The following is a 115343-nucleotide window of genomic DNA, read 5'->3' as shown; positions in this document are numbered from 1 at the left end:
GGCGACCCGGCGCGGGACGTCGAACGACTGCGGGAGATCGCCTGGCTGCAGAACGAGTACCGTGGGGTGCTCGACGAGGTGCCGCCGCGGACGGAGCCGAGTCCGGAACTCGCCGAGATCCGCTGGATGATCGAGGAGCTCCGGATCAGCTTCTTCGCCCAGACACTCAAGACCGCCTATCCGGTGTCGGTCAAGCGCATCGTCAAGGCTCTCGACAAGGCTCCGTTGTAGGGCGATTCAGGGCGCCGTAGAGCCGCGTACCGTGATGGGCCGGCCGCCCGTGCCGGCGTCGCGGTGCGGTCCCGTCACACGACGTCACGCGAGAATCCCGGCGACGAGGGTGGTGACCACTCCCGATCCGAAGAACCAGATGGCGGGCGTGACCGAACGGAACTTGCGGCGCGCGATGCGGCTCGTCGCCCACAGCTGTTCGGCGAGCGCGCGCTGCAGCTGCTCGTCGTGGGTGAACAGCGAGCGGGACACGCGCGCGAACTCGTCGGGGTTGTCGAAGCGCGCCGCGACGTTGTCGAAGTTCAGTAGCGACGTCACACCGGTCATGCGCGTGCGGGGAACGAACACACGTAACGCCAGGAAGGTGCTGACGAGTACGAGGCAGAGCGCGAGCACGAGCAACACGGCTCGTGCCGGATTGCTGCCCCACAGACCGGGCGACGTTCCCCGGCGCGTCAGGATGCTGCCGAGGACTCCGGACGCCGCCAGTACCAGTCCGGCCTTCGTGTCGGCCAGCCTGACGAGTTCGTGGGTGTGCGTGAGTGCTTTCCAGATGTTGTCGGTGTCTGTCATGGTGTCCGATTCTTCGGCGTGGAGCGTCGAGCGCGGAGCCCCATCGGAGTGAGACGGTCGTAACGCGCGCCGTCCGTCTTGCTCCCTTCGGGCGGAATGGGCCTGCAGGTGTTCACCGGAGCCGCCCGCAACCGGTACGGACTCTGTCGTGCACCACGATGTGAATATCGCGTCGCGGGGATTCCGCGGCCTGTTGGGGGAGCAGCTGTGGAGTGTTCTGATCGCGATGGGGGTCGAGCGCCGGCACAACCGCGGCGACGTCCTGCTGCGGCAGGGCGACCGGGGTGACTACCTGCTGGTGCTGACAGGGGGCCGGGTGAAGATCCTGGCTGCCGAGTCGGGCGGTGCGGAACTGCTGCTGTCGTTGCGCAGCGCAGGGGACCTGGTCGGGGAGATGTCGCCCCGCAGCGATTCGCGCCGCACCGCGACGGTGGAGACGCTCGACAACTGTACGACCAGCTTTCTGGCGCGCCGGGACTTCGAGGCGTTCCTCGCTCGCAATGGCGTGCATGCCGCGTTCAGCGACTACCTCGTGGCCAAGCTGTCGGAGACGGTGCCGTACCAGTTGCAGCAGGCCCACTTCGTGCCGCGGCAGCGCGTCGCTCGCCTGATACTCGAGGTGTTGCTGCTGGCCGATCCCGGCGACCGGAACCGGGCTCGGATTCCCTTCTCGCAGGACGCCCTGGCGAAGGCACTGGGCTTGGCGCGCAGCACGGTCGCCGACCAGATCGCCGCACTTCGCACGCTCGGTGCGTTGCGGTCGGGTCCCCGCATCGTGGTCGGTGACGAACGAGTCCTCACCGAGGAAGCCCACGCCCTTTCCCTGTGACTCACCTCACCCGGGAGTGTCCGGCTGCGGACAGTCCCGGGCGCGTATCCCGCCCATCGTGTGGAGCCGGTCCCGCTGTGGGAAGGAACCCGGAGAAGGAGAGTCATGGACCCGACATTCCAGAGTGCTGAGCTGCCCCCGTACCGCGCCATCATGGTCGTCGACATGAAGAACTTCAGCGGTGAGAAGGGGCGTGACCACGCGCGAATCACCGAGAGCATCCCGATGATTCTGGGCAATGCGTTTCATCGGTGTGGATGTGCGCAACTGTGGTCGGAGTCCCGGTTCCACGGGACCACCGGCGACGGGTACTTCGTCGGATTCGACACGCGGTGGACGCCGTTCCTGTTGAACCCGGTGCTCTCCGCGCTGCAGGACGAGCTGGAGTATCAGAACCGAGTGCACGGCGGTGACGGCCCGATTCGCATGCGGGTGAGCCTGACCGCCGGCCCGATGACCGACTCCGGGCTGAACTCGTTGAGTGATGGCAGTGGCGACACCAGGATCGAAGCGCACCGGATGCTCGACGGCAAAGCCGTGCGCGCCGCGCTCGCCGACTCGAGCAGTGCGACGTGTGTCGCCGCCATCGTGTCGGAGCAGGTCTATCGGGACGTCGTGCTCTCCGGATACAGCGGTGACGATCCGGGGCTGTACGTCGACGTCGGCGTGGAGGTCAAGACCTACGAGGGGAAGGCGTATCTCCGGGTGCCGAAACCGTCCGGTGACGTTCTCCGGTCGGGTCTGACCGGACCCGGCGACGCAGCCGAGGCGCCCGGTGAGGCCGCCCCGCCTGCCACCCCGCCTGCCGAGGCACAGGGCGAGCGCAGTCGAGCGGCACCGCGTTATGTCGGCGTGGAAACGGCCCAGGGGTCGGTCGGCACCGTGGTGACCGGTGAGGGCAACACGGTGAACTCGGGCGGAGGGAACCAGTTCAACGGCGTCGAGATCACCGGCACCGGTCCCACGGTCCTCGGCACGAACCGTGGACCGGCCCCGTCGGAGGAGTGAGGCCCTGTGGCTGATCCTTCGGACGGAGAGGACGGGCCCGTCGTCGGCCGCGAGTACACCGGTGTCAGTCATCTCGCCGGGTCGTTGGGGTCGGCGGTCGCCGGTACGAACAACACGGTGAACAACCACTTCTATCACCCGCCCGAGTCGGATCCGGTCACCACGGTCGCCTGGCAGGTGGATTCGCGCGGCTATCGGGAGTACTTGCAGGATCGTTTCGTTCCGCCCGTCGGGTTCGACGCCGCGGGCCGGAAACTCGAGAAGCACGGCACCCTGTTCCTCTGCGGAGAGTCGGGAAGTGGGCGGAAGAGTGCGGCGCTGATGCTGTTGTGGACGTGGTCCCCCGACAGTGATGCCTCGTGCCGCAGGTTGTCCCTGGACAAGGACGAGGGCGACGACCCACTCCATCCGGATTCGATCCAGCGCAACGACCGATTGCTCCTCGATCTGACCGAGGAGCGTGACCCGGGACGCCTGCACACGGTGGAGGAACGGCTGGCGACGTTCGCCGGGGCCGTCGAGGACATGCAGGCGGCGTTGGTCGTGCTCCTGCCTCCGAGGCGGCAACAGGATCCTCGTCTGCTCGAGCTCGCCGTCACGGGGTCGACGGTGGTCATCGAACGGCCGCGTGGGGAAGCGGTGTTCGCCCAGTATGTGCGCCAGGAGTTCGACGTCGACCTCGTCGACTGCCAGGCGATGCACGAGGTGGCCACCCGCGTCGCGGCAGCGCCTATGCGGGACATTGCCGAGCTGGCCCGCCGCACCGTCGAGGCGAGGACCGCCCGCCCGAATGCGGACTTCGCCGACTGGCTGGCCGAGGCCAGAAAGAGCGCTGAGGACTATCGCGAGGAGGTCGCTGAAGCGATCGGGGCAGCCGGCCCGGAACAACGGGCGCTGTTGCTGACCGCCGCGGTCCTCGAAGGCGGGCACACCGATGCGATCCATCGGGCGCAGCGTCGGCTCCTGGAGGTACTCCGCTTCTCGAGGGAGGAGATCCACCTGCTCGAACAGCAGGGGATCGAGGCCGCGCTCGGCGACATCGACGTCGTTGTCGATGCCTCGCATACGGTCCGTTTCGGCAAGGTGCGCTATCAGCAGGCCGTCACCGATCACTTCTGGATGAACTATCCGGAGATGCGAGGGTCGTTGGCGACCTGGGTGGCGACCTGCGTCGAGCTGGACGAACTGTCCGATGAGGACCGCGTGAGAGTAGTCGACCGGTACGTCCGGCAGGCGTGTCGGCACGGCCGGGTTCCGGAACTGTGCGGTGTGATCCGCCGGTGGGCCGGTCCTGGCAACCGCCCGGAACGCAAGAACCCGCCGCTGCGGTGGGCTGACACCGCTCTCGACCTCGCCTTGCGCTGGGACGAGGACGCCGGGCAGGTGGCGCAACAGGTGCGCAGGCAGATCTACGAGTGGGTGCGAGACGAACAACCGAGTGCCGACCTGGCCCGGGTACTGGTGGACGTGTGCGCCGGAGTCATGGCCGACACCCATCCCGATCAGGCGTTGGTGCGGCTCCGCAGGTTGGCCTGGCACCGCGTCGATGCCGTCGCGGCGCAGGCGCGGAGCGCGGTGGTCGAGCTCACCGGTGACTACCGGGTCTATCGCCGGTTCCTGTGGCGGATGGCCGAGTGGATGGACCAGGAACGGTCGTCGGATGTGGCGCTGTTCCTCGCCGCCTCGACCGGCGAACGCGTGCTGCGTGCGGTGTGGTCTCACGCACCGATCGTGGACGCCCAGGCACGGGAACAGTTGCGGACATGCTGGGCAGCGGTACTGCCGCACGACTCGTCGTGGTGGCGGGATCGCCTGCGTGAATGGCTCGACGAGGCGGTGGACTCGCCGCACGACGACGCCGCCCTGAGCCTGCTGCTCGACGCCACGGGATCCGATGTGGACATTCTGGCCCGACTCTATGTCGTCGCACGCGACTGGGCCGCCGACGGAGACCCGGCGAACCGCGTGCGGCGCCACGACGTGCTCGAACGAGTGAACGCCGGTATCGCCCGGTCGCAGGGACTGATGGAACTTGATGGGACGAACGGATGAGACAGGAATGCGGAAGAGACAGGAACGGAGCATCGACGTGATCATCGTTGCGCTGGTGGGACCTCCTGTGGTGTCGACCGGGCTCGGCTTGTGGCTCGGGTGGCCGATGTGGGTGTGGCTCGTACTGACTCTGGGCACGTGGATCCTCATCGGGGTGTGGCAGTTCTGGCCCTTCCTGCGGATGCGGCGGACCGTGCGGTCGGCTCCCGAGGTGCCGGCCCCCGCACCGGCACCCTCGTCGCCGCCGGAAACCGCGGCTCCGGCACCGGCGCCGGGGGAACGTGCGGTACCGGAGATGCAGTTGGGGACCGCTCGCGAGGACTACCGGTTCGTGTTCTCCTGCGCGGTGCGCTGGCTACCGTCCCGGGGCGCAGTGAGCCACGGCAACGGCAATGGCTACGGCAGTGGCAGTGGCAGTGGCAGTGGTAGTGGCAGTGGCCACCCGAATCCGGCCGCGCTCGCCGTGAACGCGATCGCCGACCGCGCCGCCTGGCTCAGCACCGCTTTCGCACCACGTGACGCCGACCGCGCCCGGTACCGGTTGGAGGTCGACCTCGGCACTCCCCGCAGCGATGAGACCGGACAGTTCACCGTATGGGCGGAATCGATGTCGCTCACGCTGTCGGAACGCGACCAGGAACGACTCGACAAGCTGGACGAGGTGCGCAAGGAAGAGGAGCTGTTCGATCGCGAGTGCGGGTTCGAACGGAAGGTGCGGACGTACCTCGGCGAGGACGTACTCACCAGCGTGAGCAACGCCGTCGTCTGGTGGCTGGCCCGCCACGAAACGACCGAGAAGAAGCGCGTCGAGGATGCCGTCGGTCGCATCGGCACGCTTCGCCAGCTCGTGAGTTCGGCCACGGGCGGCGACGAGGCCGGTGAGGCGGCATCGGCCCGGGGGCAGCTGACGCTGGACGATGCGCAGGTCTCGCTTCCGTTCGACACGGCGACGGTGCCGAGCATGCCGATGCCGCGGCCCGAACCGGATGCCGTCGATCATGCGGTCGGCGTCGTCGAACATCTGCCGGATTCGGCGCACCGGCCGGTGTTCACGATGAGCTTCGCGCGCCTGCTCCGGCAGCACGGGCTCGAGGATGCGGCGGTGCGCATCTCCGATCGGTTCGACCGCCCGCCATCGGATGAGTCGTGGTCCGAAGCGGACAACCCGGAGTCCGAAGCGGACAACCCGGAGTCCGAAGCGGACATCCCGGAGTCCGAAGCGGACACCCCGGCCGAGCCGGACGACGACGGGGCGGTCCGGTCCACCGCGGGATGACGACCGCGGGATGACGATGGCGAGATGACCAGGGCACCGGTGGCCGGCGGCAGGTCACCGGTGCCCGTATCAGGGCAGCGTCGCCACGACGCCGGCGTGTGCGGGGACGTGCTCATGTGGCGTCGGCGTAGGAGTCGACGACGGTGGCCGGCATGGGGAACTCCACCGGGCAGGCAGGGCCGAACACCAGGCGCGTCGTCTCGGCGACCGACTCGGCGAGGCACGTGAGCACCGCGTCGGCGAGCTCGGCGGGTGCGTGCACCAGCACCTCGTCGTGCACGAAGAACACGAGGTGGGCCGGTTCGGGCAGCCGTCTGCGGAGCGTGGCGAGCAGGACCGCCGTCCAGTCGGCCGCACTGGCCTGCACGGCGAAGTTGCGGGTGAACCGGCCCCAGTCGCGGGAGGCCCGCCGCGCCGCGTCCTCGGCGCCGTCGCCGCCGGTGAGATCGCGCCATGCCTCGGACGGCGGCGGCGACGTCCGGCCCAGCCGGGACCGGACCGGCTCGCCACGCTCGCCGGTCGCCGCGGCGTGTTCGACGTACGACACCGCGGCGGGGAAGCGCCGTTGCAACAGCGCGAGGGTGGCCGCGGCCTCGCCTGCGGTCCCGCCGTACATCGCCGAGAGCATGGCGATCTTCGCGTTCGGCCGGTGTTCGGTCGCCGCGCCGGGATGCAGCTCGCCGGCCAGACTCGTGTACAGGTCCGGTGATCGACAGACCTCTGCCAGCCGCCGGTCGCCCGACAGCGCCGCCAGGATCCGCGGCTCCAGCTGTGCGGCATCGGCCACGACCAGCTTCCACCCCGCGTCGGCCCGCACACATCCGCGCAGCACCCGCGGGATCTGCAAGGCCGCGCCGCCGCGGGTCGCCCAGCGGCCCGAGACGACCCCGCCGACGACGTACACCGGGCGGAAGCGATCGCCCCGCACCCACTGGTCCAGCCACGCCCACCCGTGCGCGGCATGCAGGCGGGCCAACTCCTTGTACTCGAGCAGCGGGGCGACCGCGGGGTGGTCCAGCCGCCGCAGCACGTGGGCCCGCGCCGACGGCACGGCGATCCCGGCCCTGCCGAACGCACGCACGATGCTCTCCGGATGGTCGGGATTCACCGGCCTGCCGAACGCCTCGTCGATCCGCTGCGCCAGCGCGGCGAGCGCGGCGGGCCGGGAACCGGCGGGGACCCGGGGCCCGAGCAGCTCGGTCAGCAACGCCTCGTGGTGATCGCTGCGCCAAGGCAGCCCGTCGGCCGACATCTCGACCGCGGCGAGCGCGCTCGCCGACTCGGCCGCCGCCAGCATCCGGAGCCGGCCGGAGGTGTCGAGCCTGCCCAGCCGGGCCTGCTGGTCGGCCAGCACCACCTCGGCGGCCTCGGCCGGATCGACGTCGGCCGGCAGACCCGAACTCTGCGGGTCGAACAGCGCAGGCTGTTCGTCGGGAGCGGCCACGTGCTCCGTCTCCGCCGGAGGTGCGAGCCCGCGTACCCGCGCGTACGCGGCCGCGAGCGAACGTGACCGCGTGTGCTCGCCGTCGAATGCCAGCAGCAGACCTTCGACGAGGGACAGGTCGTGGCAGCGCCGCAGCCGGACCCCGCAGGCGACGAGCGCCGGGTAGTCGCGTTCCACCGACGGCAGCACCCACCGCGGCTGCCGCGATTCCAGCCGTGTCGCCAGGGCGGCCAGGTCCTCGGCCGACAGCGTCGCGGGCACGATGGCCGGGGCGTCCGTGCTCGCCCCGTCGGCCCCGGTGCCCGGGTCCGCCGCGCTGCCCGGGCCGTCCGCGGTGATCCCGCCGTCGGCGGCGCGGTCGCCGTCCGGGAGGCGCAGCGAGAAGCGGCCTGCCGAATCCCGGGCGACGATCACATGCACGGGCCGATTCTGCTCCCCGCCACCGACAGTCCGCTCCCACGGTCGGCGCCGACGGCGGCCGGTTCCCGCCGTGGCGGTGAGACGTCCGTTACTCCCCCGGAGCGTTCACCGTGGCGAGGGTTGATCCGATTGCCCTACTACCCGGTAGGTTATGCCGTACGAGCCCGAGGAGGTGCCCGGATGAAGACGCCGCCGGCGGTAACGGAGCTGGCCACGCGCGTGGCCGAGAAGGTGCGCAGTGTCGGAGTCATGTGGAAGGCGGGACTGCTGCCGTTTCCCCGGCTGGACGAGGGCGTGCGCTCGCTGATCCTGACGAGCACGTACGGCCCGATCGCCGGTGCGGTCCGCATCGCCGCCCGCCGCAATCCGAGCAGCATCGGCCTTGTCGACGAACACGGTCCGCTGACCTTCGACGAGCTCGAGCGGAAGTCGAACGCCCTCGCCCGCGCGTGGGCGGACCGCGGCGTGGGGCCGGGGGAGAGCATCGCCGCGCTCTGCCGCGACCACCGGGGTCTCGTGCTGACCATGCTGGCGGCCAACAAGCTCGGCGCCGCGCTGCTGCTGATGAACACCGGTTTCGCGCGCCCGCAACTGACCGACGTCGCCGAGCGGGAGAAGGTGCGGGTGCTCGTCTACGACGAGGAGTTCACCGACCTGCTCGGCGGCATCGAGGACGTGGACCGCTACCTCGGCTGGGCCGACGACCCGGCCGGAGCCGGCGTGACCACACTCGACGACCTGATCGACGGCACCGACGACACGGCTCCCGCGGCACCGCCGAAGCCGGGCGGGCTGGTACTGCTCACCAGCGGTACGACAGGCACGCCGAAGGGGGCACCGCGGCCGAAGATCTCCGGGCTCGATTCGGCGCAGTTCCTCGACCGCATTCCGCTGCGCGTCGGCGAGGCGACCTACATGGGCGCCCCGTTGTTCCACGGCACCGGTATCTCGCAGTTCATCCTGTCGCTCGCGCTGGGCAACACGGTCGTGGTGCGCCGCAAGTTCGACCCGGAGGAGGCGCTGCGCGGGATCGAGCAGTACCGCTGCACCGCGCTGGTGCTGGTGCCGACCATGTTGCAGCGGATCACCGATCTGGGCCCGGAGGTCATCGGCAAGTACGACACCTCCAGCCTGCGGATCGTCTTCCTCGCCGGCTCGGCACTGCCGCCGGACATCGGCAACCGTGCCACGGAGCTCTTCGGCCCCGTGATCCACAACCTGTACGGCTCGACCGAGGTCGCCGTCGCCGCCGTGGCCACGCCCGAGGACTGGGCGAAGGCGCCGGGCACCGTCGGCAGGCCACCCGTCGGCTGCCGGGTGGCGCTCTACGACGACCGGGGCGCGCGCATCACCGAACCGCACGTCACCGGACGTGTCTTCGTCGGCAGCGGACTGGCGTTCGAGGGCTACACCGACGGCCGGAACAAGGAAACCATCGACGGGCTGCTCGCCAGTGGCGACGTCGGCCACGTCGACGAGGACGGTCTGCTGTTCATCGACGGCCGCGACGACGAGATGATCGTGTCCGGAGGTGAGAACGTGTACCCGATCGAGGTCGAGAACTTGCTCGTCGAACACCCCGACATCCTCGAGGCCGGCGTCGTGGGCGTGCCCGACGAGGAGTTCGGCCAGCGGCTCAAGGCCGTTGTGGCCCGGGCCGACGGGTCCGCGCTGGAGGCCGACGCAGTGCGCACGTTCGTCAAGGAGAACCTTGCCCGCTACAAGGTGCCGCGGGACGTGGAGTTCGTGGACGCACTGCCGCGGAATGCGACCGGGAAACTGTTGCGCGACAAGCTGACCTGAGCGCGCACGCGTCGTCGCCGGGGTTCGCCCCGTGTCGGCGGACCGACGAAAGTTCCCGGCGGAACCCGGCGGTGGCGGACGAATCGGATGCGGCAGGCGGTATCCGGCAGCCGTACGGGCCGGACACCGAGCGTGACGATCACACTCGGCCGCGGCGCCGCACCGGTGGCGGTCGCTACAGCCACCCGATGCCGAAGACTCCGGGACCGAAGTCGACCGCGACGGCGTGCGCGCGGCCGTGCTCATCGAGTGCGACGTCCTGGGAATCGGCGGTTCCGCCGTGGCTGCGGTAGGCGTATCGCCAGCACTGTCCGGGCGGGTGTGCCGGGTCGAAATCGACTTCGAGCAGATACTCGGGAATGGACTCCCGGAATTCCCGGAAATGCGCCTTCCTGGTGGTGGAGAACGGGTCGTGCCGATAGGACAGCGAGTATTCGACGAGCTGGGTTTCCCCGGTGTCGATCGCGTGGCTGAACACCAGTTCCGCGAGGGTCAGATTCGTATCCGGGTCCACGTCGACGCGCCCCACCGAGCAGTTGCGCAGGGCCGTGAGCTCCGGGGCGGCGAGGTCGTGGTCCGCGCCGTCCTGGCGGTAGGCGAGCAGCCAGCGGTCCTGGCCGTCGGCGCGGGCGCGGAAGACGGCCTTCGCCGTCACGATGCTGTGGGTCGTCCCGGTGCTGTGGGTGGCGGGGTCCGGACCTGCGTCGGCACGGTCGGCATCGCCCCGGCCGGCATCGCCCCGGCCGGTGTCGGCGCGGTTGTCGTCGGTGGCGACCACGCAATGGTCGTGCAGGCCGACGAGTGTCACGGCCGGTGCATCATCGAGGCTGAGCGGCCGCTGGGACCGGTCGTCGAGCCTGCGCCGCGAGGCGCTGCCCCGCGGGCGCGGAGAGGGAAGAAGACCGAGCAGAGTTCCTGCCGGCACGTCGAGAATCTCTTCGAGTGCGCGCACCGCGGAAATCGAGCTCTGGCGTTCCGGTCGTCGTTTTCCGGATTGCCAGTAGCTCAATGCCGTGACGCTGACGGTGATACCGAGATCCTGAAGGCGGGCTTGAATCCGGTCCAGTCCGAGTCCGCTCGTGGCGATAGCGGAGCGCAGTGCCGCGGAGAAAGCGGTGCCACTCACGTGCCGGATCGCCTCCCGGTGTCGCTCTGGTAACGATATGGACAACGTTAGCAGGATGGTGTAACGCGTCAGGTGTTGGCTGCACACCGTAACATTTAGACCATTCGGAGTATCGCTCGTTACGGTGACCGGTCCACAACTGGTAACTGTGAATCATTGTCACCGGGCGTCCCGTATCGCTTGCATGAGTCGCGAACCTGCCGGGATAACGGAAGGAATCCGAATGGGTAACTCTCGCAAGCTGAGGCGGAGTCTGAACGCAGGTGTCGTGGCGGCCGGTGTGACCGGACTGGTCGCGGCCGGTCTGTCCTCCGCCGCTGCGGCGCCGGAGGGGACGATCCTCTCGGCGAACACGCCCGACGCGGTCGACGGCAGCTACATCGTCGTCCTCGGCGACGGGATGCGGGCGGCGTCGGTGCCGGCGATGGCCACGCAGCTGGCCGGCGAGTACGGCGCGACCGTGTCGACGACCTACGACACGGTGCTCGACGGCTTCACCGTCAAGGCCGGCGAGGCGGAGGCGAAGCGGCTGGCGGCCGACCCGTCGGTCGACCGCGTCGTGCAGAACCAGCGGGTGCAGGCGACCGAGACGCAGTCCCCGACCCCGTCGTGGGGTCTGGACCGCATCGACCAGTCGGCGCTGCCGCTGGACGACTCGTACACCTACGGCACCCGGGCCGACAACGTCACCGCATACGTCATCGACACCGGTGTCGACACCACCCATGAGGACTTCGGCGACCGCGTGCAGCCCGGCAAGGACGTCATCGACAACGACGGTGACGCGGACGACGAGCAGGGCCACGGCACGCATGTCGCGGGCACGGTGGCGGGCACCGACTACGGCGTCGCCAAGGGCGCCGACATCGTGCCGGTGCGAGTGCTCGACGAGAACGGCTCGGGCACCACCGACGGCGTCATCTCCGGTGTCGAATGGGTCGCCGAGAACGCCTCGGGCCCGGCCGTGGCCAACATGAGCCTCGGCGGTACCGCCGACGAGGCTCTCGACACCGCGGTGCAGGGTGCGATCGACGCCGGTGTGACGTTCTCCGTCGCCGCGGGCAACGAGGGCGCCGACGCGAGCGGCAGCTCGCCGGCGCGCGTCCGGGACGCCATCACGGTGGCGGCGTCGGGCAACCAGGACGAGCAGGCCGACTTCTCCAACTACGGCGAGGTCGTCGACATCTACGCTCCGGGCGTGGACATCACCTCGGCCCGGATGGGCGGCGGTGAGACGGCCCTGTCCGGCACGTCGATGGCGGCTCCGCACGTCGCCGGTGCCGCGGCGCTGTACCTGGCCGACAACCCGGAGGCCACTCCGGCGGAGGTGTCCGAGGCGCTGACGACGTCGGCGACCCCGGACGTGATCACCGACCCGACCGGTGCCACGCCGAACCTGTTGCTCAACACGGGCCAGCAGTGACCGGCAGCTGATCGGTGCCCGCTCCCCGCGGGCGGTATTGCCCGGTGGCCCGGCGCCCGACGGCGCCGGGCCACCGGTCGTCGCGGTCCGGACCGCGGGAGTGTCCGGCCGCGGGAGTGTGGCGTCACCGACACTCGGCTCGGCGCCGCGGACATGGCAGAGTTCGGCGCATGACCACCCGGAAGAGGATCCTGATCACCGGTGCCAGCTCGGGACTCGGTGAGGGCATGGCCCGGCGGTTCGCCGCCGAGGGGCGGGACCTGGCCCTGTGTGCCCGCCGTACCGACCGGCTCGACGCGCTGGCCTCCGAGCTGACCGAACAGCACCCCGGCATCCGTGTGCGCACGGCCGGACTCGACGTGAACGCCCACGACGACGTGTTCACCGTCTTCCGGTCGCTGGCCGACGAACTCGGTGGACTGGACCGGATCGTCGTCAACGCCGGTCTGGGCAAGGGACAGCCGATCGGGACCGGGTACTTCGCAGCCAACCGGCAGACGATCGAGACCAACCTGGTCGCCGCGCTCGCGCAGTGCGAGGCTGCGATGGAACTGTTCCGGGAACAGCACGCGGGACACCTCGTCGTCGTGTCGTCGTTCAGCGCGATCCGCGGCATGCCGCGGAACATGACGGCCTACGGTGCGTCGAAGGCCGGCGCGGCGGCCTTGGCCGACGGTATCCGCGCCGACGTGCACGGAACGCCGATCCGCGTCAGCACCGTGCTTCCTGGTTTCATCGAATCCGAGATGACGTCGCGCTCCGGCGGCCGCACCCCGTTGGTCGCCGGTGCGGACCGCGGGGCGGACTCGCTGGTCAAGGCCATCGAATCCGAACGCGGGACGGCCTACGTGCCGTCGTGGCCATGGACACCGCTGTCGGTACTGCTCAAGGCGCTGCCGGTCGGCCTGTTCCGAAAGTTCGTCTGATGGGTGCGATCCACCTGGTGCGGCACGGGCAGGCGTCGTTCGGCGCAGCCGACTACGACAAGCTGTCCGACCTCGGCAGGGAGCAGGCGCGGCTGGTGGGGGCCGAGCTGGCGCGCAGGCAGGTGCGGGTCGACCATGCCTGGTGCGGTTCGCTGTCGCGGCAGCGGGCCACCGCGGAGCTGGCGCTGGCCGAGTGCGCGCCCGGCGTCACGGCGAAAGAGGATCCGCGCTGGAACGAGTACGCCGACGCCGACGTCGTCGGCACCCATGGTGGTGGCAGGCCGCAGGACGCCGCCGACCCGCGTGGTTTTCAGCGCACACTGGAGGCGGCTCTCGCCGCGTGGACGGCCGCCGGTGAGCACAGCGGCGCGGCCGAGACGTGGCCCGTGTTCCGCGGCCGGGTGGAGGCGGCCGCCGCCGACGTGGCCGGTGCGCTCGGCAAGGGCGAGCAAGCGGTCGTGTTCACCTCCGGCGGGGTGATCGCCACGTTGTGCGGACTGCTGCTCGGCGCTCCGGAGACGCACCTGGTGACGCTCAGCCGCGTCGCGGTCAACGCCGGGATCAGCAAACTCGCCACCGGCCGGTCGGGCCTGACGCTGGTGTCGTTCAACGAGCACGGCCACTTCGACGGCCCCGTGGCCGATCACGCGACCTACCGGTAACGCGTGCGGTTCGGCGCGAGCCGTCACGTCCGATTCGGACAGTCGTAGGCGGTAGACGGCACCGCGCGCAGCGACCGAATGCCGAGCGCGGCACCCGGTGCGGTGCCGCAGCGACCGTCGAACTCGCGCCGCCGGGCACGGGACGACCGCGCCTGCCGAACCTGCCAAGCCTGCCGAACCTGCCGCGGCGGCCGTCCCGTCGCCGTGATGCCTGCCGAGCCGGGGTGGGCTCGGCGGGCATCGAGTGCAGCCACTACGCCGTTCCGCGGCGTCCTCCTGCGTCTTCTCGCGTCCTCTCGTTGCGCCGTTCCGTGGTGTCCTGCGGGCTCTCGGTTCCCGGTCTCCGATCGCGTCGGCTGCGCGTCTTGACATCTCCTGGCGATGCGGATCAGAGTTACGCATGGTGGAAGTTTCAATCCGTCATGCGAGAGTTGAGGAAGCAATGACGCTCGAGGAGTTCAACCGGCTCGCCACTGCCGAGGTGGTGGAGACACTCCGGCCCTGCCTCGACGTCGACCGCTGGATCCACGCGGTGGCCGACGGGCGTCCCTACGCCGACGTCGAGTCCTGCGTCGCCGCGGCGCGGCAGGTCGCGCATCCGCTGCAGCCTGCGGAGATCGAGGCCGCCCTGACCCATCATCCGAGGATCGGGGAGCGGTCGTCGGGCGGTTCGGCCGAGGCACGCCACTCCCGCCGGGAGCAGGCCGGTCTGGGTGAGGCCGACGCCGACGTCGAGCAGCGCCTGGCCGAGGGCAACGCCGCCTACGAGGAGCGGTTCGGGCGGGTGTTCCTCATTCGCGCCGCAGGCCGGAGCCACCGCGAGATCCTCGCCGAGCTCGAGCGCCGGCTGGAGCAGGATCCCGGCGACGAGCTCGCCGACACCGGTGAGCAGCTCGAGCAGATCGCCGCCCTGCGACTGGAAGGACTTCTCCGATGAGCTTCATCACCGCCCATGTGCTCGACTCCACCAGTGGCACGCCCGCCGCAGGCGTCGACGTCGAGCTGTACGCCGCCGACGGCGCACACATCGCCGCCGCCCGGACCGACCAGGACGGTCGCGTCTCCGAGCTCGGCCCACAGACCCTGGAGTCCGGCGACTACCGGATCACGTTCCGGACGGGTTCCTATTTCGCCGCACGGGGGCAGGCGCACTTCCACCCGTCGGTGACCGTGGACTTCACGGTGCAGCCGGGGGAGGAGCACTACCACGTCCCGTTGCTGCTGAGCCCATTCGCCTATTCCACGTATCGCGGCAGCTGACCCAGGAGTCGGCAGGACGGCGCGGTCCGGCAGCGAGGGGTACCCGTCCCCGCGGTGTCCGCCGGCGGCTGGCGCGGGACATTCTTCGAGAACAGGAGCACGCGATGAGCGCTGTGAAGCTCACGAGTAACCAGTACGGCAAGGCCGAGAACCACGTGGTCCGGGTGTACCGGGACACCCCGCGCCACGAGCTGCGGGACCTGAACGTCTCCTCGCAACTGCGCGGCGACTTCCGGACCGCGCACACCGAGGGCGACAACGGGCACGTGGTCCCCACCGACACCCAGAAGAACACGGTCTTCGCCAAGGCCAAGGAGGAGGGCATCGCCTCCCCCGAGCAGTTCCTGCTGACCCTGGCCGGCCACTTCACCTCCTCCTTCGACTGGGTCACCGGCGGCCGCTGGTCCGCCGAGGAGTACGGCTGGTCCCGCATCGACGGTCACGACCACTCCTTCTTCCGCTCCGAGCCGGAGGTCCGCACGGCCGTACTGGTGCGCGAGGGCAGCGACGACCAGGTGGTCGCGGGCTTCTACGGGCTCACCGTGCTCAAGACGACCGAGTCGGGCTTCGTGGGCTATCCGAAGGACGAGTACACGACGCTGCCCGAGACCGAGGACCGGGTGCTGGCCACCGACATCGCCACCCGCTGGCGCTACAACACCACCGACGTGGATTTCGACGCCGTCTACCGGCAGGTGCGCGGCATCATCCTCTCGACGTTCACCGACCACTACTCCAAGGCACTGCAGCACACGCTGTACCAGATGGGGCAGAACGTCGTCGACGCCGTCGACGAGATCGAGGAGATCCGCTTCTCCTGCCCGAACAAGCACCACTTCGTCTCGGATCTCTCGCCGTTCGGGCTGGAGAACCCCAACGAGGTGTTCTACGCAGCCGACCGGCCCTACGGCCTGATCGAGGCGACCATCGCGCGGGAGAAGGCGACCGAGCGCCCGGACGTCTGGGCCGCCGTCACCGGTTTCTGCTGAGCCGGAGCCGCCTCGTCGCCCGGGCGCGTTGCCTTCTCTGCGCGCGGCCGGGCGACGGCCGGACCGCCGGCGGGGCGATGTGCGGTGCGGCGATGTGCGGTGCGGTGCGGCGGAGCCGGGCGGTCAGACCTGGGCCAGGGCCTCGGAGATCTGTTCGGCGCAGCGCTGCAGCAGCGGCACGGCGCGATCGGCGAAGTCCTCGTCCACGCGGCTGGTCGGGCCCGAGACGGAGATCGCCAACGGCGTGGGGGCGTCCGGTATCGCCGTGGCGAAGCAGCGCACGCCGAGCTCCTGCTCCTGCTCGTCGACGGAGTAGCCGCGCTCGCGGATGCGGGCGAGTTCCTCCTCCAGGGCCTCGAGCGAGCCGATGCTGTACTCGGTGTGCGACGGCAACCCGGCGGTGTCGATGATCTGCCGGACCTGTTCGATGGGCAGCTGCGCGAGGATTGCCTTGCCGGCACCCGTGTCGTGGGTGTGGGCGCGGCGCCCGACCTCGGTGAACATGCGCATCTGGTGCGGCGAGGGGACCTGGTCGACGTAGACGACCATGTCGCCGTCGAGGGTGGCGACGTTGGCGCTCTCGCCGAGCTCCTCGACCAGCGTGCGCAGGTGTGGCCGGACGAGGGCGCCCAGTTGGCGTCCGGCGAGTTCGCCCAGCCGGGCCAGCTGCGGCCCCAGGGCGTAGCCCCGATCGGGCAGCTGGCGCACCACACCGATGCCGACGAGTGTCTTCAGGAGGCGGTGGATCGTGGGTACCGGCAGGTCCACGGCGGCGGCCAGCTCGCTGAGTGTGGTGCGGCCACCGGAGGCGGCGATCACCGAGAGCAGGTCGAAGACGCGCTCGACGGATTGGACTCCACCGCGCGTCGGCCGGTCGGCAGGAGTGCTGCTGACCATGGCTCGGCGTCCTCCTCGAATTTCGGGTGGGGCGCGGCGGGCTGCACCGGCACACTGATCGACTCTGGTATGTCCGACTCTATCCGGTGCCCCGCCGCGGTACCCCACGGGTGCTGGGCTGGGCTGCACGCCACATCTGAGTTATCGTAATGCGGAGAATAGAGTTCGTATCGCGGAATTGGATTCATCGCGGAGACACAGGTTCACTGCGGGAAACAGATGTTCTCCGCGGAAACAACGGCTCATCGCGGAAACAGTGGTTCCGAGTGGACGGGTCCCGGACGGGCCTCCCGTGGAACGACGATCCTTCTCGACCGGAAAGGCTCAACCCCTCATGACACAGCCGAGTCCCGGACACTCCATCACGCTGCGGGTGGCCACACCCGCCGGACCGGCGTCGGCCACCGATCTGGTGGCCGCGGTTGCGGATGCCGGCGCGGCGCTGACCGCCTTCGACGTCGTCGAGGCCGCACAGAACGAGCTGCTCGTCGACGTCACCTGCGACACACTCGGCGCCGAGCATGCCGCCGACGTCGCTTCCGCTCTCTCCGCGCTCGAGGGCGTGACGGTCAAGAAGTCCTCGGACCGCACGTTCCTGGTCCACCTCGGCGGCAAACTGGAATCGACGCCGAAGGCGCCGATCCGCACCCGGGACGACCTCTCCCGCGCCTACACTCCGGGCGTCGCGCGGGTCTGCCGGGCCATCGCGGCCAACCCTGACGACGCCCGCCGGCTGACCATCAAGCGCAACACCGTCGCCGTGGTGACCGACGGCTCCGCCGTGCTGGGCCTCGGTGACATCGGCCCCGAGGCGTCCATGCCGGTCATGGAGGGCAAGGCCGTGCTGTTCAAGGAGTTCGCCGGCGTCGATGCCTGGCCGGTGCCGCTCGACGCCCGCGACACCGAGCAGATCATCGAGATCTGCAAGGCTCTCGCCCCGGCCTACGGCGGCATCAACCTGGAGGACATCGCCGCGCCGCGCTGCTTCGAGATCGAGGCCCGGCTGCGCGAGGAACTCGACATTCCCGTCTTCCACGACGATCAGCACGGCACCGCCATCGTGACACTGGCCGCGCTGACCAACGCGCTGAAGGTCGTGGCCAAGCGGCTCGAGGACGTGCGCATCGTGGTCTCCGGGGCCGGTGCGGCCGGGCACGCCATCGCGGCACTGCTGCAGGCGGCCGGTGCGCACAACATCGTCGTCTGCGGCCGAGGCGGGGTGCTCGACCCGCAGGCCGACCACGCCGATCCCCACCGTGCCTGGCTGGCCACGCACACCAACCCGGAGGGCGTCACCGGCACGTTGAAGGAGGCCGTGGTCGGCGCCGACGTGTTCATCGGTGTCTCCGCGCCCGACCTGCTGGACGGCACCGACATCGCGGCGATGGCCTCGGACGCGGTTGTCTTCGCGATGTCCAACCCGGACCCCGAGGTCGACCCGGCGGTGGCGGGCCGCACCGCCGCCGTCGTGGCCACGGGCCGCAGCGACTACCCGAACCAGATCAACAACGTGCTGGCCTTCCCCGGATTCTTCCGCGGCCTGCTGGACGCCGGTGCCGGCGACATCACCGACGACATGCTGGTCGCCGCGGCCGAGGCGATCGCGGGGTGCATCTGCGCCGAGGCGCTGAACCCGCACCACATCATCCCGACGGTCTTCGAGCACGGGGTGGCCGAGCACGTCGCCGCCGCCGTGGCCGGGGCGGCGCGCCGGGATGCGGTCGCGGTGCGGTCGTCCGCGACCCTCGACGAGGACCACGCCCCGGTCGTCGCCGAAGGGGCGGCGGTATGAGCGCGCCGAGTTCTCGGCGGGTCCTCGACGAGGAGCTCGCCGCCGAGCTGGACACGCGACTGGCCGGCGTCGACGCCGAACTGGCTGCGCGCCACGACGGCGTCGCCGCACCCCAGCCGGTCCACACCGTCTACGTTCCCGCCGACTCCTGGCATCCGGGCCTGCCCGGTGAATGGGGCGAACGGGCGCTCACGGCTGTCGAGCGGCACGGCGGGATGCAGGCACTGGCCGAGCGTGTGCTGCGCGCTGCGGAGCAGGAGCCCGGCCTGGTGCGGACCGTCGGATCGGCCCCGGACTCGTCGTCCGGTACCGCCCGCGAACAGGCGGCCGCGGGACTCGCCGAGGCGGTGACCGCGAAGCTGCACACCGAACCGATCGAAGACCTGCGCCTGGACTTCGAAGACGGGTTCGGCGATCGGAGCGACGAGGACGAGGACCACTGGGCCGCGGAGGCCGGCCGCAGGGTCGGCAGGACCCCGGGAACACCGGCCCCTCGCCGGATCGGACTTCGCATCAAGTGCTTCGAGGCTCCGGTGCGCCGCCGCGCACTGCGCACCCTCGACCTCTTCGTGGCCCATGTGCTCGAGAACGCCGGCACGTGGCCCCGCGGTCTGGTGATCACGCTGCCGAAGGTCAGCACCCCCGAGCAGGTCACCGCCATGGTGGAGGTCTGTCGCAGGCTCGAACGGGCTCACGGCCTCGGCGACGGTGTCATCGGGTTCGAGGTCCAGGTCGAGACGCCGCGGCTGATCCTCGGGCCCGACGGGACCGTGCCGTTGGCGGCGGCCGTGCGCGCAGGTGAAGGCCGGGTCACGGGGCTGCACTACGGCACGTTCGACTACAGCGCCGCGCTCGGGGTGCCCGCGGAGCAGCAGGCCCCGGATCACCCCGTGGCCGACGTCGCCAAGCATCAGATGCTGCTGGCCGCTTCCGGCACCGGCGTGGAGATCTCCGACGGCTCCACCAACGTGCTGCCCGTCGGCGACGACGACGCCGTGCTCGCCGCGTGGGACCTGCACGCGGCGCTGGTGCGCCGCCAGCTGCAGCACGGCATCCGGCAGGGTTGGGACATGCACCCGCACCACCTGCCCACGCGGCACCTGGCGACGTTCCACTTCTTCCGCCGCGGTTTCGGCCCCGCCGCGGCCCGGCTCCGTGCCTACGCCCGCCGCGAGCACGGCGCGGTGCTCGACGAACCTGCCACCGCCATGGCGCTGGCAGGCCACATCCGCCGCGGACTCGACTGCGGGGCACTCGCCGTCGCCGACCTGGAGCGTTCCGTGGGCATCGACCGCGACGAGCTGGAACACATCACCCGCACCGGGCGAACGACCACGCCCGGCCGAGCACGTTCGGTTCCCTGACCGTGGCCTATCGAGGAAGTCGCCCTATCGAGGAAGGAGCCCCTGTGGCAGACCAGCGAGACGAATCGGAACGGCCGGCGGCCCCCACCGGCTACTACGCCCCGCACGGCGGCCACCCGCCGCAGACGGACCTGCTCACCGACCGGGCACGCGTCACCGAGGCCTACACGGTGATCCCGCGCGGGGTGCTGCGCGACATCGTCACCACGGTGTTGCCCGAATGGCGCGACACCCGTGCCTGGGTCCTGCACCGGCCGGTGGCCGGCGGAGCGGTGACGTTCTCGCAGACCATCCTCGAGATCGCCCCGGGTGGCGGCTCCGATGCTCCCGAGCCGCAGCCGGAGGTCGAGGGCATGCTCTTCGTGATGGAGGGCGAACTCGACCTGACCCTCGACGGCGCCGCGCACCGGCTGGGGCCCGGCGGGTATGCCTTCGTGCCGCCTGCGGCGGCCTGGACGTTGCAGGCGGTCGGTGACGAGCCAGCCCGGCTGCACTGGCTGCGTAAACGGCACCAGCCGCTGGCCGGGAGGCCACCGCAGGCCGTCGTCGGCCGGGAGCAGGACATCGAGCCGAGTTCGATGCCGGGCACCGACGGGCGCTGGCGTACGACGCGGCTGCTCGACCCGAAGGATGTCGCCTACGACATGCACGTCAACATCGTCACCTTCGAGCCCGGCGCGGTGATCCCTTTCTCCGAGACCCACGAGATGGAGCACGGGCTCTACGTGCTGCAGGGCAAGGCCGTCTACCGGCTCAACGAGGACTGGGTGGAGGTCCAGGAGGGCGATTTCCTCTCGCTGCGCGCCTTCTGCCCGCAGGCCTGCTACGCGGGCGGTCCCGGCCCCTTCCGTTATCTGCTCTACAAGGACGTCAACCGGCAGGTGATGTTGTAACCGCGACGCCAGACTGACGCGCCGCGTCGTAGCCGCCGGCTCTGTGCCGGATTCGTCGCCGGTTCGTCGCGGCGGTCTGTTGCGCCCGGGTCGATGTTTCGTACATCGGCCCGGGCGTTGTCGTGTCGGCACTGCCGTGTGGGCACTGCCGTTGATGGACTGTCGTGCCGGAACTGCCGTGTCGGCACCGTCGTTGATGGACTGTCGTAGATGGACCGCCGTTCGCCGGAGCAAGACGGGTTCGGGAGCGTCGTGTTCGCGGGTGTGGCGTGCGTGTCCGCAACACCTGCCCCGGAAGTCGGGAGATCTTCCTAAATGGGGCGTGCCAGGGGCGCGCAGGAGGGAGTCAGGCGCTGACGTCGGGATAGACGTCGGTGTCGAAGAACAGGATCGGGGGATTGCCGTTGGTACTGCCTGCCAGTCTGGGACGTCCGCGGGGCGTGAACCCGTGCTTGACGACGTCGTCGGTGACTTCGGCCTCGAGTGCCTGGTCGTGTCCGCCTTTGCGGTAGAGCTCCAGCAGTCGGCGGGCTTCCTCGCGGCTCTCGGCGGTGATTTCGGTGCGCGTCAGGGGCATGTCGTTCAAGTCCTGCCTGTTGGGTGACTTGGTGGCGTTGCCAGTCCGGTGTCGGCGAGCAGTGCATCGAGTCCGCGCTCGAACAGGTCCGCATCGCTCCAACGTTGTTCGTCCAGGTGTCCCGACGCGGTCAGGGTCGGATACCGGTCGGGGTCTGCAGTGATGAGATCTCGGGCCTCGCCGCGCGTCGCGGGATCGCCGGTTTGATGCCAGGTGGCCTCGGTCAGTGCGGATCCAATGACGAAGTTGGCCAACAGTCGAGTCCTCACGGTCAGCTCACTCTCGCTCATGCCGCTGCGGGCAAGTGAGGCCTGCAAGAACTCGGTGCGGGCCAGCACGTTGGGCCCCAACATGGGGCGGCCGATCAGCGCCGGTGCCCAGGAATGGGCCAGCATCACCTCGCGCCACCGACTGACGAGGGTGCGAACGTCAGCCCGCCACTCATTCGTCTTCTCGGGGAGCTGCACCTCCGCGAAAACCCGGTCCAGGGCGAGGTCGAGCACATCGTCCTTGGTCTTCACATGCCAATACAGCGCCGTCGGCGTGACCTTCAGCTCTTGGGCAAGCCGACGCATCGTCAGTCCGCCAGTCCCGGACGTATCCAGCAGCACCACGGCCGTCTCCACGATCTGCTCCCGAGTCAAGGGCGCTGCGCGTCGAGCGCGATCAGGCTCCTTTCTCAACCAGACCGTCCCGGAGGACGCTGCTGTCGCGACGTGCGGCGTTACGTCGCGCTCTGCCCCTTCGTCAGCGGGCCCGCCAAATCCAGTGGCATTCATACCGCTCATCCTATTACGGTGTTCTGGAAATGTAACAGTGTTAAATAAGATCATCGTCGGGGAGTGCTGTGCCTGTGTCGACTGCCTCACGTCGTCAGTGGTGGGTCCTGGCGACAGCCGGGCTCGCCCAGCTCATGGTCGTGCTGGATTCCACGGTGGTGACGATCGCGCTGCCCTCTCTCCAGGCCAGCCTGGGCATGAGCGACGACTCCCGGACCTGGGTGGTTTCCGCCTATGCGCTGGCGTTCGGTGGTCTGCTGCTCCTCGGCGGCAGGCTCAGCGACACCTTCGGTGCGCACCGTGCGTTCGTCTGGGGTCTGGTCGGGTTCGCCGCCGCCTCCAGTCTGGCTGGCCTGGCCCCGAACGCGGCGCTGCTGTTCGTCGGCCGCGGCGCGCAAGGAGTCTGCGCCGCACTGCTTGCCCCGGCCGCGCTAGCGATCATCTCCGCGACCTTCACAACTCCACGCGAACGAGGAGTGGCCTTCGGTGTCTACGGCGCACTTACCGGCGCTGGAGCCGTTCTCGGTCTGTTACTCGGCGGCTCACTCACCTACTACCTCGACTGGCGTTGGTGCCTGCTCATCAACATCCCGATCGCTGTAGTCGCCTTCGTCGGTGCTCGTCTCGTCATCGCACAACAGCCCGCCTCGCGGGTTCCGCTGGATCTGACCGGGACGGCAACCAGCGTTGCTGGTTTGACTGCACTTGTCTTCGCGCTGACCGAAGTCCCACGCAGAGGATGGGGCGACATCCTCGTCGTCGCACTCCTCGGCTTCGGGGCCGGGATGCTGGCCGTGTTCGTCCTCCTCCAGCGCATCAACACACACCCCCTGTTACCGCTTCGGATCCTTATCGACCGCACACGGGGCGGGGCGTTTCTCGCCATCGGTCTTCCGCAGCTCGCGCTCTTCGGGTTCTTCCTGGTGCTGACCTACTGGTTCCAACAACTGCTCGGATACACGCCGATCCAGGCCGGGTTCGCCTTCCTGCCACTCGCAGTAGCGATCGCGATCGGGTCCACAGTCATCGCAAGCCTCCTCGCGACCCGACTCTCCCCGCGGCAGATCATCGTCCCTGGGCTCGCCGTGATGGCGGCAGGCATGGTCGTCCTGATCGGCCTCGACCCCGACAGTCCTGGGCTCTACCTTTCCCGATTCCTCCCAGCCGAGATCCTCATCGGGTTCGGCCTGGGCTGTGCGATCGCACCCTCGGTGGCCGCGGCGACCGACGATCTTGGACACGACACCGGCGCGGCCTCGGCCGCGGTCAACGCCGTGACCCAGGTCGGCGGCTCTATCGGCACCGCACTCCTCAACACCGTTGCGGCCGCGGCGACCTCGTCCGCCTCGTCCGCGCTGGCCACCACCGCCACGGCCCAAGAGCTGCGTGCTGCCACTATCGAAGGATTCGATGCCGCGCTGGCTACAGCCGCAGCTCTCCTGGTCCTCGCCGCGATGACAGTGTTCCTGATCATGCCCGGCAGCAGACCCACGCGATCCCGGAACCCAACCGTCGAGTCGACGCCAGGCTGACGCGCCGCGTCGTAGCCGCCGGCTCTGTGCCGGATTCGTCGCCGGTTCGTCGCGGCGGTCTGTTGCGCCCGGGTCGATGTTTCGTACATCGGCCCGGGCGTTGTCGTGTGGGCACTGCCGTTGTGGGCACTGCCGTGTCGGCACCGTCGTTGATGGACCGTCGTTCGCCGGAGCAAGACGGGTTCGGGAGTGTCGTGTTCGCGGGTGTGGCGTGCGTGTCCGCAACACGGGCCCCGGAATCCGCAACACGGGCTCCGGAATCCGCAACACGATCCCCGGAAGGCGCAACACGGGCTCCGGAAGGCGCAACACGAACTCGGGGGCCGAGGTGCGTTGCGCACCTCGGCCCCGAGTGTTCGCCGTCCCTTCCGGGTCGGCGTTGTGGGTGGCCGGTTCAGTCCTGGCGCTCGGCCGTGCCGTGGCCCCGGGGCTCGCGCCGAGCGTGGGCTGCTTCCCGTACGGCACCTGCCTCCTGCGTGGTGCCCGCTTCGCCGGAGAGTCGGGCGTCGCCGACGTCACCGGCGGGGTGCGGCGCCGGCGGCTCGTCTCCGTCGGAGGCGAGCACCCCGGGGACCTGGCTGGTGTCGGTGATGTCCCCGCACTCGATCTTCGCGCGGACCTCCTCGAGCTTGTCGTCCGGTACGAGCGGGACCTCCTCGCCGTCGCAGTCGACGAACCGCCCGTCGACGAACACGTCGCCCTCGCGCAGGTCGCGCAGGTCCGAGGGGGACAGCACCCGTACGGGTTTGGCGGCGAACACCGACGGGTTGCGGGAATTGCCGGCGGTGAGCTCGTTGAACAGCAGGTTCAGCAGCACCGCCATGATGGCGGCCGACGAGATGCCGGAGTGGAAGATCGTCTGGAACCACTCGGGGAAGTGGTGGTAGAAGTCCTCCTTCACCACCGGGATCATCGCGAACGCCAGCGACGTCGACACGATGATGAGGTTCATGTTGCCGTCGTAGGACACGCTGCGCAGATTCCGGATGCCGGATCCGGTCACCGTGCCGAACAGGACGACGCCGGCCCCGCCGAGGACGGGCATGGGGATCGCCGAGATTACCTGCCCGAAGATGGGCAGCAGCCCCAGGGCGATCATGATCACGCCGCTGCTGGCGACCACGAAGCGGCTCTTGACCCCGGTCAGTGCCACCAGGCCGACGTTCTGGGCGAAGGCGGACTGGGTGAAGGAGCCGAACAGTGGCGCGGCGGCCGAGGAGAGCATGTCGGCGCGCAGGCCGTTGGCGATCCGGCGACGGTCGACCGGAGTGCCGATGATCTCGCCCACGGCGATGATGTCGGCGGCGGTCTCGGTCTTGATCACCAGGATGACGATGGTCATCGAGATGATCGAGGCGATGTCGAAGGTCGGTACGCCGAAGGCCAGGAACTCCGGGGCGGCGATCGGCGAACCGGTGCCCACGCCGCTGAAGTCCGTCAGCCCCAGGAACGCGCCGACGACGGTCCCGCCGACGAGTCCCAGCAAAATGGACAGTCGTGACAGTGTCGCCGAGCCGACTTTGCTCAGCAGCAGGATGATCGCGAGCGTGAGGAAGGCCAGGCCGATGTTGGCGAGGGAACCGTAGTCCTCGGACTCGGAGTCGCCGCCCATCGCCCAGTTCGCGGCCACCGGTACCAGCGTCAAACCGATGGCGGTGATGACCACACCGGTGACCACCGGTGGGAAGAAGCGGATGATGCGGGCGAAGAACGGCGCCACGACGAAGCCGAGGATGCTGGCGGCGACGATCGAGCCCGCCACGGTGGCCAGGTCGTTGCCGGGGCCGGCGAGGATCGCCACCATCGTCGCGACCGAGGCGAAGGACACGCCCTGCACCAGCGGCAGTTTGGAGCCGAGGAAGGGAAGTCCCACGCTCTGCAGCACCGTGGCCAGACCGCCGATGAACAGGCTCGCGGTGACGAGTACGGCCGTACGTTCGGGACTCAGCCCCGCGGCCCCGCCGATGATCAACGGGACGGCGATCAGTCCGCCGTACATCGTCAGCACATGCTGCAGCCCGAACGTGGCGAGTTGGCCGAGGGGCAGCCATTCGTCCTCCGGCTGCTCCGAGGAGGCCGGGATCATCCGTCGGCTCCGCGCGCCCCGGGAGGTCTTCTTGCTCATCATTGAGCACCTTTCTGAGGTGTTGTACCGGCCGTCGCCGGTGCCGCACGGCGGCGGTGGGGTTCGCCGCAGTGCGGGCGCCGGAGGCTGTGGGCGGCGGCCCGGCACAGTCGAAGCGTCAACTCCGCGATGCGATACTGACATTCCGTATAGTGATTGAGTCGCCCGGCGCGGTCAACAGGCGATGTCGCGGCGCGGTGCCTGCGGAGCGAACAGCACGTCGTCCGGCGGTGGGGGCATCCGTGGCGAAATCCGTGCCGGATCCGGCTTTTTCCTGGACACGGCAATTCTGGCAACAGGTGCAGCGTGTGCGCGCACTCGGCCGGAGGGTGTCCCATGTCCACTCGTCGCCTGCCTGTCGTCGGCAGCTCGACAGGGCGGGCGGTTGACCGCGCTTCACTCGCCGCCCTATTCTTTTTCATCTAGTGGAGATAAGTTTCCACATTACGGAGTTCACGGATCGGACAACCCCCACAGGAGGTCTTCATGGCATCGCGGTTCGACGCCACCTCACCCGAGAACTACATCCTCAACTGCTCGACACTGCTGACCGAGCACGCAGTCGTCGATCGCGCCGACGCCGCGGCCCGCGCCGGCTTCTCCCGCGTGGAGTTCTGGTGGCCGTTCGACGGCGAGCCCCGTCCCGCCGACGCCGACGTCGACGCCTTCGTCGACTCGCTCTCGGCCGCCGGGGTCTCCCTGGCAGGCCTGAACTTCTGGGCCGGGAACATGGCAGGCGGCGACCGCGGGATGGTGTCGGTGGCAGGCCACCGGTCCGAGTTCGCCGACAACGCCGCCCTGGCCGCCGAGATCGGCCGCCGCACCGGCTGCACGGCGTTCAACGCCCTCTACGGGCTGCGCCAGGACGACCAGGAGCCGCAGGCCCAGGACGAGCTGGCCGTCGAGAACCTGCTCACCGCCGCGCAGACGGTGGCCCCCCTCGGCGGCACCGTTCTCGTCGAGCCGGTGTCCGGAGCGGACGCCTACCCGCTGAAGACCGCCGCGGATGCGCTCGCCGTCATCGAGAAGGTCCATCGAGCCGGGGCGACCAACGTCGCGCTGCTGGCGGACTTCTTCCACCTGGCGATCAACGGCGACGACGTCGCCGCGGTCATCGAGCAGCACGCGCACCGGTTCGGCCACGTGCAGATCGCCGACGCCCCGGGCCGCGGCGCCCCGGGAACCGGTGAGCTGCCGCTGCAGGAATGGATCGACCTCGCCTACGCCCGTGGCTACGACGGCGCCGTGGCCCTGGAATACAAGCAGGAGGAGGCGACCGCCTTCGACTGGCTCCGCAGGCCCGCGGGCACGTCCCGGGGCTGAGCACCGACCCGTGCGCGCCAGCCTCCACGCAGCGCACGGAGCGCACACCCAGCACGCACCCGCCCGCGCCGCGGCCGGCGCGGGAGATCCGTCGAGAGGACTGAACTCAATGAGCAAGAACATCGCCGTCATCGGACTGGGCATCATGGGCCTGCCGATGGCCGAGAACCTGGTGGGCGCGGGCTACTCCGTCACCGGCTACAACCGCTCCCCGGAGAAGGCGACGGCGCTCGCCGCCGCGGGCGGCACCGCCGCCGACTCGATCGCCAAGGCAGTCGCCCACGCCGACGTCATCATCACCATGGTCCCGGACTCCCCGGACGTGGAGGCCGTGCTGACCGGCGAGGACGGCATCCTCGCCCACGCCAGGGCAGGGGCCACCTGGATCGACGCCTCCACCATCCGTCCCGACACCGCCATCACGCTGGCGCAACAGGCTCGCGAGGCCGGCCTCAAACCCCTCGACGCGCCGGTCTCCGGTGGTGAGCAGGGCGCGATCGACGGCGCACTGTCCATCATGGTCGGCGGCGAGCAGGCCGACTTCGACGCCATGGCCGACGTCTTCGACGCCGTCGGCAAGACGATCGTCCGCGTCGGCCCCTCCGGCTCCGGGCAGACCGTCAAGGCCGCCAACCAGCTCATCGTCGCGGTGAACATCCAGGCGCTCTCCGAGGCGGTGGCGTTCGTCGAGGCCTACGGGGTGGACACGAAGGCGGCGCTGCAGGTCCTCGGCGGCGGACTGGCCGGCTCCAAGGTGCTCGACCAGAAGGGGCAGAAGATGCTCGATCGCTCCTTCGAACCGGGTTTCCGCCTGGAGCTGCACCACAAGGACATGGGCATCGTCACCTCCGCCGCCCGCGAGGCCGGCGTCGCGACACCGCTGGCCGCGTCCGTGGCGCAGCTGGTGGCCGCCACGGTCCGGCAGGGAGGCGGTCACCTCGACCACTCCGGGCTGTTCACGCTCGTCGAGCAGCTCTCCGGCGGCTCCGGCTCCGCCGGGACCCCGCGGAACGCCGCCTGACCGGAGGGCGGATCCGTGGTCGCATCCCACTCATCCAGCCACGATCCACATCCCAGCAGACGTCCCACAGAGAAGGAGGCGCGCGATGACACGCATGCGCGCAGTTGATGCGATAGCGCTCATCCTCGAGAAGGAGGGCGCTGTGGAGACCTTCGGGCTGCCCGGTGCGGCGATCAACCCGCTGTACTCGGCGATGAAGGCCCGCGGAGGGATCCGCCACACGCTGGCGCGCCATGTGGAGGGCGCCTCCCACATGGCCGACGGCTACACCCGTGCGGCCCCGGGCAACATCGGGGTCTGCATCGGCACCTCGGGCCCGGCGGGCACCGACATGATCACCGGCCTCTACGCCGCCCAGGCCGACTCCCAGCCCATCCTGTGCATCACCGGCCAGGCGCCGGTGGCGGTGCTGGACAAGGAGGACTTCCAGGCGGTGGGCATCTCCGCCATCGCCGAGCCGGTGACGAAGATGGCCAAGACGGTGCTCGAGTCCGCCCAGGTTCCGGGGACCTTTCAGAAGGCCTTCCAGCTGATGCGGTCCTCGCGGCCGGGGCCGGTGCTCATCGACCTGCCGCTGGACGTGCAGCAGGCCGAGATCGAGTTCGACATCGACACCTACGAGCCGCTGCCGGTGACGCCGCCGCGGGCCACCGAGGCCCAGGCGGAGAAGATCCTGGACATGCTCGCGGAGGCCGAGCGCCCGCTGATCGTCGCCGGCGGGGGCGTGCTCAACGCCGACGCGGCCGACGAGCTGGTCGAACTCGCCGAACTGCTGGACATCCCGGTCTCGCCCACCCTGATGGGCTGGGGCGCCATCCCGGACGACCATCCGCTGATGGCCGGCATGGTCGGCATCCAGACCCACACCCGCTACGGCAACGCCACGTTCCTCGACTCCGACGTGGTGCTGGGCCTGGGCAACCGGTGGGCCAACCGGCACACCGGCGATCTGGAGACCTACCGGTCTGGCCGGCGCTTCATCCACGTCGACATCGAGCCCACCCAGATCGGCCGGGTCTTCGCGCCCGACTACTCGGTGGTCTCGGACGCGGGCGCCGCGCTGGAGGCGCTGCTGACGGCCGCGCGCCGGCGGGCCGACAGCGGGCAGGGCCTCGGATTCGCCGGCTGGGCTCGCCAATGCGCCGCACGCAAGGGCACCCTGCATCGCAAGACGCACTTCGACGACGTCCCGATCAAGCCGCAGCGCGTCTACCAGGAGATGAACGCGGCCTTCGGCCGGGAGGTCACCTACGTGACCACGATCGGGCTCAGCCAGATCGCCGGTGCGCAGATGCTGCACGCTTACCGGCCGAGGTCCTGGATCAACGCCGGTCAGGCGGGCCCGCTGGGATGGACCGGGCCTGCGGCGCTCGGCGTGGCCCGCGCCCTGCCGGACACGACCGTGGTCGCACTCTCCGGCGATTACGACTTCCAGTTCATGGTCGAGGAGCTCGCCGTCGGCGCCCAGCACCGGATCCCGTACGTCCACGTCGTGGTCAACAACTCGTACCTGGGGCTGATCCGCCAGGCCCAGCGCGGCTTCGACATGGACTTCGAGGTCTCCCTCGCCTTCGACAACATCAACGCGACCGGTGACAGTGCCGGTTACGGGGTCGACCATGTCGCCGTTGCCGAAGGCCTCGGCTGCCAGGCCGTCCGCGTCGAGGCCCCGGAGAAGATCCGCGGGGCTCTCGAGGACGCGGCGCGCCGGGCCGAGGCGAACCGGGTGCCGGTCGTCGTCGAGGTGATCCTCGAGCGGGTCACCAACGTCTCGATGGGCACCTCGCTGAGCGCGATCAACGAGTTCGAGCCGATGGCCGAGCGCCCTGAGGACGCCCCCACGGCGCTGACCGCGCTCGCCGTGCCGGAGTGACGGCGATGGCGGGCACGGCCTCGACCGGAGGCCCACCGGGCACCGTGGTGATCGCTCCGGACACGTTCAAGGGTTCCCTCTCCGCCCGGGACGTGGCCGGGGCCGTGGCGTCCGGGATGCGTCGCGTTGCTCCGTCCGCCCGGTTGGTGCAGGTCCCGATGGCCGACGGGGGAGAGGGCACGCTCGAGGCCGTGACCGCGGACGGGGAAGTGGACTGGAACATCGAGGTCCACCGGGTCACCGGCCCGGACGGGAGACCGGTCCCGGCACGGTGGGGTACCCGTGCCGGGACCCGGGGCACGCTCGCGGTCGTGGAGCTGGCCGAGGCCTCCGGACTCGGCGACATGGCCGCGGGCGCGGACCCCATGCTGGCCACCAGCCGTGGCACCGGCGAACTCGTGCGGGCGGCTCTGGACCACGGAGCGGGGACCATCGTGCTGGCGCTGGGCGGGAGCGCCTGCAGTGACGGAGGTGCGGGGCTGCTGTCCGCGCTCGGAGCCCGGCTGCTCGACGCCTCCGGGCGGCCCGTCCCGGAGGGTGCGGCAGGGCTGAACGACCTCGCCGAGGCGGATCTGCGGGAGCTGGATCCCCGGCTGGGGCAGACGCGGATCGTCATCGCCGCCGATGTGGACTCACCGCTGGTCGGTCCCGGCGGGGCCGTGGAGGTCTTCGGTCCCCAGAAGGGACTCGACGCGCGGCAGGTGCGGCAGACCTCGGAAGCGTTGCGCCGGGCCGTACCGGTCCTGGCCGCGGGCGCGCAACGGTGCGGGGGAGCGGCCTGGTCCGAGCGGGTCGTCCGTGCCGCGGATCAACCGGGCGCGGGCGCGGCAGGCGGCGTCGGCTTCGCCGCACTGGGCCTGCTCGAGGCGGTCCGCAGACCGGGTGTGGAGGTCGTCATGGAGCTCGTGGGCCTCGGGGAGAAGATCGCGGCCGCGGACCTGGTGGTCACCGGGGAAGGCAGCCTGGACACCCAGTCGCTGGCCGGCAAGGTCCCGGTCGGGGTCGCCGGGTGCGCCGCTCGTCACGGCGTCCCGGTGGTAGCGGTGTGCGGGCGCAACGGTCTGGACCTGCGGCAGCAGGCGGCCGCGGGGATCGACCGGGTCCGGGCGCTGAGCGACCTGGCCGCCGACGAGACGGAGTCGATGACCAGGGCCCGTGAGCTGCTGGACGACGTGGGCTGTCGCATCGTCGCGGACCGCATCGTCGCGGACCGCGCCGCCGCGGCGGCGTCGGCGCCGAGCTGCGGCTGCACCGGGCGAACCTAGCGACGACGGGGTCCCGACCGGGTTCGGTCGGGACCCCGTCGTCCGTATGTGCCCGTTCGGGCGTCCGTCCGGGCGTCCGTTCAGAGTCCCAGCGTGCGCCGCAGCTCGGCGACGTGTCCCTGTGCGTCGACCTCGTAGGCGACGTGCGTGAGGGTGCCGTCGGGATCGAGGACGAACGTGGAACGCAGGGTGCCTTCCACGGTGCGGTCGCCGAGCGTCTTCGTGCCGTAGGTGCCGTAGGCGCGGGCCACGGACTGGTCGGGGTCGGAGAGCAACGGGAACGTGAGCGCCTGGTCGTCGATGAACGTCCGCAGCGCCTCGGGCTCGTCGGGCGAGATGCCGACGACGGCGTAACCGGCGGCCTCCAGGGACGCCAGATTGTCGCGGAAGTCGCAGGCCTCGGTGGTGCAGCCCGGGGTGGCGGCCTTGGGGTAGAAGTACACGATCAGGTGCCGGCCTGCGTAGTCGGCCGAGCTGACCTGCCGGTGCCGGGCGTCGCTCAGGGTGAAGGCGGGGGCCGGTCGGCCGGCTTGCAGTCGAGTCATGGGGCACTCCTCGTCCGGCGAAAGATGACACCTCACCCTATCGCATAGCAGAAGAAGTTATCCACGATGCGAACTTCCGATGATGGACGCCAACAGACTTCCGATGCTGGACGTCGACAGCTCGGGGCCAGGGGGCACGCCTCGGCCCCGGCATGGGACGCGTGCGGACGGCCGCTCTACTCGGATTGATGGCGGGCGCGGGGGATGACGTCTGCGACGAGGGTGTAGAGCACCTGCGAGAGCACGGTGTGCACCTGGCTGCGGTTGAGTGTCCCGCGGTCGAGCCATTCGCGGCTGGCGGCTTTGACCATGCCCCCGTAGGTACGGACCAGTGCGATCAGCTGCTCCCAGCGTTCGTCCCCGCGGTCGAATCCCATCGCCTCGAGTACCAGGCCGGCCGCGTCGCGGTCGGCCTCGTCGAGGATGCGCTCGACCTCCTCGTCGCGGCCGATGCCTTCCGGGGTGATCGCGGCGAGCCACATCTTCTGCTGTTTGCCGACCATGTCGAGGAACCAGTCGACGGCCGCGTCGGTGCGCTCGGCGAGGGAGCCGTCGGGCAAGGTGGCCGCGGCCGACGGCGACAGGGTCAGTGCCCGCCGGACGACGGCGAGGTACAGCTCGCGTTTCGTGCCGAAATAGTGGTTGATCAGCCCGCGGGCGACACCGGCGCGTGCCGCGATGTCGGCGGTGGACACGGCGGCATACGGTCGTTCGCCGAACAGCTCGGCGGCGCAGGTGAAGATCTGCTCCCTGCGTTCGTCGGGCTCGAGCCTGCGCCACTTCGGCGCGGATCCGGCGGTCATGCGGAGCAGTTTCGCATGCGTGCCGACATCACGCCGGTGACAGGGGGAGCCGCAGCGCACCCGGCGCCGCCTCGGGGACGACCGGGTTCTCCGGGGACACCGCCCGGACGCGGCGGTAGTCGGAGCCGAGTGCGGGCCGCGGATCGGGCTCGCCCTTGTTGGGCCACAGTGCCATCGCCCGCTCGGCCTGTGCGGTGATGGTCAACGACGGGTTCACACCGAGGTTCGCCGAGATCGCCGAACCGTCCACGACGTGCAGTCCCTCGTACCCGTAGAGACGCTGGTAGGGATCGACGACACCGGTCTCCGCGGAGTCGCCGATGGTGCAGCCGCCGATGAAGTGCCCGGTCAGTGGGACGTCGGCCAGGTCGTTCCAACCGCCACCGGCCAGTCCGTCGATCTTGTCGGCCACGCGCCGGGTGACGTCGTGGCCCGCGGGGATCCAGGTCGGATTGGGCTCGCCGACGCCCGGTTTCGTTCTGAGCCTGCCGCGCCTGGTGTAGGTGGTGACCGAGTTGTCGAGGGTCTGCATCACCAGCAGCGCGATCGTCTGCTCCGACCAGCGTTTCGGATTGTGCAGTTTCGGCAGGTCCCGCCGCCGGCGCCACATCTCCTTCAGCCCGAGCAGCCAGCGAGGCCTGCCGGGCTTCGGGTCGACGAGTACCGCACCGAGCAGGGCGAGGAGGTTGCTGCCCTTGCCGTAGCGCACGGGTTCGACGTGCGTCGCCTCGTCGGGGTGGATCGACGAGGTGATGGCGACGCCGCGGTGGTACTCGGTGCCCTCCCGGAGGGAGCGGGCGGCGAGGATCGCCTCCGAGTTGGTGCGCGCCAGTACTCCGAGCCGCTCCGACAGCCGCGGCAGAACGCCGTGGTCGCGCATGCGGTGCAGCAGGCGCTGCGTGCCGAGGGCGGCCGCCGAGAAGACGACCTGTTCGGCGCAGAGTGTCCGCTTCTGCCACGGCTTCCCGGTGGCGGCGGTCTCGACGGCGTAGCCGCCGCCGGACAGGGGCCGCACCGCGGTGACGGTGGTGAGCGGGTGGATCCGGGCGCCCGCCCGTTCGGCCAGGTACAGATAGTTCTTGACGGTCGTGTTCTTGGCGTTGTGGCGGCAGCCGGTCATGCACTCGCCGCAGTGGGTGCACGTGCGGCGGCGCGGACCGGTGCCGCCGAAGTACGGATCGGGAACGGTCACGCCGCGTTCCGCGCTCTCGTCACCGAAGAACACGCCGACCGGCGCGGGGCCGTAGGTGTCGCCGATGCCCATGTCGTCGGCGACCGAGCGCACGACCTCGTCGGCGGACGTCGTGCACGGATAGGTGGCGACCCCGAGCATGCGGCGCGCCTGGTCGTAGTACGGCTCGAGCTCTGCTTTCCAGTCGGTGATGTGGGCCCACTGCGGATCGGCGTAGAAGGTGTCGGGTGGTTGGTAGAGCGTGTTGGCGTAGACCAGCGACCCGCCGCCGACACCCGCGCCGGAGAGGACCAGCGCCTCCGTGAGCGGTGTGATGCGCAGAATGCCTGTGCAGCCCAGCGCGGGCGCGAACACGTAGTCGCGGAGTCGCCACGACGTCCGGGGCAGTTCGTGGTCGGCGAATCGGCGGCCCTGTTCGAGAACGCCGACCGAATAGCCCTTCTCCGTCAGTCTGAGAGCACTCACGCTGCCGCCGAAGCCGGAGCCGATGACCAGGACGTCGTAGTCGAACTGCGTCATGAGCACCACGCTCGCCGCTTGTTGGCGAAGTGTCAAGAGGAGTCCCGCGGCCGGGTGCCTGCTGCGGTCGAGGTGCCGACTCGTCGGTCGGGGCCGTGAGTGCATCCGGGTGAATGTAAGGGTAGCCTTACTCGCGAGGGAACGGCGCGAGGTGAGGAGTGCACGGATGGCCGACAAGCGAGGTCGCAGCAGGCCGGTGATGCGGGCCGCGGTGCGGCGCACCGAACGCCTGACCCCACACCTGATCCGCGTCGTCTGCGGGGGCGACGGCCTCGCGGCGTTCGCGCCGAACACGTGCACCGACAGCTACGTCAAAGTCCTGTTCGCCCCGGACGGCGTGACCTACCCGGACCCGCTCGACCTGGCGGATCTTCCCGCGGAGCAGCGGCCCCGGATGCGGACCTACACCGTCCGTGGCTTCGACCCCGACGCGCGCGAACTCGTTCTCGACTTCGTTCACCACGGCGATCGCGGGCTGGCGGGCCCGTGGGCCGCGCAGTTGGAGGCGGGTGACGAGGTGCAGCTGGTCGGCCCCGGCGGCAGCTACGCGCCGTCCGGCGATGCGGACTGGCACCTGCTCGTCGGCGACGAGAGTGCACTGCCCGCCATCGCGAACGCGCTGGAGGCGATGCCGGACGGCGCCGACGTCCGGGTGTTCGTATTGGTCGAGGACGAGCGTGAACACCTGCCGCTCGTCACGAAGGCCGACGCGCAGGTGCAGTGGCTGCACCGCTCCCGCGCCGACGACCTCGTCGCCGCGGTGCGCGCACTCGAGTTCCCCGCGGGCGAGGTGCAGGCGTTCGTCCACGGCGAGGCGGGTTTCGTACGCGAACTGCGCCGGTACCTGCTGCGCGAACGCGGCGTCGAGCGCGATCGGGTGTCGATCTCCGGATACTGGCGCCGCGGCGCGGACGACGAGACGTGGCGCGAGGAGAAGGCCGCCGAACGTGCGGCCGAGGAGACCGTGAACAGCTGACTCGCCGGAACTGTCGGTGGTCGTACGTAGGGTTCGGCAGGCGGGTCCGTCCGGTGGTGCCGACGGGCCGTGGGACGACGCAAGGAGACAGACGACGCGAGGAGACACATGACGGTCCTGGACGGCCGGCCCCACACCGCACTGATGGTCGTCGACGTGCAGAACGCGGTGGTCGACGAGGCGTATCGGCGGGACGCCGTGGTGGCCACCATCGGAGCGCTGGTCGATCGTGCGCGGCGCGCCGGCGTGCCGGTCGTATGGGTGCGGCATGCGGACGAGGAACTCGTCGAAGGCAGCCCCGGCTGGCAGATCGTGCCGGAACTGCAGCCTGCGGGCGGGGAAGCGGTCGTGGGCAAGAACTACGGTGACGCCTTCGAGGACACGGATCTGGAATCGGTCCTCGCGGCACGCGGCGCAGGCACGTTGGTGGTGACGGGTGCGGAGACGGACGCGTGCATCCGGTCGACGTTGCACGGGGCGTTCACCCGGGGCTACGACGTCACGCTCGTCGGCGATGCCCACACCGCAGGCGACCGGTCCGTGTGGGGCGTCCCTCCGCCCGAGGCGGTCATCGCCCACACGAACCTGTACTGGAGCTTCCACGCTGCGCCGGGCAGGACGGCGACCACGGTCCCGGCAGCTCAGGTGACCTTCGGCTGAGGTGAGTGGCGGTCGAGGGTGCTCCGGCGCCGGTTCCGCCGCCGGAGCACCCTCGACGGTCACGACGCCAGCTTGCGGATGACGTCCCGGCCGTAGGCGCGGAGCGTCTCCTCGCGCCGGTCGTGCATGAGATAGAGGGCGAACTGGTCGACACCCAGTTCGGCCAGCTCTTCCAGCCGCCGCACATGCGCCTCGGCGGGGCCGGTCAGGCAGAATCGGTCGACGATCTCGTCGGGGACGAACTCCGTCGACGGGTTGCCCGCACGGCCGTGGTGGGAGTAGTCGTATCCTTCCCGCGCCGCGATGTACTCGGTCAGCTCGCGCGGCACCGGCCCGGAATCGCCGTAACGGGCGACGAGGTCGGCCACGTGGTTGCCGACCATGCCGCCGAACCACCGCAGCTGTTCGCGCTGATGCGCCACGTTGTCGCCGACGTACGCCGGTGCTGCGACACAGATCGTGATGCCGCCCGGATCACGGCCCGCGGCGCTCGCCGCCTCACGCACCGCGCCGATCGTCCACCGTGCGATCGCCGGGTCCGCACACTGCAGGATGAAACCGTCGGCGTGCTCGCCGACCGTCCTGAGTGCCTTCGGGCCGTAGCCGCCCATCCACATCTCGAGCCGGCCGCCCGACACCCACGGCATGCGCACGGCGGTGTCGTGCAGCCGCGCCTCCCGGCCCTCGGCCAGATCCTTCACGGTGGTCATGCAGTCCCGCAGCGTGGCCAGTGTGGACGGTGGTTTGCCGATCACACGGTGCGCCGAATCGCCGCGGCCGATGCCGCACACCGTGCGGTTGCCGTACATCTCGTTGAGCGTCGCGAACAGTGAGGCCAGCACCGACCAGTCGCGCGTGCCGGGGCTGGTCACCATCGGCCCGACCGTCATCGACGACGTCGCGGCCAGGATCTGCGAGTAGATGACGAACGGTTCCTGCCACAGCACGACCGAGTCGAACGTCCACCCGTAGCGGAAGCCCTCGTCCTCGGCCAGGCTCGCCAGCCGCACGACGTCCCGCGCGGGCGGGTCGGTCTGGAGCACCACTCCGAAATCCACACCCGGCTCCTCTCAATTCAGGTACTGGCACAGGTCGCGTTCGAGGAACCGGCCGTGTCCCGCTCGGCCGTGGTAGGTCCCGCGGTCGACCACGACGCTGCCGCGGGAGAGCACGGTCTCGCACCGGCCCGTGACGGTCATGCCCTCGTAGGCCGAGTAGTCGACGTTCATGTGATGCGTCTCGGCCGAGATCGTCTGCTCGGCGGCCGGGTCGTAGATGACGATGTCGGCATCGGCGCCCGGCGCGATCACGCCCTTGCGGGGATACAACCCGAACATCCGGGCGGGTGTCGTCGAGCACGCCTCCACCCAGCGGGCGAGTGAGATCTCGCCGGCGAGCACGCCCTGATGCAGCAGGTCGATCCGATGCTCGACACCGGGCATACCGTTCGGGATCTTGGTGAAGTCGCCGCGTCCGAGCTCCTTCTGGTCCTTGAAGCAGAACGGGCAGTGGTCGGTGGAGACGACCGACAGATCGTTGGTGCGCAGACCTCGCCACAGGTCGGGCTGGTGGTGCTTCTCGCGCAGTGGGGGAGAGGCGACGTACTTGGCGCCCTCGAAGTCGGGCTTCGCGAGGTCGTCGATGGACAGGTAGAGATACTGCGGGCACGTCTCGGCGAAGACGTTCTGCCCCTCGTCGCGGGCCTCCGCCACGGCCGAGAGCGCCTGTGCAGCCGACAGGTGCACGATGTACAGCGGCGATCCGGTGACCCGGGCCAGGGTGATCGCGCGCGAGGTCGCCTCACCTTCCAGTTCCGGAGGTCGGGTAGCACCGTGCTGGTACGGCCCGCTCCTGCCCTCGGCGATCGCGCGGGCGACGAGTTCGTCGATCGCGATGCCGTTCTCGGCGTGCATGGCGATCGTGCCGCCGATGTCGGCAGCCTTGTTCATGGCGCGCAGGATCTCGCCGTCGGTGGAGTAGAAGACCCCGGGGTAGGCCATGAACATCTTGAAGCTGCTCACCCCGGCGGCCACACACGATTCCATCTCTTTGAGCGTCGCGTCGTTGACGTCGGAGACGATCATGTGGAAGCCGTAGTCGATGGCGCAGTCGCCCTCGGCCTTCTCGTGCCACGTGTCCAGTGTGGACAACAGGGAACTGCCCTTGGGCTGGACGGCGAAGTCGATGATCGTCGTCGTGCCGCCCCATGCGGCGGCCCGCGTTCCCGTCTCGAACGTGTCGGCCGAGAACGTGCCGCCGAACGGCATCTCCATGTGCGTGTGGGCGTCGATCCCGCCCGGCATGACGTACTTGCCCGCGGCGTCGAACTCGGTGTCGAACACCGCGTTCTGCCCGGCCAGCAGGCCGGGTGCGGTCACGGCGGCGATCGTCTCGCCGTCGACCAGGACGTCGGCGGTCACCGCACCGGTCGTGCTGAGCACGGTGCCGTTCTTGATCAGGGTTCTCATCGGATCGGCCTCCTCAGGGGGTCACCAGTGAGTCGTACGAGTCGGGCCTGCGGTCGCGGTAGAAGGCCCACAGGTTGCGCACCTCGGCGAGCTCGGTCAGGTCGAGGTCGTGTACCACGACCTCGTCGTCGGTGTCCGAGGCCGCGTCGCCGATCAGCTGGCCGCGTGGATCGGCGAAATAGGATTGGCCGTAGAAGTCGTTGTCTCCCAACGGCTCCACGCCCACCCGGTTGATCGCGCCGACGTAGTACTCGTTGGCCACGGCCGCGGCGGGCTGTTCGAGGCGCCAGAGGTGCTGCGACAGGCCGCGGCTCGTGGCCGAGGGGTTGAACACGATCTTCGCGCCCGCCAGGCCGAGCGCGCGCCACCCCTCGGGGAAGTGCCGGTCGTAACAGATGTAGACGCCGATCCGGCCCACCGCGGTGTCGAACACCGGATAGCCCGTGTTGCCGGGCCGGAAGTAGAACTTCTCCCAGAAGCCCTTCAACTGCGGAATGTGGTTCTTGCGGTACTTGCCCAGGTAGGTGCCGTCGGCGTCGATCACCGCGGCCGTGTTGTACAACAGGCCCGGCTGTTCCTGCTCGTACATCGGTGCGACGACCACGATGCCGTGCCGCTGCGCGACCTCCTGCATGAGCCGGGTCGTCGGACCGTCGGGGACGGTCTCGGTGTAGGAGTAGTACTCGGTGTCCTGTACCTGGCAGAAGTAGGGCCCGTAGAACAGTTCCTCCAGGCACACGACCTGTGCGCCCTGCGAGGCCGCCGAGGCGATGGCGTCGACGGAGGCCTGGATCATCGAATCCTTGTCACCGGTCCACCGCTGTTGGACCAGGGCGGCCCTCACCACTTCGTTCACCTGTCTCCTCCTCCGGAATCGGGTTGTGCGACGTGGGGTTGTTCGACGCTCCGCCGGGCAGCGAGAGCGCGAGGAACACCAGGAACGCGACCACGAGGCCGACGACCCAGCTGTAGTCGTACAGGGGTTGGAGCCACGGGATGAGCCCGTCGGCCGGGAACGGCCCCTCACCCGGCGCGGAGTACGCACCGCCGACGGCGAACACCGCGCCGACGACCGTCGCCACCAGGGCGCGCCAGTTCCAGCCACCCGTGAACCAGTAGCGCCCGCGGCCGTCGGCGAACAGGTCGGTCAGCGACAGCGTTCGGCGCGCCTGCACCCAGTAGCCCGCGGCGAGCACGCCCGCGATCGTCGCGAGCACGCCGCCGTAGAAGCCCAGCCAGGCGTAGATGTAGATGTTCGGGTCGGAGATGAGCCGCCACGGCTGGATCACGATGCCGATGACACCGGTGATCAGACCGCCCGTGCGGAAACTGATCCTGCGCGGGAACGCGTTGGAGAAGTCGTAGGAGGGGCTGACCGTGTTCGCCGCCAGGTTGGTGGTGACGGTGGCGAGCACGATGCCGGCCAGTGCGGCGATCACGACGACCGGAGAGTCGAAGCGGCTGGCCAGCTCGACCGGATCCCAGATGGCCTCGCCGTAGACCACCATGCCGCCCGAGGTGATCATGATCGACATGATCGCGATGAACGACATCGTGGTCGGCAGGCCGAGGATCTGGCCCCACGCCTGTTTGCGCTGGCCCTGGCCGAACCGGGTGAAGTCCGGCATGTTCAGCGACAGCGTGGCCCAGAACGCGATCATTCCGGTCAGCGACGGCGCGAACACGCCCCAGAACTCCGCGCCCCAGCCCAGTTGTGACTCCTGCGAGAAGATCGGGCCGAAGCCGCCCGCCTTGATGAGGATCCAGATCAGCAGGATCACGAAACCGACCGTGACCAGTGGTGCGGCCCAGCTCTCGAGCCGTTTGACGGCCTCCATGCCACGCCAGATGATGGCCATCTGCAGCGCCCAGAACGCCGCGAAACACAGCCACAGGGTCCACGGCTGGTCGTAGAACTCGGCCGCACCCGTCCAGGCGTCACCGAACAGTTCGCCGAGGATGACGAAGACGGCCTGCCCTCCGACCCAGGTCTGGATGCCGAACCAGCCGCAGGCCACGAGCCCGCGCAGCAGCGCGGCGAGGTTGGCGCCGCGAATGCCGAAGAAAGCCCTGGCGAAAACGGGGAACGGAATCCCGTACTTCGTTCCCGCGTGGCTGTTGAGCAGCATCGGCAACAGGACGATCACGTTGGCGATCGCGATCGTCATGAAGGCCTGCACCCAGTTCATGCCGATGGCGATCAGGCCGGACGCGAGTAGATAGGACGGAAGGTTGAAGGCCATTCCGTTCCACAGCGCGAAGTAGTTGTAGGTGGTCCAGGTTCGTCGCTCGACGGGTACCGGGGCTAGTTCGTCGTTGAAGAACCGGCTTCCGTGAAGTGACGACGCATCGCGTAGTTCCACCCGGCCGTCCGGGTGCCGGAATTGTGCGGTCGTCGACGCCATTGGCGCATCGTGCGCGCCGCGGCGCGGCGGCCGGGATTGGCAGAGTGTTCAAAGATGCGGGGTCGCGGCGACAGAATGTCGATTGCGCGCGGCGGGGAAACATCGCCGGTGCCACGCGTGAAACCTCGGCGAAACCCGATGTCCCGGGTCCGAGTGTGACCGAGGCGGTCGAGGCGGAGGGGTGGCTGTGGGATACGTGACGGCCGGGTCGTGCGGAGTCCGGACTCTGCGGGGTCCGGCTGTGCGAGTCAGGCTGTGCGATTCAGGCTGTGCGATTCAGGCTGTGCGGAGTCCGGACTGCACGGGGTCCGGGCTGCACGGCCCGGCCGGTGATCTCATGCGGGCTGCGTGCCTCAGAACCCGAACACACCGCCGGATTCGGCGTCGGCGAGGCAGCTGTTGTTGTAGGTCGTGGTGAAGTGCACCGGTTCGCCTCGCCAGTGCCCGTGTGCGGAGGCGCGCACGGGCGCATAGATCATCGGGCAGAGGTCGCCGTGGCTGTCGGAGCCCAGTGCGGCCGGCTGTCCGCCCACCTCGTCGAGGCTCTCGCACGCCTGGGCGCCGGTCGGGTGCGAGCCTCCCGCCGGGTCGCAGTGCAGCTGGGTGAAGGCGATGGTGCCGTCGCTGTGCTGCAGCGACAGGGCCAGGGACGATTCCGGCGGCGCGGCGGTCGCCTGCCCGCCCAGCGAGAGCACGGCGAGCGTGCACGCGGCGACGGTCACGGTCCGGGACAAACGGGCGCTGAACGTACGCATGCCCTGACTATCGGCAGGTCCGGGGGCTCGACTGTGCTACTCCGTCGAGTGGTCGTTATCGCCCGATAGGGCTATGCGTGTCTGCCGGCGCAGCTACTGGCCGAGATCATCGACCGCGTGCCGACCGGTCACCGGTGCGCCGGGACCACCACTGCTGGCGTGCCTGATGTGCCCTGGGGGGGGGTGATTCGGGGAGGTTGGTGACGCGGTTGGCTGGTGGGGCTCTGTGGATTGCGGTGTGGGGTCGGTGGAAGTTGTACCAGTCGAGCCAGTCGTCGAAGGCTTGCTGGCGTTCGTTTTCGGATTGATAGGGCTGTTGGTAGGCCCATTCGTCGAGCAGGGTGCGGTGGTAGCGCTCCACTTTCCGTTTGTTTGTGGGCGCCAGGGGCGGGTGAACCGTCGGGCGATGCCCAGGTCGGCGCAGGCTTGTTGCCAAGTGTTTTTGCGGTAGGACCAGGCATTGTCGGTGAGCACTCGCTCGATGGTCACGCCGTGGCCGGTGAACCAGGCCTGCGCCCGGCGTAGGAAGTCGGCGCAGGTCGCGGCTTTCTCGTCGGCCAGGGTCTCGGTGTAGGCCAGTCGGGAGTGGTCATCGAGTGCGGTGTGCAGGAACAGATACCCACCACCGCAGGCGCGGGCTTGGTTGCCGCGACCGGCGGCGCGTCCCAGGACGCGATGGCCGCCGCCCCGGGGAATCCGACCTAGCTTTTTCACGTCGACGTGGACGAGCTCGCCGGGGCGGCGGCGTTCGTAGCGGCGCACCGGTTCGCCGGTGGCCCGGTCGCACGCGGCCAGACTCGGGCGGTGGTGGCGGCCCAAGACCTGGTGCACGGTCGAGGCAGCGACCGGTACCCGACCGGCGATGCGCAGCGGCCCGATCTTGTGCTCGTCACGAAGCCGCAGGACCTCGTGCTCGACTACCTGACCGGTGCGTTGCGGGCTGTGGTGCGGACGGCTGGAGCGATCGTCCAAAGCCTGCTCGCCGTCGTGGCGGTAGCGGCCGGCCCAGCGGGCCGCGGTCGTGTGGGCGACCTGGAACCGCTCGGCCGCGCGGCGCACGGGCCAGCCGTCCTCGACAACGCACTGGGCCAGCCGCAGCCGTCCGGTCGGGGTCAGCGGAGCGCTACGGTGGACCACCAGAGGGCCTCCTCGGATCGGCGTGTTGTTCGTGGTGATCCACACCGAACCCGGAGGCCCTCACCCACATCAAGATCATCAACCCCGTGCCGAGCCGTCACCAACGAGCCCGAACAGCACACCTAGAACGGTGGGCTGTCGTTGTCCTGGTGTTCCGGGGCGGTGGTTTCTCGTTCCGGTTCGGCACGGGCGGTGTGGCGGTGTGCGGGGGCGCGGCGTGCCGACGCCTCGCGTCCCGGCGCCTGGCGTTTCGGGGCGGTGCGTCCCGGGTTCTGTCGTCCCGGGTCCTGTCGTTTCGGGGTGTGGCGTGTGGGGGTGAGGACGGGTTCGCGGTGGGCGGTGTAGGTCGCCCCGTGCGGAGTTGTCACACGGGTGACGCCGTGGACCGGGTCGTAGCGGGCATTCCAGCCGGGCCGGTCTTTGAGTCGGTGATGTCGTCGGCAGCGGGGTCCGCCGTTGGCGACCGACGTCGAACCACCACTGTCACTGTCACTGATATTGGCGGCCCAGGGGTGTTCGTGGTCGTGGTCGCAGTGCCGGGCGGGGCGGTGGCACCAGGGCATGACGCATTCGCGGTCCCGCACCCGCACCAACTCCCGGATCACCGCACTCGGCCGTCGCCTCCTGCGCCCCAGGTCCACCGGCTCACCGGTTCCGGGGTCGCACAACACCGCCCGCCAGATACTCCGCTCATTGGTCATGATTTCGCGCGCGATCGGGCCGGTATGGGCCCGTAGCCGTCCAACTCACAGCCGTCGTCGACCATCGACAGGGCCGCGTCAACGGGCACGTGGAGATACACCATGGCTGCCGCTTCCGGCGGGGAGACACCGGGGTCACGCCCCAGCAGCAGGTCGGCGGCCACGTCGGCCCGTAGCTGGTCCAGGGTGCGGCGGTCACCACCGTGCCGCAGTGATCGGGCCATCGCATCGACCCGCGAATAACAGGCGCCCGCCCGTTCGGCCGGCAGGCTCACTTCCAGTGACGACATCGCGTGTTCGCCGGGCGTGAGTTCGACCTTGCGTTCCGCCCGTGCCCGCCGGGCCCGTTCGACCTGCCCATCGGGATCGGTCTTCTCCACGAGCCGACGCACCCGCTGCGCGAGGTTGCCCGGCTGCCACGCCGTCTCCGGCGCATCCACCAGCCTCTCCGCCAGGAGACCGTCGACTTGGCGGGCGATGTCGTCATCGAGCGGACCGACCACCGCCAGCACCCGCCGCGCCCCGTACGACTCGACCTCACCGTTCTGCATCGCCGCGTGCAGCCGCGGCATCCGCCGCACCACCGACCGCCCATCCTCGATCCGCCGCTCCACCTCCCGCGTCGACACCCGCAACACCGGCGTCAACTCCTCGGCCACACCACGGTCGTCGCCCGCATCCGCCGCGATCGCCGCCAACAGTTCGAGTTCTTCGGCATCGAGCCGCGCCCGCCGAGCCCGAACAACACCGACCCGCTCGATCTCCTCCATCACGTCATCCACAACACCAACCGTATCGAACACACGGTCGAGACAGATATTACACAATAGAGTGACACAGTCCCGGCAGGGCACGTGTAGAGTGTGTCCTGTAATCGAGTGGTTCGAGCGCACGAAGAGGGCGAGGTGACGACGATTTCGACCCGGTCGTAGGCGGCGTGTGTGGCGTAGCGGGGCGGCCGGGTCGCGGAACCGTGTGAGTCGGTCGAATGCGCCCCGTGTCAGACCTGTGTAGCCGCAGGTGTGGAAGAAATCCGCCGAGAGCGAGGTGGGTCCTTCGGCGACCGTGGAATGACTCGACAAGTGCGGGAACGCCGGTCCCGAGGTTCGCGGAGTTGCCGGGCACTCGACGACCATTGCCGCCAAAACCCGCAGATTGGGTGCGGGGGCCGCCGAGACAACAACCACCTCCACCGCGCGGAAAGAAACCGTCACGCCGTCATCGCATTCGAGGTGCACGAACGAACCATTCCACCTCGGCGGACGTTTCCGCGGCGACAAGCGGGAACAGTGTATGGTCGCCCGGTTCATATCCAACCGAATCGATCTGCACATCGGCCCGGCGACGCGCTCCGGAAATGTGTGGGAGAAATCGCGGCGACCTCGCCGCATCCAGTCACCAGGGCCCGTTGCTAGTCGGCTCCCAGTACGTCGTGAATCAGCAGCGCCACATGCAGCGAGACGAGCGACGACGGGTCTTCGAGCGAGACGTCCAACGCCTGTTCGATGCGCGCCAGCTGCTGGTAGTAGGCCGTTCGCGAGGTGTGTGCCGCCGCGGCCGCCGCCGACTTGTTGCCGCCGTGGTCGCAGAATCGGCGGAGGGCTTCGACGAGCCTGCTCCCGGTGGCGGCGTCCTTCGCCAGCAACGGGCCGAGCTCCCGCCGGGCGAAGGCATCGAGCCGGTCGTCGTCCGAGAGCAGATGCAGCAATCCGTACAGGCGCACGTCGTCAAGCCGGTGGTAGCCGGCAGGCGGGTGCTGGTCGCGGTGCAGTGCGGCGGACGCGACGTGGCCTGCCTCGGCGAGGCTCCGGCCGGCCTCTGCGGGCGCGTCCACGGCGGTGCCGACGGCCAGCACGAGCGGTACCGAATGTTTGGCCTGCCGCACCTCCTGGGCGAGCCTGCGCAGCACCGCGTCCGTGTCGGCCCGGGGTGAGAGCGCCAACAGCACCTGCACGCCGATGCCGTCGAGATCGGCCACGAGCGCGGCCACGCGGGCACGCCGGGCCGCGAGCGCGGTCGCTTCGGCGAGGTCGCGCAGCAGCGGCCCGGTGGACGCCGCCGCGGCCGGTCCCGGCAGGTCCGGCAGCCGGGGCCGGATCGCTGCGCCGATCAGCCGGTGCCCGGTCAGCGGAACGTGCAGCGCCTCGGCCCGCGCGACCAGCTCGGCGAGCGGCGTGACCGTCGACGGCGTGGCGAGCAGCTGCGTGAGCACGTCGCGGTGGGCCTGGCGCTCCAGACTGTCGCCGCTCGCGGCCAGCAGGTGATGCACGGCCAGGGCCGACGCCGCGCGCTCGGCCACCACGACGTGCCGGTGCGGCGGCTGATCCCCGCACAGCAGCACCAGCCGCCCCCAATCGCGGCCGCGCGCACCGACGATCGCCACCAGCCTGCCCGAGGCGCGGTCGTAACCCGTGCGCTCGCCGGTCCGCACCTGCCGTGACCGAGTCCGCCAGTCGGCGAGCAGCTCGGCCGGGTCGGTACCGGCCGCGTCGTAGGCCACCACCTCGTGGGCGAGCGTCTCCAGGACGACGGCATGCCCGGTCAGGTGGGCCACCTCGCGCAGCACCACGTGCGGCTCGGCGCCCGCGACGGTCAGCTCGGTGAACGTCTCGTGCACGTGAGCGGCCGCGCGCAGTTCGTCGACCTGGGCGTCGACGATGAGTCCGTTCACCGCCTCGGTCACCGCGACGTACCGGGTCTCGCGTGACAGTGTCACCAGTGGCAGCCGGTGCTTGTCCGCCGCGGTGACCAGCGCCTGCGGGAGCCGGTCGTGCCAGTGCCGCACGAGTTCCACCACCACGCCCGACACACCGGCCGCAGCCAGGTCGTCGACGTACCGGGCCAGTGCGGCGTCGTCGTCCGGCAGGGCGACTCCGGTGGTGAGTACCAGTTCGCCGCCTTTCAGCAGCGGCGCGATCTCGGCGATCTCCGCGACGTGGACCCACCGGACCGGCGTGTCGAGGCCGTCGGAGCCCGCCACGACATGCGGCCCACCCTGGCGCATCACGGGCAGTGCGAGTACGTCGCCGACCGTCGGATACATGTCACCTCCACGAGGGACGTGCCGAACGGCAGACTGTACGGTCCGCCGGGGGAGTACGTACAGATTGTGGGTGGCATCGGCCCGTGCGGCGCGCCGAAACTCGGGGTCATGACGGAACCGGACGTGCCGCACCGCCACCCGCTCGAGAGCCCGCTGCTGGAACGACACCGCGCCGTGCTGCCGAGCTGGATGGCGCTCTACTACGACGAGCCGATCGAGATCGTGCGCGCGAGCGGCAGGCGGGTCACCGACGGCGACGGCCGGACCTACCTCGACTTCTTCGCCGGCATCCTCACCAACGCGATCGGCTACGACGTGGCCGAGATCTCCGACGCCGTGCGCTCGCAGCTCGACACGGGTGTGCTGCACACCTCGACGCTGTATCTGATCCGCAAGCAGGTCGAACTGGCCGAGCGGATCGCCGAGCTGTCCGGCATCCCGGACGCGAAGGTGTTCTTCACCAACTCCGGCACCGAGGCCAACGAGACCGCGCTGATGCTGGCCACGCAGTACCGGCGCAGCAACCAGATCCTGACGCTGCGCAACTCCTACCACGGCAGGGCGTTCGGCACGGTCGGCATCACCGGCAACCGCGGCTGGTCGGCGAGCTCGCTGTCGCCGGTGAAGGTCGGCTACGTGCACGGCGGGTACCGCTACCGAGGCCCGTTCGCCGGGCTCGACGACGCCGGTTACATCGATGCCTGCACCGAGGACCTGCGCGACGTGCTGCGCACCAGCACGTCCGGTGACGTGGCCGCGTTCATCGCCGAGCCGATCCAGGGCGTCGGTGGTTTCTCCACGCCGCCCGACGGGATGCTCGGCGCCTTCAAGGAGGTGCTCGACGAACACGGCATCCTGCTGATCTCCGACGAGGTCCAGACCGGCTGGGGCCGCACGGGCGAGCACTTCTGGGGCATCGACGCGCACGGCGTGACGCCGGACGTCATGACGTTCGCCAAGGGGCTGGGCAACGGCCTGGCCATCGGCGGCGTCGTCGCCCGCGGCGACATCATGGACTGCCTCGGCGCGAACTCGATCTCGACGTTCGGCGGCAACCCCGTGGCCACCGCGGGGGCGCAGGCGACGCTCGACTACGTGCTCGACCACGATCTGCAGGGCAACGCCGCCAAACAGGGCGCGACGCTGATGGCGGGCCTGCGGGACATCCAGAGCCGCCACGACCTCGTCGGTGACGTGCGGGGCAAGGGCCTGATGATCGGGATCGAACTGGTGCGGCCCGGCGGCGACGAGCCGGATCCGGCCGCGGCGGGCCGCGTCCTCGAGGAGACCAAGGCGCGCGGTCTGCTCATCGGCAAGGGCGGACTGTACGGCAACGTGCTGCGTCTCGCTCCGCCGATGACGCTCACCTCGGAGGAGGTCACCGAGGCGCTCGGCATCCTCGGCGAGTCGATCGCCGCCGTCTGAGCCCACCGGACGCACAACCGGCCCGCATGCCGGCCCGCACCGCCCGGCCCGCACCCGCCCATCCGACCGCATCGAACGCCGAGGAGTACGTCGTGAGCGAACACATCACCCATCGGATAGCGGGCAAGTCGTGGTTCGGAACCGCCGAGCGCACCGGGGAGGTGTTCGACCCGGCCACCGGCACGGTGCAGGCCCACGTGGACTTCGCGGGGACCGCGGAGGTCGACGAGGCCGTGCGCGCCGCGGCCGCCGCCTTCCCGGCATGGCGCGACACCTCGCTCGCAGGCCGCACCCGGGTGCTGTTCCGGTTCCGTGAACTGCTGGCGCAGCGGCAGGACGACCTCGCCCGGCTGATCACCGCCGAACACGGCAAGGTCGTCTCGGACGCCGCGGGCGAGGTCGCACGGGCACTGGAGAACGTCGAGTACGCCTGCAGTGCACCCCAGCTGCTGAAGGGCGAGTTCAGCGAGAACGCCTCCACGGGCGTCGACGTGCACTCGACGGCCCGGCCGCTCGGGGTGGTGGGCGTGATCTCGCCGTTCAACTTCCCCGCGATGGTGCCGCTGTGGTTCGTCCCCAACGCGATCGCCTGCGGCAACACCGTCGTCCTCAAACCGAGCGAGAAGGACCCGTCGGCCTCGCTCCTGATCGCGGAGCTGCTCGCCGAGGCGGGCCTGCCCGACGGCGTGCTGAACGTCGTCCACGGCGACAAGGCCGCCGTGGACGCGATGCTCGACCACCCCGGGGTGGAGGCCGTCTCGTTCGTGGGCTCCACCCCGATCGCGCGGTACGTCTACGAGAAGGCCACCGCCGCGGGCAAACGCTGCCAGGCCCTGGGAGGTGCGAAGAACCACATGGCGGTGCTGCCCGACGCCGACCTCGACGGTGCGGCCGACGCCGCCGTGTCGGCGGGCTTCGGCTCGGCGGGGGAGCGGTGCATGGCCGTGTCGGTCGTCGTGGCGGTCGATCCGATCGGCGACGAGCTCGTGGCGAAGCTCACCGAGCGGATCGCCGGCCTGCGCGTCGGCGACGGCAGGGAACCGGACTCGGAGATGGGGCCGCTGGTCACGGCCGCCCACCGGGAACGGGTCGCCTCCTACATCGACGCCGGTCTCGATGCCGGTGCCACGTTGGCCGTCGACGGCCGCGAACCCGGCATCGACGGTGGCGGGTTCTGGCTCGGCCCGACACTGTTCGACCGGGTGCGGCCGGAGATGCCGATCTACACCGACGAGATCTTCGGCCCGGTGCTGTCGGTCGTGCGGGCCGCCTCGCTCGACGAAGCCGTGGAGCTCATCAACGCCAACCACTACGGCAACGGCACCGCCGTGTTCACCGGCGACGGCGGTGCCGCCCGCCGGTTCACGGGCGAGGTCGAGGTCGGCATGGTCGGCGTCAATGTGCCCATCCCGGTGCCGGTCGGCTATTACAGCTTCGGCGGCTGGAAGGACTCGCTGTTCGGCGACAGCCACGCCTACGGCCCCGAGGGCTTTCACTTCTTCACCCGCCGCAAGGTCGTCACCTCGCGGTGGCCCTCGACGGCGGGCGCCGCGAGCGGCGGCGTCAACCTGCGCTTTCCCGGCAACACGTGATCCCGTCGGCCACGAGCGCCCCGTAAACTCGGCGGGTGAGAGGCTGCGGCGTCGTCGGCGCGGCCGACACCGCCGGGCAGTCCGGCCGTGACGGGTGAGGAGGTGCTTGTTGGCCAGCGCGGACGAGCGGCGCTTCGAGGTGCTGCGCGCGATCGTCGCCGACTACGTGTCCGAGCAGGAGCCGGTCGGTTCCAAGGCTCTGGTCGACCGGCACGACCTCGCTGTCTCCAGCGCCACGGTGCGCAACGACATGGCCTCGCTGGAGGAGGACGGCTACATCACCCAGCCGCACACGAGTGCGGGCCGGATCCCCACCGACAAGGGGTACCGGCTGTTCGTCGACCGGCTCTCGGAGATCAAGCCGCTCTCCACGGCCGAGCGCAGGGCCATCCACCGGTTCCTGGACGGCGCGAACGACCTCGACGACGTGCTGCGCCGGTCCGTGCGCCTGCTGGCCCAGCTCACCCGCCAGGTCGCCGTCGTCCAGTACCCGACGCTGACCAACTCGACCGTGCGGCACGTCGAGGTCGTGCCGCTGACGTCGGCGCGGCTGATGCTCGTGCTGATCACCGACACGGGCCGGGTCGATCAGCGCACCGTCGAACTCGGCGACGTCCTCGGTGAGGAATCCGTCGCATTACTGCGCGACCAGCTCAACAACGCGCTGGCGGGCCGTAAACTGGCGGATGCGGCGGCAAAGGTGTCGGAACTGCCCGAACAGGGGCCTCCGGAGCTGCGCGAGGTCATGACCCGGGTGGCCACGACGCTGGTCGAATCGCTGGTCGAGGACCCCGAGGACCGGCTCGTGCTCGGCGGGACGGCGAACCTGACCAACAGCGTCGCCGACTTCCCCGACTCGCTGCGGGAGGTGCTCGAAGCGCTCGAGGAACAGGTCGTCGTGCTGAAGCTGCTGGCCGCCGCACGCAACCCCGGTTCGGTCACGGTGCGCATCGGTGAGGAGAATGAAGACGCGCAGATGCGGAGCACGTCGGTCGTATCGATCGGGTACGGGTCCGATGATCTGCTGCTGGGTGGCATGGGTGTGGTCGGTCCGACACGGATGGACTACCCCGGGACGATCGCCGCGGTACGCGCGGTGGCCAATTACGTGGGCCGGATCCTGGCCGGCGGTTGACCCCGGTTTCAGGTGCGGTACTAGGAGGACGTCGAAACGGTGGCGAGGGACTACTACGGAACTCTGGGCGTGTCGAAGGACGCGAGCGACCAGGAGATCAAGCGGGCCTACCGCAAGCTCGCGCGTGAGTTGCACCCCGACGTCAACCCGTCCGAGGACGCGCAACAGAAGTTCGGCGAGGTCACGACGGCCTACGAGGTGCTGTCCGACCCCCAGAAGCGCAAGGTCGTCGACCTGGGTGGCGACCCGATGGACGGCGGCGCCGGTGCGGGCGGTGGCCGCGGTGGCGGCGACCCGTTCAGCGGCTTCGGTGGCTTGGGCGACATCATGGACGCCTTCTTCGGCGGGGCCGGCGGTGGCGGCCGGGGCCGGGGGCCGCGCAGCCGGGTCCAGCCCGGGTCGGACGCGCTGATCCGGCTGCAGCTGACGCTCGAAGAGTGCGCGACGGGTATCGACAAGGAGATCGCCGTCGACACGGCCGTGCTGTGTGACGAGTGCCGCGGCGCCGGCATGGGCGAGAACGGCTCGGTGGCCACGTGCGACACGTGCGGCGGTCAGGGCGAGGTGCAGTCGGTGCAGCGCTCGTTCCTCGGCCAGGTCGTCACCGCCCGGCCGTGCCCCGCGTGCCAGGGCCTCGGCGAGAAGATCACCGACCCGTGCCGCAAGTGCAGCGGCGACGGTCGCGTGCGCGCCCGTCGCAACGTCTCGACCAAGATCCCGGCCGGCGTCGGCGACGGCATGCGCATCCGCCTGTCCGGGCAGGGTGAGGTCGGTCCGGGCGGCGGTCCGGCCGGCGACCTGTACGTCGAGATCGACGAGGAACCGAACGAGGTCTTCGAACGCCAGGGCAACGACCTGCACTGCCGACTGCGGATCCCGATGACCAGCGCTGCGCTCGGTGCGTCCGTGCCGCTCGAGACGCTGATCGACGGTGAGGTGGACGTCGAGATCGAACCGGGCACGCAGCCGGAGACCGAGCTCGTGTTCACCGGCAAGGGCATGCCGCGGCTGCGGTCGTCCGGCCGCGTCGACGGCCGGGGAGACCTGCACGTCCACGTCGACGTCGTGGTGCCGTCGAAGGTGGACGAGGAGCAGGCGGACCTGATCCGGCAGCTGGCGAAGCTGCGCGGCGAGGAGGCGCCCGAGCTCGCGGGCAGCGGCGCCCACCGCGGTGGGCTGTTCTCCAAGCTGCGCGCGAAGAAGTGACCGCGGGCGGCGACGGTGCCGGCGGGGAGACCGGCCGGGAGTCGTCGCCGCCGGAGTCGACGCCTCCGGTGTTCCTGGTCGACGCGCTGCCTCCGGGCGAGCACGCGGTGCTCGACGGCGAGGAGGCGCGGCATGCGGTGACCGTACGGCGCACCCGGGCGGGCGAGCGCCTGACGCTGTCCGACGGCGCCGGCGGGCTCGCCGACTGTGCCGTCGACGCCGTCGCACCGGGTCGGCATCCGTCGCTCGAGGTCACGGTGCTGGGGCGACGCGAGGACCCGCCGCCGCAGCTGCGGGTGACGATCGTGCAGGCGCTGGCGAAGGGCGACCGCGGTGAGCTCGCCGTCGAACTGGCCACCGAAGCGGGGGCGGACGCCGTCCTGCCGTGGCGTGCCAGCCGCAGCATCGCGAAGTGGGACGACGGGCCGCGGGGTGCGAAGGCGCTCGCCCGCTGGCGCACCGCTGCGCGGTCCGCGGCGAAACAGGCACGACGTGGACGCGTACCCGAGGTGCCCGAGCCGGTCGACACCACAGGCCTGGCGGCGCTCGTGGCCGGGGCCGGCGGCGGGTACCTGCTGGAGGCGACCGCCGAGGCCGGCCTGAAGGATGTGGCGCTACCCGTCCGCGGTGAGCTGTACCTGATCGTCGGTCCGGAAGGGGGCGTCACCGCCGAGGAGCTGACGGCGCTCACGCGAGCCGGCGCCGTCGGCGTGCGCCTCGGTCCGGACGTGCTGCGGACGTCGACGGCGGGCGCGGTGGCCCTCGGTGCCCTCGGTGCGCTGACCGCGCGATGGTGACCGTTCACCGATGCACTCGGTCGACGAACGGTCGGTACGGTCGCTCGTCCACGGCACGACAGTTACGCTGGTTAACGATCGGTCGGATCCGCTGCCGGTCGGCTCTGCAGTGTTCGACGCTGCAGTGTTCGGCGCTGCCGCGTCCGGCCGATACGCCGAGACCACGCCGGGCACCTCCCCCTCGGCCCGGCGGAGCCGCGGCGCGGGTGGCACGCGTCCCCCACGTTCCACCTGCGCCGCGGTGTTTCGGCCTGCGGTATATCGGCCGTCGCCGCCGTGCCGGTGTCCGCAGGCCCTCGTGCCGGCCAGCTACAGTTTCCGCCATGAGTGAGCCCGACCCGTCGGAAACCCTGTTCGAGCGGATCATCGCGCGCGAGATCCCGGCCGACATCGTCGAGGAGACGACCACCACGCTGGCGTTCCGCGACATCTCCCCGCAGGCTGCCACGCACGTGCTCGTGGTGCCCAAGACGCGGTACCGCGACGTGGGCGAGCTCGCGGCGGCCGATCCGGCGCTGCTCGCCGACGTGATCGCCACCGCACACCGGGTCGCCGACCTCGACGGCCTGGTGGAGAGCGGCTATCGCGTCGTGTTCAACACCGGAGCCGATGCCGGGCAGACCGTTTTCCACGTCCACGCCCACGTGCTGGGCGGGGAACAGCTCGGCTTCTTCGGGCGTTATCAGGAGAAGCCGGACGAAGGCTGATACCACGCGCCGGGAGCACCGGGGAGCCGAGAATCCGGGAGCCCTTGCGCCGGTACGGCCGTTAGCATGGCAGGCAGACATCCGTTACCGACCGGCACGATGAGTGCAGAAGGCAGGCCAGAGGCCACGTGGCCGGAACCGTTCCGCAGCAGACGCCCGAGACCGGCGGTACGCAGGCGCGCTCGAAGCTCCCGATTCCCGACGCGGCCACGCTGGCGCTGCTCGGGTCGAGCGATGAGAATCTGCGGGTCATCGAAGAACTGCTCGACGCCGATGTGCACGTCCGGGGCAACGAGGTCACGCTGACCGGCGAGTCCTCCGCGGTCGCCTTCGCCGAGCGGGCGTTCGGCGAGCTCGTCGCACTCGCCTCCAAGGGGCAGCAGCTCGGACCCGACGCGGTGCGCCGCACCGTCGGCATGTTGTCGGCGGGCAACGCGGAGTCCCCGGCCGAGGTCCTGAGCATGGACATCCTGTCGCGGCGCGGGCGCACCATCCGGCCGAAGACGCTGAACCAGAAGCGCTACGTCGAGGCCATCGACCAGCACACCATCGTGTTCGGTATCGGCCCCGCCGGTACCGGCAAGACGTATCTGGCCATGGCGAAGGCCGTCCAGGCGCTGCAGGCCAAACAGGTCAACCGCATCATCCTCACGCGGCCGGCCGTCGAGGCGGGAGAGCGGCTCGGGTACCTGCCGGGCACGCTGAACGAGAAGATCGACCCGTACCTGCGGCCGTTGTACGACGCGCTCTACGACATGGTCGACCCCGAGTCGATCCCGCGGCTGATGCAGGCGGGCACCATCGAGATCGCCCCGCTCGCCTACATGCGTGGCCGGTCGCTCAACGACGCCTTCGTGATCCTCGACGAAGCACAGAACACCACGCCCGAGCAGATGAAAATGTTCCTGACCCGGCTCGGGTTCGGGTCGCAGGTCGTCGTGACCGGCGACATCACCCAGGTCGACCTGCCGGGCGGACAGCGCAGCGGACTGCGAATCGTGCGCGAGATCCTCGACGGCGTCGATGATCTGCATTTCTCGACTCTGACCAGCAGTGACGTCGTGCGGCACAAGCTCGTCGGCGACATCGTGGACGCCTACGAGAAGTGGCAGGCCACGCAGGACGCAGCGGCAGGCGAGACGTCCGCTCCCGGCGCTGCGGACGGGCGCGGTGGCGGCGGTCGCGGCAGGTCCGCGGGCAACGGCAAGCACAGCGAGGATCGCGCGTGAGTATCGAGATCGCCAACGAGTCCGGAGTCGGCGTCGACGAGGAGTCGATCGTGTCGGCCACCAGGTTCGCCCTGGACCAGATGGAGGTGAGCCCGCTCGCCGAACTGTCGGTGCTGCTGGTGACCCTCGACGTCATGGAGGACCTCCACGAGCGGTGGATGGATCTGCCGGGGCCGACCGACGTCATGGCGTTCCCCATGGAAGAGATGGAAGGGACCCGCAGGCCCGACGCACCGGACGACACCGCCGCGCTGCTCGGCGACATCGTGCTGTGCCCGGCCTTCGCGCGTGACCAGGCCAAGCAGGCGGGCCACGCGCTGATGGACGAGCTGCACCTGCTGACCGTCCACGGCACGCTGCACCTGCTCGGCTACGACCACGCCGAGCCGGCCGAGGAACGCGAGATGTTCGGCCTGCAGAACCGCATCCTCGCCGACTTCCAGGCGGCGCAACTGGAGGAGTCCCGCCGGGAGGCGCAGCGCAGCGTCGACGACCGTCTGCTCGGCGCCGCCGGGCTCGACGGAGGGACGAACCAGGAGACACCGTGAGCAGTACCGCGGCCCTGATTCTGGCCGTCCTGCTGGTACTGCTGGGCGGCGTCTTCGCCGCGGCCGACTCGGCGGTGAGCGCCGTGTCGCAGGCGCGTGCCGAGGGCATGGTCCGTGCGGGCCGCACCGGTGCGCGCCAGCTCGTGGCCGTCATCGGGGAGCGCAGCAGGCACATCAACCTGCTGATGTTGCTGCGCCTCGCCTGTGAGCTCACGGCGACCGTGCTCGTCACCGTCGTCAGCATCCGCTGGTTCCAGCAGGACTGGTTGGCCGTCGCCGGCGCCGGCGTGGTGATGGTGGTGGCCAGTTACGTGCTCGTCGGCGTCGGGCCGCGCACGATCGGCAGGCAGCACCCCTATCCCGTCGGGCTGATCGTGGCCGGTCCCGTCCGTGTGCTGGGCACGATTCTCGGACCGCTCAGCAGGCTGCTCATCGCGGTCGGCAACGCGATCACGCCGGGCAAGGGTTTCCGCGAGGGTCCGTTCACCACCGAAGCCGAGTTGCGCGAACTCGTCGACCTCGCCGGTGAGCGCGGTGTCGTCGGTACCGACGAACGCGAAATGATCCACTCGGTGTTCGAACTCGGCGACACCGTGGCCCGTGGCGTGATGGTGCCGCGGACCGAGATCGTGTGGATCGAGCAGACCAAGACCGTGCGGCAGGCCCTCGCCCTGTCGATGCGGACCGGGTTCACGCGGCTGCCGGTGATCGGCGAGACCGCCGACGACATCGTCGGTGTGGTGAACCTGAAGGATCTGGTGCAGGCGGCCATGGCCGCAGGCGGCAACGCCCGGCCGGTCGCGGAGCTCATGAGCCCGGCCGCGTTCGTGCCCGATTCGAAACGGCTCGACGGTCTGCTCAACGAGATGCAGGTGTCCCGGCACCACCTGGTCATCGCGGTCGACGAGTACGGTGGCACGGCCGGGCTGCTGACCATCGAGGACGTCCTCGAGGAGATCGTCGGCGAGATCACCGACGAGTCCGACTCCGAGGAACGGCCCGACGTGGAGGAACTGGCCGACGGCGCCGTGCGGGTCTCGGCACGGCTGGGCATCGACGACCTGAGCGAGCTGTTCGACGTCGACCTGTCCGATCACGACGTCGAAACGGTCGGCGGGCTGCTGGCGCAGCGGCTGGGCCGGGTGCCGCTGCCCGGCGCCGAGGCGGAGATCGGCGAGTTGCGGCTGCGGGCCGAGGGCGGCAAGGACCGCCGTGGCCGGATGCGGATCACCACGGTCGTCGTGCGCTGCACTTATGAGAACGCGGACCGGCCGCAGCGAACCAACGGAAGCGACGAGAGTGACAGCGATAGGAGCGTCGAACATGCCTGACCTCGACCCGGAGGACGAGAAGCTCGTCATTCTGGCGCGCTCGACGCGGGCGCGGATCCAGGCCGCCGAAGGGGCGGCGGTGCGCGACACCGACGGGCGGACCTACGCGGCGGCGACGATCGACCTGCCGTCGCTGACGCTCACGGCGGTGCAGGCCGCGGTGGCGGCTGCGGTGTCGAGCGGGGCCGAGGGACTCGAGGCGGCGGCAGTGGTGACGGCGGAGCCGCTCGTGGCGGAGGAGTCGGTGCACGCGGTGCGCGACCTGACGGCCGACGCACCGGTGCTGCGCGCCGACCCGGCGGGGGACGTGCAGGAGACCGTCCGGTGACGGGAGCCGGTGATCACGGGCGGGACGACGACGGCGGCACGGACGAGCCGGGCGACGACCTCGCCGCGAAGCTGCGGGACGCCGGGATCCAGGACACGGGGTTTCGGGAGACGCCCGCCGAGCACCGGTCGGGGTTCGCCTGTTTCGTCGGACGGCCCAACGCGGGCAAGTCGACGCTGACCAACGCGCTCGTGGGCACGAAGATCGCGATCACGTCGACCAAGCCGCAGACGACGCGGCACGCCGTCCGCGGGATCGTGCACCGCGACGACGCCCAGCTGATCATTGTGGACACTCCGGGGCTGCACCGGCCGCGCACGCTGCTCGGGGAACGGCTCAACGACGTCGTCCGCGCCACGTGGTCCGAAGTGGACGTGGTCGGCTTCTGCGTGCCGGCCGGGGAAAAGATCGGCCCCGGGGACAAGTACATCGCGGCGGAACTGGCCAAGATCGCGCGGCGCACGCCCGTCGTCGGGATCGTCACCAAGACCGACCTCGTCAAGCCGGAGGTCGTCGCCGAGCAGCTGCTGGAGCTGCAGCAGCTGATGGAGCTGGCCGAGCTCGTTCCGGTGTCGGCCACCAGTGGCTATCAGCTCGACACGGTCGCCGACGTGCTGGTGAGCCAGCTGCCGGAGGGGCCGCAGCTGTACCCGGACGGCGACCTCACCGACGAGCCCGAACAGCGGCTGGTGGCCGAGCTCATCCGCGAGGCCGCGCTGGAGGGTGTGCGGGACGAACTGCCGCACTCGATCGCCGTCACGGTCGAAGAGATGATCCCGCGCGAAGGCTCGGGCGACATGGTCGACATCTACGCGCACCTGTTCGTCGAACGGCAGAGCCAGAAGGCCATCGTGCTGGGGCACAAGGCGGGCAGGCTCAAGCAGGTGGGTGCCACCGCCCGCACGCACATCGAGGCGCTGCTCGGCTCGAAGGTCTATCTCGACCTGCACGTCAAGGTGGCGAAGGAATGGCAGCGCGACGCGAAGCAGCTGGGCCGCCTGGGCTTCTGAGGTCTCACCGTGTCCGGCCCCTACCCGCCCCACTCGTTCGGAGGTGCGTCCCTGCCGCCGCAGTACGGAGGCGGGGTGGACGGTCCGGAGGTCATCACGCCGGGCGCGTGGATCCGGTTTCCGGGCACCGCGCCACTCGTGCTCGCCACGATGGGAAGCCGGTTCGTCGCACGTCTGGTGGACTCGGTCATTCTCGGTGTGCCGGCCGGCGTCGGGTTCGTCGTGCTGCTGTTCGCCGTGGTGGTCGAACAGCCGAGGTTGTGGTGGACGCTGCTGCTCCTCGCACCGGCTGTGGTCGTGGTGTGGTTCGTCTACGACGGTCTGCTCAACGGCCTTCGCGGAGCGACCGTCGGAAAGACGGTTGCCGGTGTGCGAGTGGTGACGGAACGTTCGGCGACCCGTCCCGGCAGTTGCCCGGGTATCGGAGCCGGTCTGCTCCGTGCGGCGACGCTTGCGTTACCGGCTCTGTTGCCGTGTCTCGGTGGCTTCATCACGGTGCTCGTCGGCGTGTCGCCGTTCTTCGACGAAATCACGCGCCAAGGCTGGCCCGACAAGGCAGCCGGAACCTACGTGGTGTCGACCAAACCGGTACGTTATTGACGTTCCGGGCAGGCATGCCCGTGCGTAGGTCATGGGACACCTCGCCGAGGGCGTCCATGAGGTACTGTCTCGCGCGATCATCGCCACAAGGGGGAGACGGACCCGCATGACCAATCCTTACAACCAGCAGCCCTACAACCAGCAGCCCGGCCAAGAGCAGCAGCCGTACGGCCAGGGCGCACCGGGGCAGCAGCCGTACGGCCAGCAGCCGGGCCAGCAGCCGGGTCAGCCGTACGGGCAGGGAGTGCCGGGGCAGTACGAGCAGCCTCCGTCGGGGGGCTTTCAGCAGCCGAATCCCCAGTCCGGCGGGTTTCAGCAACCGGCACCCGGTCAGCAGCCGTACGGGCAACCGGCGCCAGGGCAACAGCCGTACGGGCAACCGGCACCCGGTCAGCAGCCCTTCGGTCAGCAGCCGCCGTACGGACAGCCGCCGTACGGACAGCCGCCGTACGGACAGCCGCCGTACGGACAGCCGCCGTACGGACAGCCGCCGTACGGACAGCCGGGCGGATTCCCCGGCCAGCAGCCCGGTGGTTTCGGGGGTGGCCAGATGGTGGCCGGGCAGGCCCGGATCATCGTGCCCGGTGCGCAGATCCAGTTCTCGAACACCGGCCCGCTGGTGCTCGGCACCATGGGCAGCCGGTTCCTCGCCAGGCTGGTCGACGGTCTGATCATCGGTATGCCGGTCGGCATCCTCGTGATGATCATCCAGTTGGCCGTCGTCGCGAGCGATCCGGGCCTGGGCTGGATCATCTGGTTGATGGCACCGCTGCCGTTCATCGGGTTGGTCCTGTACGAGGGCCTCATGCTCGGTTCCCGGGGCGCTACTGTCGGCAAGAGCGTCGCGGGCCTGCGGGTCATGACCGAGTTGAGCAGTATGCAGCAACAACCGGGAATCGGCAGCGGTCCGGCGTTCAGCCGTGTCGCGACGCAGATGGCGCCGGGCATCATCCCCTGCATCGGGGGCCTGGTGTCGCTGCTCATGAATCTCTCGCCGTTCTTCGACGAGCAGGCGCGCCAGGGCTGGCACGACAAGGCCGCCAAGACGTACGTCATCTCGACGAAGCCGGTCAACTACTGACATGACCCCTCCGCAGGTGATCCGGCCGTGGCACGCCCTGCGTGTCACGCCGGGCCTCGCGGGTGGCGGCCTGCTCATCGCCGTGGCGTTGGGCACCGGCGTTGTGGCGATACCGTGCTGGTTCCGTGCACTCACCGGAATCGACTGCCCGTTCTGTGGCGGCAGCCGTGCCATCGGTGACCTGCTTCGCGGGGATCTGGTCGCCGCCGTCGGCCACAACGCCTTCGCGATCGCCGTGCTGATGCCGTTGGCGGCAGCTGTGCTGTTCGCTCTGGCTCGATGGGAAGCCGGACGGGCACGGCGGTGGTGGCCGGCAGGGCGCACGGGGCACGCTGCGTTGATCACGCTCGTGGTCGTGACCGTCGCGTGGTGGGTGTTCCGCGGCGTGCCCGCGGGGGAGTGGTTCCGTTCCACGGGATCGTGAAGGCGCCCCGTAGGCATCGCCCGCGGCGATGAGTGTCACGCCTCGGCGCCGCTGATCACGGCGTTGTCACCCCGGCGTGGGAAACTGTTCCGGTGAGCTTGTATCGGGACACCGGCGTGGTGCTGCGCGTGCACAAGCTCGGTGAGGCCGACCGCATCATCACGCTGCTGACGCGCCGCAACGGCAAGGTGCGCGCCGTCGCCAAGGGTGTGCGGCGCACGACCTCCCGGTTCGGCGCCAGGCTCGAGCCGTTCGGCCACGTCGACGTGCAGTTCTACACCGGCCGCACGCTCGACGTCGTCACCCAGGTGCAGACGGTCGACGCCTTCGCGCTGCCGATCGTCGGCGACTACCAGGCGTACACGGCGGCCGCCGCCATCGTGGAGACCGCGGACCGGCTGGCCGCCGAGGAGGAGCAGCCCGCGCTGAAGCTGTACCTCCTCGTCGTCGGTGCGCTGCGGGCACTCGCGGGCGGGCAGCGCGACTCGTCCCTCGTGCTCGACGCGTTCCTGCTGCGCGCCATGGCGTTCGCCGGGTGGGAACCCGCGCTCACCGAATGTGCCCGCTGCGGCGAACGCGGTCGGCACGCCGCGTTCCACGTGCAGGCGGGCGGCCTGCTGTGCCCGCGCTGCCGTGTCCCCGGCGCGGTGCATCCCGCGCCCGACGTGCTCGTCGTGATGGCCGCTCTGCTGCACGGCGACTGGCCCCTGGCCGAGGACAGCACCCCGGGCGTGCGCCGTGACGTCAGCGGCCTGGTCGCGGCACATCTGCAGTGGCATCTGGAGCGCCGCCTGCGCTCGCTGCCCTTCGTGGAACGCCGTGCCCGCGAGGCGCCGCTGACCGCCGCGTTAGGGTCGGACCCGCATCCCGGCGGCGACGGCCCCGGCGATCCGGGCACCGGTGCCGCCGATCCGGCAGCGGTCGACCCGGCACGAGACGACCCGGCACGAGACGACCCGGAGCGACCCGGCCCGGCACGACAGGACACCGCGGTGACACCCACCGCGGCGACCGGGGACCCGGACGCGGACGACCGGGAGGCAGGCGGCGAGTCGCGGGCGGCCTCCCACGGCGAAACACCCGAGACACCCGGGACGGTCGCGACGACGTGGACGGACACGGCAGGGACGGCAGAGCCCGGTGAGGCGGAGGTGACAGGTGCGGCGGAAGGCTCGCGAAACGGCACGCGTACCGGAGGTGCGGGCTCCTGACCCGCACCCGTCGGGCGCGCGGCCGCCCCGGATCCCGCAGGAGCTGGTGCCGAACCACGTCGCCCTGGTGATGGACGGCAACGGCCGGTGGGCCAACCAGCGCGGCATGCCACGCATCGAAGGGCACAAGCGCGGCGAGTCGGTGATGATCGACGTCGCCGGCGGGGCGGTCGAACTCGGCGTCGAGTGGCTGTCGGTGTACGCGTTCTCCACGGAGAACTGGAAGCGCAGCCCCGACGAGGTGCGCTTCCTGATGGGCTTCAACCGCGACACGATCCGCCGCCAGGTCGACTACCTCGGGTCCATCGGCGTGCGGATTCGCTGGGCGGGCCGCAGGCCCAAACTGTGGCGCAGCGTGATCAAGGAACTCGAGGCCGCCGAGGAGAAGACCAAGCACAACACGCGCCTGAACATGACCATGTGCGTCAACTACGGCGGCCGCGCCGAGATCGGCGATGCGGCACGGCGGATCGCGCGGCTGGCGGCCGAGGGGAAGATCAACCCCGACAAGGTCGACGAACGCACCGTCGCCAAGTACCTGTATCAGCCGCAGATGCCGGACGTGGACCTGTTCCTCCGGCCCTCCGGCGAGTTGCGGACGTCGAACTTCCTGCTGTGGGAATCGGCCTACGCCGAATTCGTCTTTCAGGACACCCTGTTCCCCGACTTCGACCGCACCCAGCTGTGGGACGCGTGTCTCGAATACGCCAAGCGCGACCGCCGGTTCGGCGCCGCCGTCGACCAGAGCGACGACACCGACGCCGCCGACACCACCGCCGAACCCGGGAAGGACACCGCATGACCTCTGAGGCCGCCGACACCGCCGAACTGCTCGCCGCCGCCAAGGGTGCACTCGAGAACTATCTCGACGTGCAGGTCGACGACGACGGCACGCTCACGTTCAAGCACTCCGAGGTGCCCTGCGTCGTGCAGGCGATGCAGCTGGCCGACGGCCTGCTGGTGCTGAGCCTGACGTGCGTCGTGGCGTGGGACCTGCCCGACGACCAGAAACTGGCCGCGGTCGTCGCCGAGCGTGCCGGCCAGGGCCTGTTCGGCACGCTCGGCATCGTGCACAACGAGAGCGGCATGGACGTCACGCTGCGGTATGCGTTCCCCGCGCAGGGTCTCGACCCGGGGCCGCTCGGCACGCTGCTGATGCTCGTGGTGTCGACGGCCTCGCAGGTGCGTTCGGAACTCGTCGACGCCTGAGGGAGCGCCTGTCGGCGCCTGGCATGATGGCGCACTGATGGAAACCGTTGTCGACAGTGCGGACAGTGCGGGCCGGCCGCGCCGTCGGTGGCGCGTCACCTCGATGCAGGTGCTGTGCGCGCTGCTGGTGCTGGCGATCCTCGGGCAGGACCAGCTCCGCGCGGCCGTCGACGTCCCGGTGCTGCAGACGGCGGCGACGGTGTTCGTGGCGATCTGTGTGCAGGCGCTGCCGTTCCTCGTACTCGGCGTGCTCCTGAGCGGCGCGATCGCCGCCTTCGTGCCTGCCCGCGCACTGCGCCGCGTGCTGCCGCGCCGGGACTCGGCCGCCGTCGGCGTCGCCGGTGCCTCGGGTGTGGTGCTGGCCGGGTGCGAATGCGCGTCGGTGCCCGTGGCGCGGCGGTTGATCGGACAGGGTGTCGCCCCGGCCGCGGCCCTGGCGTTCCTGCTGGCCGCACCCGCGGTGAACCCGATCGTGCTCGTCTCGACGGCCGTCGCGTTCCCGGGCGAGCCCGCCATGGTGGCGGCCCGGTTCGCCGGTTCGCTGGCCACGGCGCTGATCATGGGCTGGCTGTGGCTGCGCTGGGGCAAACTCGACTGGATCGCCGACCGGGCGCTACGGCGGCTGCCCGACGTCGCCGGGCGCGACCGGTGGCGCGTGTTCGCCGAGACCGCCAGGGCCGATCTCGTCGACGCTGGTGGTTTCCTCGTGCTGGGCGCCCTGGTCGCCGCGGCCTTCGGCGTGGTGATCCCCGCGGACTGGTTCTCCTCGCTGGGCGAGCAGATCGTGCTCGGCGTCCTGGTCATGGCAGTGCTGGCCGTGGTGCTGTCACTGTGCAGCGAGGCCGACGCGTTCGTCGCCGCGTCGCTGTCGGCGTTGCCGTTGTTGCCGCGGCTGGTGTTCCTGGTCGTGGGCCCCGCCATCGACGCGAAGCTGTTCGCACTGCAAGCCGGTACGTTCGGGCGGGCGTTCGCGCTGCGGTTCGCACCGGTCACGTTCGTGGTGGCGATCGGGTGCGCCGTGGTGTCGGGGCTGGTCTTCCTGGGAGGCGTGCGGTGAAACGCGAGACCCAGAACATCCTGTTGCTCCTGCTCGGCGGGGCGCTGCTGAAGATCGCCGTGACCGGCGACTACCTGCGCTACGTGAAGGCCACGCACCAACCGTGGCTGTTCGGAGCGGGCATCGTCATGATCGCGCTCGCGGGCGTGGCGATCGTGCGGGACGTCCGGGCGGGCGCGCGTGCGGCGGCCGGTGGCTCCGACGGCTCCGGGGTCTCCGGGGTCTCCGGCGGACCCGGCCACGGCGGTGCCGCGGACGCCTGCGGTGGGGCGGACGGGCACGAGCACACCGCGCGCTCGGCGTGGCTGATCGTCGTCCCCGTGCTGACCGTGCTGCTGGTGGCGCCCCCGGCGCTCGGCGCCGATTCGGTGCTGCGTGCCCGGAAGAACACCGAACCCGGCAACACCGCATTCGACCCGCTCCCGCCCGGCGACGTCGTGGCGCTGCCGGTGGGCGACTTCGTCGCCCGCGCCGGGTGGGACGAACGCGATTCACTGGACGGGCGCACGGTGCGGCTCACCGGATTCGTCGTGCAGACCCCCGACGGCCCGCAGCTGGCGCGCCTGACCATGAGCTGCTGTGCGGCCGACGCGTTCGCCGTGCGCACCGGTCTCACCGGTGGGCAGGCCGACCTGCTGCCCTCGGACACGTGGGTCGAGGTCACCGGGCGGCTGGTGCCCGCCGACGACACGCGCGAGCGCGACTACGTTCCCGACGTCGCGGTGCGCACCCTGCGGCGGATTCCCCGGCCGGAACAGCCGTACGAGACCTGAGCCCGTGCGAGATCTGAGGCCGTGCGAGCCCCGGGAGGTCAGCCGGCCTGCTGCTGGGTGCAGGTCGAACACGTGCCCATGATCTCGATCATGTGACTGATGTCGGAGAAGCCGTTGCCGGAGGCGGTCGCCTCGGCCCAGCGCTCGACGGCGGGTCCTTCGACCTCGACGGTGTAGCCGCAGGTGCGGCACACCAGGTGATGGTGATGGTGGTCCGAACAGCGCCGGTACAGGGCCTCGCCGGAGTCGGTGCGCAGCACGTCGATCTCGTCGGCCTCGCTGAGCGACTGCAGCGTCCGGTACACCGTGGTGAGCCCGATGCCCTCGCCGCGGCGGCGCAGTTCGTCGTGCAGCTCCTGGGCCGACCGGAAGTCGTCCACCTCGGACAGCAGCTCCACGACCGCGGCGCGCTGCCGGGTCGCCCTCCGTCCCGGCAGGGGAGCCCTGGACGTGCCGGATGCCTTGGAACCCTCGGCTCCCGCCGAGGTGCTCTTCGCCGACGAGCTGCTCGTCGAAGTGCTCATCGCTTCGCCTCCTCCTGCACGTGTGCGACGGCGTCCACCACGATATGCGCAAGGTGATCGTCGACCAGCCGGTAGGCGACCTCGCGCCCACGGCGCTGACCGTGTACGACACCCGCCGCTTTGAGGACGCGCAGGTGCTGGCTGATCAGCGGCTGGGTCACGTCCAGGGCGTCGACCAGGTCGTGCACACACCGGTCACCGTCCCGCAACTGCAGCACGATGGCGATCCGCACCGGGGCGGCCAGCGCGCGCAGCAGGTCACCCGCATCGGTCAACGCGGCCGGTGACGGCGGCGGGGTCAGTGGCACCGGACCGCCGGGATGGTCGTGCCCGGCGGCGTCCTCGGACGCGGTGTGCGCATGGCCGTCCGCGTGCGCCCGGTCGTCTGCGTGTGGGCGGCCGTCGGCGGGCCCGGGGCCGGCCGATCCGGGTGTGGCCGGTGCGTGATCGGCACCGGTGTCCTCGCCGCCGGTCTCGCCGGGGCCCTGCGGGCCCGTGTGCGCCGCGCCCGAACTCGCGGTCGGCATGTCGCATGCTCCAGCCTGCGTCGGCCGTGTGCCGGCACACGGGATCGTGTCTGCGTGCTCGTGTCTGCGTGCTCGCGTCGGTGGTCGTCTGCCGTTCCATCCTAGTGCGCCGCCGCAGTGGTTCCCTCCCGCTCGAGCACGCGGCGGGCCGCGACGGACACCCGCGGCGCGGGTCCGGTTCCCTCCCGCCGCGGGCCGGGCGTGGTGCGGCGCCCCTCGCGGGCGAGTCTCCGGGCTGGGGCTAGTCTGGTGCTTCACATCTTTCGATCTACGACTGTTCGACTCAACCCTGTCCGACCCGACCCCTGCGATAGTTCCCACGGAGCGTGGAGTGCCCGCCAACAACATCGAGACCGTCGTCAATCTCTGCAAGCGTCGTGGCTTCGTCTTCCCCTCGGGGGAGATCTACGGCGGTACCCGGTCGGCGTGGGACTACGGACCGCTCGGCGTCGAGCTGAAGGACAACATCAAGCGCCAGTGGTGGAAGACCGTGGTGCAGGGGCGTGAGGACGTCGTCGGCATCGACTCGTCGGTGATCCTGCCGCGCCAGGTGTGGGAGGCCTCGGGGCACGTCGGGGCGTTCCACGACCCGCTGGTGGAGTGCCTGGAGTGCCACCGCCGGTTCCGGTCGGATCAGCTCGCCGAGGACTACGCCGAGCGCACCGGCGCGGAGGTCGACGAGAACGACCTGTCCGACGTGCCGTGCCCGAACTGCGGCAACCGTGGCCAGTACACCGAGCCGCGCGAGTTCAACATGATGCTCAAGACGCACCTCGGCCCCGTCGAGGCCGAGGAGGGGCTGCACTACCTGCGGCCGGAGACCGCGCAGGGCATCTTCGTGAACTTCCTCAACGTGCAGACGACGGCGCGGAAGAAGCCGCCGTTCGGCATCGGCCAGATCGGCAAGTCGTTCCGCAACGAGATCACGCCGGGCAACTTCATCTTCCGCACGCGCGAGTTCGAGCAGATGGAGATGGAGTTCTTCGTCGAGCCGGGCGAGGACGAGTCCTGGCACGAGTACTGGATCGAACAGCGCAAGGCCTGGTATGTCGACCTCGGCATCCGGGAGGACAACCTGCGCCTGTACGAGCATCCGCAGGAAAAGCTGTCGCACTATTCGAAGCGGACGGTCGACGTCGAGTACCGCTTCCGCTTCTCCGCGGGTCAGGAGTGGGGCGAGCTCGAGGGCGTCGCCAACCGCACCGATTTCGACCTGACGACGCACTCGAACCACTCGGGTGTCGACCTGTCGTACTTCGACCAGGCCGGTGGCGACCGGTACCGCCCGTTCGTGATCGAGCCCGCGGCGGGCGTCGGCCGTCCGATGATGGCGTTCCTGCTCGACGCCTACACCGAGGACGAGGTGCCCAACGCCAAGGGCGGTGTCGACAAGCGCACCGTGCTCAAGATCGACCCGCGGTTGGCGCCGTACAAGGTCGCGGTGCTGCCGCTGTCGCGCAACTCCGATCTGACGCCGAAGGCCCGGGACATCGCGGCGATGCTGCGCAAGCACTGGAACGTCGATTTCGACGACGCGCAGTCCATCGGCAAGCGGTACCGGCGCCAGGAGGAGATCGGCACGCCGTTCTGCATCACGGTCGATTTCGACACGCTCGACGACCATGCGGTCACGGTGCGCGAGCGCGACACGATGAGTCAGGAGCGCATCGCCATCGATAAGCTCGAGTCCTACCTGGCCGCTCGCCTCATCGGCTGCTGAGGGGCGCGGGGTCGTGGGGGTGACACGGTGGGTCCGCCGCTCCGTCGCCGGTGCCGTGATCATGGCGCTCCTGCTCGTCGGCGGCACCGCCTTCCGGGTCTGGTACGTGGCGCGGGCCGACGAGCGGCCGAACGTCGACGCGATCGTGGTCCTCGGCGCCGCGCAGTACGACGGCACGCCGTCGCAGGTGTTCGCCCACCGGCTCGGCCATGCGAAAGAGCTGTACGACCAGGGGGTCGCGCCGCGCATCATCACGACGGGCGGGCGGGCACCGGGTGATGCCCACAGCGAGGCCGAGGCGGGTGCCGACTGGCTGACCGACAACGGCGTCCCTGCTGCGGACACGCTGGTCGTTTCGGAGGGCGTCGACACGTTGCGGTCGCTGCAGGGCGCGTCCCGGGAGATGCACGACCGCGGCTGGGCGACGACGGTGATCGTCAGCGATCCGTGGCACTCACTGCGGGCCCACACGATGGCCGAGGACGCGGGCCTCGAGGCCTGGACCTCACCGACGCATTCGGGGCCGATCGTGCAGACCCGGGAGACGCAGGTCTGGTACATCGTGCGGGAGACCGCCGCGCTGCTGTACTACAATCTCGCCGCCGCCGACAGCGTGCGTTCGTGACCGGTCGGGCCGGTTCGTAGACTGACGCGGGTGTCGTACACCGAGCAGGACCGCGCCCGGCTTCATCCCGAGCCGGCGAAGGGCGGCGCGCTGAGCGGGGCGCGTACGGATCTGCGCACGCCGTTCTCCCGGGACCGCGCCCGCGTGTTGCACTCGGCGGCGTTGCGCAGGCTGGCAGGCAAGACACAGGTGGTCGGCCCGGGGGAGGGTGCCGAGGTCAGTGGTGTGCCACGGACCCGGCTCACCCATTCCCTCGAAGTCGCCCAGATCGGCCGCGGGATCGCCGAGGACCTGGGCGCCGACCCGGACGTCGTCGACACCGCGGGGCTGGCGCACGACATCGGCCATCCGCCGTTCGGCCACAACGGCGAGGACGCGCTCGACGAGGCCGCGCAGGCGTGCGGCGGGTTCGAAGGCAACGCTCAGACCCTGCGTATCCTCACCCGCCTCGAACCGAAGGTGCTGGGAGCCGAACCGCCCGCCTCCGGCGGGGACGCAGGGGACGGGTGGTTCGGCGAGGTCACCGGCGGGCTCAACCTCACGCGCGCCAGCCTCGACGCGGCGACCAAGTACCCGTGGCCGCGGCGTCCCGGCACGGCGAAGTTCGGGGTGTACACCGACGATCTGGCGGTGTTCACGTGGCTCCGCGAGAGCGGCCACGGTGGGGAACCCGGGCCGCACGGTGATCGGCGGTGCCTGGAGGCCCAGATCATGGACTGGGCCGACGACGTCGCCTACTCGGTGCACGACGTCGAGGACGCCGTCCGTGCGGGCCGGATCTCGTTCGGCGAGCTGGCCGATCCGGAGGTGCGCGCCGTCGTGGCGGCGCTCGCGGCGAAGCACTTCACGGCCGAACCGGTGTCGGCGGTGGAAGAGGCGGCGGCGGAACTGCTCACGCTGCCGGTGGTGGCCGAGCTGGCCGCCCGCGACTACGACTCGACGCTCGGTGCGCAGGTCGCGCTGAAGCGGCTCACCAGTGAGCTCGTCGGGCGGTTCGCGTCCGCGGCCGTGACGGCCACGCGCGCGGCGTACGGGCAGCACCCGCTGCGGCGCTACGAGGCCGACCTGCGGGTGCCGGCCCGGGTGGGTGCGGAGGTCGCGCTGCTGAAAGCGCTGGCGCTGCGCTACGTCATGAGCGACCGGCGCAGGCTGGCACTGCAGGAGGGGCAGCGGCAGCTGCTCGCCGAACTGATCGAGGTGCTGCTCCTGCGGTCTCCGGACGCGCTCGAACCCGTGTTCCGGCAGGCGTGGGAGCAGGCGGCAGGCGACGCGGAGCGGCTGCGCGCGGTGATCGACCAGGTGGCGACCCTCACCGATGCGCAGGCGCACGCCTGGCACGCGTGGCACACGGGCCGCCACGCCTGACCGCCGGGGACGATACGGTCACGGAATGGAGGTCACGACGGATGCGAACGCGGCGCACCTCCGGTTCGCGCTGGCCGTGCACCGCGCGACCGCGGGGGAACCCGGGATCGACGATGCCTGTGTGTCCCCGTATTCGGCGGCGGGTGCGCTGGCGCTCGTGGCCGAGGGCGCGCGGGGTGAGACCGCCGCGGAGATCACCTCGCTGCTCGCCGGGACGGGATCCACGACCGCGGAACAGGTCCGGCTGCTGGATGCCGCCGCCGCGCTCGAGTCCCGGGCCGGGCAGGAGGAACCGGAACTCGCCGTGTCGAACACGCTGTGGGCGTGGGACGGGCTGGCGGTCGAGGACGGCTACGCGGAGGCACTCGAGCACCGGACGTCCGGCCGGGTCGCGGCCGCACCGTTCGTCGACGACCCCGAAGCCGCCCGCGCCGCGATCAACGCCGATGTGGCTGCCACCACGCGGAACCTGATCCCCGAGCTGCTGCCACCCGGCACCGTCGGCCCCGACACGGTCGCCACGTTGGTCAACGCGCTCTACCTGCGCTGTGCCTGGCGGCACCCGTTCCCGGTGGGGGACACGGCCGACGGGGACTTCCACGGTCCGGACGGTCCGCTGCCGGTGCCGATGATGCGGCAGACGGCGCGGATGCGCTACGCCGAGGCGGCGGGCTGGCAGGCGGTTGCGGTGCCGGCGGCCGGCGGGGTCGAGGCCGTCGTCCTGCTGCCGGACCGCAGGCTGGCCGATGCGGAGGCGGGCCTGGACGACGCCGTGCTGGCGGACCTGCTGGCGGCGATGGCACCGGAGCAGGTGCGGTTGACGATGCCGCGGGTGTCGCTCGACGTGCCGGTGCCGTTCGGCGCGGCGCTGCGCAGCCTCGGCGTGCGGCGGATGTTCACGCCGCAGGCCGATCTCGGTGGCCTGTCCGGTGATCCGCGGCTGCAGGTTTCCGAGGTGCTGCATCAGGCGGTGCTGCGGCTCGACGAGAGCGGGCTGGAAGGTGCCGCGGCGACGGCGGCGACGATGCGCCTCGTGTCCCTGCCGACCGGTGAGCCCGTCGTCGTCGACGTCAACCGGCCGTTCCTGCTGCTGGTGCGTCACGCCGCGACGGGCGCCGTCTATTTCGCTGCGCGAGTGGTCACGCCGTGACACGCGCGTCTCCCGCTGCGCCTGCCCGGGTGCGGCTCGATACGCGCGCCCGCGGCCGGATCGCCGACGTTCTCGTCGTACTGGCGTGTGTGGCGGCGGCGCTGCTGGTCTACCGCGGACTGTGGCAGAACCTCGACTCGGGTTACCTGCAGGGCAGCGGGCAGGACCAGAACATGTGGGAGTGGTTCTTCGCCGTCACCGCGAAAAACGTGCTGACGTTGTCGAATCCGCTGCACACCGACCTGCAGAACTATCCGCTGGGCGTCAACCTCATGGCCAACACGGCCATGCTCGGCGTCGGGATCCCGCTGACACCGGTGACCGTCCTGTTCGGACCGACCGTGACGTGGGCAGTGACGCTCACCGGCGGCCTGGCCGGAACGGCCGTGGCGTGGTACTGGCTGCTGTCCCGGCACCTGGTCGCCGCCCGCGGCGCCGCTGCGATCGGTGCGGGACTCGCCGGGTTCGCCCCGCCGATCATCTCGCACGCCAACGCGCACCCCAACTTCGTCGTGCTGTTGCTGGTGCCGCTGCTCGTCCACCGGCTGCTCCTGCTCGCCCGCGGCGAGCGGCCGGTCGCCCACGGCGTGATCCTCGGGTTGCTGGGCGCCTACCAGGTGTTTCTGGGCGAGGAGCCGCTGCTGATCGCGGCGCTGGCACTGGTGGTGTTCGTGCTCGTGTACGCGCTGTCGCGGCCGGTGGAGATCGGCCCGATGGTGCGTCCGCTCGCCACCGGCATCGGCGTCGGCGCGCTCGTCGCGGGGGCGATCGTGGCGGTGCCGCTGTGGTGGCAGTTCGCGGGCCCGCAGAGCTATTCGGGGATCGAGCACGGCTTCCAGGGCAACGACGTCGGCGCGTTCACCGCGTACGCGACGGCGTCGCTGGCCGGAACCGAGACCTCGGCCGTCGACCTGTCGCTCAACCGCACCGAGGAGAACGCGTTCTTCGGCTGGCCGCTCGTGCTGGTGCTGCTCGGGGTGACGGTCGCGCTGTGGCGGGTTGCGGCCGCACGCGCCGTCGCCGTGTCGATGCTGGTGATGGCGTGGCTGTCGATGGGCGTGCTACTCGTCGTGGACGGCGCGGCGACGTCGATTCCCGGCCCGTGGCTGCTGTTCGTCGACGCCCCGCTCGTGTCGTCGGTGCTGGAGTCCCGGCTCGCGATGGCGTGCGCGCCGCTGGGCGGGATCCTGCTCGCACTGGCCACCGACCGCGTGCTGCGCCTGCCGTGGGTACCGGAATGGGCATACGTGGCGTGGGTGAGCTGGTTCGGCGCGCTGCTCGTGGCGCTCGTGCCGATCGTGCCCACCGAGCTGCCCGTGCGGCAGCGTGAGCCGGTGCCCGAGTTCCTCGCATCCGGACAGTGGGCAGGCCATGTGGGGGAGGGCCGGTCGGTGGCGGTCGTCCCGCTGCCCGACACCGGGTACGCCGAGCCACTGCACTGGCAGATCAGCCAGGGGCTCGCCTTCCCGCTCGCGGAGGGCTACTTCGTCGGCCCCGCCGACGACGGTTCCGGCATCTACGGGGCGCAGCGCACGTCGTTCTCCACGACTCTCGAGGAGGTCGAGGACAGCGGCCTCGCCGCGAACGTGGGGGAGGCCGAACGGCGGCAGGCCGTGACGGACCTGCGGCAGTGGCGCACCGACCTGGTCGTGCTGAACGCGGACCGCCCCGACGCCGACGCGCTCCGCAGCACGGTCGAGGACCTGATCGGCACCCCCGGACGGCTCCGCGGGGACATGTGGATCTGGGACGTCCGGTCACTGACGTCCCCGTGACTCCTGCGGCCCGTCCCGCTGTCACATCGGCCCGCGCGATCTCGTCCCCCGGGTGAAAATCGAGTCACACCCGAGGAGGAATCGCCATGCCCCGCATTCCCGTCGTCACCGCCGACCAGGCGGGTCCGGTGACGCGTGTGCTGTACCGCGTCGTCGCACGCAAGTACGGCGCCGTGCCGGAGCCGTTCGCCGTGACTGCCCACCACCCGAAACTGATGCGCGCCTACGGCGTGTTCGAGACGCTCGCCGAACGCGCCTCCACGGTGCTGCCGACCAGTGTGCGCGAACTGGCCGTCTACCGGGTCGCCGTGCGTCTGGGCTGTTCGTGGTGCGTCGACTTCGGCACGATGCTGCAGCAGCACGACGGCCTCGACATCGACCGGTTGACGGCCATCGACGACTACGCCACGTCGCCGATGTACACCCGTTCGGAGCGGCTGGCACTGGCCTACGCCGATGCGATGACCGACACGCCGATCGCGGTGTCCGACGAGCAGGTCGCCGAGCTGGAGCGGGAGTTCGGCCGGGCGGGCGTGGTCGAACTGTCGCTGCAGATCGGCCTGGAGAACATGCGCGCCCGGTCGAACGCGGCGCTCGGCATCGTCGACCAGGGGTTCACCTCGGGCGATGCCTGCCGGGTGGAACTCGGCGAGGTCAGGCCGGAGGGGACGGCAGGCGCGTGAGCTTGTCGGGATTGACCTGGTCGTAGATCGCCACGACCCGGCCGCCAGCGACGGCGACGGTCTGCACGTGGGCGTCGAGGTCGCGGTAGCCCTCGCCGCCCGGTACCGGCGGCAGGTATACGCCGAGGTCACCGTTGACCAGTACCGGCCGGGCAGCAGCGAAGGCGCCCGGCCGGTAGACGGTGAGCAGGCCCGCGAAGAATCGCGCGATCTTGTCGGCGCCCGACATGACGCGCCGCGCGGTGCGGGCCTTCCCGTCGGAATCGCCCATGAGCACCACGTCGGGGTGCAGCACCCGGGCTACCGCCCGGACGTCGCCGGTCGCCATGGCGGCGAGCAGCTCCTCGACGACCCGCCGATGGTCGTCACCGGCGCGCGGGGGCGGATCCGCCTCGTGCGCCGCGCGCCTGCCACGAGAGGCGTACTGCCGGGCGGCGCCGGAGGTGCAGCCGAGGATCCCGGCGACCTCGGCGAACGGCACCCCGAACGCGTCGTGCAACACGAACGCCACCCGTTGCTCGGGCGGCAGCGTGTCGAGCACGACCATGGCCGCCATACGGGCACCGTCGTCGGCCACGACGGCGTCGAGCGGACCGGGCCTGCCGTCGGTGGCGGTGACGACCGGTTCGGGCAGCCACGGGCCGACGTACCGTTCGCGGCGTGCGGCCGCCGAGCGGAGGCGGTCCAGGCAGAGCCGGGCGACGACGGTCGTCAGCCACGCCGTCAGGTCGCGGATCGCCGCGCGCCGCTCGTCGTCGAGCGAGGTCAGTCGCAGCCACGCGTCCTGCACGGCGTCCTCGGCGTCGGCCAGGGAGCCGGTCAGCCGGTATCCGACGCCGACGAGGTGGGCGCGCACGGCGGTGAAACGGGCGGCCTCGTCGGACGCCGCCGGGGTGTCGGGCATGGGCAGAGTATGCCCGGTCGGAGGAGATCGGGTCCTGGCCTAAAGTGGGGGCGTGGCAGGACGGATCCGGGACAGCGACATCGCGCAGGTGCGCGAACGCAATCGGATCGACGACGTCATCGGTGAGTACGTGGCACTGCGCCGCGCGGGTGGCGGCGCGCTGAAGGGGCTGTGCCCGTTCCACGAGGAGAAGACGCCGTCGATGAACGTGCGCGCGACGCACGGCACCTTCCACTGCTTCGGCTGCGGCGAGGGCGGCGACGCCATCAAGTTCATCATGCAGATCGAGCATCTCCCCTTCGTGGAGGCGGTCGAGCGGCTCGCCGACCGCATCGGGCTGGCGCTGACCTACGAGGGCGGCGGCCGCGACGTCCGGAAGGAGAACCGGGGCACGCGGTTGCGGCTCGTCGAGGTGCACAAGGCGGCGCAGGCGTTCTACGCGGAGCAGCTCGCCACCCCCGAGGCGGAGGCGGCCCGGACGTTCCTCAAGGAGCGCGGGTTCGACCAGGCCTCGGCCGCCAGGTTCGGGTGCGGGTTCGCCCCGGGCGGCTGGGACAAGCTCACCAAGCATCTGATCAACCAGGGTTTCGAGCTGGACGAGCTGTACAAGTCCCAGATCTCCAAGGAGGGCCGCAGCGGGCCGATCGACCGGTTCCACCGGCGGCTCGTGTGGCCGATCAAGGACCGCGGCGGTGACGTGGTGGGGTTCGGCGCGCGCAGGTTGTTCGACGACGACCCGATCCAGGCCAAGTACCTGAACACGAGCGAGAGCCCGATCTACAAGAAGTCCCAGGTGCTGTTCGGCCTCGACCAGGCCAAGCGGGAGATTGCCAAACGGCACCAGGTGATCGTCGTCGAGGGCTACACCGACGTGATGGCGATGCACGAAGCGGGCGTGCCCACCGCGGTGGCCGCATCGGGCACCGCGTTCGGCGAGGAACACATGCGGGTGCTGCGGCAGCTGATGATGGACGACGACGAGTTCCGCGGCGAGGTCATCTTCACGTTCGACGGCGACGCGGCGGGGCAGAAGGCGGCGTTGAAGGCCTTCGAGGGCGACCAGACGTTCGCGGGCCAGACCTACATCGCGACCGCCCCCGAGGGGATGGACCCGTGTGAACTGCGGCTGACCAAGGGCGACTCGGCGGTGCGGGACCTGGTGTCGCGCCGGATTCCGCTGTTCGAGTTCGCGATCCGCAGCCTGCTGGCCGAGTACGACCTCGATTCCGTGGACGGTCAGGTCGCGGCGTTGCAGCGCACCGTCCCGCTCGTCGCCCAGATCAGGGACCGGGCCAAGCGAGACGGGTACGCGACGAAACTCGCCTGGTGGACCGGCTGGCAGGACGAGGCGATGGTCGTGCGGCGTGTGCGTGAGAGCGCGGGCGCCCCGGCGAAGGAGAACGGGCGGAAACCCGCACCGCGCGGCAACGCCGCTGCGGGGTCGTCGGAGGCACCCGCGTTCGCCCGGCCCGATCCGCGCGATTCCGAGCGCACGGCGCAGCGGGAGGTGCTGAAGGCGGCGCTGCAGGAGCCCGCGCTCGCCGGCCCGCAGTACGACACGCTGCCCGAGGAGGCGTTCACCCACCCCGCCTATGTCGCGGTGCACCGTGCCGTGCTGGCGGCGGGCGGGACGAGCTCGGGGCTGTCCGGCTCCGGGTTGCTCGACGCGGCGGTGCAGCACGCGGAGCATCCCGGCGTGGTGTCCCTGTTGTCGGAACTGGCCGTCGAGCCGCCGCATGCGATGGGCGAGGCCGACGCCCGTTATGTGCAGTCGATGTTCTCGGCCGTGCAGGAGAACCTGGTGGGAAGGCAGATCGGCGAATTGAAGTCGAAACTCCAGCGACTGTCCCCTGTGGACTCGCCGGACGAGTACCGGGACCTGTTCGGTGACCTCGTCGCACTCGAGGAGTACCGGCAGGCGCTCAAGGGTCAGGCCTCGGGCGGGTTCGACTGATGCTGTCGCGGTGGTGGCGCCGGATCGCCGGCCCGGCGGTGCCGGAGGACGTACGTGCCGCGTTGGACCCCGGTGAGGACGTCGTCGCCGCTGCGGAGGCCGATCACGGCCACGTCGTGGTGACCCGACTCGGGCTGTGGCTGCCCGGCGAGGCCGGTCCGCGGCGGGTGGGCTGGCATCTGGTGAGCAGAGCAGGCTGGGACGCCGGGACGCTCACGGTGGTCGAAGCCGAGGAGGCCGACGAGGCGGGCGGCGCGGTACTGCTGCGCGATCTGCCGCCGGTGCGGGTGGCGGTGCCGCGTGCGGGACGGCTGCCCGAGCTCGTGCGCAGGCGCGTGGAAGGGTCGATCCGGGCACGGCACCGCGCCGACCTCGCCGACGGCGGGGGAGCGTGGTTCGTGCTGCGCAAGGTGCCCGGGGCCGACGGCGTGATGCTGCAGGCACGGCCCGACCCCGGCACCGACGTCGACGCGGTGCGCGCCATGGCCCGGGAGGCCGCGGCGCAGCTGTCCGGCGGCGAGGCCTGAGTCCGGTCCGCGGCCGGAGCGGCCGGGTTGTGACACCACCCGCATAGCAGTACGCTCGTACGGTATGTGGGATCCCGCGACCTATCTGACCTACGGTGACCTGCGTGGCAGGCCGTTCCACGAGCTCCTCGCTCGGGTTCCGGCCGAGCGGCCGCGGCGCGTCGTCGACGCCGGCTGCGGCCCCGGCAATCTGACGGCGACGCTGCCGCGCAGGTGGCCCTCGGCGCGGCTCGAGGCACTCGACAGTTCGCCGGAGATGGTCGAGGCGGCGCGCGCCGAGGGGGTCGCGGCCGAGCTCGCCGACGTCGGAACCTGGACGCCGAAGCCCGATACCGACGTGCTGATCAGCAATGCGACGTTGCAGTGGGTCCCCGGTCATGCCGACCTGCTGCGGCGCTGGGTGGGAGAGTTGCCGTCGGGGGCGTGGCTGGCGCTGCAGGTCCCCGGCAACTTCGACGCGCCCTCACACGTGCTGACCCGCAGACTCGCCGCGAGTGAGCAGTGGCGGACCCGGCTGGCCGACGTGTCGCTGCGCGGGGCGGACGCGGTCGGCGACCCCGAGGATTACGCCGACCTGCTTGCCGACGCCGGCTGCGCCGTCGATGCCTGGGAGACGACGTATGTGCAGCGCCTCGAGGGCGACGACGCGGTGCTGGAGTGGATCACGGGCACGGCACTGCGGCCGATCCGGGCGGCGCTCGGCGACGCCGACTGGGCGGAGTTCCGCGGCGAGCTCGCCGAACTGCTCGCGGAGGCCTACCCGCAGCGCGCCGACGGGACGACGTGGCTGCCGTTCCGGCGCGTGTTCGTCGTCGCGCACACGCCGTGACCCGGATCGGCCACTGACCCGGACCGGCCACTGACCCGACGCCGCCGTGACCCGGCTCAGTGCTGCGCGGACCGCCCGAACGGGGCGCGTTCGCCCATCTTCTCGCCGAGCTTGGCGCGCGCCACTCCCGCGGCACCCTGTACGGCCGGATGGTCGGCGACCTTCCGGTACGTCCGCACGATCTGCTCGTACCGGGCGTGCCCGGCGCGAGCGCCCAGGACGTAGCCGACGGCCGCGCCCAGCAGGAACTTACTCATGACGGGTGAGCCTCCTCGTGGCTGTTTCGCTGAAGCGCTCATTCTCCCCCGGCCGTGGTCGGGCCGAGCCACCTGGCCACCGGAAACCGCGGCGGGGTGAGAAAGGGGACCCCGTGTCACGACGCGAGGCGGCCATGGTCTAGAGTTACTATCCGTCGAAAGCGAGAGCTACGGCGACAACAGAACATTCCCCCATAGCTCAATCGGCAGAGCATTCGGCTGTTAACCGGAGGGTTGCTGGTTCGAATCCAGCTGGGGGAGCAAGAAGGCCCAGGTCAGAGCACCTGGGCCTGTTCTTGTTCTCAGGATCCTTGTTCTCGGGGAGTCCTGTTCCCCGGGAGTCCTGTCCCAGGGTTTCGGGTTTGTGCGGATCACGGACGGCGTCACGGACGGCGGACGACAAGGGGGGCGCATGGAAACGGCCGCGATCTATCTCGTCGCCGCCTTCGCCGCAGGCGGCCTGGCACTGCTCGTGAAACTCCCGCCGCTGGTCGGGTTCCTCATCACCGGGTTCGGGCTGCACGCGGCGGGGGTCGAGGAGATGCCCGGCCTGCAGACACTCGCCGATCTCGGCGTGACACTGCTGCTGTTCGGCATCGGTCTCAAGCTCGACGTGCGGTCCCTGCTCAAGGCCCGGGTGTGGCTGACGTCGCTGGCGCACATGGCCTTCAGCGTCCTGCTCGGTCTCGCCGTACTGCTGGCCGTCGCGCCGTTCGGCTTCGCGCTGCTCGCCGACGCCGACCTGGCGGAGATGGCGATCGTGGCGCTGGCCTTGTCGTTCTCGTCCACGGTGTTCGTCGTCAAGGTCCTCGACGAACGTCGCGACAACCAGACGCTGTACGGCCGCATCGCCATCGGCGTGCTGATCATGCAGGACATCATCGCGGTGGTCGTGCTGACCGTGTCCAAGGGCAAGGTGCCGTCCCCGTGGGCCCTCGCGCTCGTGCTGCTCGTGCCGGGTGCGTGGCTGGCACGCAAGATCTGGGACCGGATCGACTCGGTCGAGCTCAGCGCCCTGTTCGGCCTGATGATGGCGCTCGTGCCGGGATACGTGCTGTTCGACCTGGTCGGCCTCAAAGGGGACCTCGGCGCACTGATCATCGGGGCGTTGCTGGCCGGTCACCGGCGTGCGGGTGAACTGGCGCGGCTGCTGCTGACCGGCAAGGAAGTGCTGCTGATCGCCTTCTTCGTCAGCATCGGACTGACCGGAACACCGACGTGGGAGGCGTTGGGTCTCGCGGCGCTGCTCGTGCTGCTGATCCCGGTGAAGGCGGTCGCGTTCTTCGCGCTGCTGCGGCTGATGCGCCTGCGCTACCGCACCGCCACGCTCGCCTCGCTGGCGCTGGGGAACTACTCCGAGTTCGCGCTCATCGTGGCGACGGTCGTCGCCGCGACCGGTGCGGTGTCCGAGGACTGGGTCGTCGTGCTGGCGCTCGCCGTGGCGCTGAGCTTCCTCGTCTCGGCCGTGCTCAACCGCGTCGCGCCCGGTCTCGAGGCGTGGGTGTCGCGGCGGCTGCCCGCGCAGGACTCCGCGTCCCTCTCCCCGGAGGACCGTCCGATCGATCTCGGTGACGCCGACGCTCTGGTGCTCGGTATGGGCCGCGTCGGCCAGGCCACCGTCGAACAGCTCCACGCGGTGCACGGCCGCCGGGCGGTCGGGGTCGAGCACGACAGCCACCGCGCTGCGCAGTTGCGCGAACGCGGCTTCGACGTCGTCGAGGCCGATGCGACCGACGTGGACTTCTGGGCCCGGGTCAAGCGTTCCGGGCGGGTCGAGCTGGTCGTGCTGGCCATGCCGTTCCACGGGGAAAACCTGCTCGTGCTCGACCTGCTCCGCAAGAAGGGCTTCACCGGCAGGGTGGCCGCGATCGCGCAGCGCAACGAGGAGCTCGACGAGCTGCGTTCCCGCGGCGCCGATGCGGTGTTCAACCTCTACGCTGGTGCCGGCGTCAACCTGGCCGATCACGCCGTCGAGTCGGCTTCCGCGCCGGACTGACGGCCACGGCTCACCAGCCGTCCGATGAGGACGTCGACGATCAGGAAGGCGAGCAGGCTGAGCCCGAACGGCGGTGCCAGCAGGCCGACGGCGGTCGCGGATGCCGCGGCGGCGAGCAGGCCCCACCGGGGCAGGCCGCGCCACCGCCCGCGGGGCACCGGCCTGCCGAACGCGGCGCGTCCCGGCCTGCGCTGCCACCACAGGCGGTAGCCGAGCACGGTCACGGCCGTCAGACCGGCGCCGACCGCGGCGAGTACCACCCGGTTCGGCCAGCCGAACAGCGTGCCCATGTGCAGGTCGATACCCCAGCGGGCCAGCTTCGCGCCCAGCGGGTACTCGGCGAACCGCACCTGGTCGGTGACCTCGCCGGTGGCTGCGTCGACGGCGACCGTGTCGACCTGGGTCGGCCAGCTCCGGTCGATCTCCCTGACCGTCCACGCATCGCCGGGCCGGTCCGCCGCGGCGATCTCGACCGCGGCGGCGTCGTCGCCGAGCAGCAGGTTGCGGTGAAGCTGGTCGAGCGTCATACGCAGCGGCAGTACGCCGCTGGTGCCGTAGGTCGTCAGGTCTCCGGTGAGCGCGGCGACGAGGATGAACGGGCCGACGAACACGCCCGCGTAGAAGTGCAGGCGCAACAGCGCGCCGCGCCATCGGCTGCGGCCGCGCGGGGCCGGTTCGGATGGCCGGTCGGGGGTGGCCGCGCCTTCCGGTGGGCGCAGCGTGGTGCCGGACATGACGGATCGCTCCTGGAACGGGCATGCGGATGTGGGCGCGCGGCGGCGCCCGCCGGGGCATGCGGTCGCAGGCGGCCGGTCGGATGCGCGTCACACGGTGATGGCGACAGGTCGAACCGTCGACGAGGGCGGGCCGCGGCGGCCCCGGATGCGCCGGTACAGCACGTGCAGGACGGGCCGCCGCTGCGGTGGCGGCGGACACGGTGTCCACACCGGACCGACGACGGCAAGCGGCGGCGGTCCGGCCGGCAGCTGCGCGGCGAGCGCGTGGACCAGGGTGAACAGGGTGTGTTCGGCACCGGTGAGGGCGGCGAACACGCAGGCGGTCGCGGCCAGGTGCGCGAGGGTCATCGCGGCGGTGTCGGGAGTGCGGGAGACGGGCGGGCCGTAGGCAGTCACGCGGAGCGTGTCCGGTTACCGGGGCGGCGCGTTCCGGCGGCGCGTGGCGAGGCGCGCGGCGACGACCAGAGCCAGTCCGACGAGGGTGAGGGCTGCTCCGGTGACGGTCGGGCTGCGCAATCCGTGACCCGCGGCGAGAGCGGCGCCGGCGAGGCTGACGCCGATGGTGTTGCCCAGGTTGAACGCAGCGATGTTGGTCGCGGAGGCCAGGGTGGCTGCGCCGGTGGCATGGCGGAGCACGCGTGCTTGGAGTCCCGGGACGGTGGCGAACCCGATCGCTCCCAGCAGCGTCAGCATGACCGCCGTGGGCAGGGGCATGGTGGCGACGGCGCCGAGGCCGAGTATCACGGCGGGCAGCAGGATCGAGAGCACCAGCACGGCGTTGTCGGGGTGTTTGTCGGCGGCCCGGCCGCCGATGAGGTTGCCGGCGAGGAGTCCGACGCCGAACAGCACCAACAGCCACGGGACGGCCGGCGCGGAGTAGCCGGTGACGTCGCGCAGCAACGGCTCGACATAGGTGAACGTTCCGAACATGCCGCCGAAGACCAGGGCGGTGGTCGCCAGCGAGGTCAGCACCTGAGGCCGGGCCAGGGCCCGGAACTGCTGACGGAGGGGGAGCTGGTTCTGCTCGGGCCGGGTCCTGGGCACCAGAGCGATCAGCCCGGCCAGGGCGAGGATGCCGACACCGGCGATGATCCAGAACACCGAGCGCCAGCCGAACTGCTGGCCGACGAACGCCCCGGCCGGGACACCGAGGACGTTGGCGACGGTCAACCCGGCGAAGAGCGCGGCGACGGCCGAAGCTTTCCGGTGGGCCGGCACCAGCGCGGCGGCCAGGACCGCACCGATGCCGAAGTAGCCGCCGTGGGCCAGGGCGGCGACGATCCGGCCCGCGAACATCACCTCGTAGTTCGGGGCCGATGCCGAGAGGGCGTTGCCGACGACGAAGAACGCCAGGAGCAGCGCCAGCGCGTACTTCGGTGGTCGGCGCATCAGGAGCGGGGTGATCGCGACCGCGCCGGGTACGACAGCCAGCGCGTAACCACCGACCAGCCGGCCCGCTTGGCTGACAGTGACCTCCAGGTCGGTGGCGACCTCCGTGAGCAACCCGGCGATGACGAATTCGGTCAGCCCGATGCCGAACCCGCCGATACTCAGTGCCAGCAGCGCCGCGGCCGCTTTTCCGGTGGTGGGAGCAGATCCGGGATCGGATGCCGCTGATGCCGCAGGGGAAGTGGGGGTGTTCAGCTGTGTCACGATCGCCACGGTCCCCGCAGCGCGGCGGCACAGCCTTCCCTCTGTCGTGGCTACCCCTGAGAGGGGTAGCCACGACCATGACTGCGGCCCGAACTTCCTGGGACGATGGGGTCATGACGGTCCAGCGCGCTCGCCAGCAGGCCGGAGAGCACGGCAGACCCAATCCGATCGGGGACTTCCTGCGCGCCCACCGGGCGCGGATCACCCCGGACCAGGCAGGCATCCCGTCGTACGGCACCGTTCGCCGCGTGCCCGGGCTGCGCAGGGAAGAACTCGCGCAACTCGCCGGGGTCTCGGTGAACTACTACGTCCGGCTGGAACAGGGCGAGGCCATGAACCCCTCTGCCGGGATCATCACCGCGCTGGCACGTGCCCTTAACCTCGACGACGATGCCACCGGGTACCTGCACCACGTTGCCGGAACCGCTCAGCCCACCCAGGACCCCACCGCTGCCGCCGAGTCCGAAGCGGGGATGACGTTCACGTTCGACCGGATCGTCGAACACCTGCCCGGCACCGCCGCGATGACGCTCTCGGCGACCAACGACGTCCTCTCCTGCAACGGGGTGGCCCGCGCGCTGTTCTTCGCGCACCTGACCGATGCCGGACCGTGGAACACTCACCGGCTGCTGTTCACCGACCCGTACACCCGGAATCTCTACCGGCACTGGCAGGAGGAAGCCTCCCTCGCCGTCGCCTCACTGCGGTTCCACGCCGCGTCCGCACCCGACGACGCAGCAGTCAGGGCACTGGTCGGGGAGCTGTGCGTGACCAGCAGCGAGTTCGCCCGGCTCTGGGCCGAACACCCCGTACGCCGCTGCACCCGAGGCTCCAAACACCTCCTCCACCCCGACCTCGGCGACCTGCACGTGGAGTACCAGATACTCCACGCTCCCGACGGCGACGGCCGGCGCCTCCTCCTCCACACCGCCCCACCCGGAAGCCCGACCGCGGACGCTCTGCATCGATTGGCCTGACGGCGTCCGGCGTCCGGCGTGCACTCGCCGGTGCCGAGTGCGGGGAACCACACTCTTCTTGCAGGCGCGCGTGCGGAACGTGTTTACTCGGTCGGTTGACATCGTCGGCGTACTCACCTCGGGTGTGGCGCCGGTTTTCGAGTGAAACGGAGGACACCGGCCGTGGCCCGAACGTCCGCGCCGTGGTCCGTGGTCGCCGTGCTCGCCGCGTCGGGGATCTCCGTGTCCCTGATGCAGACACTGGCCGTGCCGCTGCTGCCCGCGTTCCCGCGCCTGCTGGACACGACCCCGTCCAACGCCGCGTGGCTGATCACGATCACCCTGCTGACCGGCGCCGTCTGCGCGCCCGTGCTCGGCAGGCTCGGCGACATGTACGGCAAGCGGCGCATGCTGCTCGCGGCGCTGGCGTCGATGACCGCCGGCAGCGCGATCGGTGCCGTGAGCAGCGAATTCCTCGTCGTGCTCGCGGCGCGCGGACTGCAGGGGGTGGCCATCGGCGTGATCCCGCTCGGCATCAGCATCATGCGGGACGAGCTGCCGCCCGAACGGGTCGGCACGGGTATCGCCGTCATGAGCTCGACGCTGGGCGCGGGCGGTGCGATCGGCCTGCCGCTGACCGGGTTCGTCGCCGAGTACGCCGACTGGCACTGGCTGTTCGCCGGAGCGGCGGTGTTCGGCGTGCTGCAACTCCTGCTGGTGACGCTGCTCGTGCCGGAATCGCCGGTGCGCAGCGGTGGGCGTTTCGACCTCGGTGGTGCGGTGGGACTGTCGGCTGCGCTGCTGTGCCTGCTGTTACCCGTCTCCCGCGGCAGCACCTGGGGCTGGGCCAGTCCGGAGGTGCTGCTCCTGCTGTCGGCCGCCGCGGTGATCTTCGTGGGCTGGGGCTGGTACGAACTGCGCCTGCCCACCGGTCCGCTCGTCGACCTGCGGGTGTCGGCCCGGCCGGCGGTGCTGCTGACGAACATGGCGTCCGTACTCATCGGTGTGGCGATGTTCGCCTCGTTCATGGTCAGCGCGCAGATGCTGCAGGCACCGGCCGCGACCGGCTACGGCTTCGACCTGTCGCTGGTGGCCAGCGGGCTGGCGCTGCTGCCCGTCGGCGGTGCCATGGTCGCGTTCTCGCCGCTGTCGGCGGTCATCTCCCGCCGCTGGGGCCCCAAGGTCACGGTCACGGCAGGCACGTCGCTGCTGGCCGTGGGCAATCTGGCGCGGGTCGCGGTCCACGACTCGCTCGCGGCGGTGATCGTGGTGGTCACCGTCCCGGCGATCGGTGCGGCCCTCGCCTACGGCGCCGTGCCCGCGCTGATCATGCGTGCCGTGCCGCAGTCGGAGACGGCGGCTGCCAACAGCCTCAACGCGCTGTGCCGGTCGATCGGCACGTCGAGCTGCAGCGCCATCGTCGCCACCGTGACGGCGGGCATCCTCGTCCGGGTCGGCGACGCGACGTACCCCGGCCTGACGGCCTACACCGTGATCTTCGTGATCGCCGGCGGCGCCGCCGTGCTCGCGGGCGCGATCGCGTTGCTGACGCCCGCACCGCGGACGGAGCCCGCGGCCGTCTCGTCCGCAGCCTGAGGCCGGGCACCCCGGCGCGGGCAGCCCGGCGCGGGCACCCCGGCGCGGGCGCCGCGACCGGATGCCGTGGCGTTCGTCCCGTGTCCCGTGCGTGGGACGCATGATCGATCGTAGAGTGCGCGGAGCGTGTGGTGGCGACGTCGGCCCGCAACCGGGACGGTCACGGCGGTGTCGTCCGAGCACGTTGGTGCGGGTCGGCCGACCGGCCGGGCAGCACCAACGACGGAGCGAGCTGCCGACGAAGGAACGGAGACTGCATGGATCTGGAGTTGTCCCGCGAGGACATCGAATTCCGGGACGGCCTGCGGGAGGTGTTCACGCGTGAAGTCCCCGAGGAGGTCCGCAGACGCAACGCGCTGAGCCGCACGACTCGCGACGACATCGTCGCCAGTCAGCGCATCCTCAACGCCCACGGCCTGGCGGTCCCGCACTGGCCCGTCGAGTGGGGCGGCAAGGAGTGGACGCCGACGCAGTCGCACATCTACGCCTCGGAGTTGCAGCGCAACTCCGTGCCGCAGCCGCTGGCGTTCAACGTGAGCATGATCGGCCCGATCATCGCCGAGTTCGGCAGCGAGGAGCAGAAGCGCCAGTTCCTGCCCGCGACGGCGAACCTGGACATCTGGTGGTCGCAGGGATTCTCCGAACCGGAGGCGGGTTCCGACCTCGCCTCGCTGCGCACCACGGCGCGCCGCGACGGCGACAGCTACGTCCTCAACGGCCAGAAGACGTGGACCACGCTGGGCCAGTACGGCGACTGGATGTTCGTGCTCGCCCGCACCGACCCCGACGCGCCGCGCAAGCAGCAGGGCCTGTCGTTCCTGCTGCTCGACATGACCACGCCGGGCATCGAGCGCCGCCCGATCGATCTCGTCGACGGCAGCGACGAGGTCAACGAGTTCTTCTTCGACAACGTGCGGGTCCCGGCCGAGAATCTGGTCGGCGAGGAGAACCAGGGCTGGAGTTACGCCAAGTTCCTGCTCGGCAACGAGCGCAACGGCATCGCGCAGATCGGGACGAGCCAGCGGGTCTTCGCCGACCTCGCCGAGACGGCGGCGGACATACCGACCGAGACCGGCGCACTCGCCGACGATCCGCAGTTCCGCACGTCCATGCACAGCGCGCGGACGACGCTGCTGGCGCTCGAGGCCACGCAGCTGCGCGTGACGGGCGCCTCGGAGAACGGCCAGGCCAGCCCCGTGTCGTCGCTGCTCAAGATGGAGGGCACGAAGGCGTTGCAGGAACTGAGCAAACTCCGCATGCACGCTTCGGCCGAGGACGGCATGCTGCTCGACGCCGGTGGGCCGGGCGAGGACCCGCTGCGCGCCGACGACGCCGCGGTGGTCGCCGCGGCGCAGTATCTGAACCAGCGCAAACTGTCGATCTTCGGTGGCTCCAACGAGATCCAGCGCGGCGTGATCGCCAAGACCATCCTGGGACTGTGAGAGAGGCGTAGGCGATGAACCTGGATTTCAACGAAGACCAGAAGCTGCTGTTCGACACCGTCGACTCGGCGGTGGGCCGTGGCTACCCGGCCGGTGGCCGCGCCGAGGCGACGAGCTCGGAGCTCGGCTGGGACGAGGGTGTGTGGAAGACCCTCGCCGAGCTGGGGCTGGCCGGGCTGACCATCTCCGGTGAGCACGGTGGCGCCGATGCCGGGCCGGTCGAGGTGTACGCGACGCTGGAAGCGCTCGGCAAACATGCGGCCGCCGAACCGCTGCTGGACGGCGTGTTCCTGCCGTCGTGGCTGATCGCGGGACTGGGTACCGAGGAGCAGGCCGAGCAGTTCCTGCCCGCCCTGGCCGAGGGTGCCACGACGATCGCCGTCGCCCATGCCGAACCGGGCAGGCCGTGGGGGAGCGCGCCGTCGGTCACGGCGTCCCGGTCCGGCGACGGTTCGGTGGTGCTCACCGGCGTGAAGTCGCCGGTGCGGCATGCCGATCAGGCCTCGACGCTGCTGGTGACGGCCGTCGAGGGTGGCACGACCGGCGTGTACGTCGTGGACGCGGGTGCCGCCGGCATCGCGCGTACCGACGGGCGCAGTGCCGACTGGAGTCACGCCTCGCAGGTCGAATTCGCCGGCACGCCCGCGACCCCGCTCGCTGCAGCCGGTGTCGACGCGACGACCGTCCTGCACACTGCGTTCGCGCGGGCACGGGTGGCGGTGCTGGCCGAGACCGTCGGGCTGATGGAGTCCGCACTCGCCCACACCGTCGAGTACCTCAAGAACCGCAAGCAGTTCGGCGTTCCGCTGGCGACGTTCCAGGCACTCGTCCACCGTGCGTCCGATCTGTACGCCCGCGTCGAGCTGGCACGGTCGATGGCGCTGTGGGCGACGGCGACGGTCGAGGCCGCCGACGGTGGTGCGGGTGTCGACCTGGCCGCGATCGCCGACGACGCGTTCGTGTTCGTGGGCGATGCGGCGACCGCGGTCGCCGAGGAGGCCGTCCAGTTGCACGGCGGCATCGGCATGACCTACGAGGCCGAGGTCGCCCATCACGCCGCGCGGTTGACCGCGATCACCGAGAGTTTCGGCGGCATCGCCGCCGCGCGGCGCAGGGCGGTGGCCTCGGAATCGGCGCTGCGGGTACCCAGCGCCCTGCTGAACAACGCCTGAGCACCACGCGGTGCAGGTGCGGGCGCCGGGCGGGGACGAGACCCCGGCCGGCGCCCGCACGCAGCCGGGTGCGTGCGGGCGCCGGTTCCCGCCTGGGCCGGTCAGCCCTGCGCAGGCAGGGACCGCGCGTTGGCGACCGACGGGATCGGAGCACCGTCCCGCCAGGCACGCAGTGCGTCCGCCGCGAGCCGCGAGTGTTCGACGATCACGTCGTCGGAAGCACCGCCGATGTGCGGGGTGAGGGTGACGTTCGGCAGTGACCGGAGCGGGTGATCGGCCGGGAGCGGCTCGGTCCAGTACACGTCGAGGCCCGCGCCGGCGAGGTGCCCGCTGCGCAACGCGTCGATCAGCGGCTGTTCCTCCACGATGGCGGCCCTGCCCGCATTGATGAGGTAGGCGCCACGGCGCATGGTGGCGAGCTGCTCGGTTCCGAGCAGGCCGATCGTCGACTCCGTCAGCGGGACGTGCACCGTGACGACGTCGGAACCGGCGAGTAGCTCGTCGAGCGGCACGATCGCGGCGTCGTCGCCGAACGTGTCGGCAGGGAGATGGGGGTCGTAGACGAGCACACGCATGCCGAACGCCCGTGCCCTGGCCAGGACCCGGCGTCCCACGGCGCCGCCGCCGAGGATGCCGAGGGTGCGCCCGCGGAGACTCAGGCCGCGGAAGGCGCGGTAGGGCTCGAACACGTCGTCGCTCGTCCACGCCCCGGTGCGCAGCCACGCCTCCGCGCGGGCGGTGTTGCGCAGTGCCGACAGCAGGAGCGAGAACGTGAGATCCGCGGTGACGTCGGCGTTGCGGCCGGGCGTGGTGGCCACCGGGATGCCCCGTCTGCTGCACGCCTCGAGGTCGACGTTGACCGGCGCCGCCCGGCACGACACGGCGAGGCCGAGCTTCCCGGCGAGCGCCAGCGACGGCCCGTCGAGCACGTCGAGTTCGCACACGACCGCGTCGGCCGCGGCGAGCTCGTCGTCGAGCCCGGCGTCGGCCAGCGAACGTCCCGTGCCGGACGGCGGGACCACGGTGAGGTCGAAATCGGCCGCCAGTTCGTCGGCGACGCGCTGGTCGAACGCCGCGGTGACGAGGACGCGCGGGGTGGGCGAAGAGGGCATCAGGCAAGCTCCTTGTGCGTGGGCGGCGGGTGTTCGTCCCCGGCGGACGTGCGCTCGGGGGAGGACGGCTCGTCGCCGAGGGCGCGCAGGCCGCGCAGGTCGGGCCAATGTGGACGGAGCGCGTCGCGGACGGCGACGAACGCGGCGAACCGGGTCTCGTAGGCGGTGCGCAGGCCGGGGTCGGGCCGGAAGACGTCGAGTTCGCCGAGCAGCCGCGCGGCGGCCGCCGGGACATCGGTTCCGGTGATCGCGGCGAGTGCGTGGGCGGCGACCCCGCGCGCGCCGAGTTCGGCGGCGGAGGCGCGTTCGATCGTGCATCCGGTGATGTCGGCGAGGATCTGGCACAGCAGTCCGCTGGTGGCTGCTCCGCCGCAGAGGCGCAGTGTTCCGCCGACACCGAGCGCTTCCCGGCACTCCCGCAGACTGAAGGCGATTCCCTCGTACACGGCCCGCAGCAGCTGACCGGGTGTCGTCTCGGTGGACAGTCCCAGCCAGCTCGCCGAGGCGTGCGGATCGGCGAAGGGGGCGCGCTCACCGGCCTCGGCTCCGTAGGGCAGGTACAGCACGCCGCCTGCGCCCGCGGGGACCGCACGCGCCTCGGCCTCGACCGATTCCCAGCTCTGCCCGCCTCGGCCGAGCAGGTCGCGCACCCAGTCGAGGTTCGGGGTGCCCGACATCGGGCAGAGGCATTCGAGCACCGCACCGTCGGGTCCGGTGGCCAGTGTGATCCCGACGTCGGTGCCGACGTCCGCTCGCGTCGCGTGCACGGTGCCGAGGAAGGCGGTCGTGCCGATGATGGCGTAGGACTGGCCCGGGGTGCTCACGCCGAGCCCCGCGCCGCCGGCGGCGGTGTCGACCAGGCCCGTCACGACGGGGATGCCCGCCGGCAGGCCCAATGTGCCGGCGGCGGCCGCGGTGAGCGGCCGGTGCGAGCCGGCCGCCTCGACGGGTGGCAGCAGCTCGGCGAACCTGCGGTGCCCCAGCGCGTCGATGAGTTCGTCGGAGTAGGTGCCGGTGGCCGGGTCGACATAGGTGCGCGAGGCCTCGGAGGCGTCGGTCGTCAGTACGCCGGTCAGCTGCAGCCGGATCCAGTCCTTGCAGTTCGCGTGGTGGCGTGCCCGGCGGAGCAGTTCCGGCCGGGTCGCCTCGAGTTCCTCCAGCAACACCGGCAGCGCGCCGGGGAAGAGGGTGGAGCCGGTGGCTCGGCGGATCGCCGCCGCTCGTCCGTCGTGTTCCCAGGCGCGCACCCGGTCGGCGGCTCGGCCGTCGAGCCAGAGGATCGCGGGTCCCACCGGCTCGTAGCGCTCGTCGAGCAGCCACACCCCGTCGCCCTGCCCGGTGACGCCTGCGGCGGCGACATCGACGTCGCCGGCCGCATCCAGGGCCTCCCGCACGGTGCGGACCACGGCGTGCCACAACTCGTTCATCGATTGCTCCGCCTGGGCCGGACCGGGCCGGGCGACGTGCACCGGGGTCCGGGCTGTGGCGAGTTCCGCGCCGTCGGTGGTGAGCACGGTGGCCTTGACGGCCGTGGTTCCCGCGTCGATGCCGACCACGGCGACCGGGGGTTGACTCATCCGCTCTCCAGTGAACGCACTCGGTGGAGCACGTCCGGTCGAACGTGCTCCGGTCGAACCAGGTCGTTTCCCACCGGTACATCCCACCCGGTGAACCCACTCCGCGAACCGGTGGTCTCCGCGAACTGGTGTTGAACATTGGTTCACGTACCTGGTCCGTAGTTCAGTCACGCTACGACGTGAGGCCTCCGGAGGTCAACTCGTTCGGGGTCACTTGACAGCGGTCCGCGCTCGGGTCACGCTGCCGATCGCAAGTGCACGGGAATGAACAAATGTTCATCCGGAGCTCAAAGGAGAGTTCGTGATGGCAGAGGTGACCGGGGAACCACGCACGGGCTTCGCAGGCTGGCTGGAACGGCAGGGCATCGTCCGGTCGCTGGCCTGGGGATACCTCGCGCTTCTGCTGTTCATGGTCGGTGACGGGATCGAACTCGGCTTCCTGGGGCCGTATCTGGAGTCCCGGGGATTCGGCGCCGCCGGAGTGGCGACGCTGATCAGCGTCTACGGTGTCGTCGTCGCGGTCGCCGCATGGCTCGCCGGAGCGCTCGCCGAAGCGTGGGGCCCGCGGCGCGTGATGCTCATCGGCTTCACCGTGTGGGTCGTGTTCGAGGTCGTCTTCCTCGGGTTCGGCGTCGTCGCGGGCAACTACGAGGTCATGCTGCTCTCCTACGGCGTTCGCGGGTTCGGGTATCCGTTCTTCGCGTACGGGTTTCTGGTCTGGGTCACCATGGACACGCCCAAGGCCGTGATCGGCAGGGCCGTCGGGTGGTACTGGTTCGCCTCCACCGCCGGGCTCGGCGTGCTCAGCTCCTACTTCGCCGGTGCGGTCATTCCGCTTGTCGGGGAGCTGGCGACCATGTGGCTGTCGCTGGCGTTCGTCGCGGCGGGCGGCGTGATCGTGCTCTTCCTCGTGCGCACCCGGCGGCACGAGGCACAGGCCGGCGCGTGGGCGAATCTGCGGCAGGTGACCCGGGGGCTCACGGTCGTGCGCACGCATCCGAAGGTCGGCATCGGCGGTGCCGTGCGGATCATCAACACGCTGTGCTTCTACGCGTTCCCCGTGTTCCTCGCCTCGCACATGGTCAACGAGGTGGGGTTCTCGCTGCCGCAGTGGCAGACGATCTGGGGCACGATGCTCTTCGCCAACATCATCGGCAACGTGCTGGCCGGATACCTCGGTGACCGGATCGGCCCGGTGAACGTCGTGGCGTGGTTCGGCGGACTGGGCTGCGTGATCACCGTGCTCGCCATGTACTACCTGCCCGAGTGGCTCGGGCCCAACTTCCCCGTGGCCATGATCGCGGCGATCCTGCTCGGGCTCGCGATGGCTGCCTACGTGCCGCTCAGTGCGATCGTTCCGCTGCTGGCTCCGACGCAGAAGGCCGCGGCGGTCGCGATCCTGAACCTCGGTGCCGGGCTGAGCAACGCGACCGGTCCGCTGCTGGCCCGTGCGTTCCTCGGGCCGTTCGGCGTCGGCGGCATGATGTGGCTGCTCGCCGGGCTCTACGCGGTCGGGATCGCGCTCACCTTCGGCCTGCGCGCACCGGAGGCCGTGTCGTCCGGTGCGGAGGAGCCGGCTGATGCGGAGGGGTCGTCCGGTCGCGACGAGGTGGCGACGTCGTGAGCGCCGCCGGTGCGACCGCGGTGACCGGCGTGTCGCCGAAGCGGGAGCCGGGTGCCGGTGCGTGCGACACGCGGGGGTGGCGGTCGACGGCGCTCGGGCCGGCACGGCAGGATGGCGTGAACGTAGGGTCATACATAAGAACGGATGTTCACGGCATGGAGTCGCGAGAACTACAGGGCCGCGTCGCCCGCCTGCACTACCAGCACGGCATGACTCACCAGGAGATCGGCGACCTGCTCGGACTGTCCAGGGTGAAGGTGACACGGCTGCTCGCCGATGCGCGCCGCTCGGGGATCGTCGAGATCACGATCCACAGTTCGGCCAGCCCGTTCGGCGACCTGGAGGCCGCGCTCGTCGGCCGGTTCGGGCTGCAACAGGTGTGGATCGCCCCGAGCTTCGCCGACGAGGGGCGCACCACCGAGTCGGTCGGCATGGCCGGGGCGGAATGCCTGCGCGTGCTCGTGCCGACGTCGGGAACCGTCGCGGTGGGGCTGTCGTCCAGCGTGGCGGCCACCGCGGCGCACGTGCACGCCGACCCGGCACCGGAACTGGGATTCGTCCCGCTGGCGGGCAGCTGGGGCGGCATCTCACGCGGCAGGAACCCGCACGAGGTGGCGCTGCGACTCGGCTCGGCCTTCGGTGCGCGGACCTACCACCTGCCGGCGCCGATCCTGGCCTCGTCGCCCGAGACGGCCGCTGCGTTCCGCTCCGATCCCGGCGTGCAGGAGACGATGCGCCGCGCCGCCGACGCCGACCTGCTGATTGCGGGCGTCGGCGGCATGGAGCCGCGCGCGGGGCTCCTCATCGACGAGCTCGCCCCGGCCGAACAGCGCCAGCTGACGGCCGCCGGCGCCCTCGGCGACATCTCGGCCCGGTTCTTCGACGACGCGGGACGGGCCGTCTCCGGCGACGTGGACGAGCGGGTGGTCGGGCTCTCGCTCGAACAGCTGTCGGCGATTCCGCACCGAGTGGCGATCTCGTTCGGTCCGCACAAGGTGCGCGCACTGGAAACTGCGTTGCGCGCCGGCCTGATGAACATGGTCGTGACCGACGCCGAGACTGCGGCCGAGCTCGTGGACCCGGCAGCAGGCAACCGGCCGGCGGAGAACAGGCAACCCCGGAACAGAAGGAGTGGGTCATGAAGCAGGCGAGAACGGTCGACGAACTGGTCGAGCAACTCATCGACGTCGGCCGGATGGCCGTCGAACGCGGGCTCGTGCTCGCGAGCGGCGGCAACCTCTCCGCCCGGCTTCCCGGCTCCGGCGAGTTCGTGATGACCGCGTCCGGAACCTGGCTCGATCGGCTCGAACCCGGCGATTTCACCAGAATGGACCTCGACGGCGAGGTCGTCGGCGGGCACCCGTCGCCGTCGAGCGAGTGGAAGCTGCACCAGCGCACCTACCGGGTGCGGGAGGACGTGAACGCGGTGGTGCACATCCATCCGCAGCACGCCGTACTCGTGGATGCCCTCGGTCACCCCGTCCGGCTGTTCACATTGGACCACGCCGTGTACGTCAGGTCGGTCGGGCGCACCGACTACTATCCCAACGGGTCCGACGAACTGGCCGACCGGGCTGCGGCCGAGGCCAAGGTCCACGACTGCGTGATCCTGGGCCACCACGGGTGTTCGGCGGTGGGGCCCGATGTCGGTATGGCGTTCCGCCGCGCCATGAACCTGGAGGAAGCCGCCATCGCGACCTACCGGGCCCTGGCTGTCGGGGACACCGGGACGGCGTTTCCCGCCGAGGCGTATCACATGTTGCACCACGCCTGATTCTCCGCGCTCCCGCGGAAAGCGGACCCGGCCGTCACCCGTGCCGACGGGCACGGCGCGTGCGTCCGGCCCCGGGTGCCGGTGGGATCTGGCCGTCCGGCCCGGTGCCGGTGAGGTCCGACGGCCCGGCCCCGCCCGCGCGGGCCGGGACCGGCGGCGGGAACCGATACGTTGGGGGTGTGCAGACCGGTGAGAATTCCGCAGGATCCGTGATCCGCTTCCGCGGCCGGGCGATGCGTCGGGACCGGCCATTGGTCATGGCCATCGTGAACCGCACGCCCGACTCGTTCTACGACCGCGGCGCCACCTACGCCGCCGACGAGGCCCTCGCCGCGGCCGAGCAGGCGCTCGACGACGGCGCGGACATCATCGACGTGGGCGGGGTGAAGGCGGGCCCCGGTGCGGACGTCGACGTCGACGAGGAACGGCGGCGCGTGGTCCCGTTCGTGGCGCGGCTGCGGCAGCGGTTCCCGCATGCGGTGATCAGCGTCGACACCTGGCGCCGTGAGGTCGGCAGGCTCGCCTGCGAGGAAGGTGCGGACCTGCTCAACGACACCTGGGCCGGCGCCGACCCGGGACTGTCGGAGGTCGCCGCCGAGTTCGGCGCCGGCTACGTCTGTTCCCACACCGGTGGCGCGGTGCCGCGCACCCGGCCGCATCGGGTGCACTATCCCGACGTCGTGGCCGACGTGATCGCCGAGGTGACGCGCCGCGCCGAGGACCTGGTCCGCATCGGCGTTCCTGCCGAGGGGCTGCTGGTCGACCCCACGCACGACTTCGGCAAGAACACGTGGCATTCGCTCGCGCTCACCCGGGAGCTGGGGCGGCTGGTCGACACCGGGTGGCCGGTGCTGGTGGCACTGTCCAACAAGGACTTCATCGGCGAGACGCTCGACCGCGCGGTGGGTGAGCGGCTGCCGGGCACGCTGGCCGCGACCGCCGTGTGCGCCTGGCAGGGTGCAGCGGTGTTCCGCGCGCACAACGTGGCCGAGACGTGCCAGGCGCTCGACGTGGTGTCGGCGATCCGCGGGGACAAGCAGCCCGCCCGGGTGATCCGCGGGCTGGCGTGATCGTCGCGCGCTGACGGACCCGCCCGCGAGCGGTACGGTGACGTGTACGCGACGAGGCGAGTGGAGGACGTCCATGGGTGTGCGGGAGTGGATCCGGTCGTGGCCGGTGTATCGCCAGCTCACGGGCGCCGACCGGCTCGGCAGAGGGGACGCCGCCGCATCGGCGCAGTCCCGCGAGCGGCAACCCCGCACCGCCGATGCCGACCGGGTGGCGGGCTCGGTCTGCCCGTACTGCGCGGTCGGCTGCGCCCAGCACGTCTACGTCGGCAGCGACGACACGGGCGAGCACGTGCTGCAGATCGAAGGCAACCCGGACAGTCCGGTCTCGCGCGGGCGGTTGTGTCCGAAGGGTTCGGCCAGTAAACAGCTCGTCACCGGTGAGCACCGCGAGGAGCGGGTGCTGTACCGGCCCGCGTACGGCACCGAGTGGCAGGAACTGGACCTGCCGACGGCGATGGACATGCTCACCGACCGCGTGCTGGACGCCCGCCGCAAGGGCTGGCAGGAGACCGACGCCGACGGCAATCCGCTCCGGCGGACGCAGGGCATCGCCAGCCTCGGCGGGGCGACGCTCGACAACGAAGAGAACTATCTGATCAAGAAGCTCTTCACGGCCCTCGGCGCGGTGCAGATCGAGAACCAGGCGCGGATTTGACACTCCGCCACGGTTCCCGGTCTGGGAGCCTCCTTCGGTCGCGGTGGCGCGACGGACTATCAGCAGGACCTGGCCAATGCCGACTGCGTCGTCATCATGGGTTCGAACATGGCCGAGGCCCATCCGGTGGGTTTCCAGTGGGTCATGGAGGCCAAGGCGCGCGGGGCCAGGGTGCTGCACATCGACCCGCGGTTCACGCGGACCAGCGCGCTCGCGGACAAGCACGTCCCGCTGCGGGCCGGCTCGGACATCGCGCTGCTCGGCGGGGTGATCAACCACATCCTGTCGAACGATTTGGACTTCCGGGAGTACGTACAGGCCTACACGAACGCGTCGTTCCTGGTCAGTGAGGAGTTCGCCGACACGGAGGACCTCGACGGGCTGTTCTCGGGCTACGACCCGGAGACGGGCACGTACGACACGTCCACGTGGCAGTACGAGAACGGCTTCCCGGCGAACGCGGTCGAGGGTCACCGGCACCGGGAGCAGTCCGCGGGCGAGCAGCACGGTTCGGGCGGGCCGAAGCTCGAAAGCGGTACGGGCATCGCGACCGACGAGACACTCCGGCACCCGCGCTGCGTCTTCCAGGTCCTCAAGCGCCACTTCTCGCGGTACACGCCGGAGATGGTGGAGCGGATCTGCGGCGTCTCCCGCGAGGACTTCCTCGAGGTGTGCCGGGCGTGGACGAGTGCCTCCGGGCGGGAGCACACCGCGGCGCTGGTCTACAGCGTCGGCTGGACCCAGCATTCGATGGGTGCCCAGTACATCCGCGCGGGAGCGATCATCCAGCTGCTGCTCGGCAACATCGGCAGGCCCGGCGGGGGAGTGCTGGCGCTGCGCGGGCACGCGAGCATCCAGGGCTCCACCGACATCCCCACGCTGTACAACCTGCTGCCCGGGTACCTGCCCATGCCGGACGCCCGGCACGCGGGCAAAGCCGACTACGTCGAGTCGATCCGCGGCACCCACCAGAAGGGGTACTGGCACCACGCCGACGACTACCTCGTCTCGCTGCTCAAGGAATACTGGGGCGAGGCGGCCACGGAGGAGAACGACTACGCCTTCGACCACCTGCCGCGCATCGACGGTGATCACGGCACCTACCGCACCGTGATGGACATGATCGACGGGAAGGTGTTCGGCTACTTCCTGCTCGGGCAGAACCCGGCGGTCGGCTCGGCGCACGGGCGGCTGCAGCGGCTCGGCATGGCCAACCTCGACTGGCTCGTCGTGCGTGACCTGACGATGATCGAGAGCGCCGAGTTCTGGCGCAACGCGCCCGAGATCGAGACCGGCGAGATCATTCCGGAACAGTGCCGCACCGAGGTGTTCTTCTTCCCCGCCGCCTCGCACGTGGAGAAGGAGGGCACGTTCACCCAGACCCAGCGGATGCTGCAGTGGCGCGACCGCGCCGTCGCACCGCGCGGGGATCAGCGTTCGGAGCTGTGGTTCATCTACCACCTGGGCCGGCTGCTGCAGCGCACGCTCGCCGGATCGGCCGACGACCGTGACCGGCCGCTGTTGGACCTGGCGTGGGACTACCGGACCGAGGGCGACGGTGAGTTCCCGGAACCGTCGGCCGACGACGTGCTGCGCCGCATCAACGGCGTGGACCTGACCACGGGCGAACTGCTCGACAGCTACCTGCAGCTGCGCTCCGACGGCACGACGGCGTCGGGCTGCTGGATCTACAGCGGCGTCTACGCGGGCGGGGTCAACCGCGCCCGCAACCGCACCGCGCGGACCGAGCAGGACGAGACGGCGCTCGAATGGGGCTGGGCGTGGCCCGCGAACCGCCGGGTGCTGTACAACCGCGCCTCGGCCGACCCACAGGGCAGGCCGTGGAGCGAGCGCAAGAAGCTCGTCTGGTGGGACGCCGAGCGCCGCGAGTGGACCGGCCACGACGTGCCGGACTTCCCGGCGACGACCCCGCCCGGGTTCGAACCGGAGTACGGCGAGGCGGGTCCCGGCGCACTCGCCGGTGACGATCCGTTCATCATGCAGGCCGACGGCAAGGCGTGGTTGTTCGCACCGAGCGGTGTCGTCGACGGTCCGCTGCCGACGCACTACGAACCGCACGAGTCGCCGATGCCGAACCTGCTCTACGGCCAGCAGGCCAGCCCGGCCCGCAAGGTGTACAGCCGCGAGGACAACCCGTCGAACCCGGCGCCGCCCGAGTCCGGTGGGGAGGTGTTCCCGTTCGTGTTCACCGCGGCCCGGCTGACCGAACACCACACGGCCGGCGGTATGAGCAGGCAGCTGGCGTACCTCTCGGAGCTGCAGCCCGCGCTGTTCGTGGAGGTCTCGCCGCAGCTGGCGGCCGAGCGCGGGCTCGCCGACCTCGACTGGGCCCACGTCGTCACCAGCCGCGCCGCCGTCGACGCGCGGGTCATGGTCACCGAGCGCATGCGGCCGCTGCGGCTCGACGGCCGGGTGGTGCACCAGGTGTGGATGCCGTACCACTGGGGGCCGAGCGGCAAGGTCGACGGCGACATCGTCAACGACCTGCTCGGCGTGGTGCTCGATCCGAACACGCTGATCCAGGAGAGCAAGGTCGCCACGTGCGACATCCGGCCCGGCAGGCGTCCGCGGGGACGTGAGCTGCTGGAGTATCTCGCCGGGTACCGCAGGCGTGCGGGGGTGACGGTGGAGACCGGCACGCACGTGATGACCGCGCACACGGCGGCCTCGGATGCGACGGTGTCGGACACGGCCACACCGGACGGGCCGGACACGACTGCCCCGGACACGACTGCGCCGGACACGACTGCGCCGGACAGGGCCGCGCCGGACAGGGCCGATCGGGAGGAGGACGCATGACCGTCTCGCGGGAGAGCTTCTTCGGGCCGTTGGACGACGTCTCGGGCGATGCCGGCTACACCGAGCATCCGCAGCGGGTCGGGTTCTTCACCGACACGTCGGTGTGCATCGGCTGCAAGGCGTGTGAGGTGGCGTGCAAGGAGTGGAACCTCCTGCCGGACGACGGGTTCGATCTGCTCGGCATGTCCTTCGACAACACCGGCGAGCTGAGCGCGAACTCGTGGCGGCACGTGGCGTTCATCGAACAACCCGCGCCGGCGCGCGAGTCGAGCCCCGCAAGGGAGGCCGCCCCGGCGCGGGAAGCCGATGCGGTCGATCTGGGGCTGCCGTCGTTCGACCTGCCCGGCGCGGGGACGGGGGAGGAGACGCGCACCGACTTCCGGTGGCTGATGAGCTCGGACGTGTGCAAGCACTGCACGCACGCCGGGTGTCTCGACGTCTGCCCGACCGGCGCGCTGTTTCGCACCGAGTTCGGGACGGTCGTGGTGCAGGAGGACATCTGCAACGGCTGCGGGTACTGCGTGTCGGGCTGTCCGTACGGCGTGATCGACCGCCGGGAGGGCGACGGCAGGGCGTGGAAGTGCACCATGTGCTACGACCGCCTGGGCGACGGCCTGGAACCGGCCTGCGCCAAGGCCTGCCCGACCGACTCCATCCAGTTCGGGCCGCTGGACGAACTGCGGGAGCGGGCGCGGCAGCGCGTGGAGACGTTGCACGAGCGCGGTATCACCGAGGCACGGCTGTACGGCGAGGATCCGAACGACGGCGTCGGCGGTGACGGTGCGTTCTTCCTGCTGCTGGACGAACCCGAGGTGTACGGGTTGCCGCCGGATCCCGTGGTGCCGACGCGCGACGCGGGGTCGATGTGGTCGCGGGCGGGCGTGGCCGCGGCGGCGTTCGCCGCTGCGGCGGTGTCCGTCTTTTTCGGACGGAGTCGTCGATGAGCCGGTCGCTGGGCCGGATGAGCGCCGACGCTGCGCACCAGCGGACCGCCTCCGAGGAGGAGTTCCGCTCGTACTACGGCAGGCGCGTGCTGAAGGAGCCGGTGTGGGAATGGTTCGTCCCGGCGTACCTGTTCGCGGGCGGGCTGTCGGCGGCGTGCGCCGAACTCGCGGCGGGCGCCGACCTGACCCGGCGGCCGCGGCTGCGGAAGGCGGCCCGGCTCGGCGCATTCGGCGGTCTCGGAACGAGCATGTACTTCCTGATCGCCGATCTCGGCAGGCCCGAGCGCTTCCACCACATGCTGCGCGTGGCGAAACCGAGTTCGCCGATGAGTGTCGGCACGTGGATCCTCGTGGCCTACGGCCCGGGTGTCGGTGTCGCCGCAGTGGCCGAGCTCCTGCCTTCCCGGCTGCGGCGGAGCCGGGCGGGCACGTTGCTCGGCGCGCTGGCCCGCCCGGCCGGTCTGGCGTCGGCGGCCGTGGCGCCGGGCGTGGCGTCGTACACGGCCGTGCTGCTGTCACACACGGCGGTGCCGGCGTGGAACGAGGCCCGTGACCGGCTGCCGTTCGTGTTCACCGGCTCGGCCGCGGCGGCGGGCGGCGGGTTCGGCATGGTGTGCGTGCCCGTCGACGAGGCCGAACCCGCGCGGAGACTCGCCGCGGTCGGCGCCGTGACCGAGCTGGTCACGTCCCGGCAGCTGGACGAGCGGCTCGGCGTCGTCAGCGAGGCCTACCGGACGGGCACGGCCCACCGGTTGCGGCGGTGGTCGGAGTACCTGACCGCGGGTGGCGCGCTGGGGAGTCTGGTCGCAGGCCGGAGTCGTGCGGCGGCGGTGGTTTCGGGGCTGGCGCTGCTCGCCGGGAGCGCGCTGCAGCGGTTCGGCATCTTCGAAGCCGGCGTCGAGTCCACGAAGGACCCGAAGTACGTCGTCGTGCCGCAGCGCCGGCGTGTGGATCGGGGCGAGCAGGCCTGAGGTGTGGCCCGGCGCGGGCCGGAGGACAGTCGGCCGAAGGGGCACCCCTGCGGTCACCAGCCCACAGCCCGGCACCATCGGGTTGCCGAGGGAATCTCGCCGTCAGTCGTCGAGGTCGATGCGGATCGTCGTGGGGTTCGTGCCGAGCGCTCGGACCATGGTGCTGTTCAGCCGGGGAAGGGTGCGCAGGCGGGCGCGCGCGTCGTCGTCGGGCAGGACGTGTGCGGTGCCGGAGTGCCAGACTCCCCGCTGGCGCACCCGCACGCGCGGTTCGGCGGTCAGGTTCCGGACGTACGCCGACGCGGCGCCGTGGTCGGAGACGAACCAGAAGTGCCCGTCGCGGATCGCGCCGCCGATGGGAGTGTGCCGGACGCGGCCGGTGCGGCGCCCGGTGGTTTCGAGGAGCGCCTGGCCGGGTAGGTGTCCGACGATCCGGCGCATGATCGGGTTGACCGCCCGGTGCAGCCGGTTGGCGAACCGGAGCCTGCGTGCCGAGCGGGAGCCGGGTGCGGACATGATTCGTCCTTTCGAACGGCCGGCCGGCGTGCCGGGCAGTTGCCGGTACCGGCGGTATCGAAGTGCTGCCCGCGAAGTGCTGCCCTCGAAATTAGGCGAGACCATTGGTACCGTCAAACCATGCGTGCGCACACCGGACGCCGTCGGAACGACGAAGCCAGGGCCGCGATCCTCGCCGCGGCCACCGACCTGCTGGCCGCGGGTGAGCCCGTGACGCTCGGGGCGATCGCGGGCCGGGCGCAGGTCGGCAAGCAGACCATCTATCGCTGGTGGCCGTCGAAAGGGGCGGTCGTACTCGAGGCGATGACCGAACGGGCGCGAAGCCTCGCGCCGACGGCCTCGACCGGCTCACTGGAGGGCGACCTCGAGGAGTTCGTCGCTGCGACCTTCGCCGCCGCGGGCACGCCCGAGTACACCGCCACGCTGCGGGGGATCGTGTCCGAGGCGCTGCGGGACGAGCACGCCGCCGCGGTGCTCGCCGAGTTCACCGCCGACCGGCGGGAACAGCTGTATCTGATCATCGAGCGATGGCTGCCGGACGCCGACGCGGACCTCGCCGTCGACCAGGTCTACGGCGTGCTCTGGTACCGCATCCTGATCGGCCACGCCGCGGTCGACGACGCCGCGGGCAGGCAGCTGGCCGCCACCATCGCGGCACAGCTGCGCGCCGGCTGATGCTGCGCGCCGACTGCTGAATGCTGCCGCCCCGACCCCGGAACGCCGCCCCGATTCCGGAACGCTGTCGCGTCGGCTGGTGAATGCTGCTCCGACTCCGGAACGCCGCCGCGTCGGCTGGTGAATGCTGCCGTGCCGGCTGTTGAGGCTCTGTGCCAGTTTCTGAGGCTCTGCGCCGTTTCCTGAATGCTGTGCGCCGGCTCGTGGGGGCTGTGCGCTGTCGTCGCCTGAGTATGACGGTGGGCGGGCCGGTTGCTGCTGAGTGCCGGTGTCGCCGGAATCGGCTCGTCACGGCATGTCCGATCTTGTGGTTCTGTGACGGGGCGCGGAGACGTCCCACGGATGTCGTAGCTGTGATTGTTTGTCAGATTTTTCGACGGTGGAATTGAGTTCCGCTTGGTGGCTGTGGATCGGGCTCTGTTGTTCGGCGGCTGGGCGGTCGTCATGACCGCGGTGAGGCGCTCTCGAATTCGGTCAACGGAAGGCTGTGAAGGTCGCGCCGTCGGGAGGTGAACCGGCCGGACATGTGCCGGGCGACTCCGCGTGGCTTTCCGAATGGTTGAGTGGCGGCGAGTGTTGGCGCACACAGCCGGAGTCGGGTCACTCGATTGTGTAATGTCGTGTTCGACCGTGCGTTCGATATTATAGATGTTGTGGATGACGTGATGGAGGAGATCGAGCAGCTCGGTGTTGTTCGGGCTCGGCGGGCGCGGCTCGATGCCGAAGAACTCGAGCTGTTGGCGGCGATCGCGGCGGATGTGGGGGACGATCGGGGTGTGGTGGAGGAGTTGACGCCGGTGTTGCGGGTGTCGACGCGCGAGGTGGAGCGGCGTGTGGAGGACGGCAGGTCGGTGGTGCGGCGGATGCCGCAGCTGCTCGCGGCGATGCGGTCCGGTGCGGTGGAGTCCTACGGCGCGCGGCGGGTGCTGGCGGTGGTTGATCCGCTCGATGACGACACCGCCCGGCAGGTCGACGGTCTCCTCGCGGAAAAGCTGACGGACGCGCCGGAAACGGCGTGGCAGCCGGGCAACCTCGCACAACGCGTACGCAGACTCGTGGAGAAGACCGACCCGGACGGACAGACCGAACGGGCCCGGCAGGCGCGGGCGGAACGCAAGCTTGAACTCACGCCCGGCGAGCACGCGATGTCGTCACTCGAGGTGAGCCTGCCAGCAGAGAGGGCGGGCGCCTGCTACTCACGGGTCGATGCGATGGCCCGATCACTGCGGCACGGTGGTGACGTCCGCACCCTGGATCAGCTACGCGCCGACGTGGCCGCCGACCTGCTACTGGGGCGTGACCCCGGTGTCTCGCCGCCGGAGGCGGCGGCCATGGTGTATCTGCACGTGCCGGTCGACGCGGCCCTGTCACTGTCCAACAACGGGTGCGAACTGGACGGATACGGGCCGATTCCCGCGCCGATCGCGCGGGAGATCATGACCAACGAGCGGAGTATTTGGCGTGCGGTGTTGTGTGATCCGGGCACGGGTGAGCCGGTGGATCTGGGGCGCACCCGGCGGCGGCCGAGTGCGGTGATCCGGGAGTTGGTCCGCGTGCGCGACCGGGAATGCGTCATGCCCTGGTGCCATCGACCGGCCCGGCACTGCGACCACGACCACGAACACCCCTGGACCACCAGTGACGGTGACGGTAGCGGTGGTGGTGCGACGTCAGTCGCCAATGGCGGACCGCGGTGCCGACGACACCACCGGCTCAAAGACCGGCCCGGCTGGAATGCCCGCTACGACCCGACCCGCGGCGTCACCCGTGTGACAACTCCGCACGGGGCGACCTACACCGCACACCGCGACCCCGTCCTCACTCCCACACGCGACACCCCGAAACGCACAGCCCCGACACGTGAGGACCCGGGACGCACCGCCCCGAAACGCCAGGCGCCGGGGCGTCAGGACTCGCAACGCACTGCCCCGGCACGAGAAGCACCGACAGGCACCGTCCAGACGCGACAGACACCGGGACGACAGGCGCCGGGACGCGAGGCGCCGGAAGGCCGCGCCCCCGCACGCCACGTCGCCCGTGTCGAACCGGAGCGAGAAGCCACCGCCCCGAGAGTCACCGACCCGAAGCACCAGGACGACGACAGCCCGCCGTTCTAGGACGTGGTGCCGAACCCCTTTCGAGGGTTCGCGAGTGAGTTTTGGTGGCGACTGTGTGTCGGTTCCGGGCAGGGGGCGTCCAACTGATCAGGCGCGCCCGTGAACGAGGCCGGTGTGCCGATGGCTCGCGCGTACGCGATCGAGCCGCAGAAGGCAGACGATCTCAGGTCGATCAGGCACGGCTCAGTCTCTCGCCGGCTCGAGAAATGCCTGCTGCACACGCCGGGTCAACGACCTCGAGCAACGCGCGCCGGGGCTGTCGGAAACGAGCCTCGTTGTTCGGGCGCGGAGAGCTGTTTCGTCGCTCGCAACATGAGGACGGGTTCCCCGAGCTCTCACGAAGTAGAGTTTCACGGAGTAGAATCCATGCGAATCGCATACAGTTGTGGCATGAAGGCGAGTCTCGAAGCGGCGGTCGACGAGTGGCACGCGAGCGTCAACGACGGGGATTCACGGCGCGCGGCGCAGGCGGTCGGCGACCCGATCGTCGTGCTGGGACCGCAGGGCGCAGGCTCGATCACGCCCGCGCAGTTCGCGGAGTGGGTGGAACGTTCCGGGATCACGCTGATCCCCCGAACGTGGCATCCGATCGGTGACCGACTGATGGTTGTCGAGGAGGACGCCACGTGGCCCGAGAGCGAGGCGGCGACGCGGGTGGCGACGGTGTTCCGTGCCTCCGGCGGGAAGGTGACCGCTGCGTTGCGGCTTCCGGACCTCGATTCCGCGCTCCACCTGGGACACATCTGCCGCGAACTGGCGGCGTCCGAATGACCGCCCACGATCCCGGCCCGGGACAGGTCCTGTTCCACTTCGTACGGCACTGGTCCCGCCGGTCGGTGGCGGGGGAGACCGGCGGTGAGCAGGGGCGACTCGTGCTGGTCTGCGACGCGGTCGACGCACTCGGCCGGCGCGGCGTCTCCGCCACGATCAACGCGATCGCCCACGAGGTCGGGATCGACCAGAGCGGAGCGTCCCGGTTGGTCACGAACGCCACGGTGGTCGGCCATCTGGACATGGCGGTGGCCGCGGTCGACGGCCGGCGGCGCGAAGCGCGGCTCACCCCCTCGGGCCGAGCCATGCTGGAGCAGGCGCACCACTGGCAGGAGGAGGTCTTCGCCCGCCTGACCGCAGGGTGGAGCGACCGGCGGCGACGCGACTTCCGGCAGGCGATGACCGACCTGATGGAGCGCTCCTACCTGATGGACGCAGAACCGTGATGGACGCAGAACCGGACCCGCCGACACGGCGCTGATCCCGCAACGGGGTGCCGCCGCGTGCCGAGTTCGGCCCGCCGCCGTTACGGGCGGGTCGAGCCGAGCAGGAAGCCGACCAGGTTCTCGGTGTACTCGTCCAGCCCGGCCTGGACGGCCTCCTCCAGGTGCTGCGGGGTCGACAGGATGTGCGCGATCACCCCGCCGCACAGCGTGTCGAGCAGGAGAGTGACGGAACTGTCGTCGGGAAGGTCCCCACGCCGGATGCCGCGGCGCACCATGGCGCGCGCCGCCTTCACCTGCGCCTGCCGCAGCTCGTCGCAGCGCTCGGCGAGCCCGGGGATCATCGGCGCCTCGAGCATCATCCGCAACGCGGCCTGCCTGCTCGGGCCCGCGTACAACTCGACCAGCTGCCGCGCCAGCGCGATCAGATCACCCCGCAGCGAACCGGTGTCGGCGTCCACGACCGGCGCCACGTGCGCGGCGAGCGCGTCCAGCAGCAGCCGTTCCTTCGTCTCCCAGCGCAGGTAGATCGACGCCTTGCCGACGCAGGCCTGCCGGGCGACCGATTCGACGCTGAATCCCGCCCAGCCGGCCTCGCCGAACACGGCGACGGCGGCCAGTGCGATCCGGCGGTCGACCTCCGGATCGCGCGGCCTGCCGGTGGCCGTGCTCGCCCGGTCGTGGTGCGATGGTGCGGGCATCATCGGGTCCCGGTCAGCGTGGTGGGCGCGGGGTCAGCGGTTCTTCCACTGCGGCTCCCGCTTCTGAGTGAACGCCATGATGCCCTCCATCGTGTCCTCGGCGACCAGTAGATGGTCCATCACCGACGACGGATGGTTCACCGCGTCGACCGTGTCGGCGATGCCCGCGGTCTCGGCCATGAACTGCAGCGACGCGCGCACCGACGTCGGCGACCCGGCGAGGATCTCCGCGGCCACCTCGCGGGCCGCGTCGACGGCGCCGCCGGCCTCGGCCACCCGGTTCACCAGCCCGTGCCCGGCCGCCTCGTGGGCGTCGAGGCGCTTGCCGGTCAGGATCATCTCGTTGGCCAGTTTCGGCGGGATCGTCCGCGGCAGCCGCACCAGGCCGCCCGCCGCGGCGATGAGCCCGACCTTGACCTCGCTGAGCGCGAACCGGGCGGTCTCGTCGGCGACGATCACGTGGCACGCCATGGCGATCTCCAGCCCGCCGCCCATGGCGTAGCCGTTGACGGCCGCGATCACCGGTTTCGGCAGATGCTCGCGATGCGTGAGGCCCGCGAACCCGTTCTTCGGCGCCCACGGCAGGTTTCCGGACGCGGTGTAGCTCAGGTCGTTGCCCGCCGAGAACGCCTTGTCACCCGCGCCCGTCAGGATCGCGACCCACAGGTCCGGATCGGCGAAGTAGGCGTCGAAGATCTCGTCGAGCTCGGTGTTGGCCTCCGGGTGCAGGCTGTTGCGCGCCTCAGGGCGGTTGATCGTGACCTCGAGGACGTGCCCGTCGCGGCGGACGAGCACGTGCTCGTAGGACTCGCGCAGCGCAGGGCTGCGGGGCGGATGGAACTCGTTCATCCGCTCCTCGGTGAGCGCGACCCGGTTGCCGTAGCCGAACGAGCGTGCATACACCCGCGTTCCCACCGGATCACCGGTGGTCAGCAGGTCGAGCAGCTCGTCGTCGCCGCGCTCGGTGCCCGCGACGAACCGGGTGCCGTCGGCCTCCAGCCTGCCCACGACGACGCCCGTCGGGGAGCCGGACCGGCCGTGGACGGCGGTGAACGTCTCGATCGTCGCCCAGCCGTCGGCGTAGCGGGTGTGTCCCGGTTTCCCGGCGGCGTCGAGCTCGGCTTGCAGTCGCGCACTGTCGTCGGGCCGCCACGGCGCCGGCGTCGTCGAGTAGACGCCGACGGAGTACTTGCTGAGCATGCCGCCGTTGGCGCCCACGAGGCCGTACTCGCCGGGGCGCCCGCGCAGCAGCGTCACGGCCTCGGCGATCGCGTGCATGGAGTAGTTGTTGCCCGCGCCGCCGAAGAACGGCAACCCGCCGGTGAGTGTCAGTCCGCGCGGGTCGTCCGGTGCGATACCGAGCCCGTCGCAGAGCGCGAACACCGCGACGGGAAAGCAGCTGTAGAGGTCGAACGCCGCGACGTCGTCGAGTCCGATTCCGGCGACCTCGACCGCGTGGCGCACCGCCGCGACGGCCGCCGGATACGCCGACAGATCGGCCCGGTCGACGAGATCGTGTTCGCGCAGATCCGCCTGGCCGTGCAGGAACACCCACTTCTCCCGCGGCACTCCGAGCCGCTGCGCCGCCGCGACCGACATCAGCAGCACGGCCGCGCCCTGGTTGACCTTGTCGCGCGAGACGACGTAGCGCGGATACGGATCGGCGATCATCCGGTTCGACTCGGTGATCGTCGTCAGCTCGGCGGCCGAGCGTTCGACCGGCGTCGCGGCGTACGGGTTGCGCGCGGCGACGGCCGTGAACGGGGCGAACAGCTCACCCATCGCGCGCGCGTACTCCTCGCGGGAGGACTTCAGCCTGCCGCGGCGGGCGTTCTCGAACAGCGCGTACTGGCCGGTCGGGTCGGCCAGACCCGCCGCGAGGAGTTCCTGCGTCATCAGCCCCTGCAGGCCGCGACCGCGGTCCTCGAGCTGTCCGCCGACGTGCTCGGTGAAGTCCGGCTTGTCCGGCGCGGACGCCAGGTGCTGCGCGGTCGAGATCGCCTCGGAACCGAACAGCAGCGCCACTCCGGTCTCGCCTGCGGCGATCGTCGCGGCCAGTTCGTTCACCAGGTGCTGCGGGCCCTGCCCGCCGACGACCTCGAGGATCGCGCGGCGTGGATCGGCACCCACTCGGCCGGCGACCGACCGCGGATAGTTGTCCGAACTGCCCAGCGGCGGGAACGCGCCGGGCGTCGAATGCTCGAACTGGCGGATCCCCGCCGCCACGTCCACGGCCTCGGCCACCGATCGGGCGTCGGCACCCGTGTCGGCCAGGGCGGAGCGGGCCGCCTCGGCGGCCAGGTCGACGGCGGAGAGGCGCCGGTAATCGGCGTCGTCGATGCGCTCGGCGGCCTGGCCCACGCCGACCAGCACGGGAGTGTCGGGGTCGAGGGCCTCGACGGCCTGGGACGGTGTCAAGTCGTGCTCCTTGCGGTGGTGGGCGTGGTCGACGTGGTGGGTGTGGTGGGCGTGGCGAGGCGGATGCGGTCCTGCGAGTCGGGCCCGCTCCCGGACCCGGTGTGCCACGTGAGCCTGCCTTCCCCGACGAGATGGTCGAGGTGCGATGCGGTCTCCGCGAGTGCGCCGATGCGCATGCGGCCCACCTCGGCCCAGGGCCGGGACCACGTCAGATGGGTGGCGACCTGCCACGGAGTCGGTGTGCCGAGACCGGCGATCACGTCGACGATCTCCTGGCACCGCTGCTCGTGGTGCTCGGCGAGCAGTCGCGCGCGCTCGCCGAGTCCGCGGAAGCGGTACTCGTGGGCGGGCAGTGCGTCGTGGTCGCCGAAGTCCTTGATGCGCGTGAGCGAGGTGAGGAAGTCGGCCAGCGGCGCGCCGATACCGCCCGGGTAGAGCCCGATGTTCGGAGTGATGCGCGGCAGCACGTGGTCGCCGGTCAGCAGCAGCCGCTCGTCGGCCTCCTGCAGGCACAGGTGCCCGGGCGTGTGTCCCGGCGTCCACACCGCGCGCAGTGTCCGCCCGGCCACGGGGACGAGGTCGCCGTCGTCGAGCAGCACATCCGGGTCGGCCATGGCGGCGGTCTCGGGGTCCCGCGCGTCGAACGGCCCGCCCAGCTCGCGTGCGTCCGGTTCGGGTGCACCCTGATCGTGCAGCCACGCGGTGAGCGTGTCGTGCGTGCCGAGTGCACGCCGCATGCGCTGGGGAAGGGTCTCCCGTTCGGCCGGGTGCATCGCGATCCAGGCGCCGGACTTCCGGCGGAGACGTTCGGACAGGCCGTGGTGGTCGGGGTGGACGTGCGTGGTGACGATGCCCGTCACATCGCCGGTCGTGGCGCCCGCCTCGGCGATCCCGGCCTGCAGGGCGTCCCAGCCCTCCTGCGAATTCCAACCCGGGTCGACGACGAGCAGTCCGCCGTCACCCTCCAGCAGGTAACTGAGCGTGTAGCGCAGCGGGTTGTGGGGGATGGGAACCGGCACCGACCAGATCCCGTCGGCCACCCGCTCGACCGGCGGCAGCCTGCGCTCTTGCCACGCGGCCCATTGGGCGGTGCCGAGGACCGTGATGCCCTCGGGTGGCCCGGTTCGGCTGGTCGGGTCCGTCAACGCTGACTCACCGGCTTTCCTAGACGTTCCTCGTCCGTAAGTGCCGCGGTGAACGTATCCCGCGGAGTCGGCGTGACTCAACGAGTGGTTGATCACGTCCCGTTCACACGCGGCGCACCCGGCGGTGCGTACCGTGCTGGCAACAGTGGCGGAGAAAGGGGAAACCGGGGCCATGTCCCGCACCGGTAACGACAACGGCGCCGCGCAGGCCGACGAGGTGGACGCGGACGACGAGGTGGGCGCAGACGAGGTGGACACAGACGGCGAGGCGGGCGCAGCCGGCCACCGTGGCGGTGACGTCCACCGTGGCGGCGACGTCGCGGACGGCTCCGGCGGCGACGCCGGCCACATCACCGGCAGGTTGCGGAGTGTCGTCGGGTGGGTACTGACGATCGGCGGGCTGCTCGGGCTGGCGGCCGCGTTCGTGCTGACCCTCGAGAAGTTCGCGCTGCTGGAGAACCCGGACTACCGGCCGAGCTGCACCCTCGACGCGACCGTCTCGTGCACGTCGGTGATGCAGAGCGACCAGGCGGCGGCGTTCGGCTTTCCCAATCCGCTCCTCGGCCTGGCCGCGTTCCCGGTCGTGGTGACGGTGGGCGTGGCGGTGCTCGCCGGGGCGCGGCTGCCGCGGTGGTTCTGGCTCGGCATGCAGGCGGGCACCCTGTTCGGTGCCGGCTTCGTGCACTGGCTGATCACCCAGAGCCTGTACGAGATCGGGGCGCTGTGCCCCTACTGCCTCGTCGTGTGGGCGGTGACCATCCCGGTCTTCTGGTACACCACGGCCCACAACGTCGCCGCCGGCCACCTGCCCGGCATCGCGGCGCGCCCGGTGCGCCACCACGTGTGGGGACTGGCGCTGTGGCTTGCGCTCGTCGTGTTCCTGGTCGTGCAGCGGTTCTGGGACTACTTCTCGGGTCTGCTGTGAGCGGCCCGCCGGGTACGGGTGGTGCGGTCTCGGACGGTGCGGTCGCGGGTACGGCTCCGATGAGGGAGCGCCGGTCGTGAGTGCCGCCGATTCCGCCGCGGACGACCGCCGCCGGTGGAACGAGCGCTACACCGGCCGGGTGCCCTCGTTCGCACCGCATCCGCTCGTCGCCGACGCGGTGGCCGCGGGCCCGCCCGGCGGGCCCGTGCTCGAGCTCGCGGGCGGCCGATCCGGCAGCGCCCTGGCACTCGCCGACGCCGGCCGCGCGGTGACCGTCGTCGACGTCTCCGACGTGGCGCTCGCCCAGCTGCAGGAAGAGGCCGCGCGACGCGGCCGGGATGCGCGCATCACCTGTGTGCGGGCGGACGCGGCGGCCTACCTCGCCGACGGGACGCACGCGGGTGGCTTCGCGCTCGTGCTCGCCACCCGGTTCTGGGACGAAGCGGCGTTCGCCGCCGGTGCCCGTGCCGTCGCGCCCGGCGGCGTCCTCGCCTGGGAGGCGCTGCGACAGGACGAGCGACAGGACGAACGACCGGACGAACCGGCTCCGCATCCGTACCGCATCCCGCACGGTGGTCTGTCGGCCCGCCTGCCGGCCGGGTTCACGGTGCTGGCCGAGCAGGCGACCGGCACGACGACGCGGCTGCTCGCCCGCGCACCCGGCTGAGCGGCGGGCAGGCGCGGCGGCAGCGGGCAGGCCGGTGACCGGGCGTGGCCTCCGTCAGTCGCGCAGCTTGGCGTGCAGGCGGTCGGCCTCGGCCGGGGTGAAACCGTGGCCGTGCAGGTACCGGTGCACCCCGCCGTGCCGGGCGTCGATCTCGGTGAGGAACCGCTCCATCGACTCGGCGCGCGGCCGGTGTTCGTCGACCGTCTTGCGGTCGATGTCCTCGCGGTAGGTCTCTGAGCCGCGCAGCCTGCTGATGATCGCCTCGATCCGGTGCGCGGTCGCCGCGTAGTCCGCCGCGATCGCGTCCCGGTCGACGCCGGCGATCTCGAGCGCGAACGCCGTGACCACCCCTGTCCGGTCCTTGCCCGCCGCACAGTGCACGAGCGCGGCACCCGGCGTGTCGGTGATCGCCCGCAGCGCACCCACGATGCTGTCCGGCCGGTGGGAGACGTAGCCGAGGTAGTGCGCGACGACGCGGTCGGGCTCGGCAGGGTTGCCGGAGCCGGGATCGGCACCGCTCTCGGCCCGGTTGCGGGCCAGCAGTACGTCGTCGCCGCCGTCCGGCAGCAGCGAATGGTGGACGTGGTGCACGCGTGAGTACACGCGCAGCGGCCCCGGTCCCTCGGCGTCGATCTCGTGAGCCGTGCGCAGGTCGACGACCGTGTCGAGGCCGATCGTGTCCACCAGCAGGCCGAGGTCGGCCGACGAGAGGTCCTGCAGGTTGTCGGCCCGCAACAGCCGGTTCCGGGCGGTCGTCGAACCGTCGGTGGTCGGGATGCCGCCGACGTCGCGGATGTTGACCGCGCCGTCGAGTTCGAGCCAGCGGATGCCGTCGGGGTTCACCAGGTGCGTCACGTCCGCCAGTCTTCCAGAACGTGACGCGCGTTCACACCGCTTCGATCGACAGCGCTCCCGAGTCGCGGTCGGTACGCAGCGCCGTCTTGAGCACCTTGCCGCTCGGGTTGCGCGGCAGCGCGGGCACGACGGCCAGCCTCCGCGGCCGCTTGTAGCGGGCCAGCCGCTGCGTGCACCACTCCTCGAGTTCCGCCGCGGTCGGCGGCTCGCCCTCCTCGCGCGGCGCGAGCACGGCCAGCGGTGTCTCACCCCACTTCTCGTCGGCCATGCCGATCAGCGCGACCTCGGCGATCTTCGGATGACCCGCGAGCACGTCCTCCACCTCGGCGCAGTAGATGTTCTCCCCGCCGGAGATGATCATGTCCTTCTTCCGGTCGACGACGTAGAAGTAGCCGTCCTCGTCCTCGCGGACCAGATCGCCGGAGTGGAACCAGCCGCCGCGGAACACCTCCGCGGTCTCGGCGGGCTTGTTCCAGTACTCCTTCATCACCATCGGGCCGCGGTAGACGATCTCGCCGACCTCGCCCCGCGGGACGTCGTTCATGTCGTCGTCCACGATGCGCGCCTCGACGTTGAGGATGGGCGTGCCCACCGAGCCGATCTTGCGCAGCGAGTCCTCCCCGCGCAGCAGCGTCGTGATCGGACTGCACTCGGTCTGCCCGAACGCCGTGGACAGCTCCGCCTGCGGGAACTTCTCCATGACGGTGTGCAGCAACGTCGTCGACGCCGGGGCTGCACCCCAGGAGATCCTCGTCAGGCACGAGAGGTCGCGCCGGTCGATGTCCGGCACCGACACGATCGCCTGCCACTGCGCGGGAACCAGGAACACCGCCGACACGCGCTCGCGCTCGACCGTGTCCAGCACGGCCACCGGGTCGAACCGCCCCGACGGCGCCAGCACCGTGCTCCCGCCCAGGAGCAGATTCGGCAACAGCCCGGACAGGCCCGCGATGTGGAACAGGGGAGCGGCGGCCATCCCGACGCGGTCCTCGCCCGTGATCCCGTTCGTGGCCATGCTGCTGAACGCATGCATGACGAGGTTGAAATGCGTGAGCACGGCACCTTTGGGCTTTCCCGTGGTGCCGGAGGTGTACATGATGAACGCCGGGTCGTGCTCGTCGACGCGCAGTTCGTCGAACTCCGGCGACGCGGCGGCCAGCGCCGGTTCGTACGCCACGCCGCCGGGCACGGCCCGGCGGCTCCACCGTCTCCACCGTTTCCGGCGTCACCGTCTCGGGCGTCGTCGCCGTGGACGAGACACACCGGGGGATCGGCGAGCTCGGCCGCAGCCTGCGCGTAGGTCGCGGCCAGGGGTGCGTGCACGACGGCCGCCGCGGCGCCGCTGTCGCCCAGCACGTAGGCGATCTCGCCCGCCGCGAGGCGGAAGTTCACCGGCACGCAGATTCCGCCCACGCGCGTGGCGGCGAAGTAGGCCTCGATCACCTCGAGCGTGTTCAGGCCCAGCACGGCGACCCGGTCGCCCTGGCGCACGCCACGGTCGCGCAGGGCGTTCGCGAGCCGGCTCACCCGTACGTCGAGCTCGCGGTAGGTGCGCACGGTGCCCTCGAAGACGAACGCGGGTTCGTCGCCGATCGTGCGGGCGTGCCGGGCGAGCTGATCGCCCATCGTCATGCCCCGTCCCAGCATGCGGGGATGTTCAGGGGCCGAGCGCGGATCGGGGGTGACGGCAGACGGTGCGGACATCGTTGACCTCGCCATCTGGAGGGATCGTCGCCATCCTGGAGGGGGTCGTCGTGGACGGCACGGACAGGGTCACCGGTGAGAAATGTGGCCTGTGCAATAGTTACGCCTCGTGCCGATCACGGTCAAGACCACCGGATGATCCCTGGTCGCCGGACAACAGCGCTCGCGCAGCGGACTGCCACACGGCCACATGGCGATCCGTCGCCGGGTCCCGTGCGTCGAAGGTGTACGGCAATGCGGCGCCGCGCATGCTGGTGAACAACAGTTCGCACAGCTCCTCGTAGCGCGGGTGGTTGCGGACCGACGGACTCCAGATCCGGTCGGTGACCGCACGGATCGACTCGCGCAGCTGTCGCTCGGCGGGACGCAGTGCGCTCGCGAGGGCCGTGTTGGTGCGCGCGGCGGTCCACAGTTCCACCGCGGCCCAGAAATGCGGTTCGTGGAACGTGGCCCACAGCAGTTCGATGCACCGGTCGACGCGCTCGGGGCTGTCGGGGTGACCCGCCAGTGCCTCGGACACGCGTTGTTCGGTCTCCCGGAGTCGGCGTACGGCCAGGTGCTGGGCCGCAGCGACGAGCAGTCCGTCGCGGGAGGGGAAATGGTGCAGCAGTCTGCCCCGGGACACGCCCGCCCCGGCCTGGATCGCCAGTGTGGACGCGCCCGCGTAGCCACGCTCGACGAGGCATTCGACGGCGGCGTCGAGGATCAGTTCGCGGCTGTCCGCGCGGCGCTCCTCGCGGCTGCGCGGCACGGTGGACGGCGCCACTCGCGGCGCGGTCGGTGGTGTGGAGCCGCGTTCGGAGGTCGCGGCGGGTGCCGGTTCGTCGGTCGTTCCTCCGTCCGGAGGGCGGGCGCGGTCCGTCATGCCCGCAGCGTAAGCCCGGAGGCCGCTCGGGAACAGTCGGCATTGACTGCTTCCGGGTGCGCGGGGCAGGCTCGCAGGAACGTCTCGGTTCGAGGAGGAGCCGTCATGTATCCGGGTACCTTCGCCGCCACGCGGCCCGACAAGCCGGCCGTCATCATGGCCGGCTCCGGCGACCGGCTGACCTACGGCGAACTCGACGACCGCTCGGTCCGGTTGGCGAACGCCTTGCGCGCCGACGGATTCCGTACCGGCGACACCGTCGCGCTGCTCAGCGACAACTCGCTCCGCGCCTACGAGGTGTACTGGGCTGCGGTCCGCTCCGGTCTCTACATCACCGCGGTCAACAGTCATCTCACCGCCGACGAGATCGCCTACATCGTGTCCGACTCCGGTGCGACGGCGCTCGTCGTGTCCGCGCCGCTGGGGGAGCTCGTCACCCGGGTCGCCGAACGGGTCGACGTGCCCGTGATGTTGGCCTACGGCGGAGCCGTGGCGGGCTACGACGACTACGACGCCGTGTTGGCGGCCGCGTCGCCCGAACGGCCGGACGATCAGCCTGCGGGCGCCGACATGCTCTACTCGTCCGGCACGACGGGCAGGCCGAAGGGCATCAAGGTGACCCTGCCCGAACGGCAGATCGACGATCCCGGAAACCCGCTGCTGCCGCTGGTGCAGCTGATGTACGGCTTCGACGAGACCATCACGTACCTCTCGCCTGCTCCGGTGTACCACGCGGCGCCGCTGCGGTACGGCGCGTGTGTGCACGCGGTGGGCGGAACGCTCGTGATGATGGAGCGGTTCGAGCCGGAGGCGGCCCTGCGCGCGATCGAGACGTACGGCGTGACGCACAGCCAGTGGGTGCCGACGATGTTCGTGCGGATGCTGAAGCTGCCCGGCGAGACCCGCGGACGGTACGACCTGTCCAGCCACCGGGTCGCGATTCACGCCGCCGCGCCGTGCCCGGTCGAGGTCAAGCAGGCGATGATCGAGTGGTGGGGGCCGATCCTCCACGAGTACTACGCCTCCACCGAAGGTGCCGGCATCACGTTCATCTCGCCGCAGGAATGGCTCGAACGCCCGGGTTCGGTCGGCCGTGCCGGGCTCGGTGTCGTCCGCATCTGTGACGACGACGGCGCCGAACTGCCCGCCGGGGAGATCGGCACCGTCTACTTCGAACGCGACGAGGTGTCGTTCGTCTACCACAACGAACCGGACAAGACCCGCGGCGCACAGCATCCCGAGCATCCGAACTGGGCCACGAGCGGCGACGTCGGCCACCTCGACGCCGAGGGATACCTGTATCTCACCGACCGCAAGGCGTTCATGATCATTTCCGGTGGGGTGAACATCTACCCGCAAGAGGTGGAGGACGTGCTGACGCTGCACCCCGCCGTGGCCGACGTGGCCGTCATCGGCGTGCCGGACGCCGAGATGGGCGAGCAGGTCAAGGCGGTGGTGCAGCCGATGTCCACAGTGGACGCGGGTGCGGAGCTCGCCGACGAGCTGCTCGGCTACGTCCGGGAGCGGATCGCGCACTACAAGGCGCCGCAGTCGGTCGACTTCGTCGACGAACTGCCGCGCACTCCCACCGGAAAACTGGTCAAGCACACGCTCACGGCGCGCTACGCGGCCGCCGCGGGATGAGGGGAGCGCGATGACGACGGGGTTCCGGGAACGGGTCCGTGACTGGCTCGCCGAGCATGCGCCGCGCAGTGACGATCATGTCCCCGAGGCGAGCGAGAGCGCACCGACCGAGCAGCAGCTCGCGGCCGCCCGACGGTTCCAGGCCGCGCTGTACGACGCCGGCCTGGCGGGACTGACCTGGCCAGCCGAGTACGGCGGGCAGGGGCTGACGGCCGCCGAACAGCAGATCTTCCAGGAGGAAGCGGCGGCCTACGACCTGCCGACGGGCGTGTTCCTGATCAGCATGGGCATGTGCGGGCCGACCCTGGTGGATCTGGGCACACACGAGCAGAAGGCGCGGTACCTGCCGCCGTTGCTGCGGGGTGAGGAGATCTGGTGCCAGCTGTTCTCCGAGCCCGGCGCCGGGTCGGACGTGGCGAGCCTGCAGACCCGCGCCGTGCGCGACGCCGCCGGCGACTGGCTCGTGACCGGCCAGAAGGTCTGGACCTCGGGTGCGCAGTACGCCGGCTTCGGTGCCCTGCTGGCGCGCACGAACCCGGACGCGGTGAAACACCGTGGCCTGACGATGTTCGTCGTCGACATGCACGCACCGGGCGTTACCGTGCGGCCGTTGCGGGACATGACCGGC

102 protein-coding genes, 1 tRNA gene and 4 pseudogenes (2 of these 107 cut by a window edge) are annotated in these 115343 nt (G+C 70.6%); 71 read left to right on the top strand and 36 right to left on the bottom strand.

Annotation, left to right across the window (positions count from 1 at the left end; translation table 11 throughout):
• Positions 1-231, top strand: the end of a protein-coding gene (gene hrpA, locus LY41_RS01825) for an ATP-dependent RNA helicase HrpA (protein ID WP_253862053.1). The gene continues 3681 nt to the left of window position 1, outside the view; 231 of the gene's 3912 nt are visible here — the last part of the coding sequence; its start codon lies off the left edge, out of view; it ends in the stop codon at positions 229-231.
• Positions 232-315: 84 nt separating this feature from the next.
• On the opposite strand, the gene LY41_RS01820 is transcribed toward hrpA, so the two are convergent.
• Positions 316-804 carry a Pycsar system effector family protein gene (locus LY41_RS01820; protein WP_253862052.1) on the bottom strand — a complete coding sequence of 163 codons (489 nt, stop codon included), beginning with the start codon at positions 802-804 and terminating at the stop codon, positions 316-318.
• A gap of 148 nt (positions 805-952) precedes the next feature.
• Here LY41_RS01820 and LY41_RS01815 point away from each other — a divergent pair, with 148 nt between their 5' ends.
• From LY41_RS01815 to LY41_RS01800, 4 genes are all read left to right on the top strand, one after another.
• Positions 953-1633 carry a Crp/Fnr family transcriptional regulator gene (locus LY41_RS01815; RefSeq protein WP_253862051.1) on the top strand — a complete coding sequence of 227 codons (681 nt, stop codon included), beginning with the start codon at positions 953-955 and terminating at the stop codon, positions 1631-1633.
• A 105-nt stretch (positions 1634-1738) separates the two neighbouring features.
• Entirely contained in the window at positions 1739-2641 is a 903-nt protein-coding gene (locus tag LY41_RS01810; protein WP_253862050.1) for a hypothetical protein, read from the top strand.
• A gap of 6 nt (positions 2642-2647) precedes the next feature.
• Positions 2648-4693, top strand: a complete 2046-nt coding sequence (locus LY41_RS01805; RefSeq protein WP_253862049.1) for a hypothetical protein — start codon at positions 2648-2650, stop codon at positions 4691-4693.
• Between the two features lie 7 nt (positions 4694-4700).
• Positions 4701-5969, top strand: coding sequence for a hypothetical protein (locus LY41_RS01800; RefSeq protein WP_253862048.1), 1269 nt, complete (start codon positions 4701-4703; stop codon positions 5967-5969).
• Positions 5970-6081: 112 nt separating this feature from the next.
• Here the strand turns inward: LY41_RS01800 and LY41_RS01795 are convergent, their stop codons facing one another.
• Positions 6082-7674 (bottom strand): bifunctional 3'-5' exonuclease/DNA polymerase, encoded by a 1593-nt coding sequence (locus LY41_RS01795; RefSeq protein WP_253862846.1) that lies wholly within the window; start codon positions 7672-7674, stop codon positions 6082-6084.
• Between the two features lie 339 nt (positions 7675-8013).
• On the opposite strand from LY41_RS01795, the gene LY41_RS01790 reads away from it, so the two are divergent.
• Positions 8014-9636, top strand: coding sequence for an acyl-CoA synthetase (locus tag LY41_RS01790; protein WP_253862047.1), 1623 nt, complete (start codon positions 8014-8016; stop codon positions 9634-9636).
• Positions 9637-9811: 175 nt separating this feature from the next.
• Here LY41_RS01790 and LY41_RS01785 read toward each other — a convergent pair whose 3' ends face one another.
• A complete protein-coding gene (locus LY41_RS01785; RefSeq protein ID WP_253862046.1) occupies positions 9812-10762 on the bottom strand; it encodes a hypothetical protein in 951 nt (316 codons plus the stop codon).
• A gap of 223 nt (positions 10763-10985) precedes the next feature.
• On the opposite strand from LY41_RS01785, the gene LY41_RS01780 reads away from it, so the two are divergent.
• The 6 genes from LY41_RS01780 (at position 10986) to pucL (ending at position 16022) form a co-directional block, all read left to right on the top strand.
• Positions 10986-12185, top strand: coding sequence for a S8 family peptidase (locus LY41_RS01780; protein WP_253862045.1), 1200 nt, complete (start codon positions 10986-10988; stop codon positions 12183-12185).
• A 170-nt stretch (positions 12186-12355) separates the two neighbouring features.
• Positions 12356-13111 (top strand): SDR family oxidoreductase, encoded by a 756-nt coding sequence (locus tag LY41_RS01775; protein ID WP_253862044.1) that lies wholly within the window; start codon positions 12356-12358, stop codon positions 13109-13111.
• Positions 13111-13773 (top strand): histidine phosphatase family protein, encoded by a 663-nt coding sequence (locus LY41_RS01770; RefSeq protein ID WP_253862043.1) that lies wholly within the window; start codon positions 13111-13113, stop codon positions 13771-13773. Before LY41_RS01775 ends, LY41_RS01770 begins: the two co-directional genes overlap by 1 nt.
• A gap of 442 nt (positions 13774-14215) precedes the next feature.
• A complete protein-coding gene (uraD, locus tag LY41_RS01765; RefSeq protein ID WP_253862042.1) occupies positions 14216-14710 on the top strand; it encodes a 2-oxo-4-hydroxy-4-carboxy-5-ureidoimidazoline decarboxylase in 495 nt (164 codons plus the stop codon).
• Positions 14707-15033 carry a hydroxyisourate hydrolase gene (uraH, locus tag LY41_RS01760; protein ID WP_253862041.1) on the top strand — a complete coding sequence of 109 codons (327 nt, stop codon included), beginning with the start codon at positions 14707-14709 and terminating at the stop codon, positions 15031-15033. The genes uraD and uraH overlap by 4 nt, the downstream gene beginning before the upstream one ends.
• Positions 15034-15137: 104 nt before the next feature.
• A complete protein-coding gene (gene pucL, locus LY41_RS01755; RefSeq protein WP_253862040.1) occupies positions 15138-16022 on the top strand; it encodes a factor-independent urate hydroxylase in 885 nt (294 codons plus the stop codon).
• 123 nt (positions 16023-16145) lie between these two features.
• Here the strand turns inward: pucL and LY41_RS01750 are convergent, their stop codons facing one another.
• Entirely contained in the window at positions 16146-16919 is a 774-nt protein-coding gene (locus LY41_RS01750) for an IclR family transcriptional regulator (protein ID WP_253862039.1), read from the bottom strand.
• A gap of 334 nt (positions 16920-17253) precedes the next feature.
• Between LY41_RS01750 and LY41_RS01745 the strand changes: the two genes are divergently transcribed.
• The 3 genes from LY41_RS01745 to LY41_RS01735 are packed head-to-tail and all read left to right on the top strand — an operon-like array spanning position 17254 to position 20968.
• Complete coding sequence (locus LY41_RS01745) at positions 17254-18711, top strand: NAD(P)-dependent malic enzyme (RefSeq protein WP_253862038.1); 1458 nt, start codon at positions 17254-17256, stop codon at positions 18709-18711.
• On the top strand, positions 18708-20075 hold the full coding sequence (locus tag LY41_RS01740) for a DUF6986 family protein (RefSeq protein ID WP_253862037.1): 1368 nt from the start codon (positions 18708-18710) through the stop codon (positions 20073-20075). The genes LY41_RS01745 and LY41_RS01740 overlap by 4 nt, the downstream gene beginning before the upstream one ends.
• Before the next feature lie 44 nt (positions 20076-20119).
• A complete protein-coding gene (locus LY41_RS01735) occupies positions 20120-20968 on the top strand; it encodes a bifunctional allantoicase/(S)-ureidoglycine aminohydrolase (protein WP_253862036.1) in 849 nt (282 codons plus the stop codon).
• 346 nt (positions 20969-21314) lie between these two features.
• Here LY41_RS01735 and LY41_RS01730 read toward each other — a convergent pair whose 3' ends face one another.
• Complete coding sequence (locus tag LY41_RS01730; RefSeq protein ID WP_253862035.1) at positions 21315-21545, bottom strand: hypothetical protein; 231 nt, start codon at positions 21543-21545, stop codon at positions 21315-21317.
• A 5-nt stretch (positions 21546-21550) separates the two neighbouring features.
• Positions 21551-22189: a TetR/AcrR family transcriptional regulator gene (locus LY41_RS01725; RefSeq protein WP_301296606.1), complete on the bottom strand. Its 639-nt coding sequence runs from the start codon at positions 22187-22189 to the stop codon at positions 21551-21553.
• Between the two features lie 269 nt (positions 22190-22458).
• On the opposite strand from LY41_RS01725, the gene LY41_RS01720 reads away from it, so the two are divergent.
• Complete coding sequence (locus LY41_RS01720; protein WP_301296468.1) at positions 22459-23856, top strand: MFS transporter; 1398 nt, start codon at positions 22459-22461, stop codon at positions 23854-23856.
• A gap of 394 nt (positions 23857-24250) precedes the next feature.
• Here LY41_RS01720 and LY41_RS01715 read toward each other — a convergent pair whose 3' ends face one another.
• Positions 24251-25981 carry a nucleobase:cation symporter-2 family protein gene (locus LY41_RS01715; protein ID WP_253862032.1) on the bottom strand — a complete coding sequence of 577 codons (1731 nt, stop codon included), beginning with the start codon at positions 25979-25981 and terminating at the stop codon, positions 24251-24253.
• Positions 25982-26467: 486 nt separating this feature from the next.
• On the opposite strand from LY41_RS01715, the gene LY41_RS01710 reads away from it, so the two are divergent.
• From LY41_RS01710 to LY41_RS01695, 4 genes are all read left to right on the top strand, one after another.
• Complete coding sequence (locus tag LY41_RS01710) at positions 26468-27304, top strand: hydroxypyruvate isomerase family protein (protein WP_253862031.1); 837 nt, start codon at positions 26468-26470, stop codon at positions 27302-27304.
• Entirely contained in the window at positions 27210-28325 is a 1116-nt protein-coding gene (locus tag LY41_RS01705; protein ID WP_308292186.1) for a 2-hydroxy-3-oxopropionate reductase, read from the top strand. The genes LY41_RS01710 and LY41_RS01705 overlap by 95 nt, the downstream gene beginning before the upstream one ends.
• 85 nt (positions 28326-28410) lie before the next feature.
• On the top strand, positions 28411-30198 hold the full coding sequence (gene gcl, locus LY41_RS01700) for a glyoxylate carboligase (RefSeq protein WP_253862029.1): 1788 nt from the start codon (positions 28411-28413) through the stop codon (positions 30196-30198).
• Positions 30199-30203: 5 nt separating this feature from the next.
• Entirely contained in the window at positions 30204-31463 is a 1260-nt protein-coding gene (locus LY41_RS01695; protein WP_253862028.1) for a glycerate kinase, read from the top strand.
• A gap of 80 nt (positions 31464-31543) precedes the next feature.
• Here LY41_RS01695 and bcp read toward each other — a convergent pair whose 3' ends face one another.
• From bcp to LY41_RS01680, 3 genes are all read right to left on the bottom strand, one after another.
• Positions 31544-32008: a thioredoxin-dependent thiol peroxidase gene (bcp, locus tag LY41_RS01690; protein WP_253862027.1), complete on the bottom strand. Its 465-nt coding sequence runs from the start codon at positions 32006-32008 to the stop codon at positions 31544-31546.
• A 176-nt stretch (positions 32009-32184) separates the two neighbouring features.
• Positions 32185-32811: a TetR/AcrR family transcriptional regulator gene (locus LY41_RS01685; protein WP_253862026.1), complete on the bottom strand. Its 627-nt coding sequence runs from the start codon at positions 32809-32811 to the stop codon at positions 32185-32187.
• Positions 32812-32839: 28 nt separating this feature from the next.
• Positions 32840-34522: a GMC oxidoreductase gene (locus LY41_RS01680; RefSeq protein WP_253862025.1), complete on the bottom strand. Its 1683-nt coding sequence runs from the start codon at positions 34520-34522 to the stop codon at positions 32840-32842.
• A 166-nt stretch (positions 34523-34688) separates the two neighbouring features.
• Between LY41_RS01680 and LY41_RS01675 the strand changes: the two genes are divergently transcribed.
• A complete protein-coding gene (locus tag LY41_RS01675; protein ID WP_253862024.1) occupies positions 34689-35498 on the top strand; it encodes a siderophore-interacting protein in 810 nt (269 codons plus the stop codon).
• Between the two features lie 108 nt (positions 35499-35606).
• Positions 35607-36158, top strand: a complete 552-nt coding sequence (locus LY41_RS01670) for an isochorismatase family protein (protein ID WP_253862023.1) — start codon at positions 35607-35609, stop codon at positions 36156-36158.
• A gap of 59 nt (positions 36159-36217) precedes the next feature.
• On the opposite strand, the gene LY41_RS01665 is transcribed toward LY41_RS01670, so the two are convergent.
• The 9 genes and pseudogenes from LY41_RS01665 to LY41_RS01625 all read right to left on the bottom strand — a co-directional run bounded on the left by LY41_RS01665 (position 36218) and on the right by LY41_RS01625 (position 46667).
• Positions 36218-37216: a TIGR03842 family LLM class F420-dependent oxidoreductase gene (locus LY41_RS01665; RefSeq protein WP_253862022.1), complete on the bottom strand. Its 999-nt coding sequence runs from the start codon at positions 37214-37216 to the stop codon at positions 36218-36220.
• Positions 37217-37228: 12 nt separating this feature from the next.
• Entirely contained in the window at positions 37229-38626 is a 1398-nt protein-coding gene (gene hydA / locus LY41_RS01660) for a dihydropyrimidinase (RefSeq protein ID WP_253862021.1), read from the bottom strand.
• Positions 38627-38639: 13 nt separating this feature from the next.
• The gene (locus LY41_RS01655; RefSeq protein ID WP_253862020.1) at positions 38640-39482 is read right to left on the bottom strand and encodes a nitrilase-related carbon-nitrogen hydrolase; all 843 of its coding nucleotides are present in this window, start codon (positions 39480-39482) and stop codon (positions 38640-38642) included.
• Entirely contained in the window at positions 39433-41031 is a 1599-nt protein-coding gene (locus LY41_RS01650) for an NCS1 family nucleobase:cation symporter-1 (RefSeq protein ID WP_253862019.1), read from the bottom strand. Before LY41_RS01650 ends, LY41_RS01655 begins: the two co-directional genes overlap by 50 nt.
• A gap of 353 nt (positions 41032-41384) precedes the next feature.
• Entirely contained in the window at positions 41385-41786 is a 402-nt protein-coding gene (locus LY41_RS01645) for an SSI family serine proteinase inhibitor (protein ID WP_253862018.1), read from the bottom strand.
• A gap of 193 nt (positions 41787-41979) precedes the next feature.
• Positions 41980-42923: pseudogene (locus tag LY41_RS01640) on the bottom strand (IS481 family transposase); the annotation flags it as partial.
• 122 nt (positions 42924-43045) lie between these two features.
• Positions 43046-43624, bottom strand: a complete 579-nt coding sequence (locus LY41_RS01635; RefSeq protein WP_253862017.1) for a hypothetical protein — start codon at positions 43622-43624, stop codon at positions 43046-43048.
• Complete coding sequence (locus tag LY41_RS23765; protein ID WP_253862016.1) at positions 43621-44862, bottom strand: DUF222 domain-containing protein; 1242 nt, start codon at positions 44860-44862, stop codon at positions 43621-43623. The genes LY41_RS01635 and LY41_RS23765 overlap by 4 nt, the downstream gene beginning before the upstream one ends.
• A 173-nt stretch (positions 44863-45035) precedes the next feature.
• Positions 45036-46667: a PucR family transcriptional regulator gene (locus LY41_RS01625; RefSeq protein WP_253862015.1), complete on the bottom strand. Its 1632-nt coding sequence runs from the start codon at positions 46665-46667 to the stop codon at positions 45036-45038.
• A 108-nt stretch (positions 46668-46775) separates the two neighbouring features.
• Between LY41_RS01625 and LY41_RS01620 the strand changes: the two genes are divergently transcribed.
• The 19 genes and pseudogenes from LY41_RS01620 (at position 46776) to LY41_RS01530 (ending at position 64330) form a co-directional block, all read left to right on the top strand.
• Positions 46776-48092 carry an aspartate aminotransferase family protein gene (locus LY41_RS01620; RefSeq protein ID WP_253862014.1) on the top strand — a complete coding sequence of 439 codons (1317 nt, stop codon included), beginning with the start codon at positions 46776-46778 and terminating at the stop codon, positions 48090-48092.
• 92 nt (positions 48093-48184) lie between these two features.
• A complete protein-coding gene (locus tag LY41_RS01615; protein WP_253862013.1) occupies positions 48185-49684 on the top strand; it encodes a CoA-acylating methylmalonate-semialdehyde dehydrogenase in 1500 nt (499 codons plus the stop codon).
• A gap of 109 nt (positions 49685-49793) precedes the next feature.
• Positions 49794-50819, top strand: coding sequence for a heat-inducible transcriptional repressor HrcA (gene hrcA / locus LY41_RS01610; RefSeq protein ID WP_253862012.1), 1026 nt, complete (start codon positions 49794-49796; stop codon positions 50817-50819).
• A 39-nt stretch (positions 50820-50858) separates the two neighbouring features.
• A complete protein-coding gene (dnaJ, locus tag LY41_RS01605) occupies positions 50859-52025 on the top strand; it encodes a molecular chaperone DnaJ (RefSeq protein ID WP_253862011.1) in 1167 nt (388 codons plus the stop codon).
• Complete coding sequence (locus LY41_RS01600; RefSeq protein ID WP_253862010.1) at positions 52022-52822, top strand: 16S rRNA (uracil(1498)-N(3))-methyltransferase; 801 nt, start codon at positions 52022-52024, stop codon at positions 52820-52822. Before dnaJ ends, LY41_RS01600 begins: the two co-directional genes overlap by 4 nt.
• Positions 52823-53145: 323 nt before the next feature.
• Complete coding sequence (locus LY41_RS01595) at positions 53146-53529, top strand: histidine triad nucleotide-binding protein (RefSeq protein ID WP_253862009.1); 384 nt, start codon at positions 53146-53148, stop codon at positions 53527-53529.
• Between the two features lie 128 nt (positions 53530-53657).
• Complete coding sequence (locus LY41_RS01590) at positions 53658-54758, top strand: PhoH family protein (protein ID WP_253862008.1); 1101 nt, start codon at positions 53658-53660, stop codon at positions 54756-54758.
• Positions 54755-55306 (top strand): rRNA maturation RNase YbeY, encoded by a 552-nt coding sequence (gene ybeY / locus LY41_RS01585; RefSeq protein ID WP_253862007.1) that lies wholly within the window; start codon positions 54755-54757, stop codon positions 55304-55306. Before LY41_RS01590 ends, ybeY begins: the two co-directional genes overlap by 4 nt.
• The gene (locus tag LY41_RS01580; RefSeq protein ID WP_253862006.1) at positions 55303-56637 is read left to right on the top strand and encodes a hemolysin family protein; all 1335 of its coding nucleotides are present in this window, start codon (positions 55303-55305) and stop codon (positions 56635-56637) included. The genes ybeY and LY41_RS01580 overlap by 4 nt, the downstream gene beginning before the upstream one ends.
• Positions 56630-56965, top strand: coding sequence for a cytidine deaminase-like protein (locus LY41_RS01575; protein WP_253862005.1), 336 nt, complete (start codon positions 56630-56632; stop codon positions 56963-56965). The genes LY41_RS01580 and LY41_RS01575 overlap by 8 nt, the downstream gene beginning before the upstream one ends.
• Positions 56966-57051: 86 nt before the next feature.
• Entirely contained in the window at positions 57052-57975 is a 924-nt protein-coding gene (era, locus tag LY41_RS01570; RefSeq protein ID WP_253862845.1) for a GTPase Era, read from the top strand.
• A 9-nt stretch (positions 57976-57984) separates the two neighbouring features.
• Entirely contained in the window at positions 57985-58575 is a 591-nt protein-coding gene (locus tag LY41_RS01565) for an RDD family protein (protein ID WP_253862004.1), read from the top strand.
• Between the two features lie 106 nt (positions 58576-58681).
• Positions 58682-59656, top strand: coding sequence for an RDD family protein (locus LY41_RS01560; protein ID WP_253862003.1), 975 nt, complete (start codon positions 58682-58684; stop codon positions 59654-59656).
• 1 nt (position 59657) lies between these two features.
• On the top strand, positions 59658-60080 hold the full coding sequence (locus tag LY41_RS01555; protein ID WP_253862002.1) for a DUF2752 domain-containing protein: 423 nt from the start codon (positions 59658-59660) through the stop codon (positions 60078-60080).
• 92 nt (positions 60081-60172) lie between these two features.
• Positions 60173-60952, top strand: a pseudogene (recO, locus tag LY41_RS01550) (DNA repair protein RecO); the annotation flags it as partial.
• Positions 60953-61238: 286 nt separating this feature from the next.
• Positions 61239-62093 (top strand): isoprenyl transferase, encoded by an 855-nt coding sequence (locus LY41_RS01545; protein WP_253862001.1) that lies wholly within the window; start codon positions 61239-61241, stop codon positions 62091-62093.
• Positions 62090-62500 (top strand): YbjN domain-containing protein, encoded by a 411-nt coding sequence (locus LY41_RS01540; RefSeq protein ID WP_253862000.1) that lies wholly within the window; start codon positions 62090-62092, stop codon positions 62498-62500. The genes LY41_RS01545 and LY41_RS01540 overlap by 4 nt, the downstream gene beginning before the upstream one ends.
• Before the next feature lie 37 nt (positions 62501-62537).
• A complete protein-coding gene (locus LY41_RS01535; RefSeq protein WP_253861999.1) occupies positions 62538-63557 on the top strand; it encodes a permease in 1020 nt (339 codons plus the stop codon).
• Positions 63554-64330, top strand: coding sequence for a TIGR03943 family putative permease subunit (locus tag LY41_RS01530; RefSeq protein WP_253861998.1), 777 nt, complete (start codon positions 63554-63556; stop codon positions 64328-64330). Before LY41_RS01535 ends, LY41_RS01530 begins: the two co-directional genes overlap by 4 nt.
• Positions 64331-64368: 38 nt before the next feature.
• Here LY41_RS01530 and LY41_RS01525 read toward each other — a convergent pair whose 3' ends face one another.
• Both LY41_RS01525 and LY41_RS23760 read right to left on the bottom strand, forming a co-directional pair.
• Positions 64369-64854 (bottom strand): Fur family transcriptional regulator, encoded by a 486-nt coding sequence (locus LY41_RS01525; protein ID WP_372493049.1) that lies wholly within the window; start codon positions 64852-64854, stop codon positions 64369-64371.
• A complete protein-coding gene (locus LY41_RS23760; RefSeq protein ID WP_253862843.1) occupies positions 64851-65162 on the bottom strand; it encodes an ArsR/SmtB family transcription factor in 312 nt (103 codons plus the stop codon). Before LY41_RS23760 ends, LY41_RS01525 begins: the two co-directional genes overlap by 4 nt.
• A gap of 550 nt (positions 65163-65712) precedes the next feature.
• Here LY41_RS23760 and LY41_RS01515 point away from each other — a divergent pair.
• The 6 genes from LY41_RS01515 to LY41_RS01490 all read left to right on the top strand — a co-directional run bounded on the left by LY41_RS01515 (position 65713) and on the right by LY41_RS01490 (position 72699).
• Entirely contained in the window at positions 65713-67101 is a 1389-nt protein-coding gene (locus tag LY41_RS01515) for a glycine--tRNA ligase (protein ID WP_253861997.1), read from the top strand.
• 61 nt (positions 67102-67162) lie between these two features.
• On the top strand, positions 67163-67726 hold the full coding sequence (locus LY41_RS01510) for a YdcF family protein (RefSeq protein WP_253862842.1): 564 nt from the start codon (positions 67163-67165) through the stop codon (positions 67724-67726).
• Positions 67727-67756: 30 nt separating this feature from the next.
• Entirely contained in the window at positions 67757-69091 is a 1335-nt protein-coding gene (locus LY41_RS01505) for a deoxyguanosinetriphosphate triphosphohydrolase (RefSeq protein WP_253861996.1), read from the top strand.
• A 25-nt stretch (positions 69092-69116) separates the two neighbouring features.
• Positions 69117-70241: a serpin family protein gene (locus LY41_RS01500; RefSeq protein ID WP_253861995.1), complete on the top strand. Its 1125-nt coding sequence runs from the start codon at positions 69117-69119 to the stop codon at positions 70239-70241.
• The gene (locus LY41_RS01495) at positions 70238-72016 is read left to right on the top strand and encodes a glycosyl transferase (RefSeq protein ID WP_253861994.1); all 1779 of its coding nucleotides are present in this window, start codon (positions 70238-70240) and stop codon (positions 72014-72016) included. The genes LY41_RS01500 and LY41_RS01495 overlap by 4 nt, the downstream gene beginning before the upstream one ends.
• Before the next feature lie 86 nt (positions 72017-72102).
• On the top strand, positions 72103-72699 hold the full coding sequence (locus tag LY41_RS01490) for a carboxymuconolactone decarboxylase family protein (protein WP_253861993.1): 597 nt from the start codon (positions 72103-72105) through the stop codon (positions 72697-72699).
• Here LY41_RS01490 and sigJ read toward each other — a convergent pair.
• Entirely contained in the window at positions 72671-73603 is a 933-nt protein-coding gene (gene sigJ, locus LY41_RS01485; RefSeq protein WP_253861992.1) for an RNA polymerase sigma factor SigJ, read from the bottom strand. The two genes, LY41_RS01490 and sigJ, sit on opposite strands and share 29 nt — an antisense overlap.
• Positions 73604-73655: 52 nt before the next feature.
• On the opposite strand from sigJ, the gene dnaG reads away from it, so the two are divergent.
• The 3 genes from dnaG to LY41_RS01470 all read left to right on the top strand — a co-directional run bounded on the left by dnaG (position 73656) and on the right by LY41_RS01470 (position 76913).
• Positions 73656-75557, top strand: coding sequence for a DNA primase (gene dnaG / locus LY41_RS01480; protein WP_253861991.1), 1902 nt, complete (start codon positions 73656-73658; stop codon positions 75555-75557).
• Positions 75557-76084 (top strand): hypothetical protein, encoded by a 528-nt coding sequence (locus LY41_RS01475; RefSeq protein WP_253861990.1) that lies wholly within the window; start codon positions 75557-75559, stop codon positions 76082-76084. The genes dnaG and LY41_RS01475 overlap by 1 nt, the downstream gene beginning before the upstream one ends.
• Before the next feature lie 64 nt (positions 76085-76148).
• On the top strand, positions 76149-76913 hold the full coding sequence (locus LY41_RS01470; RefSeq protein WP_253861989.1) for a trans-aconitate 2-methyltransferase: 765 nt from the start codon (positions 76149-76151) through the stop codon (positions 76911-76913).
• A 56-nt stretch (positions 76914-76969) separates the two neighbouring features.
• Here the strand turns inward: LY41_RS01470 and LY41_RS01465 are convergent, their stop codons facing one another.
• Positions 76970-77170 (bottom strand): hypothetical protein, encoded by a 201-nt coding sequence (locus LY41_RS01465; RefSeq protein ID WP_253861988.1) that lies wholly within the window; start codon positions 77168-77170, stop codon positions 76970-76972.
• Positions 77171-77358: 188 nt separating this feature from the next.
• On the opposite strand from LY41_RS01465, the gene LY41_RS01460 reads away from it, so the two are divergent.
• Both LY41_RS01460 and LY41_RS01455 read left to right on the top strand, forming a co-directional pair.
• Positions 77359-77431: transfer RNA gene (locus tag LY41_RS01460), tRNA-Asn, on the top strand.
• Positions 77432-77582: 151 nt separating this feature from the next.
• Positions 77583-79166, top strand: a complete 1584-nt coding sequence (locus LY41_RS01455; RefSeq protein ID WP_253861987.1) for a cation:proton antiporter domain-containing protein — start codon at positions 77583-77585, stop codon at positions 79164-79166.
• On the opposite strand, the gene LY41_RS01450 is transcribed toward LY41_RS01455, so the two are convergent.
• The 3 genes from LY41_RS01450 to LY41_RS01440 form a co-directional block, all read right to left on the bottom strand.
• Positions 79133-79900, bottom strand: a complete 768-nt coding sequence (locus tag LY41_RS01450) for a PepSY domain-containing protein (protein ID WP_253861986.1) — start codon at positions 79898-79900, stop codon at positions 79133-79135. The genes LY41_RS01455 and LY41_RS01450 overlap by 34 nt on opposite strands.
• A 90-nt stretch (positions 79901-79990) precedes the next feature.
• Positions 79991-80299, bottom strand: coding sequence for a hypothetical protein (locus tag LY41_RS01445; RefSeq protein WP_253861985.1), 309 nt, complete (start codon positions 80297-80299; stop codon positions 79991-79993).
• A 15-nt stretch (positions 80300-80314) separates the two neighbouring features.
• Complete coding sequence (locus tag LY41_RS01440) at positions 80315-81556, bottom strand: MFS transporter (RefSeq protein ID WP_308292185.1); 1242 nt, start codon at positions 81554-81556, stop codon at positions 80315-80317.
• Positions 81557-81669: 113 nt separating this feature from the next.
• Between LY41_RS01440 and LY41_RS01435 the strand changes: the two genes are divergently transcribed.
• The 4 genes from LY41_RS01435 to LY41_RS01420 all read left to right on the top strand — a co-directional run bounded on the left by LY41_RS01435 (position 81670) and on the right by LY41_RS01420 (position 86722).
• A complete protein-coding gene (locus LY41_RS01435; RefSeq protein WP_253861984.1) occupies positions 81670-82533 on the top strand; it encodes a helix-turn-helix domain-containing protein in 864 nt (287 codons plus the stop codon).
• Between the two features lie 162 nt (positions 82534-82695).
• Entirely contained in the window at positions 82696-84108 is a 1413-nt protein-coding gene (locus tag LY41_RS01430; RefSeq protein WP_253861983.1) for an MFS transporter, read from the top strand.
• 257 nt (positions 84109-84365) lie between these two features.
• Positions 84366-85550, top strand: a complete 1185-nt coding sequence (locus LY41_RS01425) for an acyl-CoA dehydrogenase family protein (RefSeq protein WP_253861982.1) — start codon at positions 84366-84368, stop codon at positions 85548-85550.
• A gap of 14 nt (positions 85551-85564) precedes the next feature.
• Positions 85565-86722, top strand: coding sequence for an acyl-CoA dehydrogenase family protein (locus LY41_RS01420; protein ID WP_253861981.1), 1158 nt, complete (start codon positions 85565-85567; stop codon positions 86720-86722).
• 101 nt (positions 86723-86823) lie between these two features.
• Here LY41_RS01420 and LY41_RS01415 read toward each other — a convergent pair whose 3' ends face one another.
• Together LY41_RS01415 and LY41_RS01410 are read right to left on the bottom strand one after the other, a co-directional pair.
• Entirely contained in the window at positions 86824-87834 is a 1011-nt protein-coding gene (locus tag LY41_RS01415) for an NAD(P)-dependent oxidoreductase (protein ID WP_253861980.1), read from the bottom strand.
• Positions 87834-89411 carry an FGGY family carbohydrate kinase gene (locus LY41_RS01410; RefSeq protein WP_253861979.1) on the bottom strand — a complete coding sequence of 526 codons (1578 nt, stop codon included), beginning with the start codon at positions 89409-89411 and terminating at the stop codon, positions 87834-87836. Before LY41_RS01410 ends, LY41_RS01415 begins: the two co-directional genes overlap by 1 nt.
• Before the next feature lie 304 nt (positions 89412-89715).
• Between LY41_RS01410 and LY41_RS01405 the strand changes: the two genes are divergently transcribed.
• The 7 genes and pseudogenes from LY41_RS01405 (at position 89716) to nrfD (ending at position 99269) form a co-directional block, all read left to right on the top strand.
• Positions 89716-91035, top strand: coding sequence for an MFS transporter (locus LY41_RS01405; protein ID WP_253861978.1), 1320 nt, complete (start codon positions 89716-89718; stop codon positions 91033-91035).
• 155 nt (positions 91036-91190) lie between these two features.
• Entirely contained in the window at positions 91191-92177 is a 987-nt protein-coding gene (locus LY41_RS01400) for a sugar-binding transcriptional regulator (RefSeq protein WP_253861977.1), read from the top strand.
• Positions 92174-92809: a class II aldolase/adducin family protein gene (locus LY41_RS01395; RefSeq protein ID WP_253861976.1), complete on the top strand. Its 636-nt coding sequence runs from the start codon at positions 92174-92176 to the stop codon at positions 92807-92809. The genes LY41_RS01400 and LY41_RS01395 overlap by 4 nt, the downstream gene beginning before the upstream one ends.
• 233 nt (positions 92810-93042) lie before the next feature.
• The gene (gene folP / locus LY41_RS01390; protein ID WP_253862840.1) at positions 93043-93879 is read left to right on the top strand and encodes a dihydropteroate synthase; all 837 of its coding nucleotides are present in this window, start codon (positions 93043-93045) and stop codon (positions 93877-93879) included.
• 73 nt (positions 93880-93952) lie between these two features.
• Positions 93953-97264, top strand: a pseudogene (fdh, locus tag LY41_RS01385) (formate dehydrogenase); the annotation flags it as partial.
• A gap of 86 nt (positions 97265-97350) precedes the next feature.
• Positions 97351-98298, top strand: a complete 948-nt coding sequence (locus LY41_RS01380) for a 4Fe-4S dicluster domain-containing protein (RefSeq protein WP_253861975.1) — start codon at positions 97351-97353, stop codon at positions 98296-98298.
• Positions 98299-98315: 17 nt separating this feature from the next.
• Positions 98316-99269 carry an NrfD/PsrC family molybdoenzyme membrane anchor subunit gene (gene nrfD / locus LY41_RS01375; RefSeq protein ID WP_253862839.1) on the top strand — a complete coding sequence of 318 codons (954 nt, stop codon included), beginning with the start codon at positions 98316-98318 and terminating at the stop codon, positions 99267-99269.
• Positions 99270-99371: 102 nt separating this feature from the next.
• On the opposite strand, the gene LY41_RS01370 is transcribed toward nrfD, so the two are convergent.
• Positions 99372-99785, bottom strand: coding sequence for a nitroreductase/quinone reductase family protein (locus tag LY41_RS01370; RefSeq protein WP_253861974.1), 414 nt, complete (start codon positions 99783-99785; stop codon positions 99372-99374).
• 120 nt (positions 99786-99905) lie between these two features.
• On the opposite strand from LY41_RS01370, the gene LY41_RS01365 reads away from it, so the two are divergent.
• The 4 genes from LY41_RS01365 to LY41_RS01350 all read left to right on the top strand — a co-directional run bounded on the left by LY41_RS01365 (position 99906) and on the right by LY41_RS01350 (position 103794).
• Positions 99906-100460: a TetR-like C-terminal domain-containing protein gene (locus tag LY41_RS01365; RefSeq protein WP_253861973.1), complete on the top strand. Its 555-nt coding sequence runs from the start codon at positions 99906-99908 to the stop codon at positions 100458-100460.
• Positions 100461-101113: 653 nt separating this feature from the next.
• Positions 101114-102577: an HNH endonuclease signature motif containing protein gene (locus LY41_RS01360; RefSeq protein ID WP_253861972.1), complete on the top strand. Its 1464-nt coding sequence runs from the start codon at positions 101114-101116 to the stop codon at positions 102575-102577.
• A gap of 390 nt (positions 102578-102967) precedes the next feature.
• Positions 102968-103348, top strand: a complete 381-nt coding sequence (locus LY41_RS01355) for a hypothetical protein (RefSeq protein WP_253861971.1) — start codon at positions 102968-102970, stop codon at positions 103346-103348.
• The gene (locus LY41_RS01350; protein WP_253861970.1) at positions 103345-103794 is read left to right on the top strand and encodes a MarR family winged helix-turn-helix transcriptional regulator; all 450 of its coding nucleotides are present in this window, start codon (positions 103345-103347) and stop codon (positions 103792-103794) included. The genes LY41_RS01355 and LY41_RS01350 overlap by 4 nt, the downstream gene beginning before the upstream one ends.
• Before the next feature lie 80 nt (positions 103795-103874).
• Here LY41_RS01350 and LY41_RS01345 read toward each other — a convergent pair whose 3' ends face one another.
• The 3 genes from LY41_RS01345 to LY41_RS01335 are packed head-to-tail and all read right to left on the bottom strand — an operon-like array spanning position 103875 to position 108055.
• Positions 103875-104492, bottom strand: coding sequence for a TetR/AcrR family transcriptional regulator (locus LY41_RS01345; protein ID WP_253861969.1), 618 nt, complete (start codon positions 104490-104492; stop codon positions 103875-103877).
• A gap of 33 nt (positions 104493-104525) precedes the next feature.
• Positions 104526-106910 (bottom strand): acetyl-CoA acetyltransferase, encoded by a 2385-nt coding sequence (locus LY41_RS01340; protein ID WP_253861968.1) that lies wholly within the window; start codon positions 106908-106910, stop codon positions 104526-104528.
• Positions 106907-108055, bottom strand: a complete 1149-nt coding sequence (locus LY41_RS01335; RefSeq protein WP_253861967.1) for an MBL fold metallo-hydrolase — start codon at positions 108053-108055, stop codon at positions 106907-106909. Before LY41_RS01335 ends, LY41_RS01340 begins: the two co-directional genes overlap by 4 nt.
• A 172-nt stretch (positions 108056-108227) precedes the next feature.
• Here LY41_RS01335 and LY41_RS01330 point away from each other — a divergent pair, with 172 nt between their 5' ends.
• Positions 108228-108980 carry a vitamin K epoxide reductase family protein gene (locus LY41_RS01330; RefSeq protein WP_308292184.1) on the top strand — a complete coding sequence of 251 codons (753 nt, stop codon included), beginning with the start codon at positions 108228-108230 and terminating at the stop codon, positions 108978-108980.
• 76 nt (positions 108981-109056) lie between these two features.
• The gene (locus LY41_RS01325; protein ID WP_253861966.1) at positions 109057-109647 is read left to right on the top strand and encodes an SAM-dependent methyltransferase; all 591 of its coding nucleotides are present in this window, start codon (positions 109057-109059) and stop codon (positions 109645-109647) included.
• 54 nt (positions 109648-109701) lie between these two features.
• Here the strand turns inward: LY41_RS01325 and LY41_RS01320 are convergent, their stop codons facing one another.
• The 4 genes and pseudogenes from LY41_RS01320 to LY41_RS01310 form a co-directional block, all read right to left on the bottom strand.
• On the bottom strand, positions 109702-110475 hold the full coding sequence (locus LY41_RS01320; RefSeq protein WP_253862837.1) for a tyrosine-protein phosphatase: 774 nt from the start codon (positions 110473-110475) through the stop codon (positions 109702-109704).
• Between the two features lie 58 nt (positions 110476-110533).
• Entirely contained in the window at positions 110534-111691 is a 1158-nt protein-coding gene (locus LY41_RS01315; protein WP_308292183.1) for an AMP-binding protein, read from the bottom strand.
• 110 nt (positions 111692-111801) lie between these two features.
• A pseudogene (locus tag LY41_RS23470) lies at positions 111802-112128 on the bottom strand (AMP-binding protein); the annotation flags it as partial.
• A 178-nt stretch (positions 112129-112306) separates the two neighbouring features.
• Positions 112307-113071, bottom strand: coding sequence for a TetR/AcrR family transcriptional regulator (locus tag LY41_RS01310; RefSeq protein WP_253861965.1), 765 nt, complete (start codon positions 113069-113071; stop codon positions 112307-112309).
• 105 nt (positions 113072-113176) lie between these two features.
• Here LY41_RS01310 and LY41_RS01305 point away from each other — a divergent pair, with 105 nt between their 5' ends.
• Both LY41_RS01305 and LY41_RS01300 read left to right on the top strand, forming a co-directional pair.
• A complete protein-coding gene (locus LY41_RS01305) occupies positions 113177-114715 on the top strand; it encodes an acyl-CoA synthetase (protein ID WP_253861964.1) in 1539 nt (512 codons plus the stop codon).
• Positions 114716-114725: 10 nt separating this feature from the next.
• Positions 114726-115343, top strand: partial view of an acyl-CoA dehydrogenase family protein gene (locus tag LY41_RS01300; RefSeq protein WP_253861963.1) — the 5' portion only. It continues 600 nt past the right edge of the window; only the first 618 of its 1218 coding nucleotides appear in the window; its start codon is at positions 114726-114728; the stop codon falls past the right edge of the window.

The sequence above is a fragment of the Prauserella halophila genome, from assembly GCF_024171895.1.
Taxonomy (GTDB): Bacteria; Actinomycetota; Actinomycetes; order Mycobacteriales; family Pseudonocardiaceae; genus Prauserella; species Prauserella halophila.
Note: the sequence above shows the minus strand (reverse complement) of the source record. Positions and strands in the feature narration are given on the sequence as shown.

What these genes read in the sequence shown, in the direction of transcription:
- LY41_RS01790 (WP_253862047.1), top strand. Translation starts at nt 8,014, where the DNA reads ATGAAGACGCCGCCGGCGGTAACGGAGCTGGCCACGCGCGTGGCCGAG.
- LY41_RS01405 (WP_253861978.1), top strand. Translation starts at nt 89,716, where the DNA reads ATGGCAGAGGTGACCGGGGAACCACGCACGGGCTTCGCAGGCTGGCTG.
- LY41_RS01575 (WP_253862005.1), top strand. Translation starts at nt 56,630, where the DNA reads ATGCCTGACCTCGACCCGGAGGACGAGAAGCTCGTCATTCTGGCGCGC.
- LY41_RS01470 (WP_253861989.1), top strand. Translation starts at nt 76,149, where the DNA reads ATGTGGGATCCCGCGACCTATCTGACCTACGGTGACCTGCGTGGCAGG.
- LY41_RS01425 (WP_253861982.1), top strand. Translation starts at nt 84,366, where the DNA reads ATGGATCTGGAGTTGTCCCGCGAGGACATCGAATTCCGGGACGGCCTG.
- LY41_RS01400 (WP_253861977.1), top strand. Translation starts at nt 91,191, where the DNA reads ATGGAGTCGCGAGAACTACAGGGCCGCGTCGCCCGCCTGCACTACCAG.
- LY41_RS01775 (WP_253862044.1), top strand. Translation starts at nt 12,356, where the DNA reads ATGACCACCCGGAAGAGGATCCTGATCACCGGTGCCAGCTCGGGACTC.
- uraH (WP_253862041.1), top strand. Translation starts at nt 14,707, where the DNA reads ATGAGCTTCATCACCGCCCATGTGCTCGACTCCACCAGTGGCACGCCC.
- bcp (WP_253862027.1), bottom strand. Translation starts at nt 32,008, where the DNA reads ATGACTCGACTGCAAGCCGGCCGACCGGCCCCCGCCTTCACCCTGAGC.
- LY41_RS01350 (WP_253861970.1), top strand. Translation starts at nt 103,345, where the DNA reads ATGACCGCCCACGATCCCGGCCCGGGACAGGTCCTGTTCCACTTCGTA.
- LY41_RS01625 (WP_253862015.1), bottom strand. Translation starts at nt 46,667, where the DNA reads ATGTATCCGACGGTCGGCGACGTACTCGCACTGCCCGTGATGCGCCAG.
- LY41_RS01680 (WP_253862025.1), bottom strand. Translation starts at nt 34,522, where the DNA reads ATGACGCAGTTCGACTACGACGTCCTGGTCATCGGCTCCGGCTTCGGC.
- hydA (WP_253862021.1), bottom strand. Translation starts at nt 38,626, where the DNA reads ATGAGAACCCTGATCAAGAACGGCACCGTGCTCAGCACGACCGGTGCG.
- LY41_RS01465 (WP_253861988.1), bottom strand. Translation starts at nt 77,170, where the DNA reads ATGAGTAAGTTCCTGCTGGGCGCGGCCGTCGGCTACGTCCTGGGCGCT.
- LY41_RS01620 (WP_253862014.1), top strand. Translation starts at nt 46,776, where the DNA reads ATGACGGAACCGGACGTGCCGCACCGCCACCCGCTCGAGAGCCCGCTG.
- LY41_RS01435 (WP_253861984.1), top strand. Translation starts at nt 81,670, where the DNA reads ATGACGGTCCAGCGCGCTCGCCAGCAGGCCGGAGAGCACGGCAGACCC.
- LY41_RS01395 (WP_253861976.1), top strand. Translation starts at nt 92,174, where the DNA reads ATGAAGCAGGCGAGAACGGTCGACGAACTGGTCGAGCAACTCATCGAC.
- LY41_RS01420 (WP_253861981.1), top strand. Translation starts at nt 85,565, where the DNA reads ATGAACCTGGATTTCAACGAAGACCAGAAGCTGCTGTTCGACACCGTC.
- gcl (WP_253862029.1), top strand. Translation starts at nt 28,411, where the DNA reads ATGACACGCATGCGCGCAGTTGATGCGATAGCGCTCATCCTCGAGAAG.
- LY41_RS01750 (WP_253862039.1), bottom strand. Translation starts at nt 16,919, where the DNA reads ATGGTCAGCAGCACTCCTGCCGACCGGCCGACGCGCGGTGGAGTCCAA.
- LY41_RS01365 (WP_253861973.1), top strand. Translation starts at nt 99,906, where the DNA reads ATGCGTGCGCACACCGGACGCCGTCGGAACGACGAAGCCAGGGCCGCG.
- LY41_RS01595 (WP_253862009.1), top strand. Translation starts at nt 53,146, where the DNA reads ATGAGTGAGCCCGACCCGTCGGAAACCCTGTTCGAGCGGATCATCGCG.
- LY41_RS01810 (WP_253862050.1), top strand. Translation starts at nt 1,739, where the DNA reads ATGGACCCGACATTCCAGAGTGCTGAGCTGCCCCCGTACCGCGCCATC.
- LY41_RS01820 (WP_253862052.1), bottom strand. Translation starts at nt 804, where the DNA reads ATGACAGACACCGACAACATCTGGAAAGCACTCACGCACACCCACGAA.
- LY41_RS01450 (WP_253861986.1), bottom strand. Translation starts at nt 79,900, where the DNA reads ATGTCCGGCACCACGCTGCGCCCACCGGAAGGCGCGGCCACCCCCGAC.
- LY41_RS01555 (WP_253862002.1), top strand. Translation starts at nt 59,658, where the DNA reads ATGACCCCTCCGCAGGTGATCCGGCCGTGGCACGCCCTGCGTGTCACG.
- LY41_RS01695 (WP_253862028.1), top strand. Translation starts at nt 30,204, where the DNA reads ATGGCGGGCACGGCCTCGACCGGAGGCCCACCGGGCACCGTGGTGATC.
- nrfD (WP_253862839.1), top strand. Translation starts at nt 98,316, where the DNA reads ATGAGCGCCGACGCTGCGCACCAGCGGACCGCCTCCGAGGAGGAGTTC.
- LY41_RS01540 (WP_253862000.1), top strand. Translation starts at nt 62,090, where the DNA reads ATGACCTCTGAGGCCGCCGACACCGCCGAACTGCTCGCCGCCGCCAAG.
- LY41_RS01770 (WP_253862043.1), top strand. Translation starts at nt 13,111, where the DNA reads ATGGGTGCGATCCACCTGGTGCGGCACGGGCAGGCGTCGTTCGGCGCA.
- LY41_RS01525 (WP_372493049.1), bottom strand. Translation starts at nt 64,854, where the DNA reads ATGAGCACTTCGACGAGCAGCTCGTCGGCGAAGAGCACCTCGGCGGGA.
- LY41_RS01675 (WP_253862024.1), top strand. Translation starts at nt 34,689, where the DNA reads ATGGCCGACAAGCGAGGTCGCAGCAGGCCGGTGATGCGGGCCGCGGTG.
- LY41_RS01500 (WP_253861995.1), top strand. Translation starts at nt 69,117, where the DNA reads ATGGAGGTCACGACGGATGCGAACGCGGCGCACCTCCGGTTCGCGCTG.
- LY41_RS01685 (WP_253862026.1), bottom strand. Translation starts at nt 32,811, where the DNA reads ATGACCGCCGGATCCGCGCCGAAGTGGCGCAGGCTCGAGCCCGACGAA.
- uraD (WP_253862042.1), top strand. Translation starts at nt 14,216, where the DNA reads ATGACGCTCGAGGAGTTCAACCGGCTCGCCACTGCCGAGGTGGTGGAG.
- LY41_RS01345 (WP_253861969.1), bottom strand. Translation starts at nt 104,492, where the DNA reads ATGCCCGCACCATCGCACCACGACCGGGCGAGCACGGCCACCGGCAGG.
- LY41_RS01650 (WP_253862019.1), bottom strand. Translation starts at nt 41,031, where the DNA reads ATGGCGTCGACGACCGCACAATTCCGGCACCCGGACGGCCGGGTGGAA.
- LY41_RS01740 (WP_253862037.1), top strand. Translation starts at nt 18,708, where the DNA reads ATGAGCGCGCCGAGTTCTCGGCGGGTCCTCGACGAGGAGCTCGCCGCC.
- LY41_RS01355 (WP_253861971.1), top strand. Translation starts at nt 102,968, where the DNA reads ATGAAGGCGAGTCTCGAAGCGGCGGTCGACGAGTGGCACGCGAGCGTC.
- LY41_RS01475 (WP_253861990.1), top strand. Translation starts at nt 75,557, where the DNA reads ATGCTGTCGCGGTGGTGGCGCCGGATCGCCGGCCCGGCGGTGCCGGAG.
- folP (WP_253862840.1), top strand. Translation starts at nt 93,043, where the DNA reads ATGCGTCGGGACCGGCCATTGGTCATGGCCATCGTGAACCGCACGCCC.
- sigJ (WP_253861992.1), bottom strand. Translation starts at nt 73,603, where the DNA reads ATGCCCGACACCCCGGCGGCGTCCGACGAGGCCGCCCGTTTCACCGCC.
- LY41_RS01710 (WP_253862031.1), top strand. Translation starts at nt 26,468, where the DNA reads ATGGCATCGCGGTTCGACGCCACCTCACCCGAGAACTACATCCTCAAC.
- LY41_RS01745 (WP_253862038.1), top strand. Translation starts at nt 17,254, where the DNA reads ATGACACAGCCGAGTCCCGGACACTCCATCACGCTGCGGGTGGCCACA.
- LY41_RS01330 (WP_308292184.1), top strand. Translation starts at nt 108,228, where the DNA reads ATGTCCCGCACCGGTAACGACAACGGCGCCGCGCAGGCCGACGAGGTG.
- pucL (WP_253862040.1), top strand. Translation starts at nt 15,138, where the DNA reads ATGAGCGCTGTGAAGCTCACGAGTAACCAGTACGGCAAGGCCGAGAAC.
- LY41_RS01410 (WP_253861979.1), bottom strand. Translation starts at nt 89,411, where the DNA reads ATGAGTCAACCCCCGGTCGCCGTGGTCGGCATCGACGCGGGAACCACG.
- LY41_RS01645 (WP_253862018.1), bottom strand. Translation starts at nt 41,786, where the DNA reads ATGCGTACGTTCAGCGCCCGTTTGTCCCGGACCGTGACCGTCGCCGCG.
- LY41_RS01490 (WP_253861993.1), top strand. Translation starts at nt 72,103, where the DNA reads ATGCCCCGCATTCCCGTCGTCACCGCCGACCAGGCGGGTCCGGTGACG.
- LY41_RS01510 (WP_253862842.1), top strand. Translation starts at nt 67,163, where the DNA reads ATGGCGCTCCTGCTCGTCGGCGGCACCGCCTTCCGGGTCTGGTACGTG.
- LY41_RS01455 (WP_253861987.1), top strand. Translation starts at nt 77,583, where the DNA reads ATGGAAACGGCCGCGATCTATCTCGTCGCCGCCTTCGCCGCAGGCGGC.
- LY41_RS01635 (WP_253862017.1), bottom strand. Translation starts at nt 43,624, where the DNA reads ATGACCAATGAGCGGAGTATCTGGCGGGCGGTGTTGTGCGACCCCGGA.
- LY41_RS01720 (WP_301296468.1), top strand. Translation starts at nt 22,459, where the DNA reads ATGGTCGTGCTGGATTCCACGGTGGTGACGATCGCGCTGCCCTCTCTC.
- LY41_RS01415 (WP_253861980.1), bottom strand. Translation starts at nt 87,834, where the DNA reads ATGCCCTCTTCGCCCACCCCGCGCGTCCTCGTCACCGCGGCGTTCGAC.
- LY41_RS01310 (WP_253861965.1), bottom strand. Translation starts at nt 113,071, where the DNA reads ATGACGGACCGCGCCCGCCCTCCGGACGGAGGAACGACCGACGAACCG.
- LY41_RS01305 (WP_253861964.1), top strand. Translation starts at nt 113,177, where the DNA reads ATGTATCCGGGTACCTTCGCCGCCACGCGGCCCGACAAGCCGGCCGTC.
- LY41_RS01370 (WP_253861974.1), bottom strand. Translation starts at nt 99,785, where the DNA reads ATGTCCGCACCCGGCTCCCGCTCGGCACGCAGGCTCCGGTTCGCCAAC.
- LY41_RS01730 (WP_253862035.1), bottom strand. Translation starts at nt 21,545, where the DNA reads ATGCCCCTGACGCGCACCGAAATCACCGCCGAGAGCCGCGAGGAAGCC.
- LY41_RS01560 (WP_253862003.1), top strand. Translation starts at nt 58,682, where the DNA reads ATGACCAATCCTTACAACCAGCAGCCCTACAACCAGCAGCCCGGCCAA.
- LY41_RS01535 (WP_253861999.1), top strand. Translation starts at nt 62,538, where the DNA reads ATGGAAACCGTTGTCGACAGTGCGGACAGTGCGGGCCGGCCGCGCCGT.
- LY41_RS01715 (WP_253862032.1), bottom strand. Translation starts at nt 25,981, where the DNA reads ATGAGCAAGAAGACCTCCCGGGGCGCGCGGAGCCGACGGATGATCCCG.
- LY41_RS01380 (WP_253861975.1), top strand. Translation starts at nt 97,351, where the DNA reads ATGACCGTCTCGCGGGAGAGCTTCTTCGGGCCGTTGGACGACGTCTCG.
- LY41_RS01800 (WP_253862048.1), top strand. Translation starts at nt 4,701, where the DNA reads ATGCGGAAGAGACAGGAACGGAGCATCGACGTGATCATCGTTGCGCTG.
- LY41_RS01780 (WP_253862045.1), top strand. Translation starts at nt 10,986, where the DNA reads ATGGGTAACTCTCGCAAGCTGAGGCGGAGTCTGAACGCAGGTGTCGTG.
- LY41_RS01670 (WP_253862023.1), top strand. Translation starts at nt 35,607, where the DNA reads ATGACGGTCCTGGACGGCCGGCCCCACACCGCACTGATGGTCGTCGAC.